At 71.0% G+C, this 110,557-nt stretch carries 121 protein-coding genes and 1 pseudogene (1 of these 122 running past the window's edge); 66 read left to right on the top strand and 56 right to left on the bottom strand.

What is annotated here, in order from left to right; all coding sequences use genetic code 11:
* The 4 genes from JIG36_RS30960 to JIG36_RS30945 form a co-directional block, all read right to left on the bottom strand.
* A protein-coding gene (locus JIG36_RS30960) for a hypothetical protein (RefSeq protein WP_203379911.1) crosses the window boundary here: on the bottom strand, positions 1-428 show its start. It extends 646 nt beyond the left edge of the window; 428 of the gene's 1,074 nt are visible here — the first part of the coding sequence; its start codon is at positions 426-428; its stop codon lies off the left edge, out of view.
* A gap of 63 nt (positions 429-491) precedes the next feature.
* The gene (locus tag JIG36_RS30955; RefSeq protein ID WP_203379910.1) at positions 492-1,133 is read right to left on the bottom strand and encodes a response regulator transcription factor; all 642 of its coding nucleotides are present in this window, start codon (positions 1,131-1,133) and stop codon (positions 492-494) included.
* Positions 1,130-2,299 carry a sensor histidine kinase gene (locus JIG36_RS30950; RefSeq protein WP_307872976.1) on the bottom strand — a complete coding sequence of 390 codons (1,170 nt, stop codon included), beginning with the start codon at positions 2,297-2,299 and terminating at the stop codon, positions 1,130-1,132. Before JIG36_RS30950 ends, JIG36_RS30955 begins: the two co-directional genes overlap by 4 nt.
* A complete protein-coding gene (locus JIG36_RS30945) occupies positions 2,300-3,295 on the bottom strand; it encodes an aldo/keto reductase (RefSeq protein ID WP_203379909.1) in 996 nt (331 codons plus the stop codon).
* 132 nt (positions 3,296-3,427) lie between these two features.
* Here JIG36_RS30945 and JIG36_RS30940 point away from each other — a divergent pair, with 132 nt between their 5' ends.
* From JIG36_RS30940 to JIG36_RS30915, 6 genes are all read left to right on the top strand, one after another.
* Positions 3,428-4,480, top strand: a complete 1,053-nt coding sequence (locus tag JIG36_RS30940) for an LLM class F420-dependent oxidoreductase (RefSeq protein ID WP_203379908.1) — start codon at positions 3,428-3,430, stop codon at positions 4,478-4,480.
* A complete protein-coding gene (locus JIG36_RS30935) occupies positions 4,480-5,163 on the top strand; it encodes a histidine phosphatase family protein (protein WP_203379907.1) in 684 nt (227 codons plus the stop codon). Before JIG36_RS30940 ends, JIG36_RS30935 begins: the two co-directional genes overlap by 1 nt.
* 110 nt (positions 5,164-5,273) lie before the next feature.
* Positions 5,274-5,873 (top strand): DUF3090 domain-containing protein, encoded by a 600-nt coding sequence (locus JIG36_RS30930; RefSeq protein ID WP_203379906.1) that lies wholly within the window; start codon positions 5,274-5,276, stop codon positions 5,871-5,873.
* On the top strand, positions 5,870-6,685 hold the full coding sequence (locus JIG36_RS30925; protein ID WP_203379905.1) for an SCO1664 family protein: 816 nt from the start codon (positions 5,870-5,872) through the stop codon (positions 6,683-6,685). The genes JIG36_RS30930 and JIG36_RS30925 overlap by 4 nt, the downstream gene beginning before the upstream one ends.
* A gap of 53 nt (positions 6,686-6,738) precedes the next feature.
* A complete protein-coding gene (gene mshC / locus JIG36_RS30920; RefSeq protein ID WP_203379904.1) occupies positions 6,739-7,977 on the top strand; it encodes a cysteine--1-D-myo-inosityl 2-amino-2-deoxy-alpha-D-glucopyranoside ligase in 1,239 nt (412 codons plus the stop codon).
* A gap of 161 nt (positions 7,978-8,138) precedes the next feature.
* Complete coding sequence (locus JIG36_RS30915; RefSeq protein WP_203379903.1) at positions 8,139-8,423, top strand: hypothetical protein; 285 nt, start codon at positions 8,139-8,141, stop codon at positions 8,421-8,423.
* A 99-nt stretch (positions 8,424-8,522) separates the two neighbouring features.
* On the opposite strand, the gene JIG36_RS30910 is transcribed toward JIG36_RS30915, so the two are convergent.
* From JIG36_RS30910 to JIG36_RS30895, 4 genes are all read right to left on the bottom strand, one after another.
* Positions 8,523-9,125 (bottom strand): ricin-type beta-trefoil lectin domain protein, encoded by a 603-nt coding sequence (locus tag JIG36_RS30910; protein ID WP_203379902.1) that lies wholly within the window; start codon positions 9,123-9,125, stop codon positions 8,523-8,525.
* Between the two features lie 258 nt (positions 9,126-9,383).
* Positions 9,384-10,178, bottom strand: a complete 795-nt coding sequence (locus JIG36_RS30905) for a GntR family transcriptional regulator (RefSeq protein ID WP_203379901.1) — start codon at positions 10,176-10,178, stop codon at positions 9,384-9,386.
* Between the two features lie 159 nt (positions 10,179-10,337).
* On the bottom strand, positions 10,338-11,207 hold the full coding sequence (locus JIG36_RS30900) for a PAC2 family protein (RefSeq protein ID WP_203379900.1): 870 nt from the start codon (positions 11,205-11,207) through the stop codon (positions 10,338-10,340).
* A 99-nt stretch (positions 11,208-11,306) separates the two neighbouring features.
* Positions 11,307-11,858 carry a hypothetical protein gene (locus JIG36_RS30895; RefSeq protein WP_203379899.1) on the bottom strand — a complete coding sequence of 184 codons (552 nt, stop codon included), beginning with the start codon at positions 11,856-11,858 and terminating at the stop codon, positions 11,307-11,309.
* A 48-nt stretch (positions 11,859-11,906) separates the two neighbouring features.
* On the opposite strand from JIG36_RS30895, the gene JIG36_RS30890 reads away from it, so the two are divergent.
* Entirely contained in the window at positions 11,907-12,347 is a 441-nt protein-coding gene (locus JIG36_RS30890; RefSeq protein WP_203379898.1) for a GNAT family N-acetyltransferase, read from the top strand.
* 48 nt (positions 12,348-12,395) lie between these two features.
* On the opposite strand, the gene JIG36_RS30885 is transcribed toward JIG36_RS30890, so the two are convergent.
* On the bottom strand, positions 12,396-13,241 hold the full coding sequence (locus JIG36_RS30885; protein WP_203379897.1) for a CDP-alcohol phosphatidyltransferase family protein: 846 nt from the start codon (positions 13,239-13,241) through the stop codon (positions 12,396-12,398).
* A 162-nt stretch (positions 13,242-13,403) separates the two neighbouring features.
* On the opposite strand from JIG36_RS30885, the gene JIG36_RS30880 reads away from it, so the two are divergent.
* From JIG36_RS30880 to JIG36_RS30865, 4 genes are all read left to right on the top strand, one after another.
* Entirely contained in the window at positions 13,404-13,967 is a 564-nt protein-coding gene (locus tag JIG36_RS30880) for a phosphoribosyltransferase (protein ID WP_307872975.1), read from the top strand.
* A gap of 71 nt (positions 13,968-14,038) precedes the next feature.
* Entirely contained in the window at positions 14,039-15,628 is a 1,590-nt protein-coding gene (locus tag JIG36_RS30875; RefSeq protein WP_203379895.1) for a sensor domain-containing diguanylate cyclase, read from the top strand.
* Between the two features lie 156 nt (positions 15,629-15,784).
* Positions 15,785-17,461, top strand: a complete 1,677-nt coding sequence (locus JIG36_RS30870; protein ID WP_203379894.1) for an SDR family oxidoreductase — start codon at positions 15,785-15,787, stop codon at positions 17,459-17,461.
* Between the two features lie 9 nt (positions 17,462-17,470).
* The gene (locus JIG36_RS30865) at positions 17,471-18,205 is read left to right on the top strand and encodes a hypothetical protein (protein ID WP_203379893.1); all 735 of its coding nucleotides are present in this window, start codon (positions 17,471-17,473) and stop codon (positions 18,203-18,205) included.
* Here the strand turns inward: JIG36_RS30865 and JIG36_RS30860 are convergent.
* Together JIG36_RS30860 and JIG36_RS30855 are read right to left on the bottom strand one after the other, a co-directional pair.
* Positions 18,202-18,471 carry a YggT family protein gene (locus JIG36_RS30860; protein WP_203379892.1) on the bottom strand — a complete coding sequence of 90 codons (270 nt, stop codon included), beginning with the start codon at positions 18,469-18,471 and terminating at the stop codon, positions 18,202-18,204. The genes JIG36_RS30865 and JIG36_RS30860 overlap by 4 nt on opposite strands.
* A gap of 49 nt (positions 18,472-18,520) precedes the next feature.
* Complete coding sequence (locus JIG36_RS30855; RefSeq protein ID WP_203379891.1) at positions 18,521-18,973, bottom strand: MarR family winged helix-turn-helix transcriptional regulator; 453 nt, start codon at positions 18,971-18,973, stop codon at positions 18,521-18,523.
* A 63-nt stretch (positions 18,974-19,036) separates the two neighbouring features.
* On the opposite strand from JIG36_RS30855, the gene JIG36_RS30850 reads away from it, so the two are divergent.
* Together JIG36_RS30850 and JIG36_RS30845 are read left to right on the top strand one after the other, a co-directional pair.
* Positions 19,037-20,008 carry an alcohol dehydrogenase catalytic domain-containing protein gene (locus tag JIG36_RS30850; RefSeq protein ID WP_203379890.1) on the top strand — a complete coding sequence of 324 codons (972 nt, stop codon included), beginning with the start codon at positions 19,037-19,039 and terminating at the stop codon, positions 20,006-20,008.
* A 16-nt stretch (positions 20,009-20,024) separates the two neighbouring features.
* Positions 20,025-20,795, top strand: a complete 771-nt coding sequence (locus JIG36_RS30845; RefSeq protein ID WP_203379889.1) for a class I SAM-dependent methyltransferase — start codon at positions 20,025-20,027, stop codon at positions 20,793-20,795.
* 44 nt (positions 20,796-20,839) lie between these two features.
* Here JIG36_RS30845 and JIG36_RS30840 read toward each other — a convergent pair whose 3' ends face one another.
* Positions 20,840-21,259, bottom strand: a complete 420-nt coding sequence (locus tag JIG36_RS30840) for a BLUF domain-containing protein (RefSeq protein ID WP_203379888.1) — start codon at positions 21,257-21,259, stop codon at positions 20,840-20,842.
* Between the two features lie 250 nt (positions 21,260-21,509).
* Positions 21,510-22,250: a YqjF family protein gene (locus JIG36_RS30835; RefSeq protein ID WP_203380001.1), complete on the bottom strand. Its 741-nt coding sequence runs from the start codon at positions 22,248-22,250 to the stop codon at positions 21,510-21,512.
* Between the two features lie 195 nt (positions 22,251-22,445).
* On the opposite strand from JIG36_RS30835, the gene JIG36_RS30830 reads away from it, so the two are divergent.
* Positions 22,446-23,111 (top strand): HAD family hydrolase, encoded by a 666-nt coding sequence (locus tag JIG36_RS30830; protein WP_307872974.1) that lies wholly within the window; start codon positions 22,446-22,448, stop codon positions 23,109-23,111.
* Positions 23,112-23,337: 226 nt separating this feature from the next.
* Here the strand turns inward: JIG36_RS30830 and JIG36_RS30825 are convergent, their stop codons facing one another.
* Together JIG36_RS30825 and JIG36_RS30820 are read right to left on the bottom strand one after the other, a co-directional pair.
* Entirely contained in the window at positions 23,338-25,866 is a 2,529-nt protein-coding gene (locus JIG36_RS30825) for an ABC transporter permease (RefSeq protein WP_203379887.1), read from the bottom strand.
* Complete coding sequence (locus JIG36_RS30820) at positions 25,866-26,618, bottom strand: ABC transporter ATP-binding protein (RefSeq protein ID WP_203379886.1); 753 nt, start codon at positions 26,616-26,618, stop codon at positions 25,866-25,868. The genes JIG36_RS30825 and JIG36_RS30820 overlap by 1 nt, the downstream gene beginning before the upstream one ends.
* Positions 26,619-26,848: 230 nt before the next feature.
* Between JIG36_RS30820 and JIG36_RS30815 the strand changes: the two genes are divergently transcribed.
* From JIG36_RS30815 to JIG36_RS30805, 3 genes are all read left to right on the top strand, one after another.
* Entirely contained in the window at positions 26,849-27,352 is a 504-nt protein-coding gene (locus JIG36_RS30815; RefSeq protein ID WP_203379885.1) for a hypothetical protein, read from the top strand.
* A gap of 96 nt (positions 27,353-27,448) precedes the next feature.
* Positions 27,449-28,249 (top strand): DUF4097 family beta strand repeat-containing protein, encoded by an 801-nt coding sequence (locus JIG36_RS30810; RefSeq protein ID WP_203379884.1) that lies wholly within the window; start codon positions 27,449-27,451, stop codon positions 28,247-28,249.
* Complete coding sequence (locus tag JIG36_RS30805; RefSeq protein ID WP_203379883.1) at positions 28,249-28,392, top strand: hypothetical protein; 144 nt, start codon at positions 28,249-28,251, stop codon at positions 28,390-28,392. Before JIG36_RS30810 ends, JIG36_RS30805 begins: the two co-directional genes overlap by 1 nt.
* Positions 28,393-28,691: 299 nt before the next feature.
* Here the strand turns inward: JIG36_RS30805 and JIG36_RS30800 are convergent, their stop codons facing one another.
* Both JIG36_RS30800 and JIG36_RS30795 read right to left on the bottom strand, forming a co-directional pair.
* A complete protein-coding gene (locus tag JIG36_RS30800; protein WP_203379882.1) occupies positions 28,692-29,378 on the bottom strand; it encodes a LuxR C-terminal-related transcriptional regulator in 687 nt (228 codons plus the stop codon).
* A gap of 415 nt (positions 29,379-29,793) precedes the next feature.
* Positions 29,794-30,165, bottom strand: coding sequence for an ArsR/SmtB family transcription factor (locus JIG36_RS30795; RefSeq protein WP_438870773.1), 372 nt, complete (start codon positions 30,163-30,165; stop codon positions 29,794-29,796).
* 79 nt (positions 30,166-30,244) lie between these two features.
* On the opposite strand from JIG36_RS30795, the gene arsM reads away from it, so the two are divergent.
* Positions 30,245-31,057 (top strand): arsenite methyltransferase, encoded by an 813-nt coding sequence (gene arsM, locus JIG36_RS30790; protein WP_203379881.1) that lies wholly within the window; start codon positions 30,245-30,247, stop codon positions 31,055-31,057.
* A gap of 471 nt (positions 31,058-31,528) precedes the next feature.
* On the opposite strand, the gene JIG36_RS30785 is transcribed toward arsM, so the two are convergent.
* The gene (locus JIG36_RS30785; RefSeq protein ID WP_236048538.1) at positions 31,529-32,389 is read right to left on the bottom strand and encodes a RecB family exonuclease; all 861 of its coding nucleotides are present in this window, start codon (positions 32,387-32,389) and stop codon (positions 31,529-31,531) included.
* A 138-nt stretch (positions 32,390-32,527) separates the two neighbouring features.
* A pseudogene (locus JIG36_RS52415) lies at positions 32,528-32,740 on the bottom strand (PD-(D/E)XK nuclease family protein); the annotation flags it as partial.
* Positions 32,741-32,883: 143 nt separating this feature from the next.
* Here JIG36_RS52415 and JIG36_RS30780 point away from each other — a divergent pair.
* From JIG36_RS30780 to JIG36_RS30770, 3 genes are all read left to right on the top strand, one after another.
* Positions 32,884-33,999, top strand: coding sequence for a site-2 protease family protein (locus JIG36_RS30780; protein WP_203379998.1), 1,116 nt, complete (start codon positions 32,884-32,886; stop codon positions 33,997-33,999).
* Positions 33,999-34,958 (top strand): tRNA (adenine-N1)-methyltransferase, encoded by a 960-nt coding sequence (locus JIG36_RS30775; protein ID WP_438870772.1) that lies wholly within the window; start codon positions 33,999-34,001, stop codon positions 34,956-34,958. The genes JIG36_RS30780 and JIG36_RS30775 overlap by 1 nt, the downstream gene beginning before the upstream one ends.
* 94 nt (positions 34,959-35,052) lie before the next feature.
* The gene (locus JIG36_RS30770) at positions 35,053-35,643 is read left to right on the top strand and encodes a hypothetical protein (RefSeq protein WP_203379879.1); all 591 of its coding nucleotides are present in this window, start codon (positions 35,053-35,055) and stop codon (positions 35,641-35,643) included.
* A 132-nt stretch (positions 35,644-35,775) separates the two neighbouring features.
* Here the strand turns inward: JIG36_RS30770 and JIG36_RS30765 are convergent, their stop codons facing one another.
* A complete protein-coding gene (locus tag JIG36_RS30765; RefSeq protein ID WP_236048492.1) occupies positions 35,776-36,069 on the bottom strand; it encodes a ferredoxin in 294 nt (97 codons plus the stop codon).
* Positions 36,070-36,244: 175 nt separating this feature from the next.
* On the opposite strand from JIG36_RS30765, the gene arc reads away from it, so the two are divergent.
* From arc to JIG36_RS30725, 8 genes are all read left to right on the top strand, one after another.
* A complete protein-coding gene (gene arc, locus JIG36_RS30760; protein ID WP_203379877.1) occupies positions 36,245-38,026 on the top strand; it encodes a proteasome ATPase in 1,782 nt (593 codons plus the stop codon).
* 56 nt (positions 38,027-38,082) lie between these two features.
* Entirely contained in the window at positions 38,083-39,330 is a 1,248-nt protein-coding gene (locus tag JIG36_RS30755; protein WP_203379876.1) for an acyltransferase family protein, read from the top strand.
* A gap of 47 nt (positions 39,331-39,377) precedes the next feature.
* Complete coding sequence (dop, locus tag JIG36_RS30750; RefSeq protein ID WP_369076886.1) at positions 39,378-40,895, top strand: depupylase/deamidase Dop; 1,518 nt, start codon at positions 39,378-39,380, stop codon at positions 40,893-40,895.
* 99 nt (positions 40,896-40,994) lie between these two features.
* Positions 40,995-41,210 carry a ubiquitin-like protein Pup gene (locus JIG36_RS30745; RefSeq protein WP_203379875.1) on the top strand — a complete coding sequence of 72 codons (216 nt, stop codon included), beginning with the start codon at positions 40,995-40,997 and terminating at the stop codon, positions 41,208-41,210.
* A gap of 21 nt (positions 41,211-41,231) precedes the next feature.
* On the top strand, positions 41,232-41,918 hold the full coding sequence (locus tag JIG36_RS30740; protein ID WP_203379874.1) for an endonuclease VII domain-containing protein: 687 nt from the start codon (positions 41,232-41,234) through the stop codon (positions 41,916-41,918).
* Complete coding sequence (gene prcB, locus JIG36_RS30735) at positions 41,837-42,676, top strand: proteasome subunit beta (protein WP_203379873.1); 840 nt, start codon at positions 41,837-41,839, stop codon at positions 42,674-42,676. The genes JIG36_RS30740 and prcB overlap by 82 nt, the downstream gene beginning before the upstream one ends.
* Positions 42,677-42,730: 54 nt before the next feature.
* A complete protein-coding gene (gene prcA, locus JIG36_RS30730; protein ID WP_203379872.1) occupies positions 42,731-43,591 on the top strand; it encodes a proteasome subunit alpha in 861 nt (286 codons plus the stop codon).
* 74 nt (positions 43,592-43,665) lie between these two features.
* Entirely contained in the window at positions 43,666-44,415 is a 750-nt protein-coding gene (locus JIG36_RS30725) for a TspO-related membrane protein (protein WP_203379871.1), read from the top strand.
* 178 nt (positions 44,416-44,593) lie between these two features.
* Here the strand turns inward: JIG36_RS30725 and JIG36_RS30720 are convergent, their stop codons facing one another.
* Positions 44,594-45,535: a dTDP-glucose 4,6-dehydratase gene (locus JIG36_RS30720; RefSeq protein WP_203379870.1), complete on the bottom strand. Its 942-nt coding sequence runs from the start codon at positions 45,533-45,535 to the stop codon at positions 44,594-44,596.
* 64 nt (positions 45,536-45,599) lie between these two features.
* On the opposite strand from JIG36_RS30720, the gene pafA reads away from it, so the two are divergent.
* Together pafA and JIG36_RS30710 are read left to right on the top strand one after the other, a co-directional pair.
* A complete protein-coding gene (gene pafA, locus JIG36_RS30715) occupies positions 45,600-46,958 on the top strand; it encodes a Pup--protein ligase (protein WP_203379869.1) in 1,359 nt (452 codons plus the stop codon).
* 22 nt (positions 46,959-46,980) lie between these two features.
* Positions 46,981-47,154 carry a hypothetical protein gene (locus JIG36_RS30710; RefSeq protein WP_203379868.1) on the top strand — a complete coding sequence of 58 codons (174 nt, stop codon included), beginning with the start codon at positions 46,981-46,983 and terminating at the stop codon, positions 47,152-47,154.
* A gap of 549 nt (positions 47,155-47,703) precedes the next feature.
* Here the strand turns inward: JIG36_RS30710 and JIG36_RS30705 are convergent.
* Positions 47,704-48,057 (bottom strand): nuclear transport factor 2 family protein, encoded by a 354-nt coding sequence (locus JIG36_RS30705; RefSeq protein ID WP_307872973.1) that lies wholly within the window; start codon positions 48,055-48,057, stop codon positions 47,704-47,706.
* Between the two features lie 80 nt (positions 48,058-48,137).
* On the opposite strand from JIG36_RS30705, the gene JIG36_RS30700 reads away from it, so the two are divergent.
* Positions 48,138-49,193: an RNA polymerase subunit sigma-70 gene (locus tag JIG36_RS30700; protein WP_203379867.1), complete on the top strand. Its 1,056-nt coding sequence runs from the start codon at positions 48,138-48,140 to the stop codon at positions 49,191-49,193.
* Here the strand turns inward: JIG36_RS30700 and JIG36_RS30695 are convergent.
* The 3 genes from JIG36_RS30695 to JIG36_RS54285 are packed head-to-tail and all read right to left on the bottom strand — an operon-like array spanning position 49,103 to position 51,266.
* On the bottom strand, positions 49,103-49,573 hold the full coding sequence (locus JIG36_RS30695) for an HIT family protein (RefSeq protein ID WP_236048491.1): 471 nt from the start codon (positions 49,571-49,573) through the stop codon (positions 49,103-49,105). The two genes, JIG36_RS30700 and JIG36_RS30695, sit on opposite strands and share 91 nt — an antisense overlap.
* A 9-nt stretch (positions 49,574-49,582) precedes the next feature.
* Positions 49,583-49,999, bottom strand: coding sequence for a class I SAM-dependent methyltransferase (locus tag JIG36_RS30690; protein WP_203379866.1), 417 nt, complete (start codon positions 49,997-49,999; stop codon positions 49,583-49,585).
* 10 nt (positions 50,000-50,009) lie between these two features.
* Positions 50,010-51,266, bottom strand: coding sequence for an MFS transporter (locus tag JIG36_RS54285; protein WP_203379865.1), 1,257 nt, complete (start codon positions 51,264-51,266; stop codon positions 50,010-50,012).
* An 84-nt stretch (positions 51,267-51,350) separates the two neighbouring features.
* On the opposite strand from JIG36_RS54285, the gene JIG36_RS30680 reads away from it, so the two are divergent.
* The gene (locus tag JIG36_RS30680) at positions 51,351-51,998 is read left to right on the top strand and encodes an O-methyltransferase (protein ID WP_203379864.1); all 648 of its coding nucleotides are present in this window, start codon (positions 51,351-51,353) and stop codon (positions 51,996-51,998) included.
* A 60-nt stretch (positions 51,999-52,058) separates the two neighbouring features.
* Complete coding sequence (locus tag JIG36_RS30675; protein ID WP_236048490.1) at positions 52,059-53,519, top strand: GGDEF domain-containing protein; 1,461 nt, start codon at positions 52,059-52,061, stop codon at positions 53,517-53,519.
* On the opposite strand, the gene JIG36_RS30670 is transcribed toward JIG36_RS30675, so the two are convergent.
* On the bottom strand, positions 53,468-54,547 hold the full coding sequence (locus tag JIG36_RS30670) for a DUF3866 family protein (RefSeq protein WP_203379863.1): 1,080 nt from the start codon (positions 54,545-54,547) through the stop codon (positions 53,468-53,470). The two genes, JIG36_RS30675 and JIG36_RS30670, sit on opposite strands and share 52 nt — an antisense overlap.
* 11 nt (positions 54,548-54,558) lie before the next feature.
* Positions 54,559-55,560 (bottom strand): cation diffusion facilitator family transporter, encoded by a 1,002-nt coding sequence (locus JIG36_RS30665; RefSeq protein ID WP_203379992.1) that lies wholly within the window; start codon positions 55,558-55,560, stop codon positions 54,559-54,561.
* A gap of 134 nt (positions 55,561-55,694) precedes the next feature.
* On the opposite strand from JIG36_RS30665, the gene JIG36_RS30660 reads away from it, so the two are divergent.
* The 8 genes from JIG36_RS30660 (at position 55,695) to JIG36_RS30625 (ending at position 62,210) form a co-directional block, all read left to right on the top strand.
* Positions 55,695-56,678 carry a helix-turn-helix transcriptional regulator gene (locus JIG36_RS30660; protein WP_203379862.1) on the top strand — a complete coding sequence of 328 codons (984 nt, stop codon included), beginning with the start codon at positions 55,695-55,697 and terminating at the stop codon, positions 56,676-56,678.
* Positions 56,675-57,637, top strand: coding sequence for a helix-turn-helix transcriptional regulator (locus JIG36_RS30655; RefSeq protein ID WP_203379861.1), 963 nt, complete (start codon positions 56,675-56,677; stop codon positions 57,635-57,637). Before JIG36_RS30660 ends, JIG36_RS30655 begins: the two co-directional genes overlap by 4 nt.
* A gap of 15 nt (positions 57,638-57,652) precedes the next feature.
* On the top strand, positions 57,653-57,898 hold the full coding sequence (locus JIG36_RS30650; RefSeq protein ID WP_203379991.1) for a hypothetical protein: 246 nt from the start codon (positions 57,653-57,655) through the stop codon (positions 57,896-57,898).
* A gap of 136 nt (positions 57,899-58,034) precedes the next feature.
* Positions 58,035-58,370 (top strand): Sec-independent protein translocase subunit TatA, encoded by a 336-nt coding sequence (tatA, locus tag JIG36_RS30645; RefSeq protein WP_203379860.1) that lies wholly within the window; start codon positions 58,035-58,037, stop codon positions 58,368-58,370.
* Positions 58,371-58,379: 9 nt separating this feature from the next.
* Positions 58,380-59,342: a twin-arginine translocase subunit TatC gene (tatC, locus tag JIG36_RS30640; protein WP_203379859.1), complete on the top strand. Its 963-nt coding sequence runs from the start codon at positions 58,380-58,382 to the stop codon at positions 59,340-59,342.
* A 31-nt stretch (positions 59,343-59,373) separates the two neighbouring features.
* Positions 59,374-60,258, top strand: a complete 885-nt coding sequence (locus JIG36_RS30635; protein ID WP_203379858.1) for a diacylglycerol/lipid kinase family protein — start codon at positions 59,374-59,376, stop codon at positions 60,256-60,258.
* Positions 60,259-60,299: 41 nt separating this feature from the next.
* Positions 60,300-60,509, top strand: coding sequence for a hypothetical protein (locus JIG36_RS30630; RefSeq protein WP_203379857.1), 210 nt, complete (start codon positions 60,300-60,302; stop codon positions 60,507-60,509).
* A 63-nt stretch (positions 60,510-60,572) separates the two neighbouring features.
* Entirely contained in the window at positions 60,573-62,210 is a 1,638-nt protein-coding gene (locus tag JIG36_RS30625) for an alkaline phosphatase D family protein (RefSeq protein ID WP_203379856.1), read from the top strand.
* Positions 62,211-62,420: 210 nt separating this feature from the next.
* On the opposite strand, the gene JIG36_RS30620 is transcribed toward JIG36_RS30625, so the two are convergent.
* Entirely contained in the window at positions 62,421-63,161 is a 741-nt protein-coding gene (locus JIG36_RS30620) for an HAD family hydrolase (protein WP_203379855.1), read from the bottom strand.
* Between the two features lie 87 nt (positions 63,162-63,248).
* Here JIG36_RS30620 and JIG36_RS30615 point away from each other — a divergent pair, with 87 nt between their 5' ends.
* A complete protein-coding gene (locus JIG36_RS30615) occupies positions 63,249-66,023 on the top strand; it encodes a DEAD/DEAH box helicase (RefSeq protein WP_203379854.1) in 2,775 nt (924 codons plus the stop codon).
* On the opposite strand, the gene JIG36_RS30610 is transcribed toward JIG36_RS30615, so the two are convergent.
* The 3 genes from JIG36_RS30610 to JIG36_RS30600 form a co-directional block, all read right to left on the bottom strand.
* On the bottom strand, positions 65,986-66,864 hold the full coding sequence (locus JIG36_RS30610; protein ID WP_203379853.1) for an STAS domain-containing protein: 879 nt from the start codon (positions 66,862-66,864) through the stop codon (positions 65,986-65,988). The genes JIG36_RS30615 and JIG36_RS30610 overlap by 38 nt on opposite strands.
* An 82-nt stretch (positions 66,865-66,946) precedes the next feature.
* A complete protein-coding gene (locus JIG36_RS30605; RefSeq protein ID WP_203379852.1) occupies positions 66,947-68,173 on the bottom strand; it encodes an MFS transporter in 1,227 nt (408 codons plus the stop codon).
* A complete protein-coding gene (locus tag JIG36_RS30600) occupies positions 68,170-68,745 on the bottom strand; it encodes a winged helix-turn-helix domain-containing protein (protein ID WP_236048488.1) in 576 nt (191 codons plus the stop codon). The genes JIG36_RS30605 and JIG36_RS30600 overlap by 4 nt, the downstream gene beginning before the upstream one ends.
* Before the next feature lie 84 nt (positions 68,746-68,829).
* Between JIG36_RS30600 and JIG36_RS30595 the strand changes: the two genes are divergently transcribed.
* From JIG36_RS30595 to JIG36_RS30575, 5 genes are all read left to right on the top strand, one after another.
* The gene (locus JIG36_RS30595) at positions 68,830-69,882 is read left to right on the top strand and encodes a zinc-dependent alcohol dehydrogenase family protein (protein WP_307872971.1); all 1,053 of its coding nucleotides are present in this window, start codon (positions 68,830-68,832) and stop codon (positions 69,880-69,882) included.
* A gap of 65 nt (positions 69,883-69,947) precedes the next feature.
* Complete coding sequence (locus JIG36_RS30590; RefSeq protein ID WP_203379851.1) at positions 69,948-70,655, top strand: MOSC domain-containing protein; 708 nt, start codon at positions 69,948-69,950, stop codon at positions 70,653-70,655.
* Positions 70,656-70,673: 18 nt separating this feature from the next.
* Positions 70,674-71,129: a VOC family protein gene (locus JIG36_RS30585; RefSeq protein WP_203379850.1), complete on the top strand. Its 456-nt coding sequence runs from the start codon at positions 70,674-70,676 to the stop codon at positions 71,127-71,129.
* Between the two features lie 14 nt (positions 71,130-71,143).
* Entirely contained in the window at positions 71,144-71,647 is a 504-nt protein-coding gene (locus JIG36_RS30580) for a nucleotidyltransferase domain-containing protein (RefSeq protein WP_203379849.1), read from the top strand.
* Positions 71,648-71,743: 96 nt separating this feature from the next.
* Entirely contained in the window at positions 71,744-72,679 is a 936-nt protein-coding gene (locus tag JIG36_RS30575; RefSeq protein WP_236048526.1) for an NADP-dependent oxidoreductase, read from the top strand.
* A 125-nt stretch (positions 72,680-72,804) separates the two neighbouring features.
* Here JIG36_RS30575 and JIG36_RS30570 read toward each other — a convergent pair whose 3' ends face one another.
* Positions 72,805-73,554: a hypothetical protein gene (locus JIG36_RS30570; RefSeq protein WP_203379847.1), complete on the bottom strand. Its 750-nt coding sequence runs from the start codon at positions 73,552-73,554 to the stop codon at positions 72,805-72,807.
* A 224-nt stretch (positions 73,555-73,778) separates the two neighbouring features.
* Between JIG36_RS30570 and JIG36_RS30565 the strand changes: the two genes are divergently transcribed.
* Positions 73,779-74,543, top strand: coding sequence for a class I SAM-dependent methyltransferase (locus JIG36_RS30565; RefSeq protein ID WP_203379846.1), 765 nt, complete (start codon positions 73,779-73,781; stop codon positions 74,541-74,543).
* Here the strand turns inward: JIG36_RS30565 and JIG36_RS30560 are convergent.
* From JIG36_RS30560 to JIG36_RS30550, 3 genes are all read right to left on the bottom strand, one after another.
* Positions 74,527-75,315, bottom strand: coding sequence for an inositol monophosphatase family protein (locus JIG36_RS30560; RefSeq protein WP_307872970.1), 789 nt, complete (start codon positions 75,313-75,315; stop codon positions 74,527-74,529). The two genes, JIG36_RS30565 and JIG36_RS30560, sit on opposite strands and share 17 nt — an antisense overlap.
* A 336-nt stretch (positions 75,316-75,651) precedes the next feature.
* Entirely contained in the window at positions 75,652-76,347 is a 696-nt protein-coding gene (locus JIG36_RS30555; RefSeq protein WP_203379845.1) for a carbon-nitrogen hydrolase family protein, read from the bottom strand.
* A complete protein-coding gene (locus JIG36_RS30550) occupies positions 76,347-76,592 on the bottom strand; it encodes a hypothetical protein (RefSeq protein ID WP_203379844.1) in 246 nt (81 codons plus the stop codon). Before JIG36_RS30550 ends, JIG36_RS30555 begins: the two co-directional genes overlap by 1 nt.
* Positions 76,593-76,739: 147 nt before the next feature.
* On the opposite strand from JIG36_RS30550, the gene JIG36_RS30545 reads away from it, so the two are divergent.
* The 4 genes from JIG36_RS30545 (at position 76,740) to JIG36_RS30530 (ending at position 78,474) form a co-directional block, all read left to right on the top strand.
* Entirely contained in the window at positions 76,740-77,069 is a 330-nt protein-coding gene (locus JIG36_RS30545) for a nuclear transport factor 2-like protein (protein WP_203379843.1), read from the top strand.
* A gap of 53 nt (positions 77,070-77,122) precedes the next feature.
* Positions 77,123-77,632, top strand: coding sequence for a hypothetical protein (locus JIG36_RS30540; RefSeq protein WP_203379842.1), 510 nt, complete (start codon positions 77,123-77,125; stop codon positions 77,630-77,632).
* 9 nt (positions 77,633-77,641) lie between these two features.
* Positions 77,642-77,833 (top strand): hypothetical protein, encoded by a 192-nt coding sequence (locus JIG36_RS30535; RefSeq protein WP_203379841.1) that lies wholly within the window; start codon positions 77,642-77,644, stop codon positions 77,831-77,833.
* A gap of 83 nt (positions 77,834-77,916) precedes the next feature.
* Positions 77,917-78,474 (top strand): hypothetical protein, encoded by a 558-nt coding sequence (locus JIG36_RS30530; protein WP_203379840.1) that lies wholly within the window; start codon positions 77,917-77,919, stop codon positions 78,472-78,474.
* Between the two features lie 68 nt (positions 78,475-78,542).
* Here the strand turns inward: JIG36_RS30530 and JIG36_RS54280 are convergent, their stop codons facing one another.
* The 10 genes from JIG36_RS54280 to JIG36_RS30480 form a co-directional block, all read right to left on the bottom strand.
* On the bottom strand, positions 78,543-79,196 hold the full coding sequence (locus tag JIG36_RS54280; protein WP_203379839.1) for a double zinc ribbon and FHA domain-containing protein: 654 nt from the start codon (positions 79,194-79,196) through the stop codon (positions 78,543-78,545).
* Entirely contained in the window at positions 79,193-80,458 is a 1,266-nt protein-coding gene (locus JIG36_RS30520; protein ID WP_203379838.1) for a vWA domain-containing protein, read from the bottom strand. The genes JIG36_RS54280 and JIG36_RS30520 overlap by 4 nt, the downstream gene beginning before the upstream one ends.
* Positions 80,455-81,417: a protein phosphatase 2C domain-containing protein gene (locus JIG36_RS30515; RefSeq protein ID WP_203379837.1), complete on the bottom strand. Its 963-nt coding sequence runs from the start codon at positions 81,415-81,417 to the stop codon at positions 80,455-80,457. The genes JIG36_RS30520 and JIG36_RS30515 overlap by 4 nt, the downstream gene beginning before the upstream one ends.
* Positions 81,418-81,538: 121 nt before the next feature.
* On the bottom strand, positions 81,539-83,734 hold the full coding sequence (locus JIG36_RS30510; RefSeq protein WP_203379836.1) for a serine/threonine-protein kinase: 2,196 nt from the start codon (positions 83,732-83,734) through the stop codon (positions 81,539-81,541).
* Positions 83,731-84,909, bottom strand: coding sequence for a hypothetical protein (locus tag JIG36_RS30505; protein ID WP_203379835.1), 1,179 nt, complete (start codon positions 84,907-84,909; stop codon positions 83,731-83,733). Before JIG36_RS30505 ends, JIG36_RS30510 begins: the two co-directional genes overlap by 4 nt.
* Positions 84,906-85,868: a glutamate ABC transporter substrate-binding protein gene (locus JIG36_RS30500; RefSeq protein ID WP_203379834.1), complete on the bottom strand. Its 963-nt coding sequence runs from the start codon at positions 85,866-85,868 to the stop codon at positions 84,906-84,908. Before JIG36_RS30500 ends, JIG36_RS30505 begins: the two co-directional genes overlap by 4 nt.
* A complete protein-coding gene (locus tag JIG36_RS30495) occupies positions 85,868-87,205 on the bottom strand; it encodes a GlnX family signal transduction membrane protein (protein ID WP_236048487.1) in 1,338 nt (445 codons plus the stop codon). The genes JIG36_RS30500 and JIG36_RS30495 overlap by 1 nt, the downstream gene beginning before the upstream one ends.
* A 102-nt stretch (positions 87,206-87,307) precedes the next feature.
* On the bottom strand, positions 87,308-88,855 hold the full coding sequence (locus JIG36_RS30490; RefSeq protein WP_203379833.1) for a long-chain-fatty-acid--CoA ligase: 1,548 nt from the start codon (positions 88,853-88,855) through the stop codon (positions 87,308-87,310).
* Between the two features lie 172 nt (positions 88,856-89,027).
* Positions 89,028-89,693: a hypothetical protein gene (locus JIG36_RS30485; RefSeq protein ID WP_203379832.1), complete on the bottom strand. Its 666-nt coding sequence runs from the start codon at positions 89,691-89,693 to the stop codon at positions 89,028-89,030.
* Positions 89,690-91,105: an MDR family MFS transporter gene (locus JIG36_RS30480; RefSeq protein ID WP_203379831.1), complete on the bottom strand. Its 1,416-nt coding sequence runs from the start codon at positions 91,103-91,105 to the stop codon at positions 89,690-89,692. Before JIG36_RS30480 ends, JIG36_RS30485 begins: the two co-directional genes overlap by 4 nt.
* Positions 91,106-91,176: 71 nt before the next feature.
* Between JIG36_RS30480 and JIG36_RS30475 the strand changes: the two genes are divergently transcribed.
* On the top strand, positions 91,177-91,755 hold the full coding sequence (locus JIG36_RS30475; protein WP_203379830.1) for a TetR/AcrR family transcriptional regulator: 579 nt from the start codon (positions 91,177-91,179) through the stop codon (positions 91,753-91,755).
* Positions 91,756-91,760: 5 nt separating this feature from the next.
* Here the strand turns inward: JIG36_RS30475 and JIG36_RS30470 are convergent, their stop codons facing one another.
* Positions 91,761-91,985, bottom strand: coding sequence for a hypothetical protein (locus JIG36_RS30470; protein WP_203379829.1), 225 nt, complete (start codon positions 91,983-91,985; stop codon positions 91,761-91,763).
* Between the two features lie 213 nt (positions 91,986-92,198).
* On the opposite strand from JIG36_RS30470, the gene JIG36_RS30465 reads away from it, so the two are divergent.
* Positions 92,199-93,512 carry a hypothetical protein gene (locus JIG36_RS30465; protein ID WP_203379828.1) on the top strand — a complete coding sequence of 438 codons (1,314 nt, stop codon included), beginning with the start codon at positions 92,199-92,201 and terminating at the stop codon, positions 93,510-93,512.
* 229 nt (positions 93,513-93,741) lie between these two features.
* Positions 93,742-95,193, top strand: coding sequence for a polysaccharide biosynthesis protein (locus tag JIG36_RS30460; RefSeq protein WP_307872969.1), 1,452 nt, complete (start codon positions 93,742-93,744; stop codon positions 95,191-95,193).
* Between the two features lie 3 nt (positions 95,194-95,196).
* Here JIG36_RS30460 and JIG36_RS30455 read toward each other — a convergent pair whose 3' ends face one another.
* Entirely contained in the window at positions 95,197-96,249 is a 1,053-nt protein-coding gene (locus tag JIG36_RS30455; RefSeq protein ID WP_203379827.1) for a zinc-binding dehydrogenase, read from the bottom strand.
* Positions 96,250-96,318: 69 nt separating this feature from the next.
* Here JIG36_RS30455 and JIG36_RS30450 point away from each other — a divergent pair, with 69 nt between their 5' ends.
* Positions 96,319-97,074 carry a helix-turn-helix transcriptional regulator gene (locus JIG36_RS30450; protein ID WP_203379826.1) on the top strand — a complete coding sequence of 252 codons (756 nt, stop codon included), beginning with the start codon at positions 96,319-96,321 and terminating at the stop codon, positions 97,072-97,074.
* 178 nt (positions 97,075-97,252) lie between these two features.
* Here the strand turns inward: JIG36_RS30450 and JIG36_RS30445 are convergent, their stop codons facing one another.
* The gene (locus tag JIG36_RS30445; protein ID WP_203379825.1) at positions 97,253-98,083 is read right to left on the bottom strand and encodes a DUF1028 domain-containing protein; all 831 of its coding nucleotides are present in this window, start codon (positions 98,081-98,083) and stop codon (positions 97,253-97,255) included.
* Positions 98,084-98,126: 43 nt separating this feature from the next.
* On the opposite strand from JIG36_RS30445, the gene JIG36_RS30440 reads away from it, so the two are divergent.
* A complete protein-coding gene (locus tag JIG36_RS30440) occupies positions 98,127-99,302 on the top strand; it encodes a Rieske 2Fe-2S domain-containing protein (protein WP_203379824.1) in 1,176 nt (391 codons plus the stop codon).
* Here JIG36_RS30440 and JIG36_RS30435 read toward each other — a convergent pair.
* From JIG36_RS30435 to JIG36_RS30420, 4 genes are read right to left on the bottom strand one after another with little or no spacing between them, the layout of a single operon-like run.
* The gene (locus tag JIG36_RS30435; RefSeq protein WP_203379823.1) at positions 99,280-99,876 is read right to left on the bottom strand and encodes a dihydrofolate reductase family protein; all 597 of its coding nucleotides are present in this window, start codon (positions 99,874-99,876) and stop codon (positions 99,280-99,282) included. The genes JIG36_RS30440 and JIG36_RS30435 overlap by 23 nt on opposite strands.
* Positions 99,873-100,019: a hypothetical protein gene (locus JIG36_RS30430; RefSeq protein ID WP_203379822.1), complete on the bottom strand. Its 147-nt coding sequence runs from the start codon at positions 100,017-100,019 to the stop codon at positions 99,873-99,875. Before JIG36_RS30430 ends, JIG36_RS30435 begins: the two co-directional genes overlap by 4 nt.
* 22 nt (positions 100,020-100,041) lie before the next feature.
* Positions 100,042-100,545 carry a pyridoxamine 5'-phosphate oxidase family protein gene (locus JIG36_RS30425; protein ID WP_203379821.1) on the bottom strand — a complete coding sequence of 168 codons (504 nt, stop codon included), beginning with the start codon at positions 100,543-100,545 and terminating at the stop codon, positions 100,042-100,044.
* Positions 100,546-100,573: 28 nt separating this feature from the next.
* On the bottom strand, positions 100,574-100,900 hold the full coding sequence (locus tag JIG36_RS30420; RefSeq protein ID WP_236048486.1) for a hypothetical protein: 327 nt from the start codon (positions 100,898-100,900) through the stop codon (positions 100,574-100,576).
* A gap of 289 nt (positions 100,901-101,189) precedes the next feature.
* On the opposite strand from JIG36_RS30420, the gene JIG36_RS30415 reads away from it, so the two are divergent.
* Complete coding sequence (locus tag JIG36_RS30415; protein ID WP_203379819.1) at positions 101,190-101,636, top strand: MarR family winged helix-turn-helix transcriptional regulator; 447 nt, start codon at positions 101,190-101,192, stop codon at positions 101,634-101,636.
* Here the strand turns inward: JIG36_RS30415 and JIG36_RS30410 are convergent, their stop codons facing one another.
* Positions 101,637-102,308: a Rossmann-fold NAD(P)-binding domain-containing protein gene (locus JIG36_RS30410; RefSeq protein ID WP_203379818.1), complete on the bottom strand. Its 672-nt coding sequence runs from the start codon at positions 102,306-102,308 to the stop codon at positions 101,637-101,639.
* Positions 102,309-102,468: 160 nt separating this feature from the next.
* Between JIG36_RS30410 and JIG36_RS30405 the strand changes: the two genes are divergently transcribed.
* Positions 102,469-103,386: an SDR family NAD(P)-dependent oxidoreductase gene (locus JIG36_RS30405; RefSeq protein WP_203379817.1), complete on the top strand. Its 918-nt coding sequence runs from the start codon at positions 102,469-102,471 to the stop codon at positions 103,384-103,386.
* Between the two features lie 9 nt (positions 103,387-103,395).
* Here the strand turns inward: JIG36_RS30405 and JIG36_RS30400 are convergent, their stop codons facing one another.
* Positions 103,396-104,109, bottom strand: coding sequence for a TetR/AcrR family transcriptional regulator (locus JIG36_RS30400; protein ID WP_203379816.1), 714 nt, complete (start codon positions 104,107-104,109; stop codon positions 103,396-103,398).
* A gap of 152 nt (positions 104,110-104,261) precedes the next feature.
* Here JIG36_RS30400 and JIG36_RS30395 point away from each other — a divergent pair, with 152 nt between their 5' ends.
* Positions 104,262-105,125: an aminoglycoside phosphotransferase family protein gene (locus JIG36_RS30395; RefSeq protein ID WP_307872968.1), complete on the top strand. Its 864-nt coding sequence runs from the start codon at positions 104,262-104,264 to the stop codon at positions 105,123-105,125.
* 128 nt (positions 105,126-105,253) lie between these two features.
* Entirely contained in the window at positions 105,254-106,000 is a 747-nt protein-coding gene (locus JIG36_RS30390; RefSeq protein WP_203379815.1) for a pectate lyase, read from the top strand.
* On the opposite strand, the gene JIG36_RS30385 is transcribed toward JIG36_RS30390, so the two are convergent.
* Complete coding sequence (locus JIG36_RS30385) at positions 105,997-106,416, bottom strand: universal stress protein (protein ID WP_203379814.1); 420 nt, start codon at positions 106,414-106,416, stop codon at positions 105,997-105,999. The two genes, JIG36_RS30390 and JIG36_RS30385, sit on opposite strands and share 4 nt — an antisense overlap.
* A gap of 80 nt (positions 106,417-106,496) precedes the next feature.
* Here JIG36_RS30385 and JIG36_RS30380 point away from each other — a divergent pair, with 80 nt between their 5' ends.
* Positions 106,497-107,891, top strand: a complete 1,395-nt coding sequence (locus JIG36_RS30380) for an APC family permease (protein WP_203379813.1) — start codon at positions 106,497-106,499, stop codon at positions 107,889-107,891.
* A gap of 3 nt (positions 107,892-107,894) precedes the next feature.
* Here JIG36_RS30380 and JIG36_RS30375 read toward each other — a convergent pair whose 3' ends face one another.
* Positions 107,895-108,260: a MerR family transcriptional regulator gene (locus tag JIG36_RS30375; protein WP_236048485.1), complete on the bottom strand. Its 366-nt coding sequence runs from the start codon at positions 108,258-108,260 to the stop codon at positions 107,895-107,897.
* Positions 108,261-108,301: 41 nt separating this feature from the next.
* Here JIG36_RS30375 and JIG36_RS30370 point away from each other — a divergent pair, with 41 nt between their 5' ends.
* From JIG36_RS30370 to JIG36_RS30360, 3 genes are all read left to right on the top strand, one after another.
* Positions 108,302-108,865: an NADPH-dependent FMN reductase gene (locus tag JIG36_RS30370; protein ID WP_203379812.1), complete on the top strand. Its 564-nt coding sequence runs from the start codon at positions 108,302-108,304 to the stop codon at positions 108,863-108,865.
* 67 nt (positions 108,866-108,932) lie between these two features.
* Positions 108,933-109,220 (top strand): hypothetical protein, encoded by a 288-nt coding sequence (locus tag JIG36_RS30365; RefSeq protein WP_203379811.1) that lies wholly within the window; start codon positions 108,933-108,935, stop codon positions 109,218-109,220.
* A 2-nt stretch (positions 109,221-109,222) separates the two neighbouring features.
* Complete coding sequence (locus tag JIG36_RS30360) at positions 109,223-110,416, top strand: glycosyltransferase (RefSeq protein ID WP_203379810.1); 1,194 nt, start codon at positions 109,223-109,225, stop codon at positions 110,414-110,416.
* Positions 110,417-110,557: the final 141 nt, after the last annotated feature.

Genomic DNA, 110,557 nt, shown 5'->3' with positions numbered 1-110,557 from the left:
ACGACGGCGAACGCCTGGTTGGCCAGGGTCCATGTGAAGACGGTCGACCAGTCGACCGGGGGCCAGCCGAACGGCAGCCCGATGATCAGCATCGGCGCGTATCCGGCCAGGGTCAGCAGGTGGGTGTCGGGCAGCACGACCAGCAGGGTGATCGCCACCACGGCGAGGTAGGCGAGGATCCCGTACCGGAGCAAGCCCTTGATCGTCCGGCCGCCACTCATGATCAGCAGGAGGACGGCCGTGACGAGCAGGACGCCGGCGAAGACCGGAGCGCCGGCCTCGGGGGTGACGGCTCGCAGGGGGCTGGTCTCGCTGCCGTCGGCGCCGGGGCCGTAGGGAAAACCGCGGCCGGTCACGGTCCAGACCAGCGCCAGGGTGCCGTAGAGGGCGGCCCATCCGGCCGCCAGTTTCTGTGCCGTGTTCGTCATGCACCGACGGTCGCAACAACCGCCCGTGGGCAGATCCCGGACGAGAGGGAACGAGCTCCCCCTCTAGGGGGAGATGAACCCGGAGCGGTACGCGGTGACGACCGCCTGCGTACGGTCGCGGACGCCGAGTTTGGCCAGCACGTTCCCGACGTGCGACTTGATCGTCTCGACGCCGAGCACGAGCCGCCCGGCGATCTCGGCGTTGGACAGGCCCTCGGCCATCAGCGCCAGCACCTCGGCCTCGCGCTCGGTCAGCGGCGCCCCGGGCAGGCGACCGGCCGCGGGACGCTGGTGGGTGGCGGCCAGACGGCGGACGGCCTCAGGGAACAGCAGCGAGTCGCCGCGGGCCACCAGGCGCACCGCTTCGGCGATCCGTTCCGGTCGGGCCCGCTTGAGCAGGAATCCGCTCGCTCCGGCGGCCAGGGCCTCGTACACGTACTCGTCGTTCTCGAAGGTGGTCAGAACGAGCACCCGGGGCGGATCGTCGAGACGCTCGAGCAGCAGGCGGGTGGCCTGGATGCCGTCGATCCGGGGCATCCGCACGTCCATCAGCACGACGTCCGGGTGCAGCGCCGCGGCCTGCGGGACGGCCTGATCACCATCGGTCGCCTCACCGATCACCGTGATGCCGTCGGCCGCGCCCAGGACGGCGCTCAGCCCGGCCCGGATCAGGTCGTCGTCGTCCACGATCAGCACCGTGATCACTCGTTGCCCTCCCTCGGCAGGCGGGCGACCACCCGCCACGTCCCGTCCTCCTCCCCGGCCGTCAAGGACCCGCCGAGCAGCCGTACGCGTTCCCGCATGCCGGCCAGGCCCCGGCCCCCGCTCGTGGCCCGGGTCGGCCCGACCGCGTTGGTGATCTCGATGACCAACGCGCCCGGGGCCGCGATCCGCAGCGTGACCCGTCCCGTCCCGTGCTTGGCCGCGTTCGTCAGGCCCTCCTGCACGATCCGGAACGCCTCGCGGGAGATGTGCCCCGGCACCTCCACGTCGTCGATCCGGGCGTCGACGTCGCCGGTGAGCAGCCGGCCGACGTCGGCCAGCGCCGGTCCGTCGGCGTCGCGCAGCAACCCGAGCACGGCGTCCAGCTCCTCCAACGCCGTACGGCCGAGGTCTTCGATCGTTCCGAGGGCCCGCCGGGCGAAGTCGGGATCGCTGTCGAAGACCGTGCGGGCCGCGCCCGCCTGCAGGGTGACCGCGGTGAGGGCGTGACCGACCGAGTCGTGCAGTTCCCGGGCGAGGCGGTTGCGCTCGGCCAGGGTCCGCTCCTGCGCCTCCAGCGCGGCGACCCGCTCGGCGGCCGACGGGCCGAGCAGCACCGGGGCCATCGTGGCGGCGAGCGAACCCAGGCCGGCGGTGGCGTAGACCGTGCCGATGAGCAGCGCCACCCCGACCCCGGTCCAGGCCCACCGGTCCTCGGCGCCGACCGGGCCCAGGTCGCTGCCGGTCAGCGCGCCGTCGGTGAGGCCGAGGCGTTCGGTGAAGGCGAGCAGCGCCAGTGGCACCGCGATCAGCACGAGGGTGGCGACCACCGCGCCGCTGACGAGGTGCAGGCCGAACCAGACGGCCGAGCGCAGCCGGGTCTCGAGGGCCATCGGGCGGCCGCGGTCGTGGTCGGGCAGCCGCACACCGAGCAGCGCCCGGGCGGCGGTGATCTCCAGTTCGCGGGTGCCGCCCAGGAACGGCGGAACCACGGCGATCGCGAACGCGACGGCGGCCGTGGCGAGCACGCCCGCCAGGTTGCTGTCCGGCATCGTGAGCATCTGGGCCAGCAGGCCGGCCGTCATCGCGTACGGGAGAAGAATGACCGCGCCCAGCAGAAGGAAGACCCCGCGGCGGTAGGTGATCGCGCGCAGCAGCGGGCGAAACACTCAGCCCTCGCCGTCCGGATAGCCGACGCCTTCGCGTTCCGGGTAGCCGACGTCGATCGAGGACACGTCGTCGAGCGCACCGGCGATCTCGGCCGGCAGGGTCAGTTCCTCGCTGAGCAGCGCGCCCTGCAACTGCCCGGCCGTGCGCGCGCCGAGGATGGGCGCGGCCACCCCGGGCCGGTCGCGGATCCAGGCCAGCGCGACCTCGATGGGGGAGACGCCCAGCCCCGAGGCCGCGGTGACGACCGCCTGCACGATGCTGGAGCTGCGCGGCTCGAGATAGGTCTGCACGAACGGGGCCAGGTGTTCGGTGGCGGCGCGCGAGTCGAGCGGGCGCCCGTTGCGGTATTTGCCGGTCAGCACGCCCCGGCCCAGCGGCGACCAGGCCAGCACGCCGAAGCCGAGGGCCTGCGAGGCGGGCAGCAGCTCCCGTTCGATGCCGCGTTCGAGCAGGGAGTATTCCATCTGGGCGGCCACGATCGGCGCCCGTCCCGGGTAGGCCGACTGCCAGGTCGCGGCGCGGGCGGTCTGCCAGGCCGCGAAGTTCGAGACACCCACGTAGCGCACCCGGCCGCTGTTCACGGCGTGGTCGAGGGCGGCCAGGGTTTCTTCGAGCGGGGTCATCGGGTCGTTGCCGTGCACCTGCCACAGGTCGACGTAGTCGGTGCCGAGGCGGCGCAGCGACGCGTCGAGCGAGCGCAGCAGGTTGCCGCGGGAGCCGTCGCGGCGGCGGTAGCCGTGCGGGGTGAGGCCGGCCTTGGTGGCGATCACCACTTCGTCGCGGGGCACGAGATGGTCGATCAGCGAGCCGATCACGGCCTCGGCGTCGCCGTCGCCATAGACGTCGGCCGTGTCGAGCAGCGTGCCGCCGGCCTCGAGGAAGAGCTTGAGCTGCGCGGCCGCGTCGTCCGGGTCGGTGTCGCGGCCCCAGGTCATGGTGCCGAGAGCGAGCCGGGAGATCGCCAGCCCGCTACGGCCGAGCGGTCGTTGCAGCATGAGTGAACCTTATTCAGAGAATGTCAAGAGCGAAATCCTCCAAGGGCCGGGCGAGCCGTCGGTTACCGGACCGAATGTGATCTCCACGGGTCAGTAGGCTTCGGGGGACGACGGTGTCTTGGGAGGAAGATCGTGCGGCTCGGACTCAACCTCGGCTATCAGGCGGCGTGGACCACGCCCGCGGACCACCTCGCCATGGCGCAGGAGGCGGACCGCCTCGGTTATTCGGTGGTGTGGGCGGCCGAGGCCTACGGGTCCGACACGGTCAGCATGCTGTCCTGGATCGCCGGGCAGACCCAGCAGATCGACCTCGGCGCCGCGGTGATGCAGATCCCGGCGCGCACCCCGGCCATGACGGCCATGACCGCGGCGACGATCGACACCCTGTCCGGCGGCCGGTTCCGCCTGGGCCTGGGCGTGTCGGGTCCCCAGGTCTCCGAGGGGTGGCACGGGGTCCGGTTCGGCAAACCCCTTTCCCGCACGCGGGAGTACGTCGAGATCGTGAAGATGGCGATCGCCCGGCAGCCCGTCTCTTTCCAGGGCGAGCACTACACGCTGCCGTTGCCCGACGGCCCCGGCAAGGCGTTGCGGCTCGGCTTCCACCCGCCGCGCGAGGCCGTGCCGATCTATCTGGCCGCCGTCGGCCCGAAGAACCTGGAGCTCGCGGGCGAGATCGCCGACGGCTGGCTGGCCATCTTCTTCGCGCCCGACGCGGCCGGCGAGTACCTGCAGCACATCGAGCGGGGCCGGGCCAAGAAGGGCCTGGGCCTGACCGGCTTCGACGTCGCGCCCAGCGTGCCCGTGGTGGTGGGCGACAACGTGGCCTGGTGCGCCGACGTCATCCGGCCCTACGCGTCGCTCTACGTCGGTGGCATGGGCAGCCGCGAGCAGAACTTCTACAACCAGCTCGCCGTGCGCATGGGCTACGCCGACGCCGCGGCCAAGGTGCAGGACCTCTATCTGAGCGGCCAGAAGGCGGAGGCGGCCGAGGCCGTGCCGCAGGAGTTCATCGAGCGCACGTCGATCCTGGGCAACAAGATCCAGATCACCGAGCGGATCCGGCAGTACGCGGCGGCCGGCGTCGGCACGCTGTCGATCAGCCCCTATGTCGGCGACCTCAAGAGCGGCATCGACACCCTGCGGATCGTCGCCGAGGCGTACGAAGAGTCCGGCGTGGCCGAGTAGTGGCCACCGTTCTTCTGCTCCGGCACGGGCGTACGACGGCCAACGCCACCGGCGAACTGGCCGGCCGCCGTCCCGTGGAGCTCGACGACACCGGCCGCGCCCAGGCCGAGCGGGCCGGTGACCGGTTGCGCCCGTTGCCGCTGGCCGCCGTGGTCACCAGCCCGCTGATCCGCTGCCGCACGACGGTCGGCCTGGCCCTGCCCGGGGCCGAGCCGGTGGTCGACGAGGGGCTGACCGAGTGCGGATACGGCGACTGGGAGGGCCGCCCGCTCAAGGAACTGGCCAAGGAGCCGCTGTGGTCGGTCGTGCAGCAGCACCCGAGCGCCGCCGTGTTCCCCAACGGCGAGGCGATGGCCGACATGTCGGCGCGGGCGGTCGCGGCGGTCCGCCGCTGGGACGCGAAGATCACCGAGTCGCACGGCCCCGACGCGCTGTGGCTGGCCTGCAGCCACGGCGATGTGATCAAGGCCATCGTCGCCGATGCCATGGGACTGCACCTCGACCAGTTCCAGCGCATCGTGGCCGACCCGGCCTCGATCAGCGTCATCCGCTACACGCCGACCAGGCCTTTCCTCGTACGGCTCAATGACACGTCCGACCTGGCGTCGCTGATCCCGCCGCCGTCGCAGGACGGCGCCCGCTCCGACGCGGCCGTCGGCGGGGGAGCCGGCGGAGGGGTCTGACTGCACTCTGTGACGAGTGTGTTACCCCAGGTTGGTGTGCGTTGCGCCCTCGGCGAACCCGGACCGATCGGGATGCGCGGGGCGGTGCCGTCGTGGATAGGGTTGTCGGTATGACCCACCAGGTGCACTCGTTCGAGCCGCCGGAGCGGTTCGTCGCCGGGACGGTGGGCGAGCCGGGCGACCGGACGTTCTTCCTGCAGGCCCGCGGCGGCGGCCGGGTGGTCAGCGTCGCGCTGGAGAAGGTCCAGGTGTCGCTCCTCGCCGAGAAGCTCGAGGAGTTGCTGGTCGAGGCCAACAAGCGCTTCGGTGTCTCGCTGCCCGACGCGCCCGTGCTGGCCACCCACGACAACGAGCCGCTCGACACCCCGGTCGACGAGGAGTTCCGGGTCGGCACGCTCGGCCTGGCCTTCGACGTCGACACGAGCACCGTGGTCATCGAGGCGATCGAGGCCGGTGAGGCCGAGGTCGAGATCGAGCTCGGCGACGATGACGACGACGTCCCCACCGTCGAGGACGACGACGACGAGGACGACGAGCCCGACGACGACCTCGACCGGCTCCGGGTGCGGCTGACCCCCGAGGCGACCCGCGCGTTCATCGACCGCGCCCGCCGGGTGGTCGCCGCCGGCCGGCCCCCGTGCCCGCTCTGCGGCCAGCCGCTCGACCCGGCCGGTCACCTCTGCCCCCGGCACAACGGCTACCACCGGTGACCACCGAGCCCGCCGCGGCGCTGGCCGAGGCCGACGCCCTCGAACTGCTGGCCCGCGGCCGGCTCGAGATCGAGGGCCGGCTGGTCGACGCGTCCAACACGACGCTGCGGGCCGAGATCACGCTCGACGGGCTCACCCGCCGCTGCGTCTACAAGCCCGTGCAGGGCGAGCGACCGCTGTGGGACTTCCCCGACGGCACCCTGGCCGGCCGTGAGGTCTCGGCCTACCTGGTGTCCCGCGCCACGGGGTGGGACCTGGTTCCCCCCACGATCCTGCGCGAGGGCCCGCTCGGCTCGGGCGCCCTGCAGTTGTGGATCGACGAACCCGACACGGCCGAGTCGCTGATCGGCTTCGTCCCGGCGTGGGACGTGCCCGAGGGCTGGCTCCCGGTCGCCAACGCCCGCGACGAGGACGGCGACGCGTACGCCCTGGCCCACGCCGACGACACCCGGCTCGCCCGCCTGGCCGTGTTCGACGCGGTGATCAACAACGCCGACCGCAAGGGCGGCCACGTGCTCTACCCGGCGACCGGCTCGGTTCACGGGGTCGACCACGGCGTCAGCTTCCACGTGGAGAACAAGCTGCGTACGGTCCTGTGGGGCTGGACCGGCAAGCCGCTGATCCCCGAGGCCACCGAGGTGCTGACCCGGCTCGGCGGGCTCCTCGACGGCGACCTCGGCGCCGAGCTGGAAGACCACCTGACGCTGACCGAGGTGCAGCACGTGCGGCTGCGGGCCAGGCGGCTGCTGCGGCGCGGGCGCTTCCCCGACCCGCCGCAGGACTGGCCCGCCATACCCTGGCCGCCTGTGTAGTTTTGCCCACGCCCCCCAGGTTTCTGCCCCAGGTGCTGGATAGGCTCCTGACCATGGATGCTTGGACCGGGCACGATGTGCCGACCCTGCCCGGCGAGGCCCTCGCGCCGCGCCTCTACGACTCGGCCCGCCGTGAGATCGCCGCGACCGCGCCCGGCTCCACCGCGACGATGTACGTCTGCGGCATCACGCCGTACGACGCGACGCACCTCGGCCACGCCGCCACGATGATCTCGTTCGATCTGGTCAACCGGCTCTGGCGCGACGCCGGGCACGCCGTCAACTACGTGCAGAACGTCACCGACATCGACGACCCGCTGCTCGAACGGGCCGCCCGCGACGGTGAGGACTGGGTCGTGCTGGCGATGCGCGAGACCGCCCTGTTCCGCGAGGACATGGAGGCGCTGCGGATCATCCCGCCGGCGCACTACGTGGGCGCGGTCGAGTCGATCCCGGCCATCGTCGGGCACGTTGGGGAGTTGCTGGCGGCCGGGGCGGCGTACACGCTCGAGGACGGCACCGGCGACGTCTACTACTCGATCGCGGCGGCGCCCCGATTCGGCTACGAGTCGAACCTGTCCCGCGACGAGATGCGGGTGCTCTCGGCCGAGCGCGGCGGTGACCCCGACCGCGAGGGCAAGCGCGACCCGCTCGACCCGCTGCTGTGGCGCGGCGCCCGCGAGGGCGAGCCGGCCTGGGACGGCGGCGACCTCGGCCCCGGCCGCCCCGGCTGGCACATCGAGTGCACGACGATCGCCATCGACCGGCTCGGCACCACGATCGACGTGCAGGGCGGCGGCAACGACCTGCTCTACCCGCACCACGAGTGCTCGGCCGCCCACGCCGAGACCCTGACCGGCGAGGCGCCGTTCGCGTCGCACTACGTGCACGCCGGCATGATCGGGCTCGAGGGCGAGAAGATGTCGAAGTCCAAGGGCAACCTGGTCTTCGTGTCCCGGCTGCGTGGCGACGGCGTCGACCCCATGGCTGTCCGTCTCGGGTTGCTCAACGGGCACTACCGCAGCGACCGGGAGTGGACCGACGACGTGCTCAAGGCGGGGCAGGAGCGTCTGGCGCGCTGGCGTTCGGCCGCCGCGGCTCCGGCTGGTCCGTCGGGAGAGGGGCTGCTGGCCGCCGTACGGGAAGCTCTCGGAAACGACCTGGACTCTCCGGCGGCTCTGGCGGTGGTCGACGCGTGGGCCGAGGCTGCCCTGTCGAATGTGGGCGAGGACGATCAGGCTCCGGCGTTGATGGCCCGTACGGTCGACGCATTGCTCGGCGTCCGTCTCTGAGCACACAACGTTCCTAGGCCACCCTAAACGCCTGTCCAGCGGTTACGGACGGGTTTAGAAGTTTAAGCCCGTTTTGGTTGTACTTATCGGAAAACTGACGCATTTTGTGGGCGAGAAGCACAGACTTTCGGAGGTCCTACTTTCGTCCGAAAGGAAATATCATGCGTCGTCCGGTTCTGTACCTCGCCGGTCTTCTGCTGGCCTCCGGCGCGAGCCTCGCCCTGGCGGGTCCCGCCCAGGCCGCCGTCTCCCACGGCTCGCAGGCCACCAACCAGTCCGCGTCCTCGCACGACTGGTGCGACGAGGATGATGACGACTACTACTTCCACCACCACCGTCGTCACCACCACCGTCACGGTGGCGACTTCTACGGTGGCGACTACTACAGCTACACCTCGAACAACGGCATTCTGAACGGCAACAGCATCGGCATCGACATTCTCTGAGTGTCGTAGTCCGGGAGGGCTGTCCCCAGCCCTCCCCACCGAACAGTCGACCCGAGGGCGCCGCCGGCCCCTCGGGTCTTCCGTTGTTTCAGCTGTTCCTCATTCCATATGCAGCCAGATCTGGTTCGTCCGGTAATGACAGGTGTAGGTCTGAATCCGGCTGCCGTTGGCTGTGCCGTAATTCACCACGTCCATGCACAGGCCCGCGACGCTCTTGAGAGCGCCCTCGGGGGAGGACCGCCACAACTGCCACTGGTTGGTGTCGCGGCACGGCGCGAGTTTCACCGCCCGCCCGCGCGTCGCCTCGGTGGTGAGGCAGAGGCTGTGGCCGCCGTGATCGAGGTAGGCGCTGAGGCTGGCCAGCCGGAACCACCCGTTGATATAGGGGCGCTTGCACCACATCTGGGTCCTGGCGTTGGTTCTGAGCTTGTCGTAGATGTACGCCTGGTCGCCGGCCGTGCCGTTCGCCGTGATCACCCGGGTTCTCGTGGTCTGGGCCAGAGCGCCGAGCGAGGCCCACCTGTGTTCGTTGCTGCCGAATCCCGGCGGGCAGTTGATTCCCAGCGCCCGCACGTCGGTCGTCCGGGCCGCCACGACGTCGGTCGTCCGGTCGCCCGTGGGTGACGCCGAGGCACTGACCGCCGGCGTCAGAGTCAGGGCGGTCACCGCGACCGCCGCCAGGGCTTTCCATCGCTTGATCATGTCTTTACCCCGTTCTGGACGATGTCCTTCGCAGACAGTCATCCAGAGCAGGAGATCGTCACGAGACGACCTTGTTCCGTGGCACGACCTGGGTATGACAGCCGCCCGCCAAGATCGCCAGGTCAAGATCGCTGAGCAGCCGCCGCCTCCCCCGCCCGCCCTGGGAAATGCGCTGAGAGTACGCGCTTGTCAAGCCTCGGGAGCGGGGATGTCCACAGCGAGGGGTGATGGCTTTCGCGGCTGTCCACAGCGCCACGGTCAGGCCAGGGCGAGGCCGGGGTCGGTGTCGGGAGTGGACGGGGTGGGGGCCGGGATCTTGTATTCCTCGGTCAGCGTCGTCATCGGGCCCGGCCACGTGGCCTGGGCCACCTCGATGGGCTTGCGGGTCTCGTCGAAGGCCACGTGAAGGAGGTGCAGGACCGGGGTGTCGGGCCGGATCTGCAGGATCTCGGCCTCGTCGCGGCTGGGCTGGCGGGCGGTGATGGTGTCGGTCGCCGAGGCGTAGCGTTTGCCCAGCACCTCTTCGGCCTCCTGATAGAGCGGGCGGCCGAATGCCTCGGCCCGCTCCAGGGAGGTGCCGCTGACGTCGGTGACACGGAACCAGGAGGCGCCCAGCTCGACGGTCACGTCGTCGGTCTTCACCAGGTGGCGGCGGGCCAGCATCTCGGTGCCGTCGCGGACCCCGAAAGCGTCGGCCACCTCGGGTGGGGCGGGCTCACGGCGTACGGAAACAAGCTGTTGGCGATAGCGGGCGGCGAGATCGGCGTGATATCCCCGGTGCGCGCCGTAGCGGCCCCTCGACAGGCGGTTGAGGCGGCGGCGGGTGCCCCGGACGTACGTACCGGAGCCGGGCTTGGTGATCAGGATGCCCTCGACGCGGAGCTGGTCGACGGTGCGCTGGACGGTCTGCTTGGCGACCCCGAACATCTCGGCCATCGCGGGGATGGACGGCAGGCGCTCACCGGGCTGCCAGTCGCCGCGGCGGATGCGTTCGCGTAGTTGTGCCGCGATCTGCCGATGCGGGAACTCCGCGGCCCCCGGGTTGATCGTCATCGCTGACCTCCTCGGTAACGCCTAGGTTCCTAGGATGCCTGACGGAACGTGGTGTGGCCCACAGCGACACGCGTCGACACGCGGCGATTCAAGAGAGTTCCCGTACGCGAGAAAGCCCGGCCCCGCACACAAGCGAGACCGGGCCGGAGAAGCGAGGCGCTACCAGGAACCGGCGGTCGGACCGGCCGACCCGCCCCGGCGGCGCAGGTATTTCTCGAACTCGCTGGCGATCTCGTCACCGGTCAGCGGCTGGATACCCTCGTCGCCCACGCGTTCTTCGAGCTCGCGCACGTATTCGCCCAGCTCCGCGTCCTGCTCGGCGGCGGCCCGGACCCGCTTCTCCCACTCGTCGGCCTCCTCCGCGAGGTCGGCGAGCGGCACCGGCAGGTCGAGCACGTCTTCCAGGCGGCTCAACAGCGCGAGCGTCGCCTTGGGGCAGGGCGGGTTGTTCGCGTAGTGCGGCACGTGCACCCAGAACGACAGCGCGTCGAGGTCGGCGCGCCCGGCCGCCTCGTGCAGCACGCCGACGATGCCGGTCGGGCCGTCGTAGCGGGTCGGGACGACGTTGTATTTCTCGCCGGCCTCGCTGTTGCTGGCCGAGCCGCTGATCGGCAGGGGGCGGGTGTACGGGACGTCGGCCAGCAGGGCGCCGAGCAGCACGATCCGGTTGACCTCGAGGCTGTGGCAGACCTCGAGGACCTGCTCGCAGAAGGTGCGCCAGCGCATGCTGGGCTCGATGCCGCGGATCAGCACGACGTCGCGGTCGGCGCCGGGCGGGCTCGCCACCGTGAACCGGGTGGTCGGCCACTCGATCTTGCGGGTCTCACCCTCGGCCATCGTGATCGTCGGCCGGCTGACCTGGAAGTCGTAGAAGTCCTCCGGGTCGATGGTGGAGATCTCCCGGGCCTGCCACACCTGCTCGAGGTGTTCCACGGCCGCGGTCGATGCGTCCGCAGCGTCGTTCCAGCCCTCGAAGGCGGCGATGGCCACGGGGGAACGGAGCAGCGGGAGGCCGTCGAACTCAGTCATGCTGACAGCCTACGTTCACCCCGCGCGCACCACCGGGCGGCCGCGCCGCGCTCGCCCCGGCACACGGTGCGTGATATGCCGCAAATCCGACGAAAGCCGCTACACCTTCGTCGGCAGGCGGCGGTGCAGTTCGGCCAGCAGCACTTCGGGCGCGGGCGACATCAGGCCCACATCGACCAGGTAGGTCGTGCGACCGGCCCGGCGGCGGGTACGCGGAGGGCGGCCCGGCCCGTCGCCCGGCTCGACGAAGTCACCGTCGACCGGTGTGATGATCAGCTCGGCGAACGGGCCGCGGTAGCGCAGCGCCACCTCCTCGATGCCGGCCCACGGAATGTGCACGGGCCGGCGGCCGGTGGCAGCGAAGTCGAGCCCGCGCATCGAGCTGTGCAGCCAGCCGAGCCGGTTCCACGCGGCCAGCAGGATCACGGCGGCCAGCGCCACCGGGACGACCAGGGCCAGTTCGACGTAGAGCACGAAGTCGCCGACGCTGGGGGTGTCGCCGAGCGCGATCCGCAAGCCGGTGAACAGGACGAGCGTGGTGGCCCAGACGGCGGCGATCACCCAGAGCATCGTGACGTAGACCATGGCCCGGGACTGGAGGAAGGTGACGGTGTCGTCATCAGGTCCGAGCACCTCGTCGATGTGCGCCACGATGGGATTATGCCCGCTTTATCGCGAGATAGGAGTGATTATGGGTAGGTGACCGTGACGCGCCTCGGGGAGGACGACCCCGGCAAATGGGAGGACGCGGCCCGGCTCCTGGACGAGTACCGCCAGCACTACGGCGCGAACCCGGCCCCGGAGGCGGTAGCTGCCTGGCTGCGGGAGCAGATCGACGCTGCCCGCGCCCGGGTCTATCTGGCCGGTGAGGCCGACGGCATCTGTACGGTCGCCGTGGTTCCGGCCGCCCTGACCCTGCGTACGGTGTGGCTCGTGCGTGATCTTTACGTACGGCCGGCCGCCCGGCGCCGTGGCATCGCGCGCCAGCTGCTCGAAGTGGTCGAGGAGGAGGCGCGCGCGAGCGGGGCGCACCGGCTGTCGCTGCAGACCGAGTCGGCCAACGTGCGGGCCATCGATCTCTACGCGACCAGCGGGTTCATCCCGCTCGCGGAGGTCACCGTGATGGACAACGTGCTCTGAACCGAGCGGCGCCGCGACGAAACGCCGGGCGGCGCCGTGACGCCGGGGTCAGGCGGCGACGGCCACCGTGGCTGCGGCGGCGGCTTCGGCGGCGGCCTGCTCCCGCTTGTTCTGCGCGGTCTTGCGCTTGGCGTACGCGTAGAGGCGGTAGATCAGCAGCAGCTCGAACGCCACGAACACCGCCGACGACAGCACCGCCACCGGGATGGTCAGCTGCAGGACCGGTCCGACGATGAAGACGAACATCATGAACTCGATGCCGCTGAACAGGTGCGGCCGGATCCGGTGGCGCACCAGGAAATCACGGAGCCGCCAGATCGGCGACGGGTTGCCCGGGGGCATGGCCGCGGGCACGACCGGGCCGGTCTCGGAGTCCTCGTCGGTCATGATCGCGCCCCCCTGGTTGAGGTCGGCGCGGACCTTGCCCATCTGCAGCGCGTTCAGATAACGGAACATGTCGAGGAACACCACGACGGCGCCGACCCACAGCCAGGTCATGTTGCCGGTCGCCGCGTACTGCCCGCCGAACAGGCCGACCGCACAGATGGCCACGCGCAGCCGGTCGAGCACGTAGTCGAGCCACGACCCGAACGCCGATCCGGTCCCGTTCAGCCGTGCGATCTTGCCGTCCATGCAGTCCAGGACGAAGCTGAGGTGGAACAGCAGGGCGCCGAGGAGCAGCCACGGGTAGCTCGCCTGCCAGAAGCAGTACGCACCGACAGCGCCGACGAGGAACGCGAGGGTGGTCAGCCGGTTCGGGGTCACCGAACGCCACGGCTGCACCAGCCAGACCAGCCGGGAGGCGAGGGGGTCGACGAGGCCGACGGTCCACCACGCGTCCTTCTGCTTGTACGTGCGGTCGCGGATCACTGCGAGGGGATACCGCTGCGTCATGCCGCTACTCCTGGTGAGACCCGAAACATGAACGATCGAACGCGCGGACCTTACTAGAAGTTGAACAAGCCTGGAAGGGCGGATCAGGCGTGTCGGAAATCGAAGCTTTTTTCCGTCACGCGTTGTTAACTTGCCGGTGATCTACCCGAATGGGGGAACGCGGTGGACGCGATCCACGTGGCTGATGATCTGGAAGCGGTGATCCTGACCGAGGAGCAGATCCTGGCGCGGGTGGGTGCCCTCGCCGCCGAGTTGTACGAGGTCTACGGCGACCGGGAGCCCGTGTTCGTGGGGGTGCTGGGCGGTGCCGCGACCGTCACCGTCGACCTGGCCCGGGCGTACCCCGGTCAGCTCGAGATCGGCTGGATGGCGGTCAAGTCGTACACCACCCACAACCGTGCCTCGGGGTCGGTGCGGCTGCTGAAGGACCTGGACGTCGACATCACCGGCCGGCACGTGGTGATCGTCGACGGGGTGATCGACACCGGGTTGACGATGTCGTGGCTGATCGCCAACCTGGCCCAGCGCGGCCCGGCGTCGATCGCGGTGTGCGCGCTGCTGCGTAAGCCCGAGACGGCCCGCTTCGCCGACACCCCGACGTACGTGGGTTTCGACGTGGGCCCGGGTCTGATCGTCGGCTACGGGCTCGACCACCGGGGCCGCTACCGGAATCTGCGCTGCGCCGCCGTCCTGGCCCCGAGCGTCCACCAGGTGGAGCCGGCCTGACCCGGGGCCCAGCAGGCGGCGCCCGCCTGACTCCGGCTCAGCAGATCGTGGCGGGTGCCGATGGGGTAAGAGTGCGCGACGGCGGGCGGTGGAGCGGCATCGCGCTGGTGCTCGCGGTGCTGCTGACCGGCACCGTGGTCTCGCTGGGCATCTACGACGCCCAGCGGCGGGGCGAGGAGCAGTACGCGGGCCAGCTCATGGACCGCTACGCGGACGAGGTCGCGGCGGCCATCAACGACCGGGTCGGGCGTTACGGCGAGACCCTGTCCGACCTGGCGTCGGCGATCGGCACCCAGCCCGACTTCGACGCCGAGGACTTCGGGCGCACCACCGGCGGGCTGGACGCGGCCCGGCTGCCGGGCGCCAGCAGTGTGGCCTTCGTCGTACCGTCCGGTAGCGCCGAGACCGCCGCGACCCAGCGCCACTGGCGGGAACGCGGCGCGACCGACCTGGTGCTCAGCCCCCAGCCGAAACTGACCGCGCACTACTTCGTGATCTTCCACCGGGTTTTCGACAGCGGCACCCCGATCCCCGGAGCCGACATGGGTCAGAGCCCCGAGGCGACCAAGGCGATGACGCTGTCCGAGCGGATCAGCGCGCCGGTGATCAGCCCCGCCTACCAGCTCGTGATGGACCGGGTACTCCCGCCCCAGCAGCGCCAGAACTCGATCGTGATGGCGGTCCCGGTCTACACCGGCGCCGGCTCGGACGCACCGGACCGGCTGGAAGGCTGGGTTCTGATGGGGGTGCGCGGCCAGGACTTCCTGTCCCAGACGCTGATGGACCGCAGCCAGGGCGCGGTGCAGGTGCGGCTCACCGACGCGGCCGCCGACAGCCGGGTGATCGCCACGGCCACCCCGGGGACCCGGGTCACCGACGACAAGCTGGTGCGGGAGCGTTCCGTACGGGCCGGGCAGCGCCGCTGGGAAGTGACCATGTGGCCGACCAAGCGCCTGCTGAGCACGACCGACCGCGGGATGAGCCTGCTGTCGGGCGCGGCCGGCATCGCCCTGACGATCATGCTGGCGCTGGTCACCGGCATCCTGTCCAACAGCCGGAACCGCGCCGTACGACAGGTCGAGCAGGCCACGGCGGCGCTGCGGCGCGACATCGAGCGCCGCGAGGAGGTCGAGGCCCAGCTGCGCGAACGCGAGCAGCAGCTGCACCAGCTGGCCTTCCACGACTCGCTGACCGGGCTGGCCAACCGGCAGTTGTTCTACGAGCGGCTCGAGCGTGCCCTGGAAACGCCCGGCGAGGGGACGGTGGCCGTGCTCTTCATCGACCTGGACGGGTTCAAGCAGATCAACGACGCCCGCGGCCATCACGCCGGCGACACCGTGCTGCAGGTGGTCGCCGACCGTCTGCGTACGGGGATCCGGCAGGGCGACACCGTGGCCCGGTTCGGCGGGGACGAGTTCGCGATCCTGCTCGAGAGCGTCGGGGACATCGCCGACGCGCACGCGGCCGCCGAGCGGATCATCGACGACGTCCGGCTGGCGATCGACGTCGGCGGGGAGCCGGCCCACGTGTCGACCAGCGTCGGCATCGCGATGCACCGGCCCGGCACCGACGCGGCCGCCCTGCTGCGCGACGCCGACGCCGCGATGTACGCCGCCAAGGCCGCCGGCAAGGACCGCTACGTGCTGGCCCCCGTTTCGTAGCTGCGGCGCGGCCCAGATCCCGCCGGGCGGCGTCCCGCGAAAACCCGGTTCCAACACCGGGAGCCGGGCTTCCGCGCCTCGCACACTCCCCAGCGACGAAACCGGCGCCGGCGGGCCGGTTGACCGCCGTCCCGGCGACGGGTGAGTCTGGGAGCCATGGGGGCGCAGATCCACTCCGTGCCGGCGGTGATCTCGGCGGATCCGTGTGAGGTGGCCGTCCGGGCCGCGGGTGCGGGGCTGAGGCCGTACGTCCTCGGGTATTCGGGTTTCCGCTCCTGCCACGGACGGCCGATCGCGCATCTGCTGCTGCCGCTCGCCTCCACCACCCTGATCGTCGACTTCGGATCGCCGTCCGGTCTCGCCCTGGGCCCCCGCGACAGTGCCACCGCCCGTGGCGAGACCACCTGGGGGCACGGCGTCAGCGTCGGGCTCACTCCGCTCGGAACGGCCGCGCTGCTCGGCGTCCCGATGGCGGAACTGGGCGGAGGCGCCGTGGCCCTGGCCGACCTGCTGGGTCCCGCCGCGTCCGAGCTGCCCGGGCGGCTGGGTGCGGAACCCGGCTGGCCGCAACGGTTCGACCTGATCGAGAGGACCCTGGCCGCGATTCTGTCCGGCCGGCGCCGGACCGCCGTCCCCGACCGGGCCGTGCTCACGGCCTGGCGGCGGTTGCAGCAACCCGACCGTCCCACGGTGGGGCAGCTCGCCGCCGGGATGCAGGTGTCGCGCCGGGCCCTGGAACGCGGGTTCCGCCGGCACGTGGGCCTGTCCCCGGCGACGGTGGCCCGGATCGCCCGGTTCCAGCGGGTGGTCGACCGGCTCAGCGCGGGCGCCGGGCCGTCGCAGGCCGCTGCCGACAGCGGTTACGCCGACCACCCGCACCTGGCCCGCGAGACCCGCGCGATGGCCGGGCTCACGCCCACCGGGCTGGCCGCCTTCCTGAGCACCCCGCCGATCATGGTCGCTCCGGGCACGCCGCCGATCAGGGTCAGCCCGGGCGCGCCGCCGATCAGGGTCGGCCCGGGCACGCGCCGATCAGGGTCGGCCCGGGCACCCCGCCGATCTTGGTCGCAAACGTCCAAGACGGGCGGGTCGCCGCGACCTAGCGTGCTCGGCATGACGCTTGAGGGAAAGACCGCGCTGGTCACCGGCGGGTCGAAGGGGATCGGGCGGGCCGTCGTCGAGCAGCTGGCCACGCTCGGCGCGCGGGTCGTCTTCACCTACCGGCAGGACAAGGAGGCGGCCGACGACGTGGTGCGGGCCTGCCCCGGAACCACTGCGGTGCGCGCCGACCAGGAGAGCCTGGACTCGCTGGGGGCGATGTTCGAGCCCGTACGGGATGGTCTGGACATTCTGGTGATCAACGTGGGCACTGTGACGGCGGCGCCGATCAGCCAGTTGACGCCCGAGGAATTCGACCGGGTGTTCACCGTCAACACCAAGGTCCCGCTGTTCGCCATCCAGCGCGCCACACCGCTGCTGCGCCACGGCGGCCGGATCGTCACCATCTCCACCCTGAACACGCTGCTGCCGGCGGCCGGGCTGGCCCTCTACTGCTCCAGCAAGGGCGCGCTGGAGCAGATCACGGCGGTCGCCTCGCGCGAGCTGGGCCCGCGCGGCATCACGGTCAACACGGTCTCGCCCGGCGCCACCGACACCGCCACGCTGCGCGCTGCCAACGCGCCCGAGGCCCTGGAGCAGGCGGCCCGGATGACCGCGCTCGGCCGTCTGGGCCAACCGGGCGACGTCGCCGCCGTGGTCGCTTTCCTCGTCTCCGACCAGGGCCGATGGATCACCGGCCAGAACCTCCGCGCGACCGGCGGGCTCTACGTGTAGAAAACACCGGTGCAGATCATCACCCGCGGCGACCGGCCCGACCTCGACGCCGAAGCGGCCGAGACGTTCCGCGAACGCTGGCCCGAGTTCATCTTCCACGACGAGGTGCCCAAGAAGTACATGGCCCGGGTCGAGCGGTACTTCGGGCGCTTCGACGTGATGGCGCTGGACGACGACGGGAAGGTGATGGCCGGCGGGTGGGGTGTGCCGCTGGCCTGGGACGGCACCGTCGACGACCTGCCGACCGGCTACGACGACGCCCTAGTGCGCGCGGTCGAGGGGCACGAAGCCGGGACCGTCCCGACGGCGCTGAGCTTCATGGCGGCGGCGGTCGGGGCCGCGTTCGACCGGCGGGGGCTGGCCACCCAGGTGCTCCGGGAGCTTTCCGTACGGGCGTACGGGGAAGGCCTCTCGCATGTCATCGCGCCACTGCGGCCCACGTGGAAGCACCGGTACCCCGACGTGCCGATGGCCGAGTACGCGACGTGGGCCCGTCCCGACGGGCTGTCGATCGATCCGTGGATCCGCACCCACCAGCGGATGGGTGCGCGGATCCTCGGCCCGGCCCCGCGGTCGATGGTGATCGCCGGGACCGTGGCCGAGTGGCAGGAGTGGACGGGGATGGTGTTCCCGGTGACACGCGACTATGTGGTGCCGGACGCCCTGAACCTGGTGCACGTCGACGTGGACCAGGACAGGGCCGTCTATGTGGAGGAGAACCTCTGGGTCCTCCACGCCCGTTAGATGATCGCTCGGATGATCACGATGCCGAAGAAGACGATGAGGAAGGCGACGTCGATGGCGGCGCCGCCGAGGCGCAGGGGCGGGACGACACGGCGTACGGGGGCCAGGATGGGCTCGGTCACCGTGTAGACGCCGGACATCAGCCGGGCGCGGAAACCGCCGGCGCTCGCCGGGCCGGCCAGGACCGTGCTCCAGTCGAGCAGGGCCCGCGCCACCAGCAACAGCTGCACCAGCAGGAGCAGAAAGTCCACGAGGGCGAGGACCACGTAATACCTCCAGGTAACCGGGTGGGTTGACTCCTCTACTGTGCGTCGGTCAGCTGTGGGCTTGCTGTAAGACTTCTGTGCTGAGAATCCGGGAGATCAGCTGGTGCATCTGCCGCTGCTCGACCTCCGAGAGCACCCCCTCCAGGCGCTCGGCCACCGCCGCGTCATAGGTGGCCTTGGCCGCGGTCAGCCGTTCCCGCCCGGCCGCGGTCAGCGCGATCAGGCTGGCCCGCCGGTCACCCGGGTCGGGCCGGCGCTCGATCAGCCCGGCCGCGCGCACCCGCTCGGCAAGCTTGCTGGCCCCGCCGACGGTGATGCGCAAACTCTGGGCGAGGTCGCCGATCCGCAGCGTGTCGGAGCCCTCGAGCGCGAACAACGTCTCGAAGGCCGCCAGCGACAGGTCGTGCGCCTGCTTGAGGCGGGCGTCCACGTGCTCCCAGAGCAGGATCTCGACCCGGACGAGGTCGGTCAGCCAGCGGATCCGCCGGTCGTCGGCTGTCATGCCGGTCACCCTAGCAAAAAGATTCCGCGGAATTAGATTCCATGGAATGTTGTTGGGCCGGGTATGAGAGCCATCGTTCTTTCCGCACCCGGCCCCGTCGAAAACCTCGAGATCCGTGAGCTGCCGCTGCCTGATGTGGGGCCCGGCCAGGTGCGCATCCGGGTCGAGGCGTTCGGCATCAACCGCTCCGAACTGCACCTGCGCCTGGGCTACGCCGAAGGGGCGAAGCTGCCCGTGGTGCCGGGCATCGAGGCGGTGGGTGTGGTCGACGCGGCCCCGGATGGCGACCTCGAACCCGGGCAGCAGGTCGCGGCGCTGATGGGTGGCATGGGTCGCGCCTTCGACGGCGGTTACGCCGAATACACGGTGGTGCCCCGCGGGCAGGTGATCCCGTTCCGGTCCGGGCTGTCCTGGGCGACGCTGGGCAGCATTCCCGAGACCCTGCAGACCGCGTACGGGTCGGTGACGATCGGCCTCGACCTGCGTGCCGGGCAGACGCTGCTGATCCGGGGCGGGACCTCGGCTCTCGGCTACGCCACTGCGGCGCTGGCCAGAGATCTCGGGGCGACGGTGCTGGCGACCACGCGCCAACCGGGCCGGCTCGCCGAACTGGCCGCCCACGGTGTCGACCATCCGATCCTGGACGACGGGGCGGTGGCCGGCCGGGTCCGTGAGATCACCGGCGACGGGGTGGACGCCGCGCTCGAACTGGTCGGCACCCCGACGCTGCCGGACACGCTGGCCGCGACGCGGGTGCACGGCACGGTGTGCTTCGCCGGGATGCTGTCCAACCAGTGGACCGTCCCCGACTTCTACCCGATCGGCTACCTGCCCAGCGGGGTACGGCTGACCTCGTACAGCGGTGACGCCGACGCCCTGCCGCCGGCTGTGCTGCAGGGTTTTCTCAACCGGGTCGCCGCCGGCACGTTGTCCCTGGGGCCGGTGTCGGTCTATCCGTTCGACCGCATCCGGGACGCTCACCGCGACATCGAGCTGAACCGGATCAGTGGCAAGGGCGTCGTGGTGGTCAGGTAACCGCTACGGTGGCCGGGTGCGGAAGCGGGGAACGGTTTTCGGGGAAGTCGCGGACCACTACGACCGGGTGCGGCCGGGCTATCCGGAAGCGCTGGCCGACGAGCTGCTGAGCCGGGCCGGGGCCGGGCCGGTGCTCGAGGTGGGCGCGGGCACCGGCAAGGCGACCCGGCTGTTCGCGCGGCCCGGGGTCGAGCTCACCTGTGTCGAACCCGACGCGCGGATGGCCGAGGTTCTGCGACGCAACGTGCCCGCGGCCGACGTGGTCGTCTCCACCTTCGAGGAGTGGAGACCCGTTCGCGCGTACGGGCTGCTGGTCAGCGGTCAGGCCTGGCACTGGGTCGACCCGGCCCGCCGCGCCGATCTGGCCTTCGGAGCCCTCGCGCCGGGCGGGCTGTTCGCGCCGTTCTGGAACGTCTTCCTGGTCGCCGACCCGGCCCTGCACGCGGCGCTGGCCGAGGTGGACGCCCGCCATGACCTGACCGGCCGCACCTCCCACCGCATGAACGCCGCCGATCAGGGGCCGCTGGGGTCGTTCGAGGAGGAGTGGGCCGACCTGAACCTGAGCGACGGCCGCTTCACCGAGCTCGAGACCCGGCGGTACGAGTCGGCGCTGACCTACGACGCGCCCAGCTACCGGGATTACCTGCTGTCGACCTCGCTCTACCGCATGCTCGACCCGCTCACGGCCGACGTGGTGCTGACCGAGACGATCGACGTGCTCCACCGCTTCGGCGGCACGATCGAGTTCCGGGTGTGCACCGACGTCGCCCTGGCCCGCCGCGGCTGACGCCCGTTTCATAACCGGGGTGGGGGCCGCTCCGCAGCACCGTCTCAGTAGGCGTAGTGCAGGCTGCGCATCCGCTGCATCAGGGTGGTGGCCGTCTCGGCGGTCAGGGTCTCGGGGGTGAACTCGTAACCCGGCAGCAGATCGCGCAGCGCGGCTTTCAGGTCGGGTGAGGTGCTGTCGACCAGGCCCATCGACCAGTCGGGGAAACAGCGCTCGGACACGTCGCCGACGGCGATCAGGGCGACCTCGCGGTGCCGGGGGTCGTCGCTGATTGTCTGGAATGTCCGGGTGACTACCTCGGGATCACCCTCGAGACACTGCAGGAAATGGTCCCGGTTGAACAGCAGGACGCCGGTGATGCCACGCAACGTGTTGTTGCGGCGGGCCTGGTCGCGGATGTCGAAGATCCCGTTGGGCGGCAGGCTGTTCTTCCGGCTCCGGTAGATCAGCTGGGTGGTGCTCATTTCCCCAGGCTAGGCCGGTTTTCCACCGGCCGGGCCGGGTTCCGGGCCATCGACGGCGCGGGCCGGGTCAGGTTCGGGGCTACCGGCGGCGCGTGCCGGGTCGGGTTCGGGGCCATCGACGGCGCGGGCCGGGTCGGGTTCGGGGCTACCGGCGGCGCGGGCCGGGCCGGTCAGGGACGGATGGGCGGCACAGCAATCCGGGGGAGCTGCCGCGGTGGTCGTTGATGAACCGCTCGCCCCGGACCGCGCCTCACATTCCGTACGAGGGAAGGGTTTTGCCGAAGGAGACGGGCACACCCGGTGAATAGAGGACGCTCACCGGCGGGGTCGTGGGCTGGGGGAGGCCGGCCGCCGCGATCAGCGTGTCCGAAAGGGACAGCAGCTCGGCCCGCCGCAGGGGCCACGGGGGATGCTCGTTGGCCAGGTGGACCGTGCGGCCCCAGGCCGTGGTGTGCAGGCCCCACCGGGCAGTGACGAACTGTTCCAGCGGGGACGGATCCGTGATGGGGGCGCCGACACGGACGGTCATCTCGTTGGTGGCCGGGCGCGGGCCGGGCCAGCGGCGGCGCGACGTGTAGGACAGGACGTCGCCCGAGCGGGTCAGACGCATCCGGGCCCACATGTAGGGCAGGCGCAGCGACGCCCGGGCGGTCAGCACCGGGATCAGCCGCTCGGCCTCGAGGGAGAGGAAGACCACGCCGCGCCGGCCCTCGGCGTCGACGCTGTAGAGGCGGACGTTCGTCTCGCAGAAGTCGCCCAGGTAGGGCACGCCGGGTCCGCGCAGGAAACCGACGTTCTGCATGCGGAAGCCGATCAGGCCCACATAGGTCACGCCGTCGAGCGTGTCGGGGACCGTGCCGGTCGGCAGCAGCGGCGCGACCAGGGCGGGGTCGACCGGCCAGTGCAGGAAGGCCAGGTCGGTCCAGCGCTGCACCAGCAGGGACCGCCGCACCGGGCGGGGTGTGCGGAGAGTGACGTCTTCGATGTCCAGCGGTCGACCTCACTCCTCAGTCGCGTGACGGGTGATGCGCGGGGCGGCGCACGCGGCCGAACCTACGCCCGCCCGTCCACCCGCGGACAGTGATGGAGGTAACGCCCATGCGGAACCGGTCTCACGGGGGAGAATGGGGGCCGACGCTCATCACGAACACGGAGGCTCATCCTGAACGCGCGACAACCCGCCGCGGTGCTCTTCGACATGGACGGCACGCTGGTCGACAGCGAGAAGGTGTGGGAGATCGCCCTGCACGAGCTGGCCGCACGGGCGGGTGGCAGCCTGTCACCGGCCGCCCGCCACGCCATGATCGGCAGCAGCATGGGCCGCAGCATGCAGATCCTGCGTGACGACCTCGGCCAGCCCGACCGGCCCGAGGAACCTGACGTCGAGTGGCTGACCGACCGGGTGTTCGAGCTGTTCGGCGAGGGTCTGGTGTGGCGGCCGGGGGCGATGGAGCTGCTGCAAGCGGTCCGCATCGCCGGCCTGCCGACCGCGCTGGTCACCTCGACCGGCCGCAAGCTGGTCGAGGTCGCGCTCGAGACGCTGGGCCGCGAGAACTTCGACGTGATCGTCTGCGGTGACGAGGTGTCGATGCCCAAGCCCGACCCCGAGCCCTACCGCACGGCGGCGACGCTGCTCGGTGTCGCGGTCGAGGACTGCGTCGCCATCGAAGACTCGCCGACCGGGGTGTCGAGCGCGCTCGCCTCGGGCGCCACCGTCCTGGCGGTGCCGGCCGAACTGGAACTGCCCGCGACAGACGGGATCCACCTGCGCACCTCGCTGGTCGGCGTCGACCCCGCCTATCTGGCCGGCCTGCTCGTCGATCGCGGATTGCTCCAACCCGACAACAGCTGACGGCGCCGGCCCGGCCCGTTGACGGCGGCGCCGGCCCGGCCTGTAGATGGCGGCGCCAGCCCGGCCCGTTCGCGGGTTGCCGCGCGGCTTGAGCCGATGGCAGCGGCCTGACGCGTTCGCGCGGCTGGAGATGACGGCAGCGGCCTGAGCCGGTCCGCGCGGCCTGAGCTGACGGCAGCGGCCTGACCCGCGACGGTTTCGCGGGTCAGGCCGTGTGTGCGGGCCGTCAGTCGTGGGCGATGGCGGCCAGCACGTTCAGGCGCGCGGCCTTGATCGAGGGCAGCACCGCCGCCAGCACGCCGACGATGGCGGCCAGGCCGAGGTAGAGGCCCATCTGACCCCACGGCAGCACCAGGTCGGTGATGCCCTCGCCCTCCAGGGCCTGCACCACCGCGGCGCCCAGGCCGGAGCCGACCACGACACCCAGCAGGGCGCCGAAGACCGAGATCACCACGGCCTCGACGGTGACCATCCGCATCGTCTGGGCGCGGCCCAGGCCGACGGCGCGCAGCAGGCCCAGTTCACGGGTCCGCTCCAGCACCGACAGGGCCAGGGTGTTGATGACGCCCAGCACGGCGATGAGGATGGCCAGGCCGAGCAGCACCTGCACCATCGTGATGACGGTGTCGAAGTTGCCGACCTGCTGGTTGATGAAGCTGCTGCGGTCGGTCGCGTTGACCTCGGGGCTGTCCGCCACCAGGGCCTTGACCTGCGGCAGCACCTGGTCGATGGTGGCGCCGTCGGCGAGCCGGACGAAACCGAAGATCGGCTGGGTCAGCCCGAACTCCTTCGTCGCGGCCAGCGGCAACATGATGCTGCCGGGGACCTTGTCCTCGTCGTAGGTGGCCACGATCGTGTAGCTGTGCTCGTCGCCGCGCGGCATCTGCACCTTCACCACGCGGCCGGTCGCCCAGCCGTGCTCGGTGGCCTGGTCGGTGCTGACGGCGATCTGGTCGGGCTTCAGGGTCGGCAGCGCCGGCGATCCGTACGCGTCGGCCAGTTTCGCCAGGTCGTCGGTGGCCGTCACGTAGGAGCGTTCACCGTCGATCAGCACCTGCTCGTTCCAGATGCCGGCCACGGCCCGTACGCCGGGAATCGCGGCCGCCTTGCCGAGAACCGCCTCGTCGAAGACCGGTGGGCGGGGGCCGTTCTGGTCGCCACCGATGACGATCTCGGCCTTGACCGTGTTCTCGGCCTGCGCGGCCAGGCTCTGCTTGGCCGAGTCGATCACCACCGTGACCCCGGTGACCAGGGCGATGCCGACCATCAGGGCAGCCGCCGTGATCGCCGTGCGGCGCGGGTTACGCCCCGAGTTGAGGCGGCCCAGGCGACCCGGCACCGACCACGAGAACAGGCGGCCCAGCCCGGCCACCACCGGCTTGGAGATCAGCGGCGTGAGCAGCGCGACCCCGATGAACGTGACCAGCACGCCGCCCAGGATCAGCCACAGCGAGTTGGTGCCGTAGAGGCCGACACCGAGCATGGCCGCGCCCGCCGCCCCGATCACGGCACCGGTCACGGTCACGCGGGTGAGCGGGCGGTCGGGAGTGGACACGTCCTGCATGGCGGCGATCGGGGAGATCCGGGACGCCCGTACGGCCGGGAGCACCGCGGCCACCACGGTCACGACGATGCCGACGATCAGTGAACTGAGGATCGCGGCCAGCGGGACACCGACCGGGGCCGGGTCGAGACCGCCGCTCATCGAGCCGAACAGGGTCACCAGCAGCGCGCCGACCCCGACGCCGGCGGCCAGGCCGAGCACGGCCGCGATGAAGCCGATGACCAGCGCCTCGACCAGCACCGAACCGATCATCTGACGGCGGCTGCCACCGAGCGCGCGCATCAGCGCCAGCTCCCGGGTCCGCTGCGCGACGATGATCGAGAACGTGTTGAGGATCAGGAACGTCCCCACGAACAGGGCCACACCCGCGAAGCCGAGCAGGATGTTGTTGAAGAACCCGAGGGCGTCCTTGAACTGGGCCGAGCTGTCGGCGGCGAGCTGCTTGCCGGTCTTGACGTCGTAACCCGTCCCGAGCTGGGCCGCGATCTGGTCCCGTACGTGGGAAGGGTCTTGATCCTGGTCGACGCCGACGGTGATCTGGGTGAACATGCCGGGCTGGCCGAGCATCGAGCGCTGGGCCTGGGGCGTGGTGAACGCGACCTCCTGCACGCCGCCGATGCTGTCCCGCTCGTTGGTGTAGCCCCAGACGCCGACCAGCGTGAACGTCTGCCTGGGGAGCTGGGTGAGCACACCCACCCGGTCGCCGACCTGGATGCCGGCCGCCTTGGCGACCGCCTCGTTGACGGCGATCTCGTTGTCCTTGGCCGGGCCGCGGCCCTGGCGCATCTCCATCAGGTCGTCGGTGCCGACCCAGTTCATGCCGATGCGCGGCGGGCCGTAGCTGGTGACGACCTTGCCGTCCGAGCCGATCACCCGGGCGCCGTCGTCGGAGATCACACCGGTCGCCTTCTCGACGCCCGGGACCTTGGCGACCCGGTCGACCAGCGAGGCCGGCAGCGGAGTGAGGATCTGCTCGCCCTCCATCTCGGACACGGCGACCTTCGGCTTGGCCATGACGGCCACGTCGACCTGCGAATAACCCTCGGCGAACAGGTTGTCGAACGTGCGGCCCAGCGTGTCGGTCGTGACGAACGCGCCCGAGACGAACATGACGCCGAGCACGACCGCCAAGCCCGAGAGCACCAGGCGCAGCTTGCGGCTGAGCAGGCTCTTCAGCGTCGCGCGCAGCATCAGACCAGCACCTCCCCGGCCTTCATCGTCTCGAGCACCGACTCGGGGGTCGGGTTCTCGAGCTCGGAGACGATCGCTCCGTCGGCCAGGAACACGACCCGGTCGGTGTAGCTGGCCGCGACCGGGTCGTGGGTGACCATGACGATCGTCTGCCCGTGCTCCATCACGCTGCTGCGCAGGAACGACAGGATCTCGGCGCCGGCCTTGGAGTCGAGGTTGCCGGTCGGCTCGTCGGCGAAGATGACGTCGGGGCGGCTCATCAGCGCCCGCGCGCACGCCACCCGCTGCTGCTGGCCGCCGGAGAGCTGGCTGGGCCGGTGGTTGAGCCGGTCACCGAGGCCGACCGTGCCGACCACCGTGTCCCACCACTGCGGGTCGGGCTTGCGCCCGGCGATGTCGAGCGGCAGCCGGATGTTCTCGGCCGCGGTCAGCGTGGGCAGCAGGTTGAACTGCTGGAAGATGAAGCCGACCCGGTCGCGGCGCAGCCGGGTCAGTGCCTTGTCGCTCAGACCGGTGACCTGGGTGCCGCCGATGTGCACGGTGCCGCGGGTGACCGTGTCGAGACCGGCCAGGCAGTGCATGAGCGTCGACTTGCCGCTTCCGGACGGCCCCATGATGGCCGTGAACTTGCCGCGCGCGAAGCTCGCGCTCACCCCGCGAAGGGCGACCACGCGCGCCTCCTCGGAGCCGTACACCTTCCAGACGTCGTCGGCGCGCGCCGCGACCGGCTCCTGCGCCCTCGTCCCGATCATCAATAGCCCCCTGATCCGTGCGGGCCGCCCCCGTCGGCCGGCCCGTGCGCGTTGTTCGTGGGGTCAGTGTTTCGTCGTGACAGCATCGAGACGTCAGCCTGCGGGCGTAGCCGCACGCGGAGATTCCGGTCCGGGGAACACCCAGGGGACTCTCAGGGTCCACCCTGAGATGTCAGGGTGACGGCGAAATGACGCTTGACTGACGTCATCGATGACGTCATAGTGGTGGCATGGATTTGACGCCGTACCTCGAAACGCTCCGGGCCGACCTCGCGGCCGCGGCGGCGCCGGCCGGGCCCGACACCATTCGGGCGGCCGAACTGCTCGGGCACTCGCTCGAATCGTCGGCCCGGCTCGCGCTGCTCGAGGCCCTCTCCGACGCGACCGCCGAGATCACCACCCGGTTGTCCGACGCGAGCGTCGAGGTGCGGCTGCGGGGGCGGGAAGCCGACCTGGTGGTGACGCAGCACGCTCCCGAGCCGCCGGTGCCCCCGGCGCCGCCCGTGGCGCCCACCCCGCCGCCGCCCGACGGTGGCGACCTGACCCGCCTCACCCTTCGGATGCCGGAGTCGCTCAAGACCCACGTCGAGCAGACCGCGGCCGCCGAAGGCATCTCGGTCAACGCGTGGCTGGTCCGCGCGGTGACCCTGGCCATCAACGTGCCGCCCGCGCCGCCGTCGTCGTTTCCCAGCGGTCGCAGCCCGAAGCGGGTCACCGGCTTCTTCCAGGCCTGACCCGTTCCGCTCCGCCTCTTGACCTTCCCCTTCGGTGAGGGCCGAGCGTTTCCGCATGCCCTTCTCCCGCCCACTTCGTCGAACAGGAGACCCCTCATGTACGAGTTCGACCACCCCACACCCGTCACGATCACCCTTCGTACGCACTCCGGCGTCGTCGACCTGCACGCCGAGGAACGCGACTCCGTGCAGGTCACGGTCGAGCCCATGGACGACCGGGACGGCTCGCGCGAGGCCGCCGACAAGACCCGGGTCGTGCTCGAAGGCGACACCCTGGTCATCGAGGTCCCGCACGAGGGGCGGCTGTGGCGCCGTACGCCGAAACTGGCGATCACGGCCCGCGTGCCGGTCGGCAGCACCCTGCACGGCAAGAGCGCCGCCGCCGACATCCACGCCGCCGGCGTCTGGTCGAACGTCAAACTCGACCTGGCCTCGTCCGACGTCGAGCTCGGCGAGGCCACCGGCAACGTGTCGATGGACTCGTCCAGCGGCGATCTGAGCGTCGGCCGGGTCGGCGGTTCGGCCAAACTCGAAACCGCGTCCGGCGACGTACGGGTCGGTGACGTCATGGGTGACGCCAAAGTGAAGTCAGCGAGCGGCGACGTGATGGTCGGAGCCGTCGGGGGCTCGGTGCGTGCCTCCACGGCGTCAGGTGACGTCATCGTGGGCCGCTTGAGCACGGGTCGCAGCGAGGTCCGTACGGCGTCGGGTGACGTCCAGGTCGGCATCGCCCCCGGCACCGGCGTCTGGCTCGACCTCAACACCGCCTCCGGTCGTACGAGCAGTGAGCTCGCCCCGAAGGAGGGCGACCCGACCGGCGGTTCCCTCGAGCTGCGGGTCTCCACGGCCAGCGGCGACATCCACATCCACCGCGCCACCGAGCGAGAGGTCATCTGATGCTTCCCGACAACCGTTTCGGCATCGAGAACAACGCCCGTCGTCGTCTGAGCGGGAGCCGTCGCAAGCGGGCCGGCCGTTTCGCCCCGCCGGAGTGGCCGGTGAGCCGGGGCCCGACCCCGAACCCGCGCCGCGAGGACTGACCCGTTCCGCCCGGCACCGCGACCGCTTCGTGCGGCCGGTGCCGGGCTTTTCGCGGCCGGCTGCGCGTTGGACCCGCTTTGTGCGGCCGGTGCGAGGCGGCTGCGCGTCGTTTTATTTCGTACGGCCGGAGCCAGTGGCCGCGCGTCATGTTTGCGTGCGGTCGGCCCCGGCCGGCTGCGCGTCGGGTCTACTTCGTGCGGCGGCTGCGCATCGGCTTCTTTCGTGCGGCCGGTGCCGGGCGGCTTCGCGTCGGGTCCGCTTCGTACGGCCCGTCGATGTGCCTGCCTCGCGCCGTGGGTCAGGCGCCCGGTTTGACCAGGCCCGTTTCGTAGGCGAGCACGACGGCCTGGGTGCGGTCGCGCAGGCGGAGTTTGGTCAGCACGTGGCCGACGTGGGTCTTGATCGTCGTCTCGCTGACCTGGAGCGCGGCGGCGATCTCGGCGTTGGAGTGGCCGCGCGCCACGTGCACGAGGACCTCACGTTCGCGTTCGGTCAGGGTGTCGAGCTTGCCGGAGCTGGTCGTCTCGGGGGCCGGCAATGCCTCGGCCACTCTGACCAGAATGCGGGCCAGCACCGGGGGAGCGATGACGGCCCCGCCCGCCGCAACGGCTCGAACGGCGGCGACGAGCTCTTCGGCCGGCGCGTTCTTGAGCAGGAACCCGGCCGCGCCGGCAGCGATGGCGGCCAGCGCATCCTCGTCGGTGCCGCGGTCGCTGAGGATCAGGACGCGTACGGCAAGACCGCCGGCCGACACGGCGCGCGCGACACCCAGCCCGTCCACGCGGGGCAGCGCGACGTCGGTGATCAGCACATCGGGCAGCAGCCGCCGGGCCAGGTCGACCGTTTCGCCGCCGTCCCCGGTCTCGCCCGCCACGACGATCTCGGCCGCCCCGCCGCCGTCGGCGGACGTGAGGATCGAGCGAAGACCCGAACGCTGCATGGGGGCGGCATCCGCCAGCAGCACCCGGAGCGGGCGTGTGTGCATGGCCGACACCCTAGAGGTCACCACCCGCCACGGCGCAGCTCGGCTCAGCCCTCTGCCAGCTCGCCCTTCCCCACGCGCGCTCGCCCTCGCCGCACGCGACCGCCGCTCGTGCCCTCCCTCGCTGCTCGTGCCCTCCCTCGCTGCTCGCGCTTGCGTTCGCCGCTGATGCTCGCCCCCGTCGCTCGTGCCCGCGCTCACCGTTCGTGCCGGCGCTCGTCGCTCGTGTCCGCGTCCGCCGCTCGTCGCTCGTGTCCGCGTCCGCCGCTCGTCGCTCGTGTCCGCGTCCGCCGCTCGTCGCTCGTGTCCGCGTTCGCCGTTCGTGCCTGCGCTCGTCGCTCGTGTCCGCGTTCGCCGTTCGTGCCTGCGCTCGTCGCTCGTGTCCGCGTTCGCCGTTCGTGGTTGCGCTCGCCGCGGGTCACTGTCCGGCGGCGCGGGCGGCCAGCGTTGACGGGTCGAGCACCTGCGACAGCGTGCCGAGTGCGGCCGGCACGATCCGGTAGTAGACCCAGCTGCCGCGCCGCTCGCTGCTGACCAGGCCGGCGTCGCGCAGCACCTTCAGGTGGTGCGAGATGGTCGGACCGGACTGGGTGAACGTGTCGGTCAGCTCGCACACGCACACCTCGTCACCGGCGCGGGCGGCGATCAACGACAGCAGTCGCAGCCGGACCGGATCGCTGAGCGCTTTGAAGCCCTGCGACAGGGCCGCGGCGCCGGACTCGGTGAGCGGCTCGGTGACCATCGGCGCGCAGCAACCGGGCTCGGCCGGGCCGGGTAGTGGTTTCGACACCCGTCGAGTTTGACATCCGTCGAAACCAGGGGCAAGCTGAGGCGGATTCGACAGCCATCGAAACCGTGAGGAGACTCCGATGACCGAGCCGATGATCACCGCCGACGCCCAGCCTCAGTCCTGCTGTTCCCCGAGCGACGCCGCCGAGCCTGGCACCGGATGCTGCGGCACCGCGACGACCGCCGAGGGGGAGGGCGTGGCGATCCGTGAGCAGGTCCGCGCCCGCTACGCCGACGCCGCCACCCGCGCCGCCGAGGGTGCCCGGTGCGGCAGCGACGAGCTCTACGGCGACGACGAGCGGGGTGAACTGCCCGAGGCGGCGCTACGGGCCAGCCTCGGCTGCGGAAACCCGCTGCGGGTGGCCGACCTCAACCCCGGCGAGACCGTCCTCGACCTGGGCTCGGGCGGCGGCATCGACGTCCTGCTGTCGGCGCGCCGGGTCGGGCCCACCGGCCGCGCGCACGGCCTGGACATGACCGACGAGATGCTGGAGCTGGCCCGCCGCAACGCCGCCGACGCCGGCGCCACCAACGTCGAGTTCCACCAGGGCCACATCGAGGACATCCCATTGCCGGACGCCTCGGTCGACGTGGTCATCTCCAACTGCGTGATCAACCTGTCCGCCGACAAGCCGTCGGTGTTCGCCGAGATGCACCGCGTTCTGCGGCCCGGCGGCCGGATCGGGATCTCCGACGTAGTCGCCGAGGACCACCTGACCCCCGAGCAGCGCGGCGTCGTGGGTGACTGGTCCTCCTGCATCGCCGGCGCCTTGTCGCGGACGGAGTACATCGACGGCCTCACGGCGGCGGGCTTCACCGAGGTCAGCGTCGAGTTCACCGACGCCTACGCCGAGAGCATGCACGCCGCGATCGTCCGTGCCCGCCGCCCCTGACCGGGCCACGCGGGCAGTTGCCGCCGGCGGGCCCGGCCCGGGTCCGGCGTGCCGGGAGTCGCCAGGTGTGGCGGCCCGAGAAGACCTGAGCCAGTCCGCAACGACGCGAACCGGCCCGCAACAACGCGAACGCTGGCGCGGGCGTTGCTGGACGAGCCGGATGCGGCCCGCAGCGGCGTGAGCCAGTCCGCGGCGACGTGAGCCGGCCCGCAACAACGCGAACCGGCCCGCAACGACGTGAGCCAGTCCGCCGCAGCGGCGTGAGCCAGTCCGCGGCGACGTGAGCCGGTCCGCAGCGGCGTGAGCCAGTCCGCAACTACGCGAACCGCCCGCAACGACGCGAACCGGCCCGCGGCGACGTGAGCCGGCCCGCAACGACGCGAACCGGCCCGCAACGACGTGAGCCGGCCGGCACAACCTGGGCGGGCCCGCCACGACACGAGCCGGCGGAACCCCGTGCCGGGCGGGTGGCTAGGCCAAGCGGTCGTCGTCGGCGGGGCCGACCTGGAGAGGCACGTCGGCGGCGGTGGGATAGGGCGGCGGGGTGCCACCCTTGGCCGGGCACAGGGCCTGATGGCTGCACCACCCGCAGAGGCGGCTCGGCTTGGGCATGAAGTTCTGGTCGCGCTTGGCCCGCTCGATGGCCTCGGACAGGGCGACCAGCGTGCGCTCGAAGCGTTCCAGCTCTTCGGCGTCGGGGCTGTAGTCGCAGACCTCGGCGTCTTTCAGGTAGAGCAGGCGCAGCACCCGGGGGACCACCCCGCGGGTGCGCCACAGCACCAGGGCGTAGAACTTCAGCTGGAACAGCGCCCGGCCCTCGAACGCCTCGCGCGGGGCGCCGCCGGTCTTGTAGTCGACCACGCGCATGTCGCCGCTCGGGGCGACGTCGAGACGGTCGATGTAGCCCCGGATCAGCAACTCGTCGTCGACCAGGGTGGAGATCAGGGTCTCGCGCTCGGCGGGCTCGAGGCGGCGCGGGTCTTCGACCGCGAAATAGCCGGGCAGCAGCGCCTGGGCGCTCGCCAGGAAGGCGGCCAGCCGCGTCTGCTCGTCGGCGGAGGAGTGGGCCAGGCCGCCCGTCGCGTCAGCCTCGGCCGCCGCCACGGCGGGATCAACGGACGCGGCGGGAGCGGCGGACACGATGGGATCAACAGGCGCAGCGGGGTCAACAGACGCGGCAGACGCAGCGGGGTCAACAGACGCGGCAGACGCAGCGGGGTCAACTGACGTGGCGGGAGCGGCGGACGCGGCAAACGCGATGGGGTCAACAGACCCAGCGGGGTCAACGGACGCGGCGGGGTCGACGGCCGCGGCGGGAGCGGCGGGTTGCAGAACGATCGGCGAGAGATCTAGAAGGCTCGACTGCGCCGCTGCGGAAGGGGCGGTGGCGGCCGCGAAGATCTCGGCCAGGGCCGGCTCCTCGGCCAGCAACCGCTGCCACGAAGGGGCGACCAGAGCGGCCGCAGCCTCGGGCGTCCGCTCGGCGGCGGGCAGGTCGAACAACGACTCCAGCACGGCGTGCACCAGAGTCCCCCGCACCTGGTCGGCCGTCGGCTGCTCGGGAAGACGGTCGATGGTGCGGAAGCGGAACAGCAACGGGCACGTTTTGAAGTCGGCCGCCCGCGACGGTGACAGGGAGGGCCCGGAGTGGGGCGCCTGGACTTCAGCGGGGGAGGCCGTCATGGGAAGAAGGCTAGGGCAGAGGTATGACAAAACCGCTCTCAGGTCGCTTCCGTAGCATCGACGCCGTGGATGACGGCACGACGAGCAGCAACGGGGCACGGCAGCGGCCGCGGACGAGGCGTGCCGCGCGGCCGGTCGGGCGTGTGCTGGGCATTCCGATCTTCGTCAACGGGTCCATGGTGGTGCTGGCCGCGCTGGTCACGGTCGTCTACGGCAACTACGTGCGTGGTCAGCTCGACCTGCCGGGCCTCCTCGCGTACGTCGTGGGCTTCGGTTTTGTGGTCTGCCTGCTCGGCTCGGTGCTGCTGCACGAGCTGGGCCACGCCCTGACCGCGCGCCGTTTCAAGATCGGTGTACACGGCATCACCCTGGAACTGCTCGGCGGCTGGACCGAGATGGACCGTGACGCGCCCACCCCACGGGTCGACGCGCTCGTCAGCCTGGCCGGTCCGCTGGTCAGCCTGGTGCTGGGCGGTCTGGCCACGGCCGCCTTCATCGCGCTCCCCGACCGCACGATGGCCGGTCAGATCGCGTTCCAGCTGGCCGCCAGCAACATCCTCGTGGCGATCTTCAACGTGTTGCCGGGGCTGCCGCTCGACGGCGGCCGGGCCCTGCGCGCGGGGCTGTGGGCGATCTTCAAGGACCGCAACCGCGCCACCGAACTGGCCGGCTGGGCGGGCCGGCTGATCGCGTTCGGCACCGGCATGACCGCGTTCTGGTTCTACCGCCTGGGCACCCTCACCCTGCTCGGCCTGCTGTTCATCCTGCTCGTCGTGTTCACGCTGTGGCAGGGCGCGGGACAGTCGATCCGGCTGGCCCGGATGACCCGCCGCTTCCCGCTGGTCGACCTCAACCAGCTGGCCCGCCCGCTGCTCACCGTGCCGGCCGGCACCCCGCTGGGGGAGGCCCAGCGCCGCCGCTCGGAAGACCCGCGCCCGGGCGTGGTGCTCGCCGTGTCGGACTCGGCCGGTAATCTCACCGCACTGGTCGACCCGGTCGCCGCCGAGCGCGTTCCGGTCGACCGGCGTCCGTGGGTGGCCGTCGACAGCGTGTCGCGCTCGCGTGACGCGGTGCCCGCCCTGCCCCTCGGGCTCAGCGGCGAGCAGGTGGTGCGCGCGCTGCAGGCCCACCCGGCCGCACAGTACGTGGTCACCTCGGGCGAGGATGTGGTGGGAGTGCTGCGCGTCGGTGACGTCGCGCGGGTGCTCGAACCGCGCCGGCCCGGCGCCCGACCAGAAGCGAAGCAGAAAGAGAAGTAGTGACCATTTCGCCTGCCCCCGTCGTCGACGAATCGCAGCCCGCGCACCGCGGGCCGTTCCGGGCGGGTGATCGCGTCCAGCTCACCGACCCCAAGGGGCGGATGCACACGATCGTGCTCGAACCGGGCAAGTCGTTCCACACCCACCGCGGCGCGATCGAGCACGACGCCCTGATCGGCCTGCCCGACGGCAGCGTCGTCACCTCCACCGGCAGCACCGCCTATCTGGCGCTGCGGCCGCTGCTCAGCGACTTCGTGCTTTCGATGCCGCGCGGCGCCCAGGTGATCTATCCGAAGGACGCCGCGCAGATCGTCGCCATGGGTGACATCTTCCCGGGCGCCAAGGTCCTCGAAGCCGGGGTCGGCTCGGGCGCGCTCACCTGCTCGCTGCTGCGGGCGGTGGGCACGAGCGGAGAGCTTCACTCGTACGAGTTGCGGGACGACTTCGCCGCGATCGCGCGCAAAAATGTCGAGTCGTTCTTCGGCGGCCCGCACCCGGCCTGGCACCTGCACCCGGGTGACGTGGCGAGCAACCCCGAGACCGGTTTCGACCGGATCGTCCTCGACATGCTGACCCCGTGGGAGGCCCTCGACATGGTCGAGAAGGCGCTCGTGCCGGGCGGGGTGTTCATCGGCTACGTGGCGACCACCCCGCAGCTCTCCGAGCTCGTCGAGGCCCTGCGGGAGCGCGGTGGCTGGACCGAGCCCCGGGCCTGGGAGTCGCTGGTGCGCGACTGGCACGCCGAGGGCCTGGCCGTACGCCCCGACCACCGCATGATCGCGCATACGGCGTTCCTGGTGTCGGCCCGCAAGCTCGCGCCCGGCGTCACCGCGCCGCCGCGCCGGCGCAAGCCCAGCAAGGGCGCCGAGGCGTACGCGCTCAAACGGGCCGCACAGGCCGCCTTGGCCGCCGAGGAGACCCCGGAAGAGGACACCGGCGACCGCTCACCGATCGAATGATGCCTCCTGGCGAGGGGATGTGACGCGGCGCGCGGCGGTCGGGTAGCTTCCATTTCGGCAGTGGCACGGCTCGGGGAGGGATCGGGTGGGCGCGATGAGTTCTCCGCCGTTCGGCGGCAGCAGCGAGATGCCGGCGGTGTTCCCGGACTGGTCGCCCTATCAGGATCTCGACTCGGCCGCCCGCGCCTACCTGCGCGACCCCGAGGTGGCGCTCGACGCGCTGTTCGGCGTGCTGCGCGGCGCCTCGGTGCTCAGCTTCACCCTGGAGCGCTTCGTCAACGAGGTCAACGGCGTCTGGCAGGAGGTCGTCATCTGTGACGGCAGCCGCCTGGTGCTGTGGCACGGTGAGGATGTGGCGCCCGGCGACGGCCCGGTCGGTTCGATGACCTCGTCGCTGCGGGTGGTGCCGCTCTCCACGGTCACCGAGGTGGGGTGCCGGCGCCGGCTGACCCGCACGTCCAACGGTCAGGCCCGGGTCGACAGCATCGACGTCTACCTGCTTCTGAGCTCGGTCGACGACGCCGTGCCGCCGCCCGGCATGGATGAAGGTGAATCACGCGCCACCATCCGGCACGACGCGCTGCGCTTCGGCAAGACCCTCGACGACGGCGGACCCGGACAAATCGCCCGCCTGGAGGAGTTCTCGCGTGTCGTGGCCTCCCTCGTGGGCCGTCCGACACTCTAGAGGTCGTCACGCGTTGTAAACATTGGTTACGTGCTTGTGACTTTTTCCGGGGTTTTTGGACGCGCGTCAGACGTTTTTCCGGGGCGCGTCCGGGGCCGCGGAGAGGCGATTTCCCGTACGGCGCAAGGGTTGTCAGGCCGCCTCGGGCCCGGCCACCTCGACGCCGTCGGAGCCGCGCACGACGTGGATGCAGTCGCCCGGGCACTCCTTGGCCGAGTCGATCACCTCGAGGACCAACCGGCCCGGCACCGCCGTGCGCGCTCCGGGGGATTGCAGCAGCTCACCGCCCGGATCCTTGACGTAGGCGAGCCCGTCGATGTCGAACTCGAACACCTCGGGCGCGTATTGCACACAGAGGCCGTCGCCGGTGCAAAGGTCTTGATCGACCCAGACCTGCAGATCGTCTTCGGGGGCCTGCGCGGACAACTCGAACCTCCTGCGGAAAGAACCCGGCCGACGGTACCGGACGCGGCCGACAAAGACCTTGCGGGCACCGGCCGAATGGATCAAGACTCGGTGACGAGGGTGTTGCATGGGTCGAAATCCGGCCCGCAGCGGCTAGTGTTATCCCAAGACGTTCGAGCCCCCGGGGAGGTGGGACGTGGCACGTAGCGACGAGGCGGATTCACGCGCCGCACGTTGGGAGAAAGAGGCCAACGATCTCTCCAGCCAGGTTGCGTTCCTGCAAGAGGAACTCGCCCTTGTTCGGCGGAAGTTGACCGAAAGCCCACGACACGTCCGGCAGCTCGAGGAACGGCTCGCGGCAACGCAGGCGCAGCTGGCCCGACTGACCGAGAACAACGACCGGCTCGTGGCGACCCTGAAGGAAGCCCGGGCCCAGATCGTCACTCTCAAGGAAGAGATTGACCGGCTCGCCCAGCCGCCCAGCGGCTACGGCGTTTTCCTGCAGGCCCACGAGGACGGCACGGTGGATGTGTTCACCGGCGGCCGCAAGCTCCGCGTGGCGGTCTCTCCGTCCCTCGAGGTGGAGGAGCTGCAACGCGGGCAGGAGGTGCTGCTCAACGACGCCCTGAACGTGGTCGACGCGTTCGGGTTCGAGCGCACCGGTGAGGTGGTCACGCTCAAGGAGGTCCTCGCGGGCCCCGACGGCAAGCGTGGCGACCGCGCCCTGGTGGTGTCGCACGCCGACGAGGAGCGCATCGTCTCCCTCGCGGACTCGCTCGACATCGAGAAGCTGCGTGCCGGCGACTCGCTGATGATCGAGCCCCGATCGGCGTACGCCTACGAGCGGATCCCCAAGAGCGAGGTCGAAGAGCTCGTCCTCGAGGAGGTCCCCGACGTCGACTACACCGACATCGGCGGTCTGCACTCGCAGATCGAGCAGATCCGCGACGCCGTGGAGCTGCCGTTCCTGCACGCCGACCTGTTCCGGGAGCACCAGCTGCGCCCGCCGAAGGGCATCCTGCTCTACGGCCCGCCCGGCTGTGGCAAGACCCTGATCGCCAAGGCGGTCGCCAACTCGCTGGCGAAGAAGATCGCCGAGCGCCGTGGCGAGGAGAAGCACACCAGCTACTTCCTCAACATCAAGGGCCCGGAGCTGCTCAACAAGTACGTGGGTGAGACCGAGCGGCACATCCGCCTGGTCTTCCAGCGGGCTCGCGAGAAGGCCGGCGAGGGCACCCCGGTGATCGTGTTCTTCGACGAGATGGACTCGATCTTCCGGACCCGTGGCTCGGGTGTCTCCAGCGACGTCGAGAACACGATCGTTCCCCAGCTCCTCAGCGAGATCGACGGCGTCGAGGGCCTGGAAAACGTGATCGTGATCGGCGCCTCGAACCGTGAGGACATGATCGACCCGGCCATCCTGCGCCCCGGCCGGCTCGACGTGAAGATCAAGATCGAGCGTCCCGACGCCGAGGCCGCCAAGGACATCTTCGGCAAATACATCCTCCAGGGCCTGCCGCTCAGCGCGGACGACCTGGCCGAGCACGGCAACGACGCCGCCGTCACGGTGGCCGCCATGATCGACGCCGTGGTCATGCGGATGTACACGGAGAGCGAGGAGAACCGCTTCCTCGAGGTCACCTACGCCAACGGTGACAAGGAAGTCCTCTACTTCAAGGACTTCAACTCCGGCGCCATGATCCAGAACATCGTGGACCGCGGCAAGAAGATGGCCATCAAGGAGTTCCTCACCTCCGGCAAGAAGGGGCTGCGCCTGCAGCACCTGCTCGACAGCTGCGTCGACGAGTTCCGCGAGAACGAAGACCTGCCCAACACGACCAACCCCGACGACTGGGCCCGCATCTCCGGCAAGAAGGGCGAGCGGATCGTCTACATCCGCACGCTCGTCTCCGGCGGCAAGGGCGCCGAGGCTGGCCGCTCGATCGAGACGGCCAGCAACACCGGTCAGTACCTGTAAGTTCTGCGAAAGCGCGGGCCGGGTTTCCCCGGCCCGCGCTTTTCGTTGCACCACTCATGAAGCGCCTCGATTGGCTGGACGCCCTGCGCGGGCTGGCCGCGCTGACGGTCGTGCTCTTTCACCTCAGCCCGCAGGTCATCGGTAACGAAGCGCACCTCGCGGTCATGCGCCACATCGACCTGGGCAAGACCGCCGTGCTGCTGTTCTTCCTGGTCAGCGGGTACGTCATCCCGATGTCGCTGGAACGCCACGGCGACCTGCGCCGGTTCTGGGTGGGAAGGCTGTTCCGCGTCTACCCGGCCTACCTGGTGACGATCGCGCTGTTCGCGCTGCTCGCGGCGGCCGGCCTGCTGCACTGGCCGGCCTCGCTGCGCGCCGAGACCGGGGCCGGGCTGCTCGCCCACGTCACGATGATGCCCGACCTGGTCGGCGTCCGCGGTGTGGTGCGGGTCTTCTGGACGCTCACCTACGAGATGGTGTTCTACCTGGTCGCGGCGGGACTGTTCGCGTGGCGGTGGCACCGGCACAGCGCCTGGTTCGCGGTCGCGCTCGCCCTGACGGCGTGGCTGTCGCTGCCCGACGCGCTGCTCGGGAACACCCCGGGCGGCCGTCGCGTCCTGGCCGCCGTACTGGCGCTGGGAATGCTCTTGATCTTGACCCTGGTCCTCCTGGGCCGGGACAAGCCCGCCGGCGCCCTCGGCATCGGCTTCGTGCTCGTGCCCGCCCTCAACGGCCACCCGACCGCCGCCGGCACCGTCAAATCATCCTCCCAGGCCCTGCTGCTGCTCGCCGTCATGTTCGCCGGCACCGTCATCTACCGGTGGCAACACGGGCAGAGCGGCCGCGTGGCGAGCCTGACCGCCCTCACCGTGGTCGCGGTGAGCCTCGTCGGTGCGCAGTGGACACAGCGCAACTGGCTCGCCAACACGTGCGCGGTTGCGACGATTTTCCTTATCGCGTACGTATTGAGGCATCGGCCGATGCCGCGCGCCCTCACCGGGCTCGGCCGAATCAGCTACTCGCTGTATCTTCTGCACGTCGTCGTGCTGTTCCTTCTGCCGCGAATCATCCCGGATGGCGGGACGCGACCCGCGCCGATCGCCCTGCTTACCGGGCTGGCGTACCTCATCGCGGTCCTCGGACTGGCCGCCCTGACATACCGCATTGTGGAACAGCCCGGGCAGGAGTTGGGCCGGCGGCTGATGCACAAGATCGATACTTATCGCGCACCCCGGCCGAATCCGGCAACCCAGCGTGCCGCGACGCGCACCCGGCGGGACGAGAACACCCGCGAGAGCGTCTAGGCTCAATACATGAGCAGCAGGGGCAACGTGGCGGGCGGGGTGGTCGCATGAGCGTTCGACGGATTATGGGCACCGAGGTCGAGTACGGCATCAGCGTCCCCGGGCAGCCCGGCGCCAACCCCATGGTCACCTCATCGCAGGTGGTCAACGCGTACGGCGCCCGGCCCGAGCTCAACCGCGGCGGCCGTGCCCGATGGGACTACGAAGAGGAATCACCGCTGCGCGACGCGCGTGGCTTCACCTACTCCGGGGCCGCCTACGACCCCGCCGACGCCCTCGCCGACGAAGACCTCGGCCTGGCCAACGTGATACTGACCAACGGCGCCCGTCTCTACGTCGACCACGCCCACCCCGAATACAGCACCCCCGAGGTCACCAACCCGCTCGCCGTCGTCAAGTGGGACAAGGCCGGCGAACGGGTGATGGCGGAGGCGTCCCGGCGCGCGGCGACCATCCCCGGCACCCACCGCATCCAGCTCTACAAAAACAACACCGACAACAAGGGTGCCTCGTACGGGTCCCACGAGAACTACCTGATGCGCCGGCAGACGCCGTTCGCCGACATCGTCGCCCACCTCACGCCGTTCTTCGTCACCCGGCAGATCTTCTGCGGCGTCGGACGCGTCGGGCTCGGGCAGGACGGCTCCGGCGCCGGCTTCCAGATCTCCTCGCGCGCCGACTTCTTCGAGGTCGAGGTCGGCCTCGAGACCACGCTCAAGCGGCCCATCATCAACACCCGCGACGAGCCCCACGCCGACGCCGACAAATACCGCCGCCTGCACGTCATCATCGGCGACGCCAACCTGTCCGAGATCGCCACCTACCTCAAGATGGGCACCACCGCGCTGGTGCTCAACATGATCGAAGAAAAGGTGTTCAGCGGCGACCTCGGCATCGCCGACCCGGTCAGCGAACTCAAGTCGGTCAGCCACGACCCCTCGCTGCAACACCTCATCCGGCTGCGCGACGGCCGCAAACTCACCGCGCTCGACCTGCAGTGGGCCTACTACGAGCGGGCCCGCGCCTTCGTCGACGAACGCTCCGGCGACGACGCCGACGAGCAGACCCGCGACGTGCTCGACCGCTGGGAAGACACCCTCGACAAACTCGGCCGCGACCCCATGGAATGCGCCGACACGCTCGACTGGGTCGCCAAGCTGCGGCTGCTCGAGGGCTACCGCGAACGGGAAAACCTCGCCTGGTCGTCGCCGAAGCTCCAGCTGGTCGACCTGCAGTACGCCGACGTGCGCCCCGAGAAGGGCCTCTACCACCGCCTGGTCGCCCGGGGCTCGATGAAGACGCTGCTCGATCCGGCTGACACCCAGCTCGCCATGTCCGAGCCGCCGGAAGACACCCGGGCCTATTTCCGGGGCCGCTGCCTCGCGCAGTACGCGTCCGAAGTGGTCGCCGCCAGCTGGGACTCGGTGATCTTCGACGTGGGCCGCGAGTCCCTGGTCCGGGTTCCGATGATGGAACCCGAGCGCGGGACGAAGAAGCACGTGGGCGCGCTGTTCGACAAGTGCGAGAGCGCCAAGGACCTACTCGAAGTGATCACCAGCCGCTGAGAAAACACCCGGACCGGCGGGGCGTTTTGTCACAGGCGCGAGGTAGATTTTTCTCAACCCGTTGCCGCAGGCTCCGGGTGGCGCAGAAGGGGGAAACCGATGGCAACTCGGGACACCGGCGGGCAGTCGCAGTCGGGCAAGGGCCGGCAGGACGAGCAGATCGATGAGACCACTACTGAAGCCAACCCTGAGGTAGCCGAGCGGCACGCCGAGATCACTGAGGACGTCGACGACCTGCTGGACGAAATCGACTCCGTTCTCGAGGAGAACGCAGAGGAATTTGTGCGCGGATACGTACAAAAAGGGGGTCAGTAGGGCATAGCTGGCAAAACGGACATGCCCCGGCTGAATGACGATGAGAACGGGCGGCGCCGCTGTCGCGATTGCGGCGAGTGGAAGCCGCTCGATCTCTTCTGTGCCAACAGCAAGCGGCCCGATGGTCGCCGCAGCTATTGCAAAGAGTGTTTTAACGTCAGGTCGAAAGCCAGCTACGCGAAGCGTTTGCAAGAGAAGTACGGCCGAGAGGTCCAGACCCGGCGAGAGGTGCCCGAGGGGCAGCGATATTGCCCCGACTGCGGGGAGACGAAGCTGCTGACCGACTTTCCCCGCAGCCAGAACGACACCGGCGGGCGCGGGCGATACTGCAAGCCGTGCCACAACGCTCGCGGCCGCGAGACGAAGCAGCGGCTCTATGGCGGCACCCGCGAGTATCACCTGCGGCATCGCTACGGCATCGGGCAGGCTGACTTCGACGAGTTGTTGTGGCGGCAGTTCGGGGTGTGCGCGATCTGCCGCGCGCCCGACCCCCAACACGTCGATCACGATCATCGCACCGGTGAGGTGCGCGGGATATTGTGCTTCAACTGCAACGGCGGTCTGGGCCAGTTCAGGGACAACCTTGACTACCTGACCGGCGCGATCGAATACCTGAAGGGGACCACGTGCCAAAGGACTTTGATCCATCCGGGCGTCTACCGGATTTCTTCGTCAACGCGGGAACGTCGTCCTTCACGCAGTTCCTGACCCACGTGTCTCCTGAGCTGCTTCCGGGCCGCCGGCCGTTGCCGCCGGGGCTGTCGGCCGACATCGCTCCGCATGGCACCACGATCGTGGCCATCGCGACCGCGGACGGTGTGGTGATGGGGGGTGACCGGCGGGCGACGATGGGGAACCTGATCGCCAGCCGGGACATCGAGAAGGTCCACCCGGCCGACTCGTACTCGCTGATCGGCATCGCCGGCACGGCCGGTATCGGCATCGAGCTGATGCGGCTGTTCCAGGTCGAGCTGGAGCACTACGAGAAGATCGAGGGCACGATGCTCTCGCTCGACGGCAAGGCGAACCGTCTGGCCGGCATGGTGCGCGGCAATCTGGGCGCGGCGATGCAGGGCCTGGCCGTGGTGCCGTTGTTCGCGGGCTTCGACCTGTCGCCGGCCGACCCGGCCAAGGTGGGGCGCATCTTCAGCTTCGACGTGGCGGGCGGGCTCTACGAGGAGACCGGCTACGACGCGATCGGCTCGGGTTCGCTGTTCGCCAAGTCGGCGTTGAAGAAGAAGTACCGGGCGGGTCTGAGTACCGACGACGCGGTCCGGCTGGCGGTCGAGGCCCTGTACGACGCGGCCGACGACGACACCGCCACCGGTGGTCCCGACCTCACCCGCAAGATCTTCCCGGTGGTGATGTCGGCGACCGCGAACGGCACGCACCGTCTGTCCGAGGCCGAGATCACCGCGGTGGCCGAGCAGGTGGTCGCCGGGCGCATGGAAAATCCGGGCGGCTGAGTCCGGTTGTCATCCGCAGCCGAATTCACCAGGGACGAGAGGGAGTAGCCACCCGTGGCCATGCAGTTCTACGCATCACCCGAGCAGGTTCAGCGTGACCGCTCGGAGTACGCCCGTAAGGGCATTGCCCGCGGCCGCTCCGCCGTGGTGCTCACGTACGAGGGTGGCATTCTCCTGGTCGCGGAGAACATCACCACCCTCCGGAAGATCAGCGAGATCTACGACAAGATCGGCTTCGCGGCCGTGGGGCGTTACAACGAGTTCGAGTCGCTGCGCCGCGCCGGCATCCGGATGGCCGATGTCAACGGTTACAGCTACGACCGTCGTGATGTGACCGGGCGGTTCCTGGCCAACGCGTTCACGCAGACGTTGGGCGCGATCTTCACCGAGGTGCAGAAGCCGTACGAGGTGGAGATCTGCATCGCCCAGGTCGGCTCGTCGCCCGAGACCGATGAGCTCTACCGCATCACGTACGACGGTTCGGTCATGGACGAGCCTGGTTTCATGGCGATGGGCGGGCAGTCCGAGGCGATCGCCAACGTGTTGCGCGAGCGGCACGACACGGCGGCTGACCTCAAGTCGGCGTTGCACCTGGCGGCCGAGGCGCTGGGCAGTGTGGGCGGCGAGAACGGCCAGACCCGCAGCCTGGACGCCAAGCAGCTCGAGGTGGCGGTGCTCGACCGGCGCCGTAAGGGCCGCGCGTTCCGGCGGATCCAGGGGGCGGCGCTGACCACGCTGCTCGAGGGCGAGAAGGACGTGCCCGAGAAGGACCTGGGTGACGTCGATGCCGCTCCGCCGCCGCCGGCTACTGACAAGCCCACGGTGTCGGCCGCGGCCGAGGAAGACGCAGCCGACAAGCCTGAGGCGACCGACGCGGCCGAGCCGTCCGACGGCGTCAACGGCGACGGCTCCTGACCGTCCGTGACCGGAACCCCGGGCTTCGCGTTCCGAGGGTTCCGGTCACGGGGGTCGCTGGGTATACCGCCGGCATGGATGCTCGCCGGAAAGACCGTGCCCGTTCGCTCGCTCTCGCCTCGTCGTGTGCCGCCTTCGTGGCCGTGCCCTGTCTGGGTGCGCTGCTGGGGCGCGGGGAGCAGACGGACCGCTACGACACTGTGATCACGCCGCCTGACTACGCGTTCGCCGTGTGGGGCCCGATTTTCGCGAGTTGTGCCACCTCGACCGTCGGGCAGTGCCTTCCCGGTGGCCGGGGAGACCCGGTGAGCCGCCGGACCGGGTGGCCGCTGGCCGGCGCTTACGCCGTCAACGCGGCCTGGTCGGTGGCCGCGCAGACGGACCGGTTCTCGCTGACCCCATATCTTCTGCCGGTGGCGACCGCTTTCGCCGCGGCCGCGCACGGCCGGGTCCAGCGGGTTTCCGGAGCTTCGGGCTGGGCCGCGGCCACCCCGGTCAGCACCGGGCTGCTGCTGGGCTGGACGGCTCTCGCCAGTGTCGTCAATGTGGCGGCCGGCGCGGTGGCGTCCGGCGCGCCGAAGTCGTCGCCCCGAAACGTGGCGGCGTCGACAGCGGCCCTGATTGCCGCCTCCACGGCTGTTTCGGCGTCGGTGGTCCGGAGCCGCCGGGGCGGGGTTCCGTTCGCTCTGACGGCCGCGTGGGGCCTCGCTACGACGGCGCTGAGTCGTGGGCGCCCGCGGGCCGTGCGGCTGGCCGCCGCGGCGGGTGCGATTGCTGTCTCCGCTTGCGGGGGCGCGGCCTGTCGTCAGGGGAATGTCACTTGACGAGGCCGGGGCGCGTGGCTGGTTCCCACTGCGCTGACGGCTGGGTGACCACCGGGAACGTCCCGGCGGCCGCGCTACGGCCGTTCGCCGCTACGGCGTCGCGAGGAACCCACGGTTCGGCCTGGGTGCGGCTGGGGGAGTTGACGTTGCGTACGTCTGCCGTGTGGGTCTTGGTCTTTTAATCGGCCGGCAGGGGCTGCCACCAGGCGTGGTTGTCGCGGTACCAGCGGACCGTCGTGTTGAGGCCGGCGTCGAACTCGACGCGGGGACGCCAGCCCAGCTCCTGGCGGATCTTGTCGTCGTCGAGGGCGTGGCGGGCGTCGTGGCCGGCCGGGGCGGGCCGCTGCTCGACGCTGTCCCAGGTGGCGCCGCACTGTTCGAGCAGCAGGGCGGTCAGGTCGCGGTCGCTCAGCTCGACGCTGCCGCCGACGTTGTAGATCTCGCCGGGGCGGCCGTCGGTCAGGATCATGGCGATGGCCCGGGTCAGGTCGTAGACGTGCAGCCAGTCGCGGACCGCCGAACCGTCGCCGTGCAGCGGGACCGTGCGGCCCGACAGGAGACGGGCCAGCGATCTCGGGATGAGCTTGTCGGGATACTGGTGGCTGCCGTACGTGTTGCTCGGGCGCACGATCGTCGCCGGCAGGCCGTGGGTGCGGTGGTAGGCGAGGGCCAGCAGGTCGGCGCTCGCTTTGGTGGCCGCGTACGGGGTCGTGGGGTTGAGCGGTGAGCGCTCGGTGCTGGCGCCGGACGAGACATCCCCGTACACCGAACCGTCTGAAACCACAACAAATCGGACCACGTTGCGCGTCAGGGCGGCGTCGAGCAGAACCTCGGTGCCGAGCACATTGGTGGTCGCGTCGCGTTCGGCCGCGAAGTGGACCACGGCGTCGTGCTTGCGCATCAGGGCCGCCGTGAGGTCCGCGTCGGCCACGTCACCGGGCACAAAATCGAGCCGCTTGTCGTGCGCGACCTCGGCCAGGTTGTCGAAGTTTCCCGCGTACGTCAGCTTGTCGACCACGGTGACGCGGCCGCCCTCTAGGCCCGGCAGGGTGCCGGCCAGAGTGGCGCGCACGAAGTGTGAGCCGACGAAGCCGGCTCCGCCGGTGACAAGAACGTCCATCCGTAACGACTCTACCGGCGTCGGGTGACTGCCAATGGGTGGCTTATGCGGCTAGTGTTTCGTCATGGAACGGCGAATTTTCGGCCTCGAGACCGAGTACGGAGTCACGTGTACTTACCGGGGGCAGCGGCGGCTGTCACCGGACGAGGTGGCCCGCTACCTGTTCCGCCGAGTGGTGTCCTGGGGACGCAGCAGCAACGTCTTTCTCCGTAACGGCGCCCGCCTCTACCTCGATGTCGGTTCCCACCCCGAGTACGCGACCCCCGAGTGCGACTCCGTCACCGACCTGGTCGCCCACGACCGGGCCGGCGAGCGGATCCTGGAAGGCCTGCTCGTCGACGCCGAGAAACGGCTGCACGACGAGGGCATCGCGGGGGAGATCTACCTCTTCAAGAACAACACCGACTCGGCCGGCAACTCGTACGGCTGCCACGAGAACTACCTCGTGTCGCGGCACGGCGAGTTCGGCCGGCTCGCCGACGTACTCATCCCGTTCCTCGTCACCCGCCAGCTGATCTGCGGCGCCGGCAAGGTGCTGCAGACCCCGCGCGGGGCGGTGTTCTGCCTGTCGCAGCGCGCCGAGCACATCTGGGAGGGCGTCTCCAGCGCGACGACGCGGTCCCGCCCGATCATCAACACGCGCGACGAGCCGCACGCCGACGCCGAGCGCTACCGCCGCCTCCACGTGATCGTCGGCGACTCGAACATGAACGAGGTGACGACGCTGCTCAAGGTGGGCAGCGCCGACATCGTCCTGCGCATGATCGAGGCCGGCGTGGTGATGCGCGACCTGTCCCTGGAGAACCCGATCCGGGCCATCCGCGAGGTCAGCCACGACGTCACCGGCCGCCGCAAGATCCGGCTGGCCAACAACAAGGAGGTCAGCGCGCTCGAGATCCAGCAGGAATACCTGGCCAAGGCGACCGAGTTCGTCGAGCGGCGCGGCGGCGACCAGACCGCCAAGCGGGTCGTCGAACTGTGGGGCCGGGTCCTCAACGCGATCGAGAGCGGCGACCTCGACCCGGTGTCCCGCGAGATCGACTGGGTCTCGAAGTACAAGCTGATCGAGCGCTACCAGGCCAAACACGAGATCCCGATGTCGCACCCGCGCATCGCCCAGCTCGACCTGGCCTACCACGACGTGCGCCGGGGCCGCGGCCTCTACGCGCTGATGGAGAAGCGCAAGCAGGTCGACCGCATCTCCAACGACCTGGAGATCTTCGAGGCCAAGGAGACGCCGCCGCAGACCACGAGGGCCCGCCTGCGCGGCGAGTTCATCCGCCACGCCCAGGAGAAGCGGCGCGACTTCACCGTCGACTGGGTGCACCTGAAGCTCAACGACCAGGCTCAGCGGACAGTGCTCTGCAAGGATCCGTTCCGCGCTTACGACGAACGCGTGGAACGGTTGATCGCAAGTATGTGAGCGAGGCTAGGCTGGTCGGGTCATGAGGCCCGACCAGCAGCCCGAACGTTTGAGCCGTGCCGACCGGCGGCGTGACCGCATCCGGGCCGAGATCCAGCGCAACCGCGAGGGCGGCCACCGCGTGCCGACGTGGGTGCTGGCGGCGGTCCTGGGCGTGATCCTGATCGGTTGGCTGGTCCTGATCCTGACGTCGTGATCGGCCGGGCCGTGCGAAGAATCAAGAGCCGAAGTCAAAGGCGGATGTCGTAGCGGGGTGGTGGGTGCGGACCGCTGCTCACGCCGAGGGCCGCGGCGGCTTTCGCTGGCCGCTGGCGCGTCCAGAACGCGAAACCCACCACGGCGACGTGCGTGAGTGGTTGCGCCCAAAACCGACGATCGTGGCCGCGCTCAAATCAGGCGCCGCGTTGGAGTTGGCGTACGCACGACAGGGCTTCCGAGCTGGCGTGTGGTCCGGCCGGGTGGCCGGGGTCGGGGTCGCGCTCGGGTCAGGCGTCGCGTTAGGGCGGTGGCGTGCGGTCCGGGCCGGCGGCCGCGCCCGCGCTGACGACGGGGTCTTCCCGGTGGAGCGTTGGCCGTGTGGTTCGGGCCTACGATCATGATCGTGATCAAAACAGGGCCCGCCCGACCGGGGGACCCCCGCCCTGGCCCATTTTAGAGGGAATTGCTGATCTTTGAGGGGCTGGACGGGGATGCCTGTGGACAAGGGGTCGGCTGTGGATGACGCCTGGGTGGCGGTCGGGATGTGCTAAGCGCGGCGGGCCTGGTCGAACGGTAGGCGGTCGAACAGGAAGCGGCTGTGGGTTATGCGGCCGGCGGCCACCGTCAGCAGTTCGGCGCCGGGGGCCGAGGGGACCAGGGTTGTGCTGGTGTCGTACATGATCAGGGCCGTTGACTCGTCGCCGAAGGTGGCCAGCATGGTGGTGGACTTCAGCATCGCCACGAACGGGGTCATGAAAGCGCGGTAGGCGACCGCGCCCTCGATGCGGCCGGCGGGGGCCTCGCAGACGATGTCGTCGGCGATGTACGTCATGGCGCGGTCGAGGTCATGGTTCGCCCACGACGAGTGGTAGGCCAGGGCGGTCTCGAGGGCAACGCTCACGGTGTCTCCTAACCGAGGTTTTGCTGAGACAGACACCGGCGGGGGACGGATCGGAACGGTGCCGTGGCAAGATTTTTCCCATGGGTGTGACGGCGGTGCTCGACCGGGCCCGGCGGGGCGACTCCGAGGCGTTCCGGGAGCTGACGAGGCCGTACGAGCGGGAACTTCTTGTGCACTGCTATCGCATGCTGGGATCGCTGACCGACGCTGAAGACCTGCTTCAAGAGACGATGCTGGCTGCCTGGCGGGGGCTGCCGGGGTTCGAAGGGCGGGCCTCGCTGCGGACCTGGCTCTACCGGATCGCCACCAACCGCTGCCTGAACGCGCGGCGAGATACAGGAAAAAGCGGGCCTAAGGAACCGACGCCGCCGTTCACGCCGCCCACGCCGACGCGGCTAGGGGAGATCACCTGGCTGCAGCCGTACCCGGACGAGCTTCTGGACGGCCTTCCGGAGCGTGCGCCGGGGCCCGAGGCGCGCTACGAGATGCGGGAAGCCGTCGAGCTGGCTCTGGTGGCCGCGCTGCAGAAGATGCCGCCCCGGCAGGCCGCGACCCTGATCCTGCGGGACGTGCTCGGCTACACGCAGCGGGAGACGGCCGAGATGTTGGGCACGACCCAGACCGCGGTGAAAGGTGCCCTGCAACGGGCCCGGGCATCGGTGCCGTCCGGCCGGGCGGAGAAGCCTGACGAGGCAGTCGTGCGCCGGTTCGCCGATGCGTTCACCCGCGGGGACGTGGACGCGGTGGTCGCGCTGCTCACCGACGACGTCTGGCTGAGCATGCCGCCGGCGCCGCACGAATATCACGGCCGGGACGCCGTACGGGAATTCCTCGCTCTCAGCCTGGGATATGCGGCCGGGCGCGGGCTCACGCTCATCCGCGCCGGCGCCAACCGGCAGCCCGCGTTCGTGGCCGACATGGACGGTCCGGCCGGGATCATCGTCCTGACGCTGCGCGGGAACCGGATCGCCGCGATCGCCCGATTTCACGACGCCGCGCTGAACGGCCGATTCGAGCGACACGACGCCGCGCTGAACGGCCGCTTTCAAAGAGACGAGAAATACGAACGCAGCTTGTCCGCGTACGGCAGTCGTGCAGCAGCGGGCACAAAACCGGGCATCGACGGCAGCGCGTAGAGGTCGTCGCCGGGATAACGCGGGAACACGTGCACGTGGTAGTGCCACGCCGTCTGCCAACCGCTCGGCTCGTTGTGCTGGCGCACGGTGATGCCGTCACACCCGTACGTCCGCCGGATCGCCACCGCCACCTCCCGGACCAGGTCGTGGACCGCGTGCCCGTACGGAGACGGCAGGTCGTACAGGTTCTCGTGGTGCGCGTCGGCGACGACCAGCACGTGACCGTGGTTGTTGGGCCACCAGGTGGGTGCGACGAACGCCGTGGCGAGCTCGTTGCCCCGCACGATGTCGTCCTGCAGGTTGACGCCGGCCGGGTCGTCCTCGCCCGCGACCAAGCGGCAGAACGGGCAGACGTAACCGGGAGGCTCGTGATTGAACATGTCGATCATTCAACGTGCCGGACGCAAACCCGCCGGTGAGCCGTCGATGAAGAGCCGCGCGCCCGGTGTGGTGGCGGCGAGCAGACGGGCCATGACCCGTTCGCCGAGCGCGGGGTAACGGCCGTCCAGCGCTCCGACCCGCAGGGCGAAGACCAGGTCGAACGGTTCCTCGCCGGCGGCCAGTTCGAAGTCTTCGGCGGCGACCCGGCGCACGCTCATCCGGCCCGACGCGATCTCGGCGGCCGAACCGGCGGTGGCCTGGGCGATCGCCGCGGCCGAACGGTCGACGGCCAGGATGTGGCCGGTGCCGAGGCGGGCCGCGACCAGGCGGGCCGCCACGCCGGGACCGCAGCCGATCTCGAGCACGCGGTGGTGCGGTTCGAGGGGGAGAGCTTCGACGGCCGTGCGGATGCGGGAGGACGGCACGGGCCGAAGCCTACCGAGCCCGGGAGGCCTGCCGTTCGGCGTCGATGACGTCGGGCGCGCCGCCGAACTCGTCGGCGATCTCGCCGGCCACCTCGGGTTCGCCGTGCCCGGCCATCTGGGCGTCGGCCCGGGTCAGCATGCGGTGGCCGGAGGCCAGCACCAGCACGCCGAGCAGGACGGCGACCGCGCCGGCCAGGAACGGGACGTGGATGTTCCAGTGGTCGACCATCTTGCCGGCCACGAACGGGGCCAGGCCGCCGCCGATGAAGCGGACGAAGCCGTAGGTGGCCGAGGCGATCGGGCGGTCGACCGGGGACACCAGCATGACGGCCTGGGTGGTCAGCGTGTTGTTGATGCCGACGGTGACACCGCTGAGGACGACACAGGTGATCAACGCCCACCGTACGTCGGTGAACAGGCCGATCAGCAGCAGCAGGACCGCGAACGAGCCGAGCGCGCCGTAGAGCGAGCGGGCGGTGCCGAAGCGGGACTGCAGCCACGGCGCGCCGGTGATGGAGAAGACGGCGACGAGCAGGCCCCAGCCGAAGAACACGAAGCCGAGCTGGATCGCGGACAACTCCATCGGGTAGGGCGCGTAGCCCAGCATCGTGAAGAAGCCCCAGTTGTAGAACAGGGCCGCGATGCACATCGTGAGCAGGGGCCGGTGACGCAGCGCGAGCAGCGGCTCGGAGAGGGCCACCTTGCGGGGCGGCGGGGGAGTCTTGTCGAGCAGCGTGACGGTGGCGATCAGCGCGACGGCCATCAGGGCGGCGACGCCGAAGAACGGGCCCCGCCAGCTGATGTCGCCGAGCAGGCCGCCGATCAGCGGGCCGGCCGCGATGCCCAGGCCGAGGGCCGCCTCGTAGAGCACGATCGCGCCCGCGAACCCGCCCGAGGCCGACGCCACGATGACGGCCAGGGAGGTGGCGATGAACATGGCGTTGCCCAGGCCCCAGCCGGCCCGGAAGCCGACGATGCCGCCGATCGAACCGGAGAGGCCGGCCAGCGCCGAGAACACGACGATGACGGCCAGGCCGGTGATCAAGGTGCGCTTGGGGCCGATCCGGCTGGACACCCAGTTGACGCCGAGCATGGCGACCGCGGTGACCACCAGATAGCTGGTGAACAGCAGGCTGACCTGGCTCGGCGAGGCGTGCAGCTGCTCAGAGAGGGCGGGCAGGATCGGGTCGACCAGGCCGATGCCCATGAAGCTGACGACGCAGGCGAAGGCGACGGCGAAGACCGCTTTGGGTTGTCGAAAGAGCACGTCCGAAGCATAAGCCGCTTATGTATTTTCCGCGAGCGCAACGGGGGGCGGTGAGACGTAAGAGACTGTGGAACGGTGGAGCGCATGACCGACATCCTCCAGCCGGCGATCAGCGACTACCTGCTCGATCACTGCACCCCGGCCGACGACGTGCTGCGCGACCTGGCCGCCGAGACCCGCGAGGCGTTCCCCGACGAGGCCGGCATGCAGATCTCGCACGACGAGGGCGAACTGCTGACCATGCTCGTGCGGCTCACCGGCGCCAAGCTGGCCGTCGAGATCGGGGTCTTCACCGGTTACTCGTCCATCTGCATCGCCCGGGGCCTGCCCAAGGACGGCCGGCTGCTGGCCTTCGACGTCTCCGACACCTTCACCGGCATGGCCCGCCGCTACTGGGCCCGCGCCGGCCTCGACAACCTCATCGGCCTCACCCTCGGCCCGGCCGTCGAGTCGGTGCGGGCCCTCAGCTCCGAGCCGGTGATCGACTTCGCGTTCGTCGACGCCGACAAGACCGGCTACCCCGCCTACTACGCCGAGCTGGTGCCGCGGATGCGCCCGGGCGGCCTGATCGTCATCGACAACGTGCTGCGCGACGGCCGCGTCCTCGAACCCGTGCACGAGAGCGACGTGGCGGTCAGCAGCCTCAACGACCACATCGTCACCGATGACCGGGTCGAGTCGGTGATGCTTCCCGTACGGGACGGGGTGACGCTCGTGCGCAAGCGGGGTTAACAACCGCTTCGCAACCCGGCGCGATCCGAACGACAACCGGGGAGAGGTCTCCTTGGTGGAATGTCGAAGGTGTTCGCGGTGGCCGCCGCACTGGCCATCGCCGTCTACCAGCTGTTGCCCGACAACGCCTGGTGGACCGCCGGATGGCAGATGGGCATCGGGTACGCCGGTGCCGCCGCGATCCTGATCGGCGCGCGCCGGCTGCCCCGCCGTGAGCGCCTGCCCTGGTGGCTGTTCGCGGCCGGGATCGCCGCCAACGTCACCGGCATCGGCGTTTCCGTGTACTCCGACGAGGTGCTGGGCTGGTCCGACATCCCCACCCTGGCCGACCCGTTCTTCCTGCTGCTCTACCCGTTCTGCGCGCTCGGCATCGCCGTGCTGATCCGGCGCCGCGAGACCGGGCGCAACTGGACCGCCATGGTCGACGCCACCACCATCACCACCGGCTTCGGGCTGCTGGCCTGGGTCTACGTGATCGCGCCGTCGGCCGAGGGCGGCCACATGACCATGCTGGGCGAGGCGACACAGGTCGCCTACCCGATCGGTGACCTGGTCATGATCGCCATGATGACCCGGCTGCTGCGCGGCGGGGGCCGGCGCGGCGCCCCGTTCTGGTGGGTCACCGGCTCGCTGGCCGCGTTCCTGATCGGCGACACGGTCTGGGTCGTGATGGGCAACCTGATCGACCAGGGCTACCCGGTCGAGGACATCCTCTGGCTCAACCGGGCCATCGAGTCGATCTTCCTGGTCGCGTTCACGTTGTTCGGCGTGGGCGCGCTGCACCGCGACGTGCGGTCGCTGGGCGCACCGGCCGGCACCGACGTGGCCCGGCTGGGCCGCGCGCACCTGGTGCTCCTGACCGCCGCCTCACTGATCGCCCCGGCCCTGCTGGCCGTGCAGGTCGTCCACGGTGAGGTGCACAACGGCATGGCCATCGTGGTCGGCTCGGCGGCGCTGTTCCTGCTGGTCGTCACGCGGATGGCGCAGCTGGTGCGCGAGGTCGAGCGGCAGGCCCAGCAGGTGCGCGAGCTGTCCCGGCAGGACGACCTGACCGGGCTGCCCAACCGGCGGGCCTGGAACGACGAGCTTCCCCGCGCCCTGGAGAACGCCCGCCGCGACGGCCGCCCGGTCAGCGTGGCGCTGCTCGACCTCGACCACTTCAAGCACTTCAACGACACGTACGGCCACCCGGCCGGCGACCGGCTGCTCAAGTCGGCCTCCGCGGCCTGGCACGGCAACCTGCGCGCCGTGGACACCCTGGCGCGCTGGGGCGGCGAGGAATTCGTCGCGCTGCTGCCCGGAGCGGACGCCGCCGAGGCTCGCGACGTGCTGGAACGGGCCCTCCGGGCGACCCCGCTGGGCCAGACGTTCTCGGCCGGGCTGGCGGTGTGGGACGGCGTGGAGACGTCGGAGGAACTGCTCGAGCGGGCCGACGCCGCGCTCTACCGGGCCAAGTCGAACGGCCGGAGTCAGGTCAGCGACGCCGCGAACCGGCCGGCCACCGCGGCGGCGACGAAGTAGGCGTAGTCCTCGTCGAGCTTGCGGCCCATGGTCGACAGCGGCACCGGGCTCGCCCGCAGCGCGGCGTCCAGCCCGTCGGTGCGGACGCGAGGCAGGCGGTGGCGCACGGCCAGCGGCGCGAGCGCGGTGTCGATCTCGGCGGCCAGGAGCGGGTCGAGGCCGTCCGGCACCGGCAGGTCGGCCGGGGTCAGGGCCACTTTCCCGTACGCGGTGAGGCTGTGATGCGACACGCCCCGGTGCCGGGGCCGCCCGTCGCCGGTGGAGATCCGCAGCGAGCCGACCGGCCGGCCGCCCAGCACGCCGGTCGCGTTGACCGCCTCGCCCAGCGCGACCCCGGAGAACCCCCAGGTCGTGCCGGTGCCCAGGTTGCCCGGCCCCTGCGTGACGATTGTGACGTCGGCCCGCAGCACGTGGCGCGCCGCGAGCAGGCCGGTGTGCACGGTGCCGGCCTCCAGATCACCCCCGTACGCCTGACCGGTCGTGATCGTGCCCGCGAGGTGGGGGCGCAGCCCGTCGAGGGTGCGCGAGAACCACGCGGGAAGCGCTCCGCCGTCGGTCATGACGTACGCGACCCGGGCCTCCGGACGGGAATCGTGGACGCCGGCGAGGATGGCTGGAAGCGCGGAGTGCAGGTCGGCCAGCACCACCGGCATGCCGTCAAGCGACTCGGCGGCGGCCATCACCTCGCGGTGCGGGGAGGCCTCCTCGTCGACGCCGAGCCGGATGACCTGCAGCGGCGTGTAGCGGGCCTTGACCAGGTGACCCGAGTCGCGGGTGGTGCCGTCGTCCACCGGGTCGGGCGGCAGCCGGTCGGGCAGCGCGACCACCAGCGCGTATCCGCCCGTGCCGAGACCCATGACCAGCGCGCCGACGTTGAGCAGCACCCGGTCGCCGGGCTCGGGCTCGCCGACCAGAGCGGGGTAGGCCAGCGCCCGCAGCGGACCTTCGCCGGTGACCACGTCGAGCTCGACCGCGCCGTGCCACCGCTTCCGAACCGCCTGGACCGTCCCCGACCGCCACCGCACCATGGCCGCCAACCCTATAGGTCGACCCCGCCGTCGACGTGGTTGCGGCCCGCCGTGCCGCGGGTGGGGTCGAGGAAGACGTACCGGATGCCGGGGAAGCGGGCCCGCAACCGGCGCTCGGCCTCGTCGGAGGCGGCCTCGATCTCGCCGCCGGTGACGTCGTCACGGAAGTCGACCTTGGCCGCGACCAGCACGTCACCCGGGCCGAGCTGCATGGTCAGCAGCGTCGGCACGGCGTCCACGATCGGGATCGAGGCCAGGTCGGCGGCGATCTGGTTGTGCACGCGGCGCGGCACCGCCCGGCCGACCAGCAGCGACGCGTTGGTGCGGGCGAGGATCGCGGCCACCAGGAACAGCAGCACGCCGATGGCGATCGAGGCGACCCCGTCCCAGACGGCGTTGCCGGTCAGCTCGGTCAGCGCGAGACCGGCCCCGGCCAGGACCAAGCCGACCAGGGCGGCCGAGTCCTCGAAATAGACGGCCTTGACCGTGGTGTCGGGGGTGAGCCGCAGGAACCGCGACGGGCTGACACCCCAGCGCCGCGACGCGCCCGCGACCTGACGCCGGGCCCGCAGGAACGACGTGCCCTCGGCCACGAACGACACGGCCAGGACGACGTACGACCATACGAACGCGCCCATCTCCTCGCCGTGGACGATCGTCTCGATGCCGTGGTAGATCGAGAACCCGGCGCCGCCGACGAAGGTGAACACGGCGGCGATGAACGCCCAGACGAAGCTCTCCTTGCCGTACCCGAACGGGTGTTCCTCGTCGGCCGGCCGCACGCCGCGGCGCAGCGCCACGAAGAGGAAGACCTCGGTGACTGTGTCGGCCAGCGAGTGGGCCGACTCGGACACCATGGCGGCCGAGCCGGAGACCAGACCGGCGAACAGCTTGGCGACGGCGATCGCCAGGTTGGCCAGGCCCGCGATCACGACGGTGCCGACACTCTCGTTCTGCGAACCTTCGGACTCTTGCGGCGAATCGGATGGGCTGAGCGGCTCGGCGCCGGCCAGACCGACCGGTAGCTGCTCGTCCGGTGTCTCTGCGGTGGTCACCCGGGCCTACCTTTCCGCTGCGCGGCCGCCGGAAACCGTCCGGGTGTAGCGCGTACGTCACTGTCGCGTCCACCCTGCTAGCGTTGCCAATCGTGTCGCGGACCCGCACCGAGCGCCTGGTGAATTTGGTAATCTGCCTGCTTTCCACGCGGCGGTTCCTGACCGCCGCGCAGATCGCCGCGACCGTCCCCGGCTACGAGCACGACCCGGAAGACCCGCGCGACCACGAAGCGTTCCAGCGCAAGTTCGAACGCGACAAGGCCGAGCTGCGCGAACTCGGGGTCCCGCTCGAGACCGGCACGGCCAGCGTCTTCGACCAGGAACCGGGCTACCGCATCGCCCACCGCGAATACGCCCTGCCCGACATCCTGCTCGAACCCGACGAGGCCGCCGCCGTCGGCATCGCGGCCCGCCTCTGGCAGCACGCCGGTCTGGCCGCGGCCGCCTCCTCCGGCCTGGCCAAGCTGCGCGCGGCCGGGGTCGAGGTCGACCCGCAGGCCACCCTCGGGGTCGAGCCGGTCGTCACCGTCGACCCGGCGTTCGGCCCGCTCACCAGCGCCGCCCGCGACCGCCGGGCGGTCTCGTTCAGCTACCGCGTGCCCGAGGTCGACGACCCGGCGGTCCGCAAGCTGGAGCCGTGGGGCGTGGTCTGCTGGCAGGGCCGCTGGTATGTGGTGGGCCACGACCGCGACCGGGCCGCCACCCGCTGCTTCCGGCTGTCGCGCATCGTCGGCGCGGTCAAGCCGCTGGGCCGTCCGGGCGCGTTCAGCCCGCCCGAGAACGAAGACCTGATCAGCCACGTCGCCCAGTGGTCGGGGCCGGTCGCGCACACCGGCCGGGCCACCGTGACCGTGCGCCCCGGCAAGGCGGCCGGTTTGCGTCGCTGGGCCGTCGGGTCGCGGCCCGGGCCCGAGGGCGACCGGCTGACCATCCCGTACTCGGACGCCGAACGCCTGGCCTCGACGATCGTCGGCTACGGGCCCGACGTGCGCGCCGACGGGCCGCCCGAGGTCCGTGACGCCGTCATTCAGCTGCTCAAAGAGGTCGTCACCCGGCACGAGGTGGCAGCCGCATGACCGGGCCCCGGCAGAGCGCGGACCGTCTCGGACGCCTCCTCAATCTCGTCCCCTACCTGCTGGCCCGCCCCGGCATCCTGGTCGCCGAGGCCGCGGCCGACCTCGGCGTGAGCGAACGCCAGCTGCGCGAGGACCTCGAACTGCTCTGGGTCTGCGGCCTGCCCGGCTACGGCCCGGGCGACCTGATCGACATGGCGCTCGACGGCGACCGGGTCACGATCAGCCACGACGCCGGCATCGACCGCCCGCTGCGCCTCACCCAGGACGAGGCCCTGGCCCTGGTCGTGGCGCTGCGGATGCTGGCCGAGACCCCCGGCACCGGCAACCGCGACGTCATCGAGCGGGCCCTCGCCAAGATCGAGAACGCGGCCGGCGACCTGGCCGGGGCCCCGGTCGCGGTGCGGCTGCCGGCCAACTCCAAGCGCGTCGACAAGGTGCGGGCCGCGGTCGGCAGCGGCCACGCGCTGCGGATGACCTATTACACGGCCGCCCGCGACGAGACCACCGACCGCGTGGTCGACCCGATGCGGGTGCTGATGGTGGGCGGCAAGGCCTACCTGGAGGCCTGGTGCCGCCGGGCCGAAGCCACCCGCCTGTTCCGCATCGACCGGATCGACGACTTCACCGAACTCGACGAGCCGTCCCGGCCGCCGGCCGAGGCGGTGCCCCACGACGTCTCCGACGGCGTCTTCCACCCCACCCCCGACCTGCAGCTCGTCACCCTGCGGGTGGGCCGGGGCAGCCGCTGGATCACCGAGTACTACCCGGTCGAGGACGTGCGGCGCGAGAGCGGCGACGAGTGGATCGTGACCATGCGGGTCACCGACCTGGGCTGGGCCCAGCGCCTGCTGCTCGGCTTGGGCCCCGACGTCACCGTGCTCGGCCCGCCCGAGCTGCTGGCCCGCATCCGCGAGCAGGCCACGGCCGCGCTCGACCAGTACAGCACCCCCGGCCGGTAGGGTGGCCCGGTGCTGATGTGGATCTGGATCGCCGTGGTCGTCGTCGCTGTGATCATCCTGGCGGTGGTGGGAGCGCGCCTGTTCGGCCGCCTGGGCCGGCTCGACCGCGCCGCCCGGCGCCTGCAGACGCGCCAGACCGAGGCGGCCCGACTGCAGCGGTCCGTGGCCGAGATGCAGGAGACGCTGCTCGAAGTGCAGCAGCGGGCCGAGCTGGCCTCCGAGCACGTGGCGGCCCTGTCGCCGGCGGAGAAGAAGGGGTAACCTGCGGCGTTCCTTCCCCGTTGTCCAAGGATTTGCGGGGATGGTGGCAAACCCACAAGGGTCCGTGGTCCGCATCACCAGATTTGACACGTACGATGGACCCCGCACACCTGATCCGACCGACTGGAGTTCACCCATGGGCGCCCTCAAGCCATGGCACATCATCGTTTTTGTGGTCGTCCTCGTGCTGCTGTTCGGCGCGAAGCGGCTGCCCGACGCGGCCCGTTCGCTCGGCCGGTCGCTGCGGATCATCAAGGCCGAGACCAAGGGCCTGGTGGACGACAACAACGACGTCGCCGAGAAGGCCGAGCCGCAATACTCGCGCCAGCCGATCAACGGTGAGATCCAGCAGCCGGGCGGATACCAGCAGGCGCCGCCGCCGCAGCCGGGCTACCAGCAGCCCCAGGGCTACCAGCCGCCGCCGGCCCAGCCCTATGTCGACCCGGTCCAGCAGCGCACCAACGACCGCTGACCCACGGGCATGAAGCTAGCCCTTCGCCGTCAGGGGCCCAGCAAGTTCCAGCAGGCCTCCGACGGCTCCATGACGCTGCTCGACCATGTCCGGGAGCTGCGTAACCGGCTGTTCATCGCCTCGCTCGGCCTGGTCGCCGGGCTGATCGTCGGTTTCGTCCTGTCGCAGTGGGTGTTCCACCTGCTCGAGGCGCCCTACTGTGACCTGCCGTCGTCGATCGCCACCCGCGCCGACGGCACGCAATACTGCGACTGGGTCGTCCTCAACGTCACCGACACGCTGATCCTGCGCCTCAAGATCGCGCTGTGGGTCGGCCTGATCGTCGGCTCCCCGGTCTGGCTCTATCAGCTGTGGGCGTTCATCGCGCCGGGCCTGCACCGCCACGAGCGCAAATGGGCGTACGTGTTCGTCGCGATCGCCGCCCCGCTGTTCATCGGCGGCGGCGTCCTGGCCTATTTCGTGGTCGGCCACAGCCTGGCCTTCATCATGGAGGCCGGCGTCCTCGGGGAGGCCACAAAACTCGAGGTCTCGTCATACATCGGGTTCGTGACGAACATGATCCTGATCTTCGGCGTGGCCTTCGAGTTCCCGTTGATCCTGCTCATGCTCAACTTCACCGGCGTCGTGTCGGCGAAGAAGCTGCTGGGCTGGTGGCGGATCGTGGTGTTCCTGTCGTTCGCGTTCGCCGCGATCGCCACCCCCGACCCGGGCCCGTTCGGCATGACGCTGCTGGCGCTGTGCATGGTCGTGCTCTATCTGATCGCGACCGGTGTGGCCGCGCTCAACGACAAACGCCGGGGCCGCGGCCAGGAGCTCTACGCCGGGCTCGACGACGACACGATCTCGCCGCTCGAGGACGAGCGCGTGCCGGTCGGGGCGTCCGACCCGATCGAGGCTCCGACCCCGATCGACGCGCCCACGCCGGTCACCAAGCCCCGCCCGCTCGACGGACGCTTCGACGACATGACGTAGGTCACTGACCGGGCGGCTATGCTGCCCGGCTGTGACGAGCGACGACATCGCGGTGCTGGCCAACCCCTCGGCGGGGCGTGGCCGGCACCGCGATCTGCTTTCCCAGGTGCTGCAGCGGCTGGGCCCGGCGGCCCGGCTGCTGGAGGCCCACAGCGGCGAGGAAGCCGAGGCCGCGAGCCGGGCGGCGGTCGACGAAGGCGTGGCGGCTCTGGTGGCCGTGGGCGGCGACGGGACGATCCACCGGGCGTTGCAGGCGGTGGCCGAGCGTCCGGTGGGATTCGGGGTGGTCCCGGCCGGCACGGGTAACGACTTCGCGGCCGGCGTCGGCATGCCGGTCGACCCCTTGGCCGCGGCCGGGGTGGTGGCGGCCGCGCTGGCCGAGGGCCGGCACGTGCCGGTCGATCTGGCCCGGGTCGGCGCAGACGCCCCGCGGTGGTTCGGGGCGGTGCTCGCGGGCGGCTTCGACGCGCTGGTCAACGAGCGGGCCAACGCGATGACCTGGCCGCGCGGGCCCCGGCGGTACGACCTGGCGATCCTGCTGGAACTGGCCCGGCTCAAACCGCGGAAGTACGAGCTCGAGCTGGACGGCGAGGACCACAGCTTCGAAGGCATGCTGGTGGCGGTGGGCAACTGCGCCAGCTACGGCGGCGGGATGCGGATCCTGCCCGGCGCCGACCCCACCGACGGCCTGCTCGACGTGGTGATCGCGGCGCCGTTCGGGCGGGCCGCGCTGGCCCGGCTCAAGCCCCGGCTGCGGCGCGGCACCCACATCACCGACCCCAGGGTCACCGTCTTCCGCGCCCGGAACGTGCGTCTGCGCTCCGGCGGCATCATCGCCTACGCGGACGGGGAACGTCTCGGCCCCCTCGACCTCGACTTGACGTGTGCGCCGGGTGCGGTTCGGTTGCTCCGGTGAATTGTTCATCAGATCGCGGGGGACCGGCCGATCGGGAGGACATGCAGATCAACTCGCTCTCCTCCCTGGTCACCTCCGCCTACGACACCGCCCGCTCCAACCTGAAGAGCATGGCCGAGGCCGCGGCCGAGTCGGGCAAGTCCGAGCCGGTCACCCCGGCGCTGGCCAAGACCCCCGAGCCCACCGCCCCGGAGGCGCCGAAGCCCGTTCCCGGTCAGCGTCAGGGCGTCAACCTCGACTCGTACGCCTGAGGTTTCACCAGCGCGTAAGGCCGTCATCAATCCAAGTACATCTATGCTCGCCAGGCTGCGGGCATGGCACTCTCGAGACGCACCCTCCTGCTGAGCTCGGCCGCCGCCGGCGTGGCCGGTGCCGCGACGACCTGGCCGCTGGCCGCCACCGCCGCGCCCTACCGCGGCCCGCTGCGCGCCGACCCGTTCACCCTGGGCATCGCCTCGGGCGACCCCGAATCCGACGGTTTCGTGCTCTGGACCCGGCTCGCCCCGGCCCCGCTGGCCGAGGACGGCCTCGGCGGCATGCCCGCCCGCGTCGTCCCCGTCGAGTGGGAGGTCGCCGCCGACGAACGCTTCCGCCGGATCGTGCGGCGCGGCGTGACGGCCGCGCGGCCCGAGTCGGCCCACACCGTGCACGTCGAGGTCGGTCACCTGCTGCCGGGACGCGAGTACTTCTACCGCTTCCGCGCCGAGGGCTACCTGTCGCCGGTGGGCCGCACCCGCACCGCCCCGTCGTCGTGGGCCGCCGGAGGCACCCTCGCCATGGCGTTCGCCTCCTGCTCGCAATATGAGCACGGCTACTTCACGGCCTATCGCCACCTCGCTGCCGACGAGCCCGACATCGTGCTGCACCTGGGCGACTACCAGTACGAATACCAGGCCGGCGTCTACACCGTCCCGGGCGGCAACCCGCGCGACCACGCCGGCCCCGAGACCGTCACCCTGGCCAACTACCGGCAGCGGCACGCCCAGTACAAGACCGACCCCGACCTGCAGGCCGCGCACGCCGTCGCGCCCTGGGCGGTGGTGTTCGACGACCACGAGATCGAGAACAACTGGGCCGACGAGGTGCCCGAGCAGCCCGACCCGACCTTCCTGGCCCGGCGCGCGGCCGCGTTCCAGGCCTACTACGAGAACATGCCGCTGCGCCGCTCCTCGATCCCGCGCGGCATCGACATGCAGCTCTACCGGCGCCTGCACTGGGGGCGGCTGGCCACGTTCCACATGCTCGACACCCGCCAGTTCCGCGACGACCAGGCCTGCGGCGACGGCTACAAGGACTGCGCCGACGCGTACGACCCGGCCCGCTCGATCACCGGCGAGCGGCAGGAGAAGTGGCTGCTCGACGGGTTCCGCCGCTCGACCGCCCGCTGGGACGTGCTGGGGCAGCAGGTCTTCTTCGGACAGCGGGACAACAACTCGGGTCCACAGGTGGTGACCAGCATGGACTCGTGGGACGGCTACGCCGCGTCGCGCGACCGGATCACCCGGGGCTGGGTCGACGCCGGGGTGCGCAACCCGGTCGTGCTCACCGGCGACGTGCACGCGCACTGGGCCGACGAGCTCAAACTCGACTACGCCGACCCGACCTCGCGGACCGTCGGGACCGAGCTGGTCTGCTCGTCGATCACGTCGACCGGCAACGGCGCCGACGTGCCGACCGGGCAGCACCCGTGGGCGGCCTGGAACCCGCACCTGCGGTTCTACAACAACCAGAGAGGCTACGTCCGTACGCGCATCACGCCCGACAGCCTCACCGCGGACTTCCGGGTCGTGCCGTACGTGACCACGCCGGGAGCACCCGTCCACACGCGCGCCACGTTCGTCGTCGAGGACCGGCGGCCCGGCCTGCACCAGACCGCCGACAACCCGACCCCGTCGCTCATGGCCGCCGTCGACCCGGCCGACACCGTCGCCCAGGAGACGCTCCGCCCCTGATCAGACCGCGCAGCCGGCCAGGGCCAGGGTCGCCCGAGACCGTTGGGACGGCCCGCCGCGGCCGCGGGCATCAGACCGCGCAGCCGGCCAGGGCCAGGGTCGCCCGAGACCGTTGGGACGGCCCGCTGCGGCCGCGGGCATCAGACCGCGCAGCCGGCCAGGGCCAGGGTCGCCCGAGACCGTTGGGACGGCCCGCCGCGGCCGCGGGCATCAGACCGCGCAGCCGGCCAGGGCCAGGGTCGCCCCGAGACCGTTGGGGCGGCCCGGCTCGGCCGCGGGCAGCACCAGCGCCGCACACCCGGCCGCGACCGCCCCGGCGTCGGCCGGCGTGTCACCGACCATGAGGGTGCGCTCGGGGTCGACGGCGAGCATCCCGCAGGCCCGCAGGAAGATCGCGGGATCGGGCTTGGTGCGTCCGAGCTCGAAGCTCAGGGCGTACGCGTCGATCAGGGAACTCAGGCCCCACGCGTCGAACAGGGGCCGGATGTCGAAGCCGATGTTGCTGACCACCGCCACCTTGATGCCGGCCTCGTGCAGCGTGCGCAGCGTCGACTCGGTGTCCGCGTAGGGCAGCCAGCCGTCGGGGGCCAGCAACCGCTCGTAGAGGGCGTCGGCCAGCCCCTCCACGTCGGTCGAGACGGTCGAGGCCAGGCCCGTGAAGGCGGCGCGGTGGCTCTGGGCGTAGAGATCGCGGTCGGCCCAGTGCTCGGCCAGGTGGGGCGGCACACGGTAGGGCAGCGGACCCCCGGCGCGCCCGGCTGTGACCAACCGGTCGGCCAGCACGGTGGCCCGGCCCCGGTCGAGCTCGCGACCGCACGCCAGCGCGGCCGCCACGACCCACGTCACAGGGTCTTCGACCTGCGCCAACGTGCCGTGGAAGTCGAACAGCACGGCGTCGACCTGACGGTGCGGCCGATGGGGAGGGTGATCGGTCGATGCGACATCCGGCACGGGAGCACCATACCCACCACGCCACGCGGGCCGGGACGCAACCGCCCGTGCTCCTTCTTGTCACACGCACGAACTAGCCTGGTGGTCATGACGAGTCCCGCCGAACGGTATGCGGAATCCCAGAGGCGGGCGGCCCGGGTGGCCGAGTTCCCCGCCCTCTCCGATTTCATGCTCGACGTCGGCTTCGACCTCGACGACTTCCAGCGCGCCGCCTGCGAATCACTCGAACGTGGGAGCGGCGTGCTTGTGTGCGCGCCCACCGGCGCCGGCAAGACCGTCGTGGGCGAGTTCGCGGTGCACCTCGCGCTGCGCGCCGGCGGGCGCAAGTGCTTCTACACGACGCCGATCAAGGCGCTGTCCAACCAGAAATACCACGACCTGGTCGAGCGCTACGGCCCCGAGCAGGTCGGCCTGCTCACCGGCGACAACGCCATCAACGGCGACGCCCCGGTGGTCGTGATGACCACCGAGGTGCTGCGCAACATGCTCTATTCGGGCTCGGCGGCGCTCAACAACCTGGCCTACGTGGTGATGGACGAGGTGCACTACCTGGCCGACCGGTTCCGGGGCGCGGTCTGGGAAGAGGTGATCATCCACCTGCCGGCCTCGGTGACCCTGGTGTCGCTGTCGGCCACGGTGAGCAACTACGAGGAGTTCGCCGACTGGCTGGTCACCGTCCGCGGCAAGACGGAGGTCGTGGTCAGCGAGCACCGCCCCGTCCCGCTCTGGCAGCACATGCTGGTCGGCCGGCGCATGTTCGACCTGTTCCACGACGCCGACGCCGCCAAGAAACACGACGTGCACCCCGAGCTGCTGCGCTACACCCGCGAGATGCAGCGCCGGCTCGAGTTCACCGACCGGTCCTACGGCCCCGGCCGCGGCGGCCGGTCCCGCCGCTGGCAGCCGCCGCCGCGGGCCGAGGTGGTCGACCGGCTCGAACGCGCCGATCTGCTGCCCGCGATCTCGTTCATCTTCAGCCGCGCCGGCTGCGACGCCGCCGTGCAGCAGTGCCTGGCCGCCGGGCTGCGCCTGACCAACGCCGACGAGCGGGCCGAGATCCGCCGCATCGCCGAGGCCAAGGTCGCCACGATCCCGCGCGAAGACCTGTCCGTGCTGGGCTACTGGGAATGGCTCGACGGCCTCGAGCGCGGCGTCGCCGCCCACCACGCCGGCATGCTGCCCGCCTTCAAAGAGGCGGTGGAGGAATGCTTCGTCCAGGGCCTGGTCAAGGCGGTGTTCGCCACCGAGACGCTGGCGCTCGGCATCAACATGCCCGCGCGCTGCGTCGTCCTGGAAAGGCTCGTGAAGTTCAACGGCGAGGCCCACGTCGACCTCACCCCGGGCGAATACACGCAGCTCACCGGGCGGGCCGGGCGCCGCGGCATCGACGTCGAGGGGCACGCCGTGGTGCTGTGGAGCCCCGAGGTCGACCCGCGTCACGTGGCCGGCCTGGCCTCCACGCGCACCTATCCGTTGCGGTCGTCGTTCCGCCCGTCCTACAACATGGCCGTCAACCTGGTCGGCTCGGTCGGCGCCGACCAGGCCCGCGACCTGCTCGAGTCGTCGTTCGCCCAGTTCCAGGCCGACCGTTCGGTGGTCGGCCTGGCCCGCCAGGTGCAGCGCAACGTCGAGACCATGGAGACGTACGGGGCCGACGGCGCCTGCCACCACGGCGACTTCGACGAATACTTCGCGATCCGGGTCGCCATCGCCGACCGGGAACGTGCGATCGCCCGTCAGGGCGCCTCCCAGCGCCGGGCCGCCGTGATCACCTCGCTCGAGAAGCTGCGCGTGGGTGACGTCATCCGGGTCGCCCAGGGCCGCCGGGCCGGGCTGGCCGTGGTGCTCGAGGCGCCCAACGGCGGGTTCGGCGAGCCCCGCCCGCTCGTGCTCACCCAGGACCGGTGGGCCGGCCGGGTCAGCCCGGCCGACTTCGCCGAAGAGGCCAAGGTGCTCGACCGGGTGCGCGTGCCCAAACACTTCAACCCGCGCTCACCGGCCGCCCGCCGCGACCTGGCGGCCCAGGTCAGCGCGACCGGCCACGACCGCACGGTGAACAGCGGCCGCCGGCGCAACCGGGGCGGTGGCGGCAACCCGGGTGAAGACTCCGAGATCGCGCTGCTCAAGGTGCAGATGCGCCAGCACCCGTGCCACGCCTGCCCCGACCGCGAAGACCACGCCCGCTGGGCCGAGCGCCGCCACCGGCTGCTGCGCGACACCGACGCGCTGCGCGAGAAGGTCGCCGGGCGCACGGGCTCGCTGGCCCGCACCTTCGACCAGGTGTGCGCGGTGCTGGCCGGGCGGGGTTATCTCGCTCCCGGCCCCGACGGCGTCGAGGTGACCGAGAGCGGGCGCATGCTCGGCCGCATCTGGTCCGAGGCCGACCTGCTGGTGGCCGAGTGCCTGCGGCAGGGCGTGTGGGACGAGCTCGAACCCGAGGAGCTGGCCGCCGCCGTGTCGATGGTGCTCTACGAGTCGCGCCGCGAGACCGACGACCGGGCCTCGGTGCCCAAGGGCGCGATCACCACGGCCGTCGACGCCTGCGGCAAGCTGTGGGGCGACATCGCCGCCGACGAGTCCGACCACGGGCTGACCCTGACCCGCGAGCCCGACCCGGGGTTCGTCTGGCCGATGTACCGCTGGGCCCGGGGCGAACCTCTCGCCCGGGTGCTGGCCAGCGGCGGCCACAGCTACGACACCGACATGCCCGCGGGCGACTTCGTGCGCTGGGCGCGGCAGGTGCTCGACCTGCTCAGCCAGCTGCGCGAGGCGTCGGCGGCCTCCGAGACGCTGCGCGCCACCGCCCGCAAGGCGATCACCGCGGTCAACCGGGGGGTGCTGGCATACCAGGCCGGTCTGTGAACGACAGGGCGGTCTCGGCGCACTCCGCGACCAGTTCGGGCTCGCCGGGCCGTTCGTCGCTGCGGAAATGCAGCGCGAGGATCCCGGCCACCTGGCCGTCGGGGGTGCGCAGCGTGTAGGCGTGCACGACCGGGAAGGGGTCGTCGCCGAAGCCACGGCGCCAGACGGTGCCGTATTTGTCCTCGAGGCGCAGCTCGCAGGCGTCGGCGCCGCCCACGATGGTGGCGGCCATCAGGATCGCGGCATAGACGGTCTCGGGGTCGGCCAGGGCGAGGAAGTCGTCGGAGATCAGGGCGCGGGGCCTGGTGCGCAGCTGCTCGCGCAGATCGGCCAGCAGGGTGCGGCGGGTGGCGCGGACCTCGCCGTCGACCGCCTGTTGCTGGATGCGGGCCCGGATGCGGACCTGGTCGTCCTCGGCCCGCTGGCGTTCCGCGGAGGCCCGGGCCAGGTCGTCGGCGCCGTCACCGAGCAACAGCCGCGGAACGAGCGCGGGCCGCGGCCCGGTGTCGGCCTCGGCGTAGGGCAGAAGCACCGGAGCCGAGCCGGACGCCACGATGGCCCGGCGGACGGTGTCGCGCACCCCGGTCAACCGGAAACGCCGGCCCGCGCCGGCCGCCGTGCGGTGCGCGCCGACCAGCATGCGGATCGTGCCGGCGTCGATGAACCGCACCCCGGCCACGTCGACCACGACGTCGTGGTAGCGGCGGGCACCCGCGTAGGCCAGGGCAGCGCCCAGCGCGGCGCGCACCCGGTCGTGGGCGGCGGCGTCGAGGGCGCCGGCCAGAGAGATGAGGCCGGTGTGCTCGCTGGGTGTTACCGAAACGGGTGACTGCAGGTTCATGGTTACCGCCGATGGGACGTTTCGCCCAGGCTACGCGACCACCGGCGGCACCGGCCATCTGACCGCACGGTGGGGTGAGAGCTCAGGACGCCGGCTGGGCCTCGACCGGCTCCGGGGTGTAACGCAGGCCGCGGCTGAACGTCGCGACCAGGGCCGAACCGGCGACCGTGGCCGCGAAGACCAGGATCGCGGTGGCCGGACCCCGCGTGGACAGGACCACGCCGGCCAGCAACGGGGCGGCCGCGGCCATCGACGTCGCGGCGACCATGATCACGCTGATGACGCGGCCCTGGAGCCGGTCGGGGGTGATCGCGGCCTGGAATCCGAACAGCGCGGCGTTCGCGGCCGGCCCGAAGAAGACGGTGAGGCCGAGCGGGATCGCGGCGGCGATGCTCGAGGGGAACAGCGCGGCACTGGCCAGAAGGACGGCGGCGGCCCAGCAGATCGAGCGGGTGAGAGCGACGAGCCCGAGCCGGCGCTGGACGGCCGGGGCGGCGAACGCGCCCAGCAGACCGCCGGCGGCGACGATCGTCTCGGTCAGTCCGATCACCGCGGGCGTCGTGCCGGCGCGTTGCAGGGCCACGATCAGGGCGAACACCACACCGTTGATCGCGAAGTTCAACGGCGCGGCGACCAGCATCAACGTACGCAGGAAGGGGTGGGTGAAGACGAACCGGAGACCTTCGGCCAGGGCGGCCCCGTACGCCTGAGGTTCGTCCTCGCGCGGCGCCTGCAGCGGCTTGCGGATGGCCAGCACGGCCGTGATCGACACCAGGTACGAGACGACGTTGGCGGCGAACGGGACGGCGTGGCCCAGTCCGAACAGGAGGCCGCCGAGCGGGGGACCGGCCAGCGAGGTGCCGTACGAGCGGGCCTCGTTGCGGGCCACGGCGTCGGGCAGTTGCCGGATCGGCACGATGCTGCGCAGCGACGCGTCCTCGGCGGTGCCGAAGATCGCACTGGCGGCCGCGTCGACGACGGCGACCACGAGGATCAGCACCAGCCCGGCGCGGTCGGTGAGAACCGCCGTGGTGAGGGCGGCGAAGGCCAGCAGCCGTACGGCGTCGCAGGCCACCAGGGTGCGGCGGCGATCGAGACGGTCCACCAGCACCCCCGCCGGCAGCCGTAGCAGCAGGCGCGTGGCCTGGGTCAAGGTGCCGACCAGGCCCGCGCTCACCGGCGAACCGGTCTTCACCAGCACCAGCAGCGACAGGGCGAGCGAGGCGATGCCGTCGCCGAGGTCGGACAGCGACTGCGACGACCAGAGCAGGTTGAACTCGCGGTTGCGCCACAGGCTCGTCGAGGTCACTTCTGGGCCCGTCGCGGGTAGGCGTGGGTGACGACAATGACCGTCTCGGAGTCCGGACCGGGATTGTCGGCCTCCTCGATGAGCCGGTCGATCTGCTCGCGCAGCCGTTCCAGGCCCTCGGCGGTCGTCCGGATGACCCGCTCGGAGCTGGCCGCCGCGTCGTACCACTGGGGACTCCACCGGCCGTGCGACGCCTCGCGGTGGAACTTGTCCATGGCGAGGTCCCAGACCGCGCGGGCGGTGCGCTCGAAGGCCCGGGTCGCCTCGGCGTCGCCGGTGTCCCAGGTGGTCGACGCGTGCGCGGCCTTCCACCAGCGCTCCCGCCCGTGCGAGCCGCGGCCGCGCTCGGGCGCCTCGGTCACGAAACCGTGCCGGGCCAGCAGACGGAGATGGTGGCTGGTCTGACCGGAGTCGGTGTCGAGGCGGCGGGCCAGGATGGCCGAGGTCGCCGGGCCGTCCAGCCGCAGCGAACCGAGGATCCGCATGCGCAGCGGGTGAGCCATGACACGCATCGTTTCGGCGGTGCTGAGCACGACCTCGTGCTTGTCTGTCCGTGCGCTCCCCGTGGTCATGGGACGACGCTATGGCCGTACGGGAAAGGCTTGCAACGCACTTATGCATAGGATCTCTGCACTGCTGCTCATCGGAGGAAACACGTGCTCGCCACATACATGCACGGGGAACGGGACATCCGCGTCGAAGAGGTCGCCGACCCGGTGATCAGCACCGGTCGCGACGCGGTGGTGCGGGTCGTCGCGTCCTGTGTCTGCGGGTCCGACCTGTGGGGCTACCGCGGCGTCCGGACCATCACCCAGCCCCGCCGGATGGGCCACGAGTTCGTCGGCGTGGTCGAGGCGGTCGGCGCCGACGTGCGGACGGTCAAGACCGGCGACTTCGTGATCGCGCCGTTCTACGTCTGCGACGGCGTCTGTGTGAACTGCCGCAACGGCTTCAGCACGTCCTGCCTGCACGGCGGGGCCTGGGGCGCCGAGGTCGAGGGCGAGGGCTTCGCGGACGGCGGGCAGGGCGAGGCCGTACGGGTTCCGCTCGCCGACGGCACGCTGTTCGTGGTGCCTGGTGGACAGCCCGGCGACGCGCTGATCCCCGGCCTGCTGACGCTCTCCGACGTGATGTGCACGGGTCACCACGCGGCCGTCTCGGGCGGGGTGCGCGAAGGGTCGACCGTGGCGGTGGTCGGCGACGGCGCGGTCGGGCTCGGCGCGGTCATCGCGGCCAAGCGCCTCGGCGCCGCCCGCATCGTGGCGATGTCACGCCACGCGGCCCGGCAGGCCCTGGCCCGCGAGTTCGGCGCCACCGACATCGTGCCCGAACGCGGCGACGAGGGCATCGGCGTGCTGAAGACGATGTTCGACGGCGTCGGGCCCGACGTGGTTCTGGAATGCGTGGGCACGAAGGAGTCGATGGACCAGGCGCTGCGGTCGGCCCGGCCCGGCGGCCAGGTCGGTTTCGTGGGCGTTCCGGCCGGCGGCCCCGAACTGCCGGTGCCGCTGATGTTCGGGACCAATGTGGGCGTCCGGGGTGGGGTCGCGCCGGTCCGTGACTACATGGCCGAGCTGCTGCCCGAGGTGATGGACGGCCGCATCCAGCCGGGAAAGGTCTTCGACCTGACGTTGCCGCTCTCGGAGACGGCGGCCGCCTACGCCGCGATGGACGAGCGCCGGGCCACGAAGGTTCTGCTGCGGCCCTAGGCTGCGGGCATGAATCCGCGACGAGCTGACGGAACCCGGCGGCCGCGTTCGGGAAGGCCGGGCTCGTGAAGGTCGCCGAGATCCGCCGCTATCCGGTCAAGTCTCTGCTGGGCGAGACCCTGCCCGCGGCGACGGTCCGGGAGCGAGGCATCGAGGGCGACCGGTTGTGGGCGGTGCGCGATGCCGACGGCAAGTTCGGCAGCGGCAAGAACACCCGCCGGTTCCGTCGCATGGCCGGGCTTTTCGACCTTTCCGCGTACGGGGGAGAGCCGGCCCCGACCGTGCGCCTGCCCGACGGTCGCGAATTCACGGCCGACGACCCCGCCGCCCACCGTGCGGTCAGCGCCCACCTCGGACGCCCGGTGACGCTGGCCCGCGAGGCGGCCGTGCCGCACCACGACGAGGGGCCGGTCAGCCTCGTCACGACGGCCGCGCTGGCCCGGTTGACGGGGCTGTGCGGGCCCGACCCCGGTCTCGACACGATCGACCCGCTCCGCTTCCGGGCCAACCTGCTGCTCGACCTGGCCGGGCCTCCCTCCTTTCCTGAGGACGACTGGCCCGGCCGCGTGTTGCGGATCGGGCCGCGGCTCGTCCTGCGCGTGGTCCGCCCGCTCACCCGCTGCGTCATGATCGACATGGCCCAGTCCGTGGCGCCCGACCGCAACGACCTGCTCAAGACCCTGGCCGATGCGCACGACATGACGTTCGGGGTCTTCGCCGCGGTCGAGCAGCCCGGCCCGGTCACCGTCGGGGACCGGTGCCGGTGGGCCTGAGCCCGTAGGGTGGCGGACATGGGACAAGGGCTGTTGCCATACCTGTGCTGCCCGGACGCCGCCGCGGCGATCGACTTCTACACCAGCGTGTTCGGTGCGACCGAGGTCCAGCGCTGGACCGCCGACGACGGGCGGATCGGTCACGCCGAACTGAGCCTGGCCGGTGAGCCGTTGTTCCTCGCCGACGAATATCCGGAGATCGGCGTGCGCAGCCCTTACGCGTACGGGGGAACGCCTTTGTCGCTGGTGCTCAGCGTGCCGGACGCCGTCGCCACCGCTGAGCGGGCGGTCGAGGCCGGCGCCACCGTCGAACGCCCGGTCAAGGCCCAGGACGACGGTTCGACGGCCGGGTGGATCATCGACCCGTCCGGGCACCGCTGGAACCTGCGGACCGCGGCCGAGGAGTTGCCGGTCGAGCAGTTGCGCGAGGTCGTCGGCGACCGCTACACCATCACCGAACAGCCGGAACGGTAGTCCGAGCGGTGCGGATGGACGCCTCGGACGTGGTCGGGCTCGTGACGGAGCTCGACGGGCGCGGCGTCGACGTCTGCCTCAGCGGCGGGTGGGCGGTGGACGCGCTTCTCGGGGAGCAGACGCGGGAGCATTCCGACCTGGACGTCTGGATCCGAGCCGAGAAACTGCACGAGGCCTTTCTCGGACTGGCGCATCGGGGAGTGGACCGGATCTTTCCGTGGGCGGGGGACCGGCCCTGGAACTTCGTGCTGCACGACGGGGGACGTCTCCGGGTCGATCTGCACCTCTACGAGGTTCGTGCGGACGGGGATCTGCACTATGGATCGGCGCTCGGGGGCGAGACTTTCGCGGCGGCGGCGCTCGGTGGCAAAGGAGTCGTCGGCGGGGTCGCGGTGCGCTGTGAGGACGCGGAATGGGCGGTGCGGTGGCACACCGGCTATCCGGCCCGGGACAAGGACCGGCACGACGTGGCCCGGCTCTGTGAAAGGTTCGGGATCGCGCTTCCGGCCGGGTTCTGAGCGGCTGCGGGCGGGGTCGCACCGTACGGTAGGGGTGTGAGAGAGATCCGGCTTGCGGCGCGGCCGCAGGGGTGGCCGACCGAGGACACGTTCGAGATGGCCGAGGCGCCGATGCCCGAGGCGGGGCCGGGGCAGGTGCTGGTCCGCAACGTGCTCATGTCGGTCGACCCGTACATGCGCGGGCGGATGAACGACGTGAAGTCGTACGTGCCGCCGTTCCAGCTCGGGGCGCCGCTCGACGGGGGTGCGGTCGGGGAAGTGGTGGCCTCGCAGTCCGAGCAGGTGCCGATGGGCTCGTACGTGGTGCACGGGCTCGGCTGGCGCGAATACGCCGCGGTCAACGCCGCCCATGCCCGCGTGGTCGACCCCGAGCAGGCCGACCTCTCGGCATACCTCGGGGCTCTCGGGCTGACCGGCTTCACCGCGTACGTGGGTCTGATCGACATCGCCCGGTTCCAGGAGGGCGACACCGTCTTCGTCTCGGGCGCCGCCGGTGCGGTGGGCAGCATCGTGGGGCAGATCGCCCGCGAGCGGGGCGCGGCACGGGTCATCGGCAGCGCCGGCTCGGACGAGAAGGTGCGCCACCTGACCGACGACCTGGGCTTCGACGTGGCCTTCAACTACCGCGACGCGCCTGTTCGCGAGCAGTTGCGCGAGGCCGCCCCGGACGGCATCGACGTCTATTTCGACAACGTCGGCGGCGACCACCTCGAGGCGGCGATCGGTTCGCTCAAGAAGTACGGGCGGGTGGCCATGTGCGGCGCGATCGCCGGCTACAACGAGACCTCGGCCCCGGCCGGCCCGCGCAACCTGGCCCTGGCCATCGGCAAGGAGCTCAACCTGCGCGGCTTCATCGTGAGCAACCACAACCGCCGTATGCCCGACTTCCTGGCCGAGGTCGGACCGCTCGTGCGCGACGGCCGGATCCGTTTCCGCGAGACGATTGTGGACGGGCTGGAGAACGCGCCGGCCGCCTTCATCGGGCTGCTCAAGGGCGAGAACACCGGCAAGATGCTCGTACGGATCTCATAGGGCTGTTTCACGACTGTGTGGGTCTGGTGCCAGCCCGGCTCCCGGTGTTCTCCCGGTGTGTTGGAACCGGGCTATAGCGGGATCTGGGCCCCTCCGCAGCCCCATCTCAGTCATGAAACCGGCCTTTACCGCACGCCGTCTTCGACCGCCCACTTCAGGAACTCGTACGCTTCCTGCCCGCGTACGGCCGGGTCGTCGTAGCCGGTCGGGTCGCCCGGGCGTTCGCGGATGCGCAGCGCGTCGGCGCCCAGGCGGTGCCAGCGGGGGTCGAGCTCTTCGACGATGTATCGGCCCGCGCCGCTCTTCGAGGTGATTGCGTCCTTCGCGAGCAGATGGTGCAGCCGCGCCACGCCCAGCACCACCCAGGCGATCGACGGTTCATGCCGGCCGAACTCGACCACACCGGCCTGCTCGACCTCGCCGATGGTGGAGCGCCAGTACGTGTCGAGGTTGCCCCGGGTGAAGTCGCGCAGCTCGGTCTTGTCGGTGTGCACCGGCGGCAGCGTCCCGCGCACCACGACCGCCCGCTCGGCCAGCTCGTGCCAGGTCACCGGGTTGATGTCGATCTTGCCCTCGGCCTCGAACCGGCCCTGGAAGAACGCGGGTCGCCGCCCCACGGTGAGCGCCGAGACCGCCAGGTCGGCCGGAGTGCAGTGGAAGCCGTCGAACACCACCTCGGGGTGGCGGGCCTTGGTCGCCTCGTGCGCCTCGGCCAGGAGCGCGTGGTCGGGCGGGCTGTCCCACACGCCGACGAAGTCGACGTCGCTCCCCTCGAAGAACTCGCCCCAGCACAGCGAACCGTGCAGGAAGAGCCCGGTCTGGCCGTCGGGGCAGCGGGCGTCGATCTCATCGAGGAAGGTGCGCGCGACATCCACGCCGCAGACCCTAACGGCCACGATCAAATTGCGTCCGTACGCATCCCCGCCCGCTCAGCCGCACGCCGCGTTCCCGGCATGACGCGTTCCCGGCGTCGTGCGCTTCGGCGTGGCGGGCTCTGGGCGTGGCGGCTGTGTCGGCGTGGCGCGTTCCGCGGTGTGGCGCGCTCTACGGCGTGCCAGGGTTCTGGGCGTGGCGGCGCGGCGGTTCTACGATGCCGCCCATGACCACTCCCCGAGCGCGGGCCGAGGCGCAGTACGCGTCCACGACCAGCAATCTGACGGCCCGGATCGCGATCTACGACCACCGTACGAACCCGCAGGACTGGTACACGTGGCTGGCCGAGCGGCTGCCGCTGCGCGGGGACGTGATCGAGGTGGGCGCCGGCACCGGTGAACTGTGGAACCGGGTCGACCCGAGCGGATACGACATGCGGCTCACCCTGGTCGACTTCTCGCCGGTCATGTGCGAGCGGCTGCGGTCGGTGCCCGGCGCGACGGTGCTGCGCGAGGACGCCGCTTCCCTGCCGTTCCCCGACGCGAGCTTCGACCTGCTGATCGCCAACCACATGCTCTATCACCTGGACGACCCCGAGGCGGCGCTGCGGGAGTTCGCGCGTGTGCTGCGGCCGGGCGGGCGGCTCGCCATGGGCCTCAACGGGACTGGCCATCTCGCCGAACTGTCCGAGATCGGGCCCGCGATCGGACGGCCCGACCACACGCTGCGGCCCGCCCACAACGGGATCACCGTGGCGAGCGCTACCGCGTACGTGCAAACGCTCTTCGAGCATGTCGGGGTCGAGAGTTATCCGTCGAGTCTGGACATTCCCGACGTCGAGCCGGTGCTGCTCTACCTGGCCAGCCAGGACCGGCCGCCGCTGACCCCGGACGAGGAGGCTGCCGTCCGCGATTTCGTCGAGTCCCGGATCGCGGCCGACGGTGCTTTCCGTGTACGCCAGAACGCCGTCCTCATCACCGCGAGCCGCTGACGACGGCCATGGCCTCGAGGGCGGCTTGGCGCAGGGCGTCGCTGCGGGCGTACACGGAAGCGCCGGGCCCGGGCTGCGGGCGGCCGTCGATGCCGCTGTAGGCGCCGCCGGCCTCGCGGACGATCAGCGACGTGCTGGCGAAGTCCCAGATCTGGCCGCCGGTCTGCACGGCCAGGTCGAGGTCGCCGCGAGCGATCATCAGGGCGGGGTGGATGGGCCAGTGCAGCGCGGGCGTCAGTTCCTTGAGAGGCGCCACGAGTTCGCGGTTCCACTCCTCGGGGACCACGCCGAGGCGGCTGCCGGCCACCGTGTCGGCGCCCGCCGAGACGTGGACGGGCGTTTCGGCCACCACCCGGCCGCCGACGATCCGGCCCTCGAACGCGCCGCCGCCGCGGGTCGCCCACCAGAGGCTGCCCTGCGCGGGGTGCGCGGCGACCGCGGTGGTCACCTCGCCGTCCTCCTCGAGGGCGATCAGGATCAGCCAGCGGTTGTCGCCGGCCACGAACAGGGCGGTGCCGTCGATCGGGTCGATGATCCAGCGGCGCCCGGACGCGCCGGTCTGGCCCTCCTCCTCGCCGAGGACGGCGTCGGTGGGCCGGGCCGCGGCCAGCACGTCCCGGATCGCGGACTCGACGGCACGGTCGGCCGCGGTGACGACCGAGCCGTCGGCCTTGAGTTCCCGGGGCAGGTCGGCGAGCGCCTCGAAATGCGGCAGCGCGACCGCCGCTCCGGTCATCGCGGCACGTTGGGCGAGCTGAAGATCCGTCTCCACATCCTCATCCTGCCTCCGCCCACCGGCCCACCCGACGCGAATCGCGGGTGTGTCACCCGCATCACCCGCGTATTTCCCCCTCCCGTCACCTGCCGGTCGTCAGAGGCCCCCGGCGACGTCAGACGATCTCGAAGCCGGTGGTCGGAGGCGCGTCCGCTTTCAGCCGATCGTGGCTCCGGTCGTCCGAGGCGTTGGCTGTCTCGCGCTCGTTGTCGGAGGCGTGTCCGCGGTCGGCCGATCGTGGCGTCGGCGGCGTTGGGCTGTCTCGGCGCTCGTTGTCGGAGGTGCGTCCGCTGTCGGTCGATCGTGGCGTCGGTCGTCGGGAGCCTGCTGCCGTCAGCCGATCTCGGCGACCGCCACGCCGGTGGTGCCGGTGGGGACCATGGCGACGATCTCGCCGGCCGGGTTGAGGACGCACGTCGGGCCCAGGCCCAGGTGGGTCGGGCCGCGCTCGCCGGTGACGTCGGCCGAGGCCAGCCACAGGCCGGTCTCGGCGATACGGCGGCGGCGCAGCTCGTTGTGGCGGTGCTGCCAGTGGACGGCGTTCTCGCGGCGCATCATGTTCTGCGCCGGCAGCGTCAGCAAGGTCGCTCCCTGGCGGGCGACCGCGGCGGCGGCGTGCGGGTATTGGGCGTCGAAGCAGATGTTCACCCCGAAAGTGACGCCCGCGCACGGAAAGACGGGATAGGCGTCGCCCGCCGTGAACACCTTTTCGCCCCGGGTCAGAAACGTCTTCCGGTACGCACCCACGACGCGCCCGCCGGCGATGACTGCCGCGGTGTTGAAGTAACGGTTTCCGCGGCGCTCGATCAGACCCAGCACCACGGTCGGCGTCACCGGGACCCGTACGTCGGAAAGCTCTTTCGCATGCCTCCGCACGAACGCCGCCTCGGGCCGGTAGCCCTGCAGAAAGCACTCCGGAAAGACGAGCAGGTCGGCGCCCTCGGCCTGCCGCGCGAGATCATGGACGACGGCGAGGGCCGACCGCTCGTCCCCGACGATCTCCGGCGTCTGGCACACACCCACCCGCATCAGGAAAGCCCGGGATCGACGGTCGCCGCATCGGATTCCAGCGCCCGCAACGTGCCGGTCGCCGCAGCGGGTTTCAGCGCCCGCAACGTGCCGGTCGCCGCAGAGGGCCTCAGCGCCCGCAATGCGCCGGTCGCCGAGGCGGGTTTCAGCGCCCGCAACGTACTGGTCTCCGCGGCAGGCTTCAGCGCCCGCGACGTGCCGGGGATCGGAAGGGGATTCAGCGCCCGCAGCGCGCTGGTCACCATGGCGGGTTTCGGCGCTCGCAACGCCGCCTCATGGTCCTGTGTGAACTCGCGGGGATCCGCGCGCTGTCCGGCATGCCCGCAGTCTGCCGGACAACCCGCCGCCCGGCTTGACTGCGAATCAAGAACCTGGGCATAGGGTGCAGGGTCATGGATATCGCGGCCGCACACATCGACCGTTTCAACACCGCCGTCGTCAGCGGCGACTGGAAGCCGTTCGTCGACGCGCTGCACCCCGACGTGGTGATGACGTTCGTCGGTGTGCCGGTCGGCCCGTTCCGGGGTCGCGACGTCGTCGGCGCGGCCTACGAGGCGAATCCGCCGACCGACACCATGCGTCCCGTCCCGTCCGGCGACAACGGGCGCATCGGGGACGACAACGGCCGCATCGAGTTCGAGTGGGACAAGGGCGGCACCGGCACGCTGACCCTCGGCTACGCGGACGGCCGCGTGATCAGCATGCTGATCGAGTTCCACTGACCCGCGTCTGGATCGGCGGTTCCCCGTGCGCCGGCAAGAGCACGGTGGCCGCCATGGTCGCCGCTGCCCTGGGGTGGCCGCTCCACTCGTGCGACGACGCCTTCGACCGGCACATGGAGGTCGCCGGCTTTTCCGTGATGCCCGTCGGGGAACGGCTGGCGCAGCCCATCGCCGTACAGGTGGAGAAGGTCTTCCGGATGTACCGGGCGGAGTTTCCGCTGATCCTGGACGAGCTCCCCGACCCGGCCGTGGTCGAGGGGGCCGCGCTTCTGCCGTCGCTGGTGTCGGCGGCGGGCGTCCCGCCGTCGTGCGCCGTCTGGATCGTGCCGACCGAGGCGTTCCAGCGTCACCACTACGGACAGCGCGGCTGGGCCCTCGATCTGGTGGCCGGTCTGCCCCCGACTGCGTTCGACCGCTGGATGCGACGCGACGCGCAGTTCGCGGTGCGGGTGGCGGCCGAGGCCCGTTCGCTGGGCTACCGGGTGATCACGGTCGACGGCACGGTCGCGATCGCCGAACTGGCCGCCGACGTGCTGGCGCATCACTCGCCGCAGGGCGGGTAGTCACTGGTCATGACTGAGACGCCGAATGCGGGAGCGAGCACGGACCAGCACGTCACCGGCTCCCCGGAGACCGACGAGTTCCCCACCGACAGGCCGCCGTCCGCCACCACGCCGGCCTCCGGCAGCAGCAACAAGGGCATCAACGAGCGCCGGGCGAACCTCGACGAGGGCGAGCCCGACGAGCCGCCTGCGGGAGGCTAGCGCCGGGAAAGTCCGATGCCGCGGCCGCCGCCTCGGGATATCGTGCGCGGCGTAGAGGCGGCGGTCGATGGGGGCGGCGGGGCATGGTGCACAACTCGGAGATCCTGGGGGCGCTCGTCGACATCGTGCGGGGCCCGGAGAGCACCCTCGAAGACGTCGAGATCGCCGGGCGTGGCATATCCGCCGAAGCGCGATTCAGCCGGACCCTCATCGCCGACAAATGGACCGTGTACGACGACCCCGTTCCCGTGCTGATGGAGAGGAACCTGGCCTTCAGCGACCACCTGATCGAGCGGGGCGAGATCGGCGACAGCCTGGCCGAGCTGTGGCGGCGCCGGTGCGCCGGGGAAATCGACGCCGCTGCCTTCACCGCGACGCTGGAAGACCTGGTCCGTCGCCTGGAGGAGCAGCCCGAAGAGGCGTTCGCGGCCGCCCAGAACGCCCCAGAGAAGCAGCGGGCCGCCGACGCCGCAGGGGAGCAGCGGGCCGCCGTCGCCGCAGGGGAGCAGCAGGCCGCCGTCGCCGCAGGGAAGGAGCGGGCCGCCGTCGCCGCAGGGAAGGAGCGGGCCGCTTACGTAGAGGCGCAGCTAGCCGCCGACGCAGCGCGGGAGCGGCGGGCCCCCGAAGTGGCCGAGGGCTAGCCGCGGCCGACAGCCGAAACAAGCGGGGCGCCGCCGGCAAACGGCAGCGCCCCGGAAACATGGGAACGTCAGGCGGTCGGGGCCTTCAGCGTGAGCGTCGTCCAGGCGCCGACGTGCACGCGGTCACCGTCGGCCAGCGCGCGGGACTGACCCGCGGTCAACGGCTGCTGGTCGTCGTTGATGTACGTGCCGTTGGTCGAGCCCACGTCCGACACCAGCCACACCCCGTCGACGCTCAGCGTCAGCAGCGCGTGCGAATGCGACACGCCCGGGTCGTCGTCGGACAGGTCGATCTCGGGGTGCGTCCCCTTCGACGTGCTGCGGCGGCCGATCCGCACCTGCGGCGGCGGCAACGGGACCGTGCGGCTGGGCCCGTTCTCGGGGAACTCGATGCCGTCGATCGCGTTGTCCTCGAAGTACGAGCGGTCGGGGGCGATCGTCACCGTCCAGCCCGCAGCCGGGGCCGCCGCGGGCGCGGCCGGCACCAGTGTGGGGATGCGCCCGGTGCTGTGGTCGTAGCCGCAGTCCTCACAGAAGCGGCTCGACCCGGCCCGGGGCGTGCCGCAATTGGGGCAGGGCTCGGTGGCGACAACCGCCGCCGGCGCGGAGACCGGCGGCGGGGGAGAAGGAGCCGCGGCGGCGCCGTCGATCTTGGCGCCGCACGTGTCGCAGAAGTCGCTCTCCTCGGAGGCGTGCCCCTTGGGGCAGGCGTACGTGGTCACTGGCCGCGTCCCACCCGCACGGTCTTCGTCGAGCGCGTGTCCAGCGCCATCTCGTCGGCCGCCGCCACCTTGCGCCGCAGCCGGACCGTGCCGGTCGCCGCGTCCTCGATGTCGACCACCGTGGCCAGCAGCTCGGACGTCGCCTTGTTGCCGCTCTCGTGGGCCAGCTGGGCCGCCCGCCCGAACTTCATCGTCGCCGTGTGGTCGTCACCGGCCTTGCGGGCCTCGATGCCGGCCTGGATCGTCTCGGCCAGCTCGGCCTGTCCGGTGTAGTGCGCGACCTGCCGGTTGATCCGGGTCGACAGCGCCGCGTCGTCGGTCCACACCGCCCTCACGAGGGACTGGGCGTGCACCGTGTCGCCCTCGACGATCGACACCCGGGCCGCCAGCATCTCGTCTCCGGACGCGCCCGGCGGCACGTCGACGCAGATGTGGTAGTCGCGGCTCTCGGCACCCCACGCGCCCAGCGGATAGCGCCCGGCCCGCGCGCCGTCGGCCACCCGTTTGCCGGTCAGGTCGGCCACCTGCGGTTCCACCTGCTTGACGAAGCGGACCGTGGCGTTCACCGGCGTCCACACCTTGAGCTGCACGTCGGCCGCCGTCTTGCCCATCGCGGCCGTCATCATCTGCTCGAAGGCGGCGGTGAGGTCGGCCGGCCGGGCCACGATGTCGACCGTGCCCAGCATCGCGTCGGCGATCTTGCGGAGCTCGGAGACCTTCCAGTTCGTGCCGACACCCCGGCAGTCGACGGTGAACTTGCCGCCGATCGAGGCGAGCACGCTCTCCAGATAGCCCACCCGCTCGCCGTTGTCGCCGTCGGTGAGCATGATGGCGTGCGCGATGTCGCCCGGCCGCTGCGCGAACAGCTGGGCCGCGAGCAGCAGCCACGCGCCCATCGCGGTGCCACCGCTGGCGTGCAGCCGGTCGATCGCCCAGGTCGCCTCGGCCCGGGTCTGGGCCGAGGCCACGGCCAGCTGGCCGGGTGCGGGGAACAGCTGCTGGGCGGTGCCGACGCCGGCGATCAGCGCGAAGTGCACGCCGTCGTCGATGCAGGCCACAGCGGCCTTGGCGGCCTGCCGGGCGGCGGTGATGCGGCCCTCGGCCTGCATCGACCCGGACGCGTCGACGATGATGACCTCGGTGGCGCCGCCGGTGCGCGCGCCCGTCGTGTTGCCCGACGAGGTGACCGTGACGATCGCGTTGACCTCGGTCGCGCCCAGCGCGAGGTATTCGTTCTGGAAGGCCTCGGCGGTGTACGTCATTCCTGTTCTCCCCCAAGCGGCGTGATCCCAAGTGGCGTGATGGGCACCAGAGCCACGGTGATGTTGTCCGCGCCCCCGGCGGTGTTCGCGTAGTCGGCGAGCCACCGGGCCGCGGAGATCAGCGTGCCCTGCTCGCGCAACCCCTCGCGCACGGCGGCGGCGAAGGCGGCCGCGTCGGTCAGGTAGTTCCACAGGCCGTCGCTGCACAGCACGAGATGGCCGGGGTCTCCGACGACAAATTCCGCCGTACGCGGGGCGATCGAGCCCGCGTCGGCGCCCAGCCAGGCCGTGATGGCGTGGGCCTTGGGGTCGCGCATCGCCTGCTCCGGGTCGGCGCCCAGCGAGATCACGTGGGTCGCCCACGAGTCGTCCTCGGTGAGCTGCTCGGCGACGCCCTCCTCGGGCACCCAGTAGGCCCGGCTGTCGCCGATCCATCCGACGGTCACCGAGTCGCCGCGCACGGTGGCCGCGACGATCGTGCAGGCCGGGTTGGAGGCCTGCCGGCGCGGGTCGCCCTCGGCTGCCAGCTTGGCCACCGAGACCTGAGCGGCGCCGATCGCCGTGGCCAGGTCGACCCCCTCACCCAGCGCCTCGCCCGACGACGAGACCGCGGTCAGCGAGGCCACGTCGGGGTCGAACGACGAGGACACGCCGTCGCTGATCACCACGTCGACGTCGCGGCCGCGGGTGGCCAGCCACATCGCGTCCTCGTTGCGATGGTGCCGCAGCCCGCGGTCGGTCACCGCGGCCGCCACCTCGCCGCAGTCGGTCTCGAGGTGGTCGCGTTCCCGCCCGGCCAGCATGCCGCAGTTCTCGCAGTATCCGTCCGTGCCGACACCGCCCGGGGTCCCGCAGTGTGGGCACGCCGGTTCCGGGGCGAGGGACCTGCCGCAGACCTCGCAGAAGGCCGCTCCCGCGGCACGCTCGTCGGCGCACGAGGCGCAGTCGGTCATGGTCATCGTGCCTCGCTGTTCCTACCGGATCCGGGGGTCGTCATTATGAGCCCCCACGGCCGCGCGGTGGGGGACGGGGCCGGTCATGTCCCAGGTCCCCAACCCCGCGCGGTGGGGGAAAGGGCGGTCATGTCCGGGTCCGGGGCCGGGCCGCGTTGGCCAGGTCGACCAGGCGGATCTTCTCGGGGCCGTGGACCGCACGGGCCATTTCCCGGTACGCCTCCTCGAGCGCGAACCGGATGTCGCGTTCCTTGATCGTGCCGCTGCGGGCCGGCCCGAGCACCGTGGCCGGCAGCAGGGTGCCGCCCGTGATGTTGCGCAGCGCCTGTTCCAGCAGCTCGGCCCGCAAAGCCGCCAGCTGCGCGGCCTCCACCTCGAGCCGTTCGATCAGGGCCGCCGCGGCCGACAGCGAGTCGACGTCGGGGGCGGCCGACGGGTGCCCCTGCACGAGCGCCCGCACCGCCCCGACCTGCGAGCTGCGATAGGCCGAGGAGGTTCCGGGCACCCGGTTGTACGCCTCGACGGCCCCACTGCGGTCGCCCGCCCTCAGTCGGCAGCGGGCCAGACCGGCCGCGGCCGCCGTGTAGGACGGGTCGGTGCGGCTCACCACGTCGTAGTAGCCGGTCGCCACGGTGGTGTCCTGGGCCAGCTCCAGGGTGAGACCGAGCGCGAGCTGCGGCGCCAGTTCACCCGGCAGGGCCGAATAGACGGCGTCGAAGCGCAGCCGGGCCGCCGCGTAGTCGCCCTGGGCCAGACACAGCAGGCCGTCGTACCAGGCCACCCGCCAGTCCGAGCCGTCGGTCGCGATCAGCCGGTCGCACGCCTGCCGGGCCTCGCCGAAGTCGCTGGTGCGGGCGGCCATGTCGATGCGGGCCCGCAGCGCGCGCAGCCGCACCTCGATGCTGTCGACCGGCGACGAGGTGAGCAGCGTCAGCACCTCGGACGGGTCGGTCACCGTCACCGAGGCCAGGAAGGCGGCGGCCGGGTCGGTCAGGTCGATCAGCGGGGTCGGCAGGTCCTGCCAGCGCGGTTCCTCGGAGCGCAGGTCGGTGCGCAGCTCGCCGGTGAACAGCGTGGACGGGGCCGGGTGGGCGACGCCGCCGGCCGCGAGGACCTGGCGCAGCACGCCCAGCATCTGGTCGGCCATCTCGGCCGCGTCGACGAACCGGTCGCCCGGCGCGGTGCGGGTGGCCCGCTCGATCAGCCGGTAGAACGAGTCGAACCGCCGGTAGACCTCGAACTCGCCGCGATCGGGCAGGCTGTCGACGAACGTGCTCTGGTAGCCCCGGAAATCGGTGGTGAGGACGGCCAGCGTACGGCCGATGGTGTAGAGATCGGAGGCGATCGACGGGCCCAGCGTGGCCATCTCGGGGGCCTGGTAGCCGACCGTGCCGTAGAGCGCCGCGTCGTGGTCGTCGATGTGCACCACGCCGCCGAGGTCGATCAGCTTCATCTGGTCGCCGGCCTGGATCATGTTGTCCGGCTTGAAGTCGCAGTAGATCAGGCCGCGGTCGTGCAGGTAGCCGAACGCGGGCATGATCTCGAGCAGGTAGGCCAGGGCCTGGTCGACCGGCAGCGGGTCGGGCTTGTCACCGGCGGCCGCGCGGCGCTCCTTGAGGATGCCCTTGAGCGACTCCCCGCCGACGTACTCCATGACGATGTAGCCGGCGCCTTCGTGCTCGACGAAGTTGTAGATCTTGACGATGTTCGGGTGTTCGACCTCGGCCAGGAACCGCCGCTCGGCCACGGCCGCCGCCAGCGCGTCCTCGTCGCCCGAGTTGAGCAGACCCTTGAGCACCACCCAGCGGTCCGAGACGTTCTTGTCGACGGCCAGATAGATCCAGCCCAGGCCGCCGTGCGCAAGCGCGCCCACCACCTCATATTGCCCGCCGATCAGGTCGCCCTTGACCAGCTTGGGGGTGAAGTTGAACGGCTCGCCGCAGGACGGGCAGAAGCCGGACGTCCGTCCCTCACGGTCGCCCCGGGTCCGGCCGACCGCGTTGCCGCACTTCGCGCAGTACCGCTTCGACTCGGGCACCTCGGCCCGGGCCATCACGGCGGTCGCCGGGTCGGCCTGCGTGATCGGCGCGATGTCGACCAGGCCGCCGCCGAAGCGCCGGCGCGACGATCCGGTGCGCGAGCTGCCGGTGCGGGCCGACCCCGACGTACGGGTGGACAGCGCCGCCGTCCGTACCGACGGGCCGGTCGCCTCGCGGGGAGCCGGAATGGGCGCCGAGGGCCGGGCCCCCGCCCGCGGCGCCAGGCCGCAGGTGTCGCAGTAGCCGTCCTCGATCGTCCCCGGGCAGTTACGTTCGCACTTCATCGGCCGTTCCTCGCGATCGTGGCGGTGAGCGCATCCTGGTAGGCGCTGACGGCCCGGCGGGCGACGCCCAGGTCGCACGGGGCGACGTAGAGCGCTTCCCGCGCGGCCGCGGCCAGGGGTGACAGTTCGGCATTTTCGGCCAGGCCGCGTCGCAGGGCCTTGGCCTGGTAGGCGTCGAGGCGCCCGCGCAGCTCGTTGCGGGCGGCCAGCAGCCCACCGTTGTGGGCGGCGCCCTCGCGCAGCTGGGTGAGCCGCACCCGGGTCGACCGGGTCCAGTCCGAGAGCCGGGCGCTGATCAGCGGCCAGTGCCCGGCCGCGGCCAGCGCGTCGATCGCGGCCAGGTCGGGTCGCGGGTCGCCGGGCGGCACCGGGACGATCTCGTGGGCCGGGAACCGGTCGGCGGCCTTCTCGGCGGCGGCGCGGGCCTCGTCGGCGGCCGCGGTGACCTCGGCGGCCAGGCGGTGGGCGTCGGCCAGCCGCTGGGTCAGGGCCTCGCGCAACTCCCCGGCCGAGGTGCGCTCGGCGTCGGCGCGCTGGATCAGGGTGCGTACGGCGGCCAGGTCGCGCTCCTGCACCCCGAGGGGATCGCCGGCCAGGGTCGCGGTGAACTGGCCGAGCCGCCGGTCGGCCTCGTCGATCGTGGCCGTGCTGCCGCCGGTCTCGCGGGTCAGGCGGCGCACGGTCTCGAGCGCGCTCGCGGCCTCGGCCGCCGCCGGGAGCAGCCGGTCCCACGCCTCGCCGGCCCGGGTGGCGACCCCGACCGCGGTGGCGAACGCGGCTTCCATGGCCGACAGCAACTGACCCGGCGTGCAGGTGGTGTGCACCTGGCCGGGGCCGAGCAGCCCGCGCTGGGCCAGCGGCACGACCTTGACCGACAGCGTGATCGACGCGCCCAGCACCTCGTGGCGGAACTGGGCACGCTCGGCGTCGCTGGGTCGCTTGAGATCGCGTAGCTCCTGGCCACGCGCGATCACCCCGGTGAGCAGCCGGTAGCCGTCCCACAGCTCGGTCAGCGCGTTGGTCGCGTCGGTCCAGGCGGCGGCCGTGGCCCCGGTCAGCTGGGAGCGGTCGAGCTCCTTGCGGGCCGGGTTGTCGTCGAGGTCGACCAGGTTGGCCGACATCGCCGTCACCGCGGTCTCGAGCCGCAGCAGTTCGGCCTCGGCCTGTGCGGTCACTTGTACTGGGCCTTGGGCGGGGCGGGGGCCGCGCCGAAGTCGCCCAGCCACCGCTCGTACGTGCTCTTCCAGGTGCCGTCGGCGCGGTTGCGCTCGAGCACGGCGTTGACGAACCGGGCGAACTCGGGATGCTTGTTCGACATCGCCATCGCGTACGGCTCCTCGGTGAACTTGTCGCCGATCACCTTGGCGTACGGGTCCTGCGCGGCCATGCCGGCCAGGATCGTGTCGTCGGTCGAGATGCCGTCGACCTCGTTGCGCTGGAACGCCACCAGACAGTCGCCGAACGCCGGCTTGGCCACCGCGACGGGCTTGCTCCGCACCTTGCCGATGTTCTCGAACGAAGTCGACCCGGCGGCCGAGCACACCTTCTTGCCGCCGAGGTCTTCGATGCTCTTCGCCTTCGAGTCCTTCGAGACGAGCACCTTCTGCCCGGCTTCGTAATAGATGCTGGAGAAGTTCACGTCTCGCCAGCGATCGCAGTTCGCCGTCATGGTGTCCGCGACGATATCCACACTTCCGTCGGCGGCGGAACTGACCCGCTTGTCGTACGCGATGACTTTGATCTGAATTTTGTCCGCGTCGCCGAAGATGGCCTCGGCGATCTGGCGGCCCATGTCGACGTCGAAGCCCTCGATCTGACCGGTGAAGGGGTTGCGCGAGCTGAACAGCAACGTGTCCTGGCTCGTGCCGAGCACCAGCCGACCGCGCTTCTGGATCTCTTCCATGTAGCTGCCGGCCGGCATGTCACCGGGTGTCGGCAGCGTGGCGGCCGGACGCAGGCTGGCCCGCGGGTTGCAGGCCGGCGCGGGCGCCCGTTCGGCCTGAGGGGCCTCGGTGACCGAGGTGTCGCCGGCCTGGGTGGTGTCGGTGGTCAGCCCGCCGGTGTCGCCCGAGCACCCGGCCAGGGCCGTGGTGGCGGCGAGCGCGGTGACGGCGAGGAGAGCCCGGATGCGCATCAGCGGTATTCCTCCAGTCGCGCGCGGAGGCCCGCGAAGGCGAGCACGCAGACGGCCAGGGCCAGCAGCGGCCCGAGCACGGTGAGCAGGCCCAGCCCGTTGCCGGCGGCGTCGATCTCGTCGGTGAAGAAGGCCTTGCGATTCTCCAGGGCCTGGTCGAGGAATTGACGCGCCGACTCGAACTGGTTGGTGGTCGCGGTGCCGATCGCGAGGTCGACGGCCCGGTCGTACTGGCCGCTGTTGTCGAGCGTGCGCACCTGTTTGTGGGCCGCCACGTAGGCCTTGAACTGCTGCGAGGCCCGGTTCATCTGCTGGCCCAGCTGCCAGTCGAGCTGGTCGTAGGAGTTCACCATCGGCCCGCGTTCCTGCGTCAGCCGCGCGACGACCTTGTCGAAGTCTTCCTCGTAGGGCCCGGAACCGGCCCGGGCGGCGAGGGTGAGCGCCTCGTCGCCGCGCGCCGTGAGCGCCAGGATGCGGCTCTCGGCGATCGAGGCCAGCGGGCCCGAGCCCTGGTTGGCCGCCCGGTCGAGGCGGGTCTGCTGGCTGACCATGATGGAGATCGCGCCGATCGTGAACACCAGCGTCAGCGCGGTGGCGAGCAGCAGCGGAACGTTGAACGTGCGGTGGGTGCGGCGGCTCAGGTAGCGCTGGGTCAGGGCGAGCGCGATCAGCAGCCCCAGCAGCGAGAACAGCAGCAGCGCCATCCAGCCGGCCGCGCCCGCCCGGCCGTAGCCGTCGTCGACCTCGGCCTGCGCGCTGTCGAACAGGGCCCGGGCCTGCGGCTGCAGCGTCTCGCGGTTGAGGCGTGAGGCTTCCGACAGGTAGGACGCGCCGACCGGCTTGCCCTGCCGGTTGTTGGCGCGGGCGGTGGCCACCAGTTCGGCATAGGTGGCGACCCCGGCCGAGAGCGCGCGCACGGCGTCGGCGGCGCGGCCGTTCTCCTCGGTGCGGCGGGCCGCCGAGGTGAGCGCCGTGGTGGCCCGTTCCAGGTCGGCGTCGTAGCGGCGGGTCAGCGCGGCCGGTTCGAGCCCGCCCGCGAGGAACGCCTGGGCGGCCGTGGTGTCGGCGTCGGCCAGCGCCGAATAGATCGCCTCGGCCTCGATCAGCAGCGGCTGGGCGCGGTCACCGAGGTCGTCGGTGCCGGCCCGGGCCGACGCGCCGGCCACGCCCGCGACCAGGCCGCTGAGCAGGCCCAGGGCGACCAGCACGGCGATGAGCAGCTGCAGGCGCCCGGGCGAGGTGTGGCGCAGGCCGCCGATGCGGCGCAGCACACCGGGGCGCCGCGGTGGCTGCTGGACTGGTGGTGGTGCCGGCCGGGCCGCCAGGGCAGTGCTCAAGCTTCCTCCCCGCAGTTGTGCGGCCTTCACTGTGCGCTATCGATGCAAACGCCCGGCAGCCGGGGCCGCCGGGCGTTGGCTTTGCGGCATTCGCGCCGATGATCAGCTCAGTTCGCGTTTGAGCAGCTTGCCGGTCGCGGTCATCGGCAGCGACTCGACGATCGCGACGACACGCGGATATTTGTACGCGGCCATCTGCTCCTTGCTCCATTCGACGAGCTCGTCACCGGTGGCGGTGGCGCCCGGCTTGAGGATCACGAACGCCTTGACCTCCTCGCCGTGGCTCGGGTGCGGCACGCCGATGACGGCGGCCAGCGAGACGGCCTCGTGGGTCATCAGGACCTCTTCGATCTCGCGTGGATAGACGTTGAAGCCCCCGCGGATGATCATGTCTTTGGCCCGGTCGACGATGTAGTAGTAGCCGTCCTTGTCGCGCCGGCCCAGGTCGCCGCTGCGGAACCAGCCGTCCCGCATGACCTCGGCCGTGGCATCGGGCCGGTTGTAGTAGCCGCGCATGATGTTGTGACCGCGGATCGCGATCTCGCCGATCTCGTCGCTGCCCTCGACCGTGTTCCACTCGGCGTCGATCAGCTTCACCTCGACACCCCAGATGGGCACGCCGATCGAGCCCGGCCGCGGGTCGGCCCCGGGCTTGCTGAACGTGGCCACCGGCGAGGTCTCGGACAGGCCGTACCCCTCGAGGATGGTCACCCCGAAGCGCTCCTGGACCGCCTTGATGATCTCGACCGGCAGGCTGGAGCCGCCGGAGACGGCCACCCGCATGTTGGCCGCGATGCGCTCGACGTCGACGCCCTCGCCGAGCGCGTTGAGCAGACCCCACCACATGGTCGGCACGCCCGCGAAGAAGGTGACATTTTCGCTCTGCAGCAGCTGCACGGCGGCCGCCGCGTCGAAGCGGGGGAGCAGCACCAGGGTGGCGGCGGTGGCGAAGCCCGCGTTCATGTTGACCGTCGAGCCGAAGGAGTGGAACAGCGGCAGCACGAGCAGGTGGGTGTCGGTGGCCGGGGCGCTCTGGAACAGCCGGTTGCAGGTGAGCGCGTTGAACAGCAGGTTCGCGTGCGACAGCTCGGCGCCCTTGGCCTGGCCGGTCGTGCCGCTGGTGTAGAGGATGACGGCCGGGTCGGTCTCGGGCCGCAGCACCGCCTCGAAGGTCGGCGCCTTGCTCGCGAGCGCGCTGCCCAGCGTCTCGGCGCCCTCGATCGGCGACGGCGCGGCCGGGTCGGCGGTGATCAGGAAGAACGTCTCGCAGCCGTCGGTCTGCTGGAAGCCGGCGAAGCCCTCGGCGCCCATCGGCAGCTCGGGGGTGCCCTGGAAGCAGAGGTACGCCTTGGCCTCGGAGTCCTTCAGGTGATACGCGATCTCGCGGCCCTTGAGCAGCACGTTCAGCGGCACCACGACCGCGCCCGCCTTGAGGATGCCGTAGTAGACGACCGGGAAGTACGGGAGGTTGGGGCAGGAGAGCGCCACCTTGTCGCCGGGCTGGATGCCGCGCTCGACCAGAAGGTTCGCCACCTGGTTGGCGGCCGCGTCGACCTGGGCGTAGGTCAGGCGCCGGTCACCGAGGACGACGGCCGCCCGGTCGGGGTAGTTGCGGGCGCTGTCCTCGAGCAGGATCGAGAGGTTGAGCATGCGGCGGTTTCCCTTCGCGGCGGTGATGTGACTGCCGTCTCATCCCAGCACGGTCGGCTTACCCGGGAAAACCTCCGTTTCGGTTTTGTTTCCCCTTCTCAGCGAGCTGTTATCAACCGCCAGGCGGACCAGCGCACAGCGACCCGTCGCCGACCGCCAGGCGGACCCGCTCTCAGCGACCCGTTATCAGCTGCCAGGCGGACCGGCGCAGACCGCGCGGCATCTTCCGGGCATATCGCCGAGCCGGGTCGACCTCGTCCAGCCGCGCCTGATATTTCGCGTCCACCCAGCCGTCGCCGCCGGCGGCCCGCGCGTACTGCGGTCCGAACAGCCACCAGGCCGGCGGTGTGGGCGGCAGCCCCAGCCAGTCGCCCATCGGAGCGAGGTACGGCTCCTCGGGCCGTTCCGCCGGACCCCACAGCGTGTTGCGGTCGAGCGACATCCCGCCCGCGACCGACGCCGAGACATAGAACGTGTCCTCGCCCATCACCGCCCGCGCGAACGCCCGTACGCGGGGGTCATCGGGCTCGGCCACGACGTTGAGCGACTGCACCGATGTCGGGCCGTGCTTGACCGGCCACCCGGAGCCGCCGCCGGCCATCGACATGTGGAAGACCGGCTTCTTCCCGGTGAGGAACAGCAGCGGCGCCGCACTCGCCCAGGCCGCCTGCACCTCGGCGTCGCCACCCCGGCCCCGGAGCGGCTCGGAGTCGCCGAACCGCACCGGAACCGCCTCGGGCAGATGCTCCCGCGCGGCGTCCAGCCATCGCCGCACGATCGTGGCGTTGCGCCGCTCGTACCACCGCACGACCAGCACATCGATCTTGACTTCGCTCACCGGGCCGAGCTTACGACCGCCTTCTCCGGTTCGGCCGGAGCCGTTTCCGCGGCCCGGCCCGGGAGCACGAACGAGACCAGGACGGCGACGCCGGTGAAGCCGACCGTCCACCAGAACGCGACGTCGAAGGCGTGCGCGAGGTCGGCCGTACGGGAAGCGGCCGACGACAGGATCACGGCGAGCAGGGCCACCCCGGCCGAGCCGCCGACCTGCTGGGCGATGCGGGTGACGATGCTCGCGTGCGGGATCTTCGCGTGGGCCAGGCCGGTGAACGCGACCGTCATGAGCGGGATGATCACCATGCCGAGGCCGAGGCCGCGCAGGAACAGGGCGGCCGTAAGCGGCCAGATCGAGGTGTCGGCGCCGGCGAACGCGAACGGGACCGTGGCCAGGCCGACCAGCACGAAGCCGAGGACCGAGACGCCGCGGGCGCCGATGCGCATCAGGAGGCGGGCGGCGGCCGTCCGGCTGAGCAGCGACCCCACGCCCTGCGGGATCAGCAGCAGACCGGCGCCGAGCGCGTCCTCGCCCCGAAGCTCCTGCCAATAGAGCGGCAGCAGCAGCATGGCGCCGTACAGGGAAGCGCCCGAGAGGAACATCAGCGCGGAGGCGGCCCAGGTGGGGCGCGACCGGAGCACTTCGAGGTCGACCAGCGCGTCGCCGCGACGGCGCAACGCCCACAGCACGAACGCCGCCAGCAACAGGGCGCCGCCGATCAAGGGCGCGATCACGTCCGTACGGGAAAAGCCTCCGTCGCCGCTGACGTTGGACAGGCCCCACAGCAGGGCCACCAGAGCCGGGGACATCAGCAGCAGACCGACCAGATCGAGCCGGACGCGCTTGGACGGCTGGTCGGCCGGCAGCCACTTCGCCGCGAGCGCGAGGCCGGCCAGGCACAGCGGCACGTTGACGAGGAACAGCCACCGCCAGTCGCCGGCGCCCAGGATCAGCCCGCCGATCACCGGGCCGAGGATGGGGCCGATCGCGGTCGGCAGCGCGACCACGGTCATCAGGCGGGCCCGGTCGCTCTCCTTCGCCGCCTGCACGATCATCGTGGTCATCAGCGGCATCATCGCGCCGCCGCCGAGGCCCTGGACGACGCGGAACCCGATGAGGCTGGGGGCGTCCCAGGCGAACGCGCAGAGCACCGAGCCGAGCAGGAACAGCGTGAGCGCCGCCATCCAGAGCCGTTTCGCGCCGAGGCGGCCCTGCAGCCAGCCGACGGTCGGGATGACCACGCCGAGCGCAAGCAGGTAGGCCGTGGTGACCCACTGGATCGTGCCGACGCCGGCGCCGAGGTCGGTGGCGAGTTCGTGCAGCGCGACGCTGACGATGGTCGCGTCCAGGATCACCGCCACGCCGCCGGTGAGCACCGCGAGGGACGTACGCAGAGTTTGTCGTTCGATAGCCATGCCGGGCCGCCTTAAGATACGCAGATGTATCTAACGATGCCCACGGTAGGCTTCTGCTATAAGATACGCAAGTGAGTCTTAATTCCCGTCGTCGCGGCGCCGAGCTGGAGGACGCGATCCTCGACGCCGCCTGGGACACGCTGATCGAGCACGGCTACCACGGCTTCACGTTCGAGGCGATCGCCGCCCGGGCCGGCACCAGCCGCCCGGTGCTCTACCGCCGCTGGCCCCAGCGCGCCGACCTGCTCATGGCCGTGCTGCACAAGTTCTGGGGCTCCCAGCCGATCGAGGTGCCCGACACCGGCGACCTGCGCGCCGACGCGATCGGTTTCCTGCGCAACGCCGACAAGGGCCGCACCGGCCTGATGACCGTGATCAGCGCCCAGCTCATGGAGTACTTCCGGGAGACCGGCACCAACTTCGAGGAGTTGCGCGACCGCCTGCGCCGCCCCGGTCCGCTCGGTTTCGAGGTCATCGTCGCCCGGGCGGTGGCCCGCGGCGACCTGCCCGACGAGCCGCGCTCACGCCGTGTCGTCAACCTGCCGTTCGACCTGTTGCGCAACGAGATGCTGATGACGATGCGCCCGGTCAGCGAACAGGCCATAACCGAAATCATCGACGACGTCTGGTTGCCGTTGCTCTTGCGTTGACGTCGCTATTTCTTGAACAGTTTCGGCAGATTCCGCGCGGCGTGCACGAGCACCACGTGGGCGTTGTCGGCGACAAAACCGACTACGGCGCCGCCGGCCGCTCCCACGGCCGCGCCGACCACCGCGCCGACCGGACCGGCCGCCATCCCGGCCGCGCCGCCGGCCACCGCGCCCGCGCTCGCCATCGCGCTCGTGCTTCCTCCGAAACGGGGTGCGGGTGCGCCGGACATGAGCGTCTCCTCGCGAATTCGACAGGACGATGGACACTGGTGAGGCAATAGTAGGGCCGGTGGTCGAATTGATCTCTCCGGTCAATTCTGAATTCCCTGATCGGGTCGGAAAAGGTGACGCGGATGCGGCCGGAAGATCTTTCTCGTCAGGGTCTCGACAAATGGCTGGCCAAGGTGAGCGCCGCCCTCGGCGTCGGCGGCGTGATCGGTGCGGTGGTCGCCTTCGGGCTGGCCGATATCCGCAACCTGCCGGTCGGCGACACGATGGCGGTCGGCACGGCCTTCGGCGCGCTGCTCGGGGGCGCGGTCGAATGGGCCACCCGGCGCCGGTTGCCCGAAGCGGATGCGGACACGGCCGACTGGCCGCGGCTGCGTGGCCGGTTGCGAGACCTCACCCGGCGCGAGTGGGTGGTCGGCGAACGGGCGCCGCTGGCGGCGGTGTCGGCGAACTCGCTGCGTCTGATCGACCAGCCCTGGTCGAAGAACGGCCGGAAGGCGGGCACCATGACCCCGGCTGCCCTCGCCGCGATCGACGCGCACCGCACGTTCGTCCGCAGTGCGAGCGGGGTGGCACAGGCGCTGACCTTCGCCTGCCGCGGCGAGACTTATGCGGGTCTGCGGCCGCTTCTGGTGAATGTGGACACCGAGGTCCGTCTGATGCCTATGACGCCGCGCCAGATCGATGCTCTGCTGGCCGAGTCCGCGCCGGCCTGCCCGGGCCTGCCGGAGGCGGTGCGGGACCGGCCCGAGCTGCGGCATCTGCTCTCCCGGCCGCTGTGGTGGCCCGTCATGACCTCGGTGTTCCGTGCCGGTGGCGCGGTCGAGGCGTCGGTGACGCTGGCCGGTGGTCCGGGCCCGGCCGGTGCGGACGAACAGGTCATGCTGCGGGCCGGCCTCGAGCGGACGCTGTCGGCGACCGGAGACGAATACGACGCGGAAGACTCCCGGCGGTATCTGACTTTCCTCGCCCGCATGCTGAGTGACCGGGGGGATGCGGTGCTGTATCCCCACGAGGTCCAGCCCGGCTGGCTCCCGCCCGGAGCCGCGCGCCGGGCTGCGCACGTGGTGGCGGGAGCGATGCTCTGGATCGCCACGGTCCTGACCGGCACCGGCGCGCTGAGCCTTCTGCGCGTGCCGGGCTGGCGGCCATCGGTGACGGTCCTCGCGGCGTGGGCCGTGCTCTGCGCGGCGGCCGCCGTCGCGTTCGTCCGCTCGCCGGCGTTCGCTCCGAAGGAACAGCATCGTCTCTCCTGGCGGGTGGCGCGGCGCCGCCTGCCGGCGACGTGCCTGTATGCGGTCGGGGCCGCCGTCGTGGCCGGTTGTGCCTTTATCTACGCCCGCGGCCCCGGCGCCGGGCTGATTATTTACTCGCTTTCCGGGGCTTTCTGCCGTGGCGATTGCGACCATTTCTCGAATACGCCACACGATCCGGTCTGTTGTATCCTTCCGGTCCGGGATGCCGATTCCTGCACCGCTCTCTCCAGAATGCCGTTTCTCCGCACCGGCTCCCCGTTCCCGCCGAGGTGACAGTCCATGGATGATCCGATCCGGCTCCAGACAGGCCCGGCGGGTGCGTCAACGGGATCGGCGGCCGCGGTGGGGGCTGCGATCGGAGGCGCAGTCGCGGGTCCGCCGGGAGCGGTGGTCGGCGCGGCAGTGGGGGCGGCGGTCGGCGCGGTGGCGGGGTTCGTGCTGAAGAACCTCATGGACAGGCGTTCCTGAGCGCGGGCGGTATGGCCGGAATTACCCTGAAAGAGTGCGGCAGCAGAGGGACACCCGGGGCGAGAGCGTGCTCTTCACGCTGGCCGTGGGCTACGAGCGGTGGATGCGGCGCCGGGGGAGTGGGCCGGGACGTACGCCCGCTCTGGTGTTCGGGGCCGGCAGCGCCGCCAGTTCGCTGCTGCACAGCATGGTCTTCGACCCTGACAGCCCGTTCGAACCGGTCGGCATCCTCGACGACGACCCGGCCAAGCGGCGGGAACGGCTGGCCGGCATCCCGGTCGTGGGTGCCCGGGCCGACCTCGACCGGGTCGTGGCCGACACCGGGGCGCGGGTGGTCATCTTCGCGGTCGGCAACGCCGAGGCGGGGCTGATCCGGGAGCTGCGGGAACGGACCGTGGCCGCGGGGGCTCGGCTCCTCGTCGTTCCGGAGGCGGGCGAGACCGACGAGCTGGGCGCCGGCGACGTCCGGGACGTGCAGGTCACCGATCTGCTCGGGCGGCACCGCATCTCCACCGACCCACGGGCCGTGGCGGGGTATCTGACCGGGCGGCGGGTGCTGGTCACCGGGGCCGGCGGTGAGATCGGCTCCGAGTTGTGCCGGCAGATCCACCGGTTCGACCCGGCCGAGCTGATGATGCTCGACCACGACGAGGCCACCCTGCAGGCGGTTCAGCTCAGCGTCGATCCGCAGGCACAGCTGCACGACCCGTCGGTGCTGCTGGCCGATGTGCGCGACGCGGGGCGGATACGCGAGATATTCCGTACGCGGGAACCGGACGTTGTCTTCCACGCGGCCGCCCTCAAACACCAGCCGCTGCTCGAGCGCCACCCGGGCGAGGCCGTGAAGACCAACGTGTTCGGCACGCTGAACGTTCTGGAGGCGGCCGGCAACGTCGAGCGGTTCGTCAACGTCTCGGCCGACAAGGCCGCCGACCCGGTGAGCGTCCTCGGCTACACCAAACGGATCACCGAACGGCTCACGGCCGCCTTCGGCGGGCTCAGCGTGCGCTTCGGCAACGTGCTCGGCAGCCGTGGTTCGGTGCTGACCGCGTTCGCCGCCCAGATCGCCGACGGCGGGCCGGTCACGGTCACCGACCCCGACGTCACGCGCTATCTCATGACCACCCGCGAGGCGGTACGCCTGATGCTGCACGCCGCCGCGATCGGCTCACCCGGCGAGGCGCTGGTGCTGCAGGCCGGCGAGCCCGTCCTCATCGCCGAGCTGGCCCGTCAGATGATCGCGCTCGACGGCCGGCCCCTCGACATCGTCTTCACCGGTCTGCGTCCGGGCGAGAAGCTGGGCGACGTGCTGTTCGGGGCGGGCGAGATCGACCACCGGCCGCACCACCCGATGATCTCGCATGTGCCGGTGCCGCATTCCGACCCGGCTTCCGTACGTCTCCTGGCCGCCGACGACACCCCCGAGGGGCTCACGGGCCGCCTCGCCGAACTGTGCGCGCCGTGGGAGAGCCGCCCCGCCGCCTGACCGTCAGGGGACGAGGGCCACGAAGTTCAGGCCGGTCGTGTTCGCGGCCAGGTCGAGGGCGGCCGCCGGGTCATCCAGGCCGACGGTCCGCAGCCCGATCGCCGAGAGGTCGAGCGCCCCGGACCGGACGAGGTTCCACACCGAGGTCACGGTCGCGTCGTCGCTCATCCACGAGCCGCGCAGCGTGAGCTTGCGGTGCATCAGATCCCCGTACGGGATCGTGAGGTCCTGCCGCACGCCGCCGACCAGCACGAGGGTGCCCTCCACCCGCAGACTGTCGTAGGCGGCCATCGTCGCGTCCGCCGTCGGCGTGGCCCCGAGCGTGTCGAGGACGACGTCGACCGGTCCGATCCCGGCCGCGTCGGTCGCGCGGTCGCCGGTCAGTTGGCAGGTGCGTACGCGGGGTCCGAGCTCGGCCAGCCGGTCCAGCGCCTCTCTGTTGCGGCCGGCCGCGGTCACCGTCGCCGCCCCCTCGGCCAGGGCCAGCAGCACCGCCGCGCCGCCCATCTGACCGGTGGCGCCGACCACCGCGACGTCGCGCCCGGCGATCGGCCCGGCCGCGTGCAGACCTTTGGCGGCGACACAGAGCCACGGCAGGAACGACAGCCGGGCGAGATCCGGATGGTTCTCGGCGCCGGGCAGCCGGACCATCGTCTCCTTGGCGCAGAGGGCCTGCTCGGCGAAGACGCCGTCGCGCCACACGTCGCGCATCCGTCGCGTCCGTCCGCTGCCCGCGCCGGATCCGCCCAGTCCGACCCAGCCGACCAGGATCGCGTCGCCGCCACCCGCGTCGAGCAGCGCCGAGTCGACCACGATGTCGCCCGGCGCGACGTGGAAGACGTCGGGCGCCACGTCGATCACCCGGGCGATGCACGAGGGGCCCAGGGTGAGCGGCACAGGCAGGCCGCCGCGATTCCCTTCGACAACCATTTTTGTGTACGCCGGAACGTGCGCGGCCAGCACCTCGACGAGCACACCACCGCCTCGGAGAGCCGGCGTGGGCACGTCGGAGAGGCGTACGTGGTCGTCGGGTGAGGTCAGAGTCCAAGCTCGCATGAAACCCAGCTTCACGCCCCGTTATCGTGGTATCCAGAGCCGCTTTGTTCTGGTACTGGGGGTTCCACGGTGGGCACCGAGCTGGGCGCGTTCCTGCGCAGCCGCCGCGAGCGGGTAACTCCGGCCGACGCCGGCTTGCCGGTCACCGGTCGCCGCCGCACGCCCGGGTTGCGCCGCGAGGAACTGGCCCTGCTGGCCGGCATCAGCGCCACCTGGCTGACCTATCTCGAACAGGGCCGTGACGTGCGGCCGTCGGGCCAGGTGCTCGACGCGCTGGCCCGGGCGCTCCGGCTGACCGGCGCCGAACAGGAGCATCTGCGCCGCCTCGCCGGCGGGGGAGCGGCACCCGGACAGGATCTTCCCGAGCAGGTGGCGCCCGAGGTGGCCGGCGTCCCGGCGCTGCTCGGCGACCACCCGGCGTACGTCACCGGCATCTGCTACGACCTGCTGGCGGTCAACGACGCCGCCGTGGAGCTGTTCGGCGGCCTGACGGCGGGTGGCAACGTCGTGCGCTGGATGTTCGCCGAACCCGCGGCCCGCGAGATCCTGGTCGACTGGGCGCCGGAGGCCCGCCACCTGCTGGCCCGGTTGCGCGCGATCGCCGACCGGCATCCCGGCCACCCGCGAGTGTCCCGGTTGGTGGCCGAGCTGACCGGGTCCAGCCCCGAGGCGCGCGAATGGTGGGCGCGACATGACATCGGGTTCAGCCAGGCCGGTCGCAAGCGTTTCCGTCATCCCCGGTTGGGCGTGATCACCGCTTCGCACGCCGCGTTCCAGGTCGCCGAGCGTCCGGAGCAGACCCTCGTCGTCTACCACCTGCCCTAGGGTCTTTTCGCAGCTGGGGTCCAGCTACGAAGCAGAGTCCCCGCTGAACCGTCCGGCCGGCTACGCCCTGGCCGGTGGCGTGTTCTTCCTCGTCTCCGCCATCCGCCTCACCCTGGCCGGCCGGAAGGCTGCCGTGACCGGTTGAGAGGGCGGCCGTGACCGACCGGCGGGAAGCGGGTCAGGCCGCCCGCAGCTGGGCCAGCACCAGCGGGTCGATCTTCCCGGCGACGATCCGCATCTCGAGGTTCTCGACGCCCGCCCACGAGGCCAGCGACTCGTCGAGGTCGGGCCCGGTGTGGCCCGCCTTGCCGAGCAGCGCCGTGACCTCGTCGGCCAGATCGCCGGACAGCGGCAGCAGAGTCGCCGGGTCGGGGAACTCGAAGTAGAGGCTGTGCATCTCGAGCAGCCGCCCGAGCTCGGCCACCGGGTCGGGATGGTCGTCGACGCGCAGGTCGACCCAGACGTCGCTGGTGCCGCCGTAGCCGAGCGCCTTCGCCACCACGTAGAGCGCCGCGCTCTGCCGCCCACGCCGGTCACCGCCGGCCCGGTCACCCGCCCGCAGCGCGCCCAGCAGCCGGTAGGCCAGCCGCGACTGCTCCTCGCCGGCCAGCCAGGCCTTCTCCATGTCGTCCACAACCTGCGCCCCGGCCAGCATGTTGCCCTGGATCGCGTAGCCGTCGCCGGACACGCCGCCGGCCCAGCCGTGGCACTGGCTTCCGGTGAAGGTGGCGCCCGGGCCCTCGACCCCGACCACGCCCACCTGGCGGTGCTCGACCGGCCCGGCGTCGCCCGCGATCAGCGCGCTCACCGTCTCGGTGGCCGCCATGCCGGTGCCCATCAGCGCGAGGGCCTGCGGCCGGTAGGCGAGGTTCGCGTACGACTGCGTCGCCACCGCCCCGACCTCGGCCAGCGCGGCCGGCACGGCAGCCCCGACGCCGAGGAACTTGCTGGCCACGGCCACGCCGAGCGCCTTGCCGTCGGCCGACCGGGCCACGATCGAGAACGTCATGGACGTGACCCTATCCGTAACCGGGCCCGAGCAGACTGGAAGCATGCGATGGCTGACGATCGCCGCCGAGTCCGACGTCGGAACCCGCCCGCTGGCCGTGACCGCCGACGGCGTCCCGCTGGTCGTGCTGCGGCCCGGGCCCGGCGCCGACCCGGTGGTCTTCGCCGACCGGTGCCCGCACCGGCTCGTGCCGCTGTCGGCTGCGACCCTCGACAACGGACGGCTGCGCTGCGCCTACCACGGCTGGGAGTTCGACGCGTCGGGCGCCTGCGTCGAGCTGCCCTCACAGGAAGGCCGGCCACCACCGCGGGCGAGTCTGGGCCCCGGGCCGCGGGTGCGGGTGGCCGACGGGATGGTGGCGGTCGCGGCGGAAGACCTGCCTGCCCCCGACCCGTCCGGGCTGTTCACCAACGAGGACCCGTCGCTGCGGCACGCCTGGCACCCGGTCGGGATCGCCGGGCAGGTCCCGCCCACGGTCATGCTGGCCGGGCGGGAGTTCGAGGTCGCGCGGGAACGTACGACCGAACGCTGGGGTCTGCTGTGGCTCGCGCCGGCCGAGCCGCTGACCGGGCTGTTCCCCGATCCCGACGAGGACGACGCCTTCGTCGGCGCCTGGCTCCCGCCGGTGCGCACACCGGCCTCGGCGGGCGTGGTCGCGGACAACTTCCTCGACGTCGCCCACTTCCCGTTCGTGCACGCCGGCACTTTCGGGGCGGCCGAGGCCAGACTGGTCGACCGCTACGAGGTGACCACCGAGGATTGGGGCTGCCGCAGCGTGCAGGAGCAGTGGTTCGACAACCCCGGCGACCCGGGCGTGGCGGCCGGTCGGCGTCCCGTGCGGCAGAGGCGCCGGGCCACGTACGTCTATCGCGCGCCGTTCCAGCTGATGCTGCGTCTGGAGGAACTGGACGCGGGTGCGACCAAGACGATCCTGTTCTTCGCCCAGCCGGAGTCGCTGACCAGCACCCGCGTCTATACGAAGATGCTGCTGCACGGCATCGGCGGCGTCCCCGACCCGGCCCCCGAGGTGGTGCGGGCCGAGGTCGAGTTCGAGGAGCGGGTGCTGGCCGAAGACCTCGCCCTGCAGCGCCGCATGCGGCTGACCGGGCTGCCGCTGCGACCGCGCGACGAGCTGCACGTGCGGGCCGACCTGCTCGGCGTGCACCTGCGCCGGATTCTGGGCGATTTCCGGACGGCTACGCCATCGTGCCCGTCCTGACGTCGCCGCCCGGCTCGTAGGTGGCCAGCGTGACGCCGCCGGAGGTGGTGCGGCTGTCCACGACGCGCAGGGCGCCCGCGGTGGTGAACAGGCGTTTGCCCGAGCCCAGGACGATCGGCGCGATGACCAGGCGGAACCGGTCGATCAGGCCCGCCCGCCGCAGGGTGTCGATCAGCTCGGGGCTGCCGTGGATCTGCAGTTCGGGACCGTCCTGCTGTTTGAGCGCGGCCACCTGGGCCGGGACGTCGCCGTTGAGCAGCACCGAGTGTTGCCACGGCAGGACGGGGGTGCCGCGCGAGGCGACGTATTTGGTGGCGTCGTTGAGCGGCTTGGCGCCGGCCTCCTCGGGCGCGGTCGGCCAGTAGGCGGCGAGGATGTCGTACGTGCCGCGCCCGAGCAGCAGGTCGAACGGCTTGGACATGGTCTCGGACAGGAACTCGCCGACCTCGTCGTCGAACAGGGGCGCGAGCCAACCCCCGTACGGGAAACCGCCTGTCTGATCCTCAGTGGGCGTGCCGGGCGCCTGCATGACGCCGTCGAGGCTGACCGAGTTGACGACCACGACGTCTCTCATGCCGGCTCCTTCAGAAGGTTGTCGATCTGCCCGGTGGCCAGGCGCATCCCGGCCATCGTCCGCAGATCGTCGAGGGTGGTGAGGTGCGAGGTCACGGTCATGCGCGTACGGGCGCTGTCACGGTGTATGTCCAGCACTGTCATCGGAATCTCCCCGGAGAACGTCCTACGGAAACCGGAAGCGCGTCTGGGTGAACGGCTCGCCCTTGCCGAACGCGAGCACCTTGGCCGGGGCGACCCCGAAGACGTACGCATGGTGCTCGTCGTCGGGCATGAACATGTCTCCGGAAACCGTGTAGTCCCAGTCGAGGCGCTCCTTCCAGAGGCGCGCCAGCTCGGCCAGTCGGGCTGGGTCGGTCACCCGCACGGCGCGGCCCTCGACCACCACGTCGAGACCCGCGTTCTGCTGGTCGGTGCCGGTGGTCAGCGCCACCAGCGGGTTCGCCTCGAGGTTCTTCGCCTTCTGCTCGCCGGGGCCGGTGCAGAAATGCAGACTGCCCGCCGTCCAGACGGCGGGCAGGGGTGTCACATGGGGGCGGCCGTCGACCCGTACGGTCGAAAGCCAGAAGATCTGGGCTTCGGTCAGTTTCGCTTCCACATCGGACCACGGGCGGGCCGAGGCGCCGGGGGAGCTGAATCCGGGATCAAGTTCACCGACTGGTTCGCTCATCCCTGCGACTTTATTCGCTCTTTGCTTCTCAGTAGCGGTAGTGGCGGGCCGCCGCGGGTTCCGTCTTGGGCTGCGGCGTCGACTCCGACCAGCGGTTGCGGGCCGAGTTGGCGGCTCCGCGGGCGCCGGCACGACGACGCGACGACGGCTTGGGCGCGATCTCGACGCCGGGCCGGGGCTCGATCTGCTCGGCCGACGAGACCACCACGACCGAGGCCGAGCCCAGGTCGAGCATGCGCATCGCCGCTTCCCAGTCGCCCGGTATCAGTCCGACGACGTTGTAGCGGCGGGCGGAGCAGTAGTCCAGACACCGGGCAGCGCTCGCGCTGTAGTTCTCCGGGCGAACGTAAATCACTGCGTTGACCACCGGGTCGATCCCTTCACCCTGCTGCGTCGTTATCTGATGGTGCTCGATATCCGAGCCTGATCCACCTAAACCTCTCCGTCACCTTCTGCATATCCGCTGTTATGGATAAGTGACCGTCTGATCCACCCGCATCGACCGCGATCGGTCCGATCCGTACCGTCCGATTGGTTGATTTCCGGATTTGGCGTTGCTTTCAACCATCCAAAGGAGAAGACTGCACCTCCCCGGGACGAGAGTGTCTTGACCTCGAGTCGGGTTCACTTTCTACGGTGTCGCGATGACGACAACCGAACTCGCCGCCCAGCCCGTCGCCTACTGGACCGGCGTCGCCTACGAAGCCATCGTCGCCTTCATCCGCGAACGGCAGGCCGCCCTCGGCTATACGCAGCCCCAGTTCTGGCTGCTGCGCAATCTGTCCCCTCACGACATCTCGCCCGACGGCCGGGGCATGACCGTGGCCGAACTGGAGCAGGCAATGGCCACCTACCTGCGCCGCGAGGACAACCTCACCGAGGAGGCGCAGCCCCTGATCGAACGGGGCTGGCTACGCCGCGATGACGGGAACCGACTGTGGATCACCGACGCGGGGGAGGCTGCGTTGGCCGAGCTCAAGACCCACACCCCGGCGATCCGCGCCCAGATCCACGAGGGCATCGACGACGCCGACTACGCGACCACCGTGCGGGTGTTGCAGCAAATGATCCACAACGTGGGCGGCCGGTGATCAGCGACCCCGGCGGCCGGCCTGGTCGGCGGCCACGATGTCGCGGTTCTCCAGGACGTGGCGGGGATATCCGTGGCGGGCGAGCTGCAGGGCGACCTGGCCCATCTGCGTGGTGCTGGTCATCAGAACCGGGGTGAGCCGCAGGAGGCCGACCAGGAAGGCGATGGCGGGGAACAGCGGGGTCGCCAGCCGGTACATCCGAGTTTTGGAGTCGCGTCCGTGCATCGGGCGCACGAAGCCGGGGCGTAGCGCGTAGCCGTTCGGGAACATCGCGATGATCTCGTTCTCGATGCGGCCCTTGACCCGGGCCCAGCGGGCGCGCCCGTCCGGGTTGGTGCCGCCGCCGGAGACGTAGACGAAGGTCAGGTCCGGGTTGATCGAGGCCAGGGTGCGGGCGGCGGCCATCGTGTAGTCGAAGGTGATGCGTTCGTAGTCCTCGGGGCTCATGCCCACGGCCGAGACTCCCAGGCCCCAGAAGCAGGCGTCCGCTCCGGCCAGCTCCCCGGCGATCGGGGTGAAGTCGTCATGCACTACCTGCCGCAGCTTCGGGTCGGTCACGTCCAGCGGTGACCGGCCCACCGCGACGACCTCCGTGACGTCGGCGGCGTGCAGGCTCTCTCGGAGAAAGCCGTCACCGATGACCCCGCTTGCGCCGAAGATGACGATTTTCATGGTGCTCGGCTCCTTGCGTTTGTCGCATGCCTCGATTTGCCGAATCCACGGTGAAAGACCGGCAGGCTGTTAGCAAGAGACCGACGGTGCATTGCTTGAGGACCGATGGTCTGTTAGGTTTCGAGCGTAACAGACCATCCGTCTCTTAGATTGGCCACCGATGTCCGAGCAAGCCCGCATCACCACGTCGTTCGACCAGAACAGCACCGCCGACGACGTCATCGCCGGGATCGACCTCACCGGCAAGCGCGTTGTCGTCACGGGTGCCTCTTCCGGCCTGGGTGCCGAGACCGCCCGGGTGCTGGCCGGCGCCGGCGCCGAGGTCACCCTGGCCGTACGCAACGTCGACACCGGACGCAAGGTGGCCGACGCGATCGGTTCCGCCGCGCGCGTCGCGGCCCTCGACCTGGACGACCGCGCGTCGATCGACGCCTTCGTCCGCACCTGGCAGGGGCCGCTGCACATACTGATCAACAACGCCGGAATCATGGCCCTGCCCGAGCTCCGGCGCACCGCCGACGGGTGGGAGCAGCAGTTCGCCACCAACCACCTGGGCCACTTCGCGCTGACCGTCGGCCTGCACGACGCCCTGGCCGCCGCGCACGGTGCCCGGGTCGTCAACGTCAGTTCGGCCAACCACGTGTCCCCGGTGGTCTTCGACGACATCAACTTCGAGAACCGTCCGTACGACCCATGGTCGGCCTACGCGCAGTCGAAGACCGCCAATATCCTCATGGCCGTCGAGGCCGCCAAGCGATGGGCCGGCGACAACATCACCGTCAACGCGGTCGAGCCCGGCGCGATCTACGAGACCGGCTTGCTGCGCCACGTCGAGGTGACCCCGGAGTTCCAGAAGATCGTCGACGCGACCCCATGGAAGACCGTCCCGCAGGGCGCGGCCACCACCGTGTTCGCGGCCACCTCACCGCTGCTGGAGGGTGTCTCCGGCTGCTACTTCGAGGACTCCAACGAGGCCGTACGGTCGGAGGAGTTCGGCCGCGGCGTCTCGGCCCACGCCCTCGACGAGGTCGCCGCCCGCCGCCTGTGGGACGTCTCGACCAGGTGGCTGCGCGGCTGATACCGGTCGCTACGAAACGGACGGGTGAGCGGGCGAGAGCGCGACGGCTCCCACTGGCGCGTCGTCGTGGCGTACGAGAAGCCCGGTGATGGTCACCGCGAGGCTGCGCGTCAGCAGGTCGGTGAAGTCGGTCCGCATGGCCGCCACGGAAGGGTCGGCGGCGTACGCGTCGAGCATGGCCTGCGGCGGATTGCTGTACGGCCAGGCGGCGCTGGCCAGCAGCAGCGTGGTCGCCACGAGCCGGAAGGCGTCCTGCGTGCCCAGCTCGGGCAGATAGCGCAGGAACAGGGCGGCCATCGACTCGATCGTCTCGCGGGACGCCCGCTTGTACTTGATCGCGACCTCGACGGTGACGTTGTGGTCGAGCACCGAGGCCTGCGCGCTGTTGAGGTCGCACCACACCGGGCGGCGGGCCAGCGACCCGGCCACGACGGCGGCGAGCTGGTCACCGCGTTCGCGAGCCGTCCCCTCCGCCGGTTGGAGCAGCTGTTCGAGCTCGGCCAGCCACTGCCGCGTCTCGGCGTCAAGCAGGTCGAGCAGCACGGCCTCGCGCGACTCGAAATAGCGCAACACGTTGGACTTGGCCAGACCGACGCGACGGCTCAGTTCGTTCAGCGTCACCTTGGCGACCGGCATCTCCGTGAGCATCGCGGCCCCGACGTCGAGGATCTGCCGACGCCGCTGAGCTCGCTGTTCCTCGGAGTGCGCACGCTTGAAGTCCACCCGGTCATCTTAGCGACCTCAGGTCTGTTGCTAAAAGACCGACGGTGCCTTAGCGTGAACAGCGGTCGTTCGGGAGTGGTCACGAGCTACCAACGCCTGAGCCGCGACCCGCACGGTTGGACAGCCGGGACCGGGTGCGTTCTGATGGGCCGGTGGTGATCGAAAGACCTCCCATCGACACCGGTCTGGTCCGGCGGCTGGTCGACGCGCAATTCCCGCAGTGGGCCGGGCGCGCGCTCAAACCCGTGGAACCGGCCGGGTCCGATCATGTGATCCACCGTCTCGGCGACGACCTGGCGGTACGGCTGCCGCGCCACTCCGGGGCCATCCACCAGGCGCAGCTGGAGTTCGACTGGCTGCCCCGGCTCGCTCCGCACCTGCCGTTGCCGATCCCGGTGCCGGTGGCGGTGGGGCGGCCCGCGGCCGACTATCCGTGGCACTGGTCGGTCTCGCGGTGGCTCGACGGTGAGGTGGCGACGGTCGCCGAGTTCGGCGAGTCGGTCGAGGCGGCGGTGGCGCTGGCCGACTTCCTCCACGCCCTGCAGGGACTGCCGGGCGAGTTTCCGGCCCGCGAGGATCGGCCGCTGGCGTTGCGTGATGCGGAGACGCGGGCGGCCATCGCTCAGGTGGCGGGGGTGTTCGACGCTCCGGCGATGACCGCGGTGTGGGAGGCGGCGCTGGCCGCGCCCGCATGGGGAGGCGAGCCGGTCTGGTATCACGGCGACTTCCACGTCGGGAATCTGCTGACGCGGAACGGACGGATCAGCGCGGTCATCGACTTCGGCGGCCTGGGCGTGGGAGATCCGGCGCGGGACATGATGATGCCGTTCACGCTGATGTCGGCGTCCACCCGTGAGGTCTTCCGGCGCCGGCTCGGGGTGGACGACGCCACGTGGACGCGCGGGCGAGGGTGGGCGTTGGCCACGGGGTTGAACGCCTATTGCTCGTACGCGGCTACGAATCCCCGAGTGGCGGCGGCGACGACCCGGCAGATCTGCGAGGCGATCGCCGGGTGATCGGTCGATGGACCACCGAACCTGTGTGGAGTCTTAAGTCTCGCGGCTGAGGAAACCGCTTACCCCGCTCCGCCGTACCTCTGGGGGACAACTGTCGGCTGTGGGGGCTTGATAGTGGAAGGCCAGCTATGACTGGACTGAGAAACCGCCTGATCGCTGCGACGGTGGCGGTTGCAGGGGTCGGCGCGGCGGTGGTGTTCGCGAACTTCGCGGACGCCGCGGTTCCGCCGGCCGCCGGGGAACAGGTCGTGACCGAGACGATCGCGGTCAGCGGCGTGTTCGACGGGGAGAACCAGCGGTTCATCGGCGGGGGCGACCTCGGCGACGGCGGCCAGGACGAGGGACAGGACCCGCTGTTCGACCTGGCTCCGGGGGCCACCCTGCAGAACGTGATTCTGGGCAGCCCGGCCGCGGACGGCGTGCACTGTGCGGGCAGCTGCACGCTCACCAACGTGCACTGGGAAGACGTCGGGGAGGATGCGGCGACCTTCCGGGGCGCCAACGCGACCGTGGTGATCGAAGGGGGCAGCGCCACCGCCGCCGACGACAAGGTGTTCCAGGACAACCGGGGGGCCGGCGGGTCGGTGACGATCCGGGACTTCGAGGTGTCGGACTTCGGCAAGCTCTACCGGTCGTGCGGCAACTGTTCGACGCAGGCGGCCCGGACCGTACGGATGGAGAACATCACCGCCACCGCACCGGGGGACACCCTGGCCGGCATCAACGTCAACCTCGGCGACCGGCTCACCATCGACGGGGTCACGCTGGTCGGCGACGGCATCTCGCTGTGTGACCTCTTCGAGGGCAACGACACCGGCGACGAGCCCACGAAGGTCGGCGACGGGCCGGACGGGGTGAGCTGCGTGGTCTCTTAGGCCGGATGCCCCGGATGGGTGATCACCAGGACCGGTTTCGCGGACTGTTTGATCAGGTCGAGCGGCACGCTTCCGAGCAGCCGCTCGGCCACCTTCGGCCGGGTGCTGGAGCCGGCCACGATGAGGTCGGCCTTGTTCTGTCTGGCGAAGTCGAGGATGGCCGGCACGGGACGGCCCGGCAGCACCGAGACCGTCGCCTCGACCCCGGCCTCGGCCAGCCGCCGCGCTATGGACGCCGCGGCCGCGTGGGCGGAATCGGAGAAGACCGTGCGGGGCACGGACGCCAGCCGTTCGAGTTCGACACCGTCGGCGGCGACCACCGAGACGACCGCGCCGGTCTGTCTGGCCAGGCCGATCACCGCGTCGGCGAGCCAGGGCTGATCGGCTTCGGGCTTGGCGGCGACGACGATGCGCATCACTAGACGTTAGCGGTTGATCGCGACCCGTCGATAGTTCTGGCTCGACAGAAGCCGTGATCTGTACCAGCCTCATGGTTATGGCGGACGACGCGGCGGTGAATCAGGCACAACGCCAACCCGAACTGAAGCGGGTCATGGGCCCCGGCCTGCTCCTGCTGTTCGTGGTGGGCGACATCCTCGGCACCGGTGTCTACGCGCTCACCGGTCGCGTGGCGAACGAGGTGGGCGGCGCCGTGTGGCTGCCGTTCCTCATCGCTTTCCTGGTGGCGTTGCTGACCGCGTTCAGCTACCTCGAACTGGTCACCAAATATCCGCGGGCGGCCGGCGCCGCGCTCTACACGCACAAGGCGTTCGGCATCCACTTCCTGACGTTCATCGTCGCGTTCGCCGTCATGTGTTCCGGCCTGACGTCGGCGTCCAGCGCGTCGAAGGCGTTCGCGTCGAACTTCGCCGAGGCGTTCGACCTGTCGATCGGCGACGGGTTCGCGCTCACCGCCATCGCGCTCGGCTTCATGCTGCTGGTCGGGCTGATCAATTTCCGCGGGGTGGGCGAGAGCGTGAAGCTCAACGTGCTGCTCACCTGCGTCGAGCTGACCGGTCTGCTGATCGTCATCTGCATCGGCGCGTGGGCGCTGGGCGGCGGCAACGGCGACCTGTCCCGGCTCACCGACTTCCAGGCGGCCGAGGGCGAGTCCGCGTTCTTCTCGGTCACCGCGGCGACGGCGCTGGCGTTCTTCGCCATGGTCGGCTTCGAGGACTCGGTCAACATGGCCGAGGAGACCAAGGATCCCGTACGGATCTTCCCCAAGGTGATGCTGACCGGGCTGTGCATCACCGGTGCCATCTACGTGCTGGTCTCGATCTCGTCGGTCGCGCTGGTGCCGCCGGCCGAACTGGGCGAGGGCGACGCGCCCCTGCTGAAGGTCGTCGAGGCCGGCGCGTCCGCCTTCCCGCTGTGGATCTTCGCGTTCATCACGATGTTCGCCGTGGCCAACTCGGCCCTGATCAACATGCTGATGGCCAGCCGGCTGCTCTACGGCATGGCCAACGAGCGCGTGCTTCCGCGGGTCCTCGGAAAGGTCCACCCCTCCCGCCGTACGCCGTGGGTCGGCATCGTCTTCACCACGGTGATCGCCTTCGGCCTGATCTGGTTCGCCGACCTGACCGCCCTCGGCGGCACGACGTCCCTGCTGTTGCTGTGCGTCTTCACAGTGGTCAACATCGCCGTCCTGGTGCTGCGCCGCGACCGGGTCGAGCACAAGCATTTCAAGGCGCCGACGGCGATCCCCGTCATCGGAGCCGTCGCGTGCGCCTACCTCGCGAGCCCGCTCTCGGGCCGGGCGGCCGCCGACTACCGCATCGCCGGCATCCTGATCGTCATCGGCATCGTCCTGTGGGTGGCCACGTACTTCTACAACCGCAACGTGCGCCACGAGGAGACCACACTCGACCCGACCAACCTGCGCGACTGAGAATCAGACGTCGATCTCGCACAGACGGCCACTGCCGCGCATGTCGTTCAGGTAGGACTTCAGAGCCGCCGTACGGGATTCGGCCTCGGCGATCAACGTGGTGGCGACCCGGCCCCAGTCGGCGGGCTGCGGGTCGGCGGGCAGGGCGGCGAAGATGTCGGCGATCTCGCGGACCGTCAGGCCGACCCGCTGGGCGACCTTGGCCACACGGATCCGGCAGGCCGCGCTCTCGTCGAAGCGGCGCTGGTCACCCGCCGTACGGATGGCCGTGATGACGCCGTGTTGCTCATAGAAGCGGACCGCGGACGGGGCGACGCCGCTCTCGGCCGCCACGTCACTGACCGAGCGGGTGAACATGGTCGTGGTCATGGCTTGACTTAAACATATGTTGAAGGCTCACCGTAAGGCACATGACTTCGACAGCGCACATCGTCGTCCTGGCCGCCAGCGTCCGCGGGGAGCGGATGGGCCGGGTCCTCGCCGACTGGGCCGGCACCCGGGTCGCGGACCGGTTCGCGACGCACGACCTGATCGACCTGGCCGAGTGCGAACTGCCCGACGACCAGCTCCTGCAGCCCGGCGGCGGCACGAAGACCGCGATCGCCGACCGCCTCGACACCGCCGACGGATACGTGTTCGTCACGCCCGAGTACAACCATTCCTACCCCGGCAGCCTCAAGCGGGCGATCGACTGGCACTACCGCGAGTGGATGTTCAAGCCGGCCACCGTCCTCTCGTACGGGGTCCAGGGCGGCCTGCTCGCCACGGAACACCTGCGCGGGGTCTTCGCCGAACTCCACATGGTCACCACACGCCGGGTGGTCGGGCTGCACGCACCCTGGTACGAGCTCGGCCCGACCGGTTACACCGCCCCCGAACCGGTCACCAAGGCCTTCGACATGGCACTGGGCGAGCTCGACTGGTGGGCCGAGACCCTGCGCGTGGCCCGGCGCGACCGCCCGTACGGGCAATGATCCGTGGTATTGCCGGCGGTGCGGCTGCCACAGCGCGCTGACAGGGAGCGTGTGCGTCAATGACCGTATGCGTTTCTGGTTCGGCGGGGCGGCGATCTACTCGCTGGCCGTGAGCGTCGTCTTGGTGATCAGCCTGTTCTCGACCGAGGGTGGGGGTGTCGCGCTCGTGCTGGCCGTTCCCGCCGTGGTGAGCGGGCTGCCGGCGCTGCTCGGCGCCCAGCGGATCGTGGCGTGGGGATGCATCGGTCTGCTCGCCGGCTTTGTGCTGATCGGCGCGGCGTCGGTCGGCCTGTTCTACGTGCCCGCCCTGATCATGCTGCTGATCGGCGCCCGGCAGATGATGCGGGCGGCCTGACGATGCGGATCACGGTTCTCGCGGTGGGCAGCCGGGGCGACGTGGTTCCGTACGTGGGTCTGGGCGTCCGGCTCGAACAGGCCGGTCATGAGGTCACCGTCGCCACGCACACGCGGTTCGAGAAGATGGTGACGGGCCACGGCCTCCGGTACGCAACCCTGCCGATCGACACCCACGAGGAACTGAGCCGGTCGGGTGGGATCGTGGCGGTCAACCGTTCGGTGGCCGCGCAGGCGCTGCCGCTGGGCCGGGCCATGGCCGACGCCGCCCGCTCGGCCGACGTGCTGCTGCTGACCCCCGCCGGCTGGATCGGCGGTCACGTGGCCGAAGGGTTGGGGCGGCCCAGCATCGGCGTCTACCTGCAGCCCATGACGCCCACCCGCGAGTTCCCGCCGTCCACGGTCACCACCCGCCCGCTCGGTCCGTGGGGCAACCGGGCGGCCGCGAACGCGGTGCTGGAGCTGGGCCAGCTGCCCTATCGCGGCGCCGTCCGAGCACTGCGCGCCGAGCTGGGACTGCCGCCGATCGGCCACCACAAGTGGTTGCGTCACCTGGCCGACTGGCCGATCTGCTACGGCTACAGCCCGTCGGTGGTGCCGCAACCTGCGGACTGGCCGTCGTCCTGCTCGACGGTCGGCTACTGGTGGCCCGCACCCGAGCCGTCCTATACGCCGCCCCCATCTCTGGCGGCTTTCCTGTCGGCCGGGCCGCCGCCGGTCTACATCGGTTTCGGCAGCATGCCCGGTGACCCTTCGACCCTGTCCGCGCTGATCGTGGAGGCCGTGCGGGCGGCCGGCGTGCGCGCGGTCGTCGGCCGAGGCTGGGCCGGCCTGACCGCCACCAGCGACGACGTGCTCACCGTGGACGAGGTGCCGCACGAATGGCTGTTCCCCCGCATGGCCGCCGTCGTGCACCACGCCGGAGCCGGCACGACCGCGGCAGGCCTGCGCGCGGGCGTTCCCGCCGTGCCGGTGCCGCTGATGGTCGACCAGCCGTTCTGGGCGCAGCGCCTGGTCGGTCTGGGCGTGGCGCCGGCCGTCGTGCCGTTCCGGCGCTTGACCGCGCCCCGGTTGGCGGCAGCGATCCGGTCAGCCGTGGGAGAGCCGGCCTATCGTCAGCGGGCGGTCGGCGTTGCCGCGGCGCTGGCCGAGGAGGACGGTGCGGCCGGTGTCCTGAGGGCGCTGAACAGGCTGTAGGCACTGCTGACATCAGGGCCCCGGGGCCAGCGGCGGTAGAGCACCGGGCGGCTGGTGCTGGGGCCGCGCCACCGGGCACAAGTTCCGTACACCCGAGATGCAGCTTCAAGATCAACCCCGCTAATGGGCCCACCCTCCACG

The sequence above is a fragment of the Paractinoplanes ovalisporus genome (genome assembly GCF_016834655.1).
Classification (GTDB): domain Bacteria; phylum Actinomycetota; class Actinomycetes; order Mycobacteriales; family Micromonosporaceae; genus Actinoplanes; species Actinoplanes ovalisporus.
Note: the sequence above shows the minus strand (reverse complement) of the source record. Positions and strands in the feature narration are given on the sequence as shown.

Coding starts and splice junctions, on each gene's coding strand:
- JIG36_RS30945 (WP_203379909.1), bottom strand. CDS start 3,295: ATGCTGCAACGACCGCTCGGCCGTAGCGGGCTGGCGATCTCCCGGCTC.
- JIG36_RS30930 (WP_203379906.1), top strand. CDS start 5,274: ATGACCCACCAGGTGCACTCGTTCGAGCCGCCGGAGCGGTTCGTCGCC.
- mshC (WP_203379904.1), top strand. CDS start 6,739: ATGGATGCTTGGACCGGGCACGATGTGCCGACCCTGCCCGGCGAGGCC.
- JIG36_RS30915 (WP_203379903.1), top strand. CDS start 8,139: ATGCGTCGTCCGGTTCTGTACCTCGCCGGTCTTCTGCTGGCCTCCGGC.
- JIG36_RS30910 (WP_203379902.1), bottom strand. CDS start 9,125: ATGATCAAGCGATGGAAAGCCCTGGCGGCGGTCGCGGTGACCGCCCTG.
- JIG36_RS30905 (WP_203379901.1), bottom strand. CDS start 10,178: ATGACGATCAACCCGGGGGCCGCGGAGTTCCCGCATCGGCAGATCGCG.
- JIG36_RS30900 (WP_203379900.1), bottom strand. CDS start 11,207: ATGACTGAGTTCGACGGCCTCCCGCTGCTCCGTTCCCCCGTGGCCATC.
- JIG36_RS30885 (WP_203379897.1), bottom strand. CDS start 13,241: ATGACGCAGCGGTATCCCCTCGCAGTGATCCGCGACCGCACGTACAAG.
- JIG36_RS30870 (WP_203379894.1), top strand. CDS start 15,785: ATGGGGGCGCAGATCCACTCCGTGCCGGCGGTGATCTCGGCGGATCCG.
- JIG36_RS30855 (WP_203379891.1), bottom strand. CDS start 18,973: ATGACAGCCGACGACCGGCGGATCCGCTGGCTGACCGACCTCGTCCGG.
- JIG36_RS30850 (WP_203379890.1), top strand. CDS start 19,037: ATGAGAGCCATCGTTCTTTCCGCACCCGGCCCCGTCGAAAACCTCGAG.
- JIG36_RS30840 (WP_203379888.1), bottom strand. CDS start 21,259: ATGAGCACCACCCAGCTGATCTACCGGAGCCGGAAGAACAGCCTGCCG.
- JIG36_RS30825 (WP_203379887.1), bottom strand. CDS start 25,866: ATGCTGCGCGCGACGCTGAAGAGCCTGCTCAGCCGCAAGCTGCGCCTG.
- JIG36_RS30820 (WP_203379886.1), bottom strand. CDS start 26,618: ATGATCGGGACGAGGGCGCAGGAGCCGGTCGCGGCGCGCGCCGACGAC.
- JIG36_RS30815 (WP_203379885.1), top strand. CDS start 26,849: ATGGATTTGACGCCGTACCTCGAAACGCTCCGGGCCGACCTCGCGGCC.
- JIG36_RS30810 (WP_203379884.1), top strand. CDS start 27,449: ATGTACGAGTTCGACCACCCCACACCCGTCACGATCACCCTTCGTACG.
- JIG36_RS30805 (WP_203379883.1), top strand. CDS start 28,249: ATGCTTCCCGACAACCGTTTCGGCATCGAGAACAACGCCCGTCGTCGT.
- JIG36_RS30800 (WP_203379882.1), bottom strand. CDS start 29,378: ATGCACACACGCCCGCTCCGGGTGCTGCTGGCGGATGCCGCCCCCATG.
- arsM (WP_203379881.1), top strand. CDS start 30,245: ATGACCGAGCCGATGATCACCGCCGACGCCCAGCCTCAGTCCTGCTGT.
- JIG36_RS30770 (WP_203379879.1), top strand. CDS start 35,053: ATGAGTTCTCCGCCGTTCGGCGGCAGCAGCGAGATGCCGGCGGTGTTC.
- JIG36_RS30755 (WP_203379876.1), top strand. CDS start 38,083: ATGAAGCGCCTCGATTGGCTGGACGCCCTGCGCGGGCTGGCCGCGCTG.
- dop (WP_369076886.1), top strand. CDS start 39,378: ATGAGCGTTCGACGGATTATGGGCACCGAGGTCGAGTACGGCATCAGC.
- JIG36_RS30745 (WP_203379875.1), top strand. CDS start 40,995: ATGGCAACTCGGGACACCGGCGGGCAGTCGCAGTCGGGCAAGGGCCGG.
- JIG36_RS30740 (WP_203379874.1), top strand. CDS start 41,232: ATGCCCCGGCTGAATGACGATGAGAACGGGCGGCGCCGCTGTCGCGAT.
- JIG36_RS30725 (WP_203379871.1), top strand. CDS start 43,666: ATGGATGCTCGCCGGAAAGACCGTGCCCGTTCGCTCGCTCTCGCCTCG.
- JIG36_RS30720 (WP_203379870.1), bottom strand. CDS start 45,535: ATGGACGTTCTTGTCACCGGCGGAGCCGGCTTCGTCGGCTCACACTTC.
- pafA (WP_203379869.1), top strand. CDS start 45,600: ATGGAACGGCGAATTTTCGGCCTCGAGACCGAGTACGGAGTCACGTGT.
- JIG36_RS30710 (WP_203379868.1), top strand. CDS start 46,981: ATGAGGCCCGACCAGCAGCCCGAACGTTTGAGCCGTGCCGACCGGCGG.
- JIG36_RS30700 (WP_203379867.1), top strand. CDS start 48,138: ATGGGTGTGACGGCGGTGCTCGACCGGGCCCGGCGGGGCGACTCCGAG.
- JIG36_RS30695 (WP_236048491.1), bottom strand. CDS start 49,573: ATGTTCAATCACGAGCCTCCCGGTTACGTCTGCCCGTTCTGCCGCTTG.
- JIG36_RS30680 (WP_203379864.1), top strand. CDS start 51,351: ATGACCGACATCCTCCAGCCGGCGATCAGCGACTACCTGCTCGATCAC.
- JIG36_RS30675 (WP_236048490.1), top strand. CDS start 52,059: ATGTCGAAGGTGTTCGCGGTGGCCGCCGCACTGGCCATCGCCGTCTAC.
- JIG36_RS30670 (WP_203379863.1), bottom strand. CDS start 54,547: ATGGTGCGGTGGCGGTCGGGGACGGTCCAGGCGGTTCGGAAGCGGTGG.
- JIG36_RS30655 (WP_203379861.1), top strand. CDS start 56,675: ATGACCGGGCCCCGGCAGAGCGCGGACCGTCTCGGACGCCTCCTCAAT.
- JIG36_RS30650 (WP_203379991.1), top strand. CDS start 57,653: ATGTGGATCTGGATCGCCGTGGTCGTCGTCGCTGTGATCATCCTGGCG.
- tatA (WP_203379860.1), top strand. CDS start 58,035: ATGGGCGCCCTCAAGCCATGGCACATCATCGTTTTTGTGGTCGTCCTC.
- tatC (WP_203379859.1), top strand. CDS start 58,380: ATGAAGCTAGCCCTTCGCCGTCAGGGGCCCAGCAAGTTCCAGCAGGCC.
- JIG36_RS30630 (WP_203379857.1), top strand. CDS start 60,300: ATGCAGATCAACTCGCTCTCCTCCCTGGTCACCTCCGCCTACGACACC.
- JIG36_RS30625 (WP_203379856.1), top strand. CDS start 60,573: ATGGCACTCTCGAGACGCACCCTCCTGCTGAGCTCGGCCGCCGCCGGC.
- JIG36_RS30615 (WP_203379854.1), top strand. CDS start 63,249: ATGACGAGTCCCGCCGAACGGTATGCGGAATCCCAGAGGCGGGCGGCC.
- JIG36_RS30610 (WP_203379853.1), bottom strand. CDS start 66,864: ATGAACCTGCAGTCACCCGTTTCGGTAACACCCAGCGAGCACACCGGC.
- JIG36_RS30600 (WP_236048488.1), bottom strand. CDS start 68,745: ATGACCACGGGGAGCGCACGGACAGACAAGCACGAGGTCGTGCTCAGC.
- JIG36_RS30585 (WP_203379850.1), top strand. CDS start 70,674: ATGGGACAAGGGCTGTTGCCATACCTGTGCTGCCCGGACGCCGCCGCG.
- JIG36_RS30580 (WP_203379849.1), top strand. CDS start 71,144: ATGGACGCCTCGGACGTGGTCGGGCTCGTGACGGAGCTCGACGGGCGC.
- JIG36_RS30575 (WP_236048526.1), top strand. CDS start 71,744: ATGGCCGAGGCGCCGATGCCCGAGGCGGGGCCGGGGCAGGTGCTGGTC.
- JIG36_RS30565 (WP_203379846.1), top strand. CDS start 73,779: ATGACCACTCCCCGAGCGCGGGCCGAGGCGCAGTACGCGTCCACGACC.
- JIG36_RS30555 (WP_203379845.1), bottom strand. CDS start 76,347: ATGCGGGTGGGTGTGTGCCAGACGCCGGAGATCGTCGGGGACGAGCGG.
- JIG36_RS30550 (WP_203379844.1), bottom strand. CDS start 76,592: ATGGTGACCAGCGCGCTGCGGGCGCTGAATCCCCTTCCGATCCCCGGC.
- JIG36_RS30545 (WP_203379843.1), top strand. CDS start 76,740: ATGGATATCGCGGCCGCACACATCGACCGTTTCAACACCGCCGTCGTC.
- JIG36_RS30540 (WP_203379842.1), top strand. CDS start 77,123: ATGGTCGCCGCTGCCCTGGGGTGGCCGCTCCACTCGTGCGACGACGCC.
- JIG36_RS30535 (WP_203379841.1), top strand. CDS start 77,642: ATGACTGAGACGCCGAATGCGGGAGCGAGCACGGACCAGCACGTCACC.
- JIG36_RS30530 (WP_203379840.1), top strand. CDS start 77,917: ATGGTGCACAACTCGGAGATCCTGGGGGCGCTCGTCGACATCGTGCGG.
- JIG36_RS30520 (WP_203379838.1), bottom strand. CDS start 80,458: ATGACGTACACCGCCGAGGCCTTCCAGAACGAATACCTCGCGCTGGGC.
- JIG36_RS30515 (WP_203379837.1), bottom strand. CDS start 81,417: ATGACCATGACCGACTGCGCCTCGTGCGCCGACGAGCGTGCCGCGGGA.
- JIG36_RS30510 (WP_203379836.1), bottom strand. CDS start 83,734: ATGAAGTGCGAACGTAACTGCCCGGGGACGATCGAGGACGGCTACTGC.
- JIG36_RS30500 (WP_203379834.1), bottom strand. CDS start 85,868: ATGCGCATCCGGGCTCTCCTCGCCGTCACCGCGCTCGCCGCCACCACG.
- JIG36_RS30490 (WP_203379833.1), bottom strand. CDS start 88,855: ATGCTCAACCTCTCGATCCTGCTCGAGGACAGCGCCCGCAACTACCCC.
- JIG36_RS30480 (WP_203379831.1), bottom strand. CDS start 91,105: ATGGCTATCGAACGACAAACTCTGCGTACGTCCCTCGCGGTGCTCACC.
- JIG36_RS30470 (WP_203379829.1), bottom strand. CDS start 91,985: ATGTCCGGCGCACCCGCACCCCGTTTCGGAGGAAGCACGAGCGCGATG.
- JIG36_RS30455 (WP_203379827.1), bottom strand. CDS start 96,249: ATGCGAGCTTGGACTCTGACCTCACCCGACGACCACGTACGCCTCTCC.
- JIG36_RS30445 (WP_203379825.1), bottom strand. CDS start 98,083: ATGACGTTCTCGATCGTGGCCCGGTCGGCCGACGGCAAGGCGCTCGGC.
- JIG36_RS30440 (WP_203379824.1), top strand. CDS start 98,127: ATGCGATGGCTGACGATCGCCGCCGAGTCCGACGTCGGAACCCGCCCG.
- JIG36_RS30435 (WP_203379823.1), bottom strand. CDS start 99,876: ATGAGAGACGTCGTGGTCGTCAACTCGGTCAGCCTCGACGGCGTCATG.
- JIG36_RS30430 (WP_203379822.1), bottom strand. CDS start 100,019: ATGACAGTGCTGGACATACACCGTGACAGCGCCCGTACGCGCATGACC.
- JIG36_RS30425 (WP_203379821.1), bottom strand. CDS start 100,545: ATGAGCGAACCAGTCGGTGAACTTGATCCCGGATTCAGCTCCCCCGGC.
- JIG36_RS30415 (WP_203379819.1), top strand. CDS start 101,190: ATGACGACAACCGAACTCGCCGCCCAGCCCGTCGCCTACTGGACCGGC.
- JIG36_RS30410 (WP_203379818.1), bottom strand. CDS start 102,308: ATGAAAATCGTCATCTTCGGCGCAAGCGGGGTCATCGGTGACGGCTTT.
- JIG36_RS30405 (WP_203379817.1), top strand. CDS start 102,469: ATGTCCGAGCAAGCCCGCATCACCACGTCGTTCGACCAGAACAGCACC.
- JIG36_RS30390 (WP_203379815.1), top strand. CDS start 105,254: ATGACTGGACTGAGAAACCGCCTGATCGCTGCGACGGTGGCGGTTGCA.
- JIG36_RS30385 (WP_203379814.1), bottom strand. CDS start 106,416: ATGCGCATCGTCGTCGCCGCCAAGCCCGAAGCCGATCAGCCCTGGCTC.
- JIG36_RS30380 (WP_203379813.1), top strand. CDS start 106,497: ATGGCGGACGACGCGGCGGTGAATCAGGCACAACGCCAACCCGAACTG.
- JIG36_RS30375 (WP_236048485.1), bottom strand. CDS start 108,260: ATGACCACGACCATGTTCACCCGCTCGGTCAGTGACGTGGCGGCCGAG.
- JIG36_RS30370 (WP_203379812.1), top strand. CDS start 108,302: ATGACTTCGACAGCGCACATCGTCGTCCTGGCCGCCAGCGTCCGCGGG.
- JIG36_RS30365 (WP_203379811.1), top strand. CDS start 108,933: ATGCGTTTCTGGTTCGGCGGGGCGGCGATCTACTCGCTGGCCGTGAGC.
- JIG36_RS30360 (WP_203379810.1), top strand. CDS start 109,223: ATGCGGATCACGGTTCTCGCGGTGGGCAGCCGGGGCGACGTGGTTCCG.